Origin of the sequence: Paenibacillus sp. FSL M7-1455 (genome assembly GCF_038004655.1) — a bacterium.
In the GTDB taxonomy this organism is placed as follows: domain Bacteria; phylum Bacillota; class Bacilli; order Paenibacillales; family Paenibacillaceae; genus Paenibacillus_AQ; species Paenibacillus_AQ cookii.
Window position 1 is genome coordinate 85001 of record NZ_JBBORO010000001.1, and the last position, 115343, is coordinate 200343.

Below are 115343 nucleotides of genomic sequence, written 5' to 3' on the forward strand. Positions count from 1 at the left end.
GCCGTAACTATAACGGTCCTAAGGTAGCGAAATTCCTTGTCAGGTAAATTCTGACCCGCACGAATGGCGTAACGACTTGGGCGCTGTCTCAACGAGAGATCCGGTGAAATTTTAATACCTGTGAAGATGCAGGTTACCCGCGACAAGACGGAAAGACCCCATGGAGCTTTACTGCAGCTTGATATTGGATTTGGGTACGATCTGTACAGGATAGGTGGGAGCCTAAGAAGCATGAGCGCCAGCTTGTGTGGAGGCGACGTTGGGATACCACCCTGATCGTATCTAGGTTCTAACCTGGTACCGTGATCCGGTACGGGGACAGTGTCAGGCGGGCAGTTTGACTGGGGCGGTCGCCTCCTAAAGAGTAACGGAGGCGCCCCAAGGTTCCCTCAGAATGGTTGGAAATCATTCGAAGAGTGCAAAGGCAGAAGGGAGCTTGACTGCGAGACCTACAAGTCGAGCAGGGACGAAAGTCGGGCTTAGTGATCCGGTGGTACCGCATGGAAGGGCCATCGCTCAACGGATAAAAGCTACCCTGGGGATAACAGGCTTATCTCCCCCAAGAGTCCACATCGACGGGGAGGTTTGGCACCTCGATGTCGGCTCATCGCATCCTGGGGCTGAAGTAGGTCCCAAGGGTTGGGCTGTTCGCCCATTAAAGCGGTACGCGAGCTGGGTTCAGAACGTCGTGAGACAGTTCGGTCCCTATCTGTCGTGGGCGTAGGAAATTTGAGAGGAGCTGTCCTTAGTACGAGAGGACCGGGATGGACGTACCGCTGGTGCACCAGTTGTTCCGCCAGGAGCATGGCTGGGTAGCTACGTACGGACGGGATAAGCGCTGAAAGCATCTAAGCGTGAAGCCCCCCTCAAGATGAGATTTCCCAGTATGTAAGACCCCTTGAAGACGACGAGGTAGATAGGTTGGAGGTGGAAGTGCAGCAATGCATGGAGCTGACCAATACTAATCGGTCGAGGGCTTATCCTAAAAGCTTTCTGAAAGAAAGCTCGCTACGGAAGCATGAACAAACCCACCAAAGTGAAGAGCAGCTTCGTAGCTGATTCCGAGTACTTTGGCGGGGCCCGGAACAAAAACCGGGAAATGCTACGGAAATTAAAACGCAAAACGTTTCGTATCTAGTTTTCAGGTGATCAAACATCTGAATGATTTTGAAGCTGCAAATCCTTTTAGAGGATGGATATTTTGCTGGTGAGTGATCTCCGAAGCAAAAGCAGCGCAAAAATCCTGTTTGGTGGCGATAGCGGAGGGGTTCCACGCGTACCCATCCCGAACACGACCGTTAAGCCCTCCAGCGCCGATGGTACTTGGACCGAAGGGTCCTGGGAGAGTAGGACGCTGCCAAGCGAAGGACCACTGTTGATGAACAATCGACGGTGGTTTTTTTATTTATCCATGTTTGGGCGATTTCTTGAAGCTCGGGAAGGTCGGCGGATTATGAATGGGCGTTTTGCCACATAATAATAGCCTATTGTAATAACGCTAAGATGTGGCGGGTGCTCCGAGGCAAAGTTGATGGCATTAAGATCGGCCGCTTGAATATGTTTTGATCATTGGCCTGCAAACATTGGACATCCCATCCAGAGATGTCTTTTTTTGAATCGTTGTCTTTTACCAGTGGACATGTATTTTCGGGTATTAGACAAGTGCATTTTCTGTTTGTTTTACCATCCTCAATTCCTTGACAGCTTCGCAGGGCCTTTGCTAAGATGGCAATAATATATTTTCAGAAAATGATTTTCAAGCCTTGTAGTATAAGGGTTTTGACGAATACAATACATGACAATGAGGGGGAAGTTCCAAGGTGTGGGAAGACAAATTCAGTAAAGAAGGATTTACTTTTGATGATGTGTTGCTGGTGCCGCGCAAGTCTGAGGTGCTGCCGAAGGAAGTGGACGTGTCCACGAGATTAAGCAAGCATGTGAAGCTCAACATTCCGCTCATCAGTGCCGGTATGGATACCGTTACCGAATCCGCCATGGCTATCGCGATCGCCAGAGAGGGCGGGATTGGCGTTATCCATAAGAACATGCCCGTTGAGCAGCAGGCTGAAGAAGTAGACCGCGTAAAACGCTCCGAAAGCGGCGTTATTACGAATCCATTCTCCCTGACACCTGATCACCTTGTTTCCGATGCCGAGCAAGTGATGGCGAAATTCCGCATTTCCGGCGTGCCGATTGTGGACGAGCAGCATAAGCTGGTGGGGATTTTGACGAACCGCGACCTGCGTTTCGTACACGATTACAGCATTCAAATCAAAGAAGTGATGACGAAGGAAAACCTGGTTACGGCTCCGGTCGGCACAACGCTGCAAGAGGCTGAGGTTATCCTGCAGAAGCACAAAATCGAGAAGCTTCCTTTGGTTGACGATAATAACGTTTTGAAAGGCCTTATCACGATCAAGGATATCGAAAAAGCGATCCAATTCCCGAATGCGGCGAAGGATGCGCAAGGACGCCTGTTGGTCGGCGCAGCGATCGGTATTTCCAAGGACGGCCTTGACCGCGCGGAAGCGCTGGTAAAAGCCGGCGTCGACATGATTGTGGTCGATTCCGCGCACGGACACCACATCAATATCCTTGATTTTGTCCGTAAGCTTCGCGGCTTGTATCCGGAACTTACGATCGTTGCAGGCAACGTCGCTACCGGCGAAGCCACACGCGACTTGATCGAAGCCGGTGCCTCCGTCGTTAAGGTGGGCATCGGACCTGGTTCCATTTGTACGACGCGCGTGATTGCCGGTATCGGCGTACCGCAAATCACTGCCATTTACGACTGCGCGAAAGTCGCCCGCGAATACGGCATTCCGCTCATCGCCGACGGCGGCATCAAATATTCCGGCGAGATTACGAAAGCATTGGCTGCAGGCGGCCATGCGGTCATGCTCGGCAGCATGTTTGCCGGCACGGAAGAAAGCCCGGGCGAGTCTGAAATTTATCAGGGACGCCGCTACAAGGTATACCGCGGCATGGGCTCCATGGCCGCTATGAAGCAGGGCAGCAAGGACCGCTACTTCCAGGACGACGATAAGAAGCTCGTACCGGAAGGCATCGAAGGACGCGTAGCGTACAAAGGCCCGCTGAAGGATACGATCCATCAGTTGATCGGCGGCCTTCGCTCCGGCATGGGATACTGCGGAACGAAAAATCTCGAGGAACTTCGCGAAGACACCCAATTCGTACGGATTACCGGCGCAGGGCTCCGCGAAAGCCATCCGCATGACGTCCAAATCACGAAAGAAGCTCCGAACTACTCCGTATAAAACCGAAGATGATTTGCACTTAACCAACATCTTCTTGTACAGACAGGCCGAATTTAGGCCTGTCTGTCTTTTTTTGCTTAATCCCCTGTGATAGAATAGAACAAGTAAGATTTCAATGGGCAAGAGGGGAGTTAACAATTCATTGAGTAAGAAATGGAAGTTGTCGGGCCGTTCCGGCCATAAGAAGAACAAACGTCACCTCGTTAAAAAGAGCATAGCCTCGGTTATGCTTTTGAATATGCTTTGCCTTTCCGCTTTGCCGGCCACCATGGTGTTTGCGGAGAAGGAGCAGACAAGCACGACTGCTACAACGAACAGTACGACTACGGTAGCAGGAAGCATCCAGAAGCCGGAGCTGAATTTAAAATCCGCCATTTTGATCGAAGCTTCAACGGGGCAAGTGCTTTTGTCGATGAATGCCGACGAGCCGCTTCCGCCGGCAAGCATGACCAAAATGATGACCGAGTATATCGTTGCCGAACAGGTTAAGCAGGGGAAGCTGAAATGGACGGATAAGGTTACGGTAGGGGAAAATCCCAAATTAACTACCGGTTCGCGTATTTTTTTGAATCAGGGAGATGTTCATACGGTTGAGGAACTGTATATCGCCATGGCTGTAGGCTCGGCCAATGACGCGACGGTGGCCCTGGCCGAACGCGTAGCCGGTTCCGAACAGGAATTCGTGAAGCTGATGAACGAAACGGCCAAGCAAATGGGCATGAAAACCGCGCATTTCATTAATGCGACCGGCCTTGATAAAAAGGACATGCCTGCCAAATTCCGGCCGGATACGGACAAGGAAGACGTCATGTCGGCGAAGGATGCGGCCATTCTCGCCATGCACATCGTGAAGGACCATCCGGATTACGCCAAATATACGGCGATTCAATCGTACAAATTCCGGGAGCGCGATAAAGCACCCATCGTGAACTACAACTGGATGCTGGAAGCGAATAAGAACATCCCGAATTTCAAAGCTTATGCATATCCGGGTTTGGACGGCCTGAAAACCGGGCACACCCAGAATGCGGGCAACTGCTTTACGGGCACGGCCGTACGCAACGGCATGCGATTGATCAGCGTCGTCATGGGGGCCGATTCCGAGGCTCACCGGTTCACGGAGACGAAAAAAGTTTTGGACTTTGGTTTCGATAACTTCGAAGTCAAGCAGGTCGTACCCGGAAAATCGAAAGTCGAAGGATTGGACACCGTTCCCGTCAAAAAAGGCGTAGAGACTAAAGTCGGGGTCGTCAGCGACGGCGATGTCAGCTTCGTCGTGCCGAAAGGCGGCGACGCGAAAGGCGTGAAGTTCCAAACGAAGCTCGATGCTGCCGAACTGGTAGCGCCGATCAAAAAAGGGACCAAGGTTGGAACGATTACGTATACGTACAAAGCCGAAGGCATGGACCAGGCACAGACCAAGACGGTAAACCTGGTGACCTCCGAGGATGTCGAAAAGGGCAGCTGGTTCCGTTTGTTCTTCCGGGCCATCGGAGAAATGTTTGCCGATTTGTTTGACGGAATAAAAAATCTTTTTTAAGATATTCAAAAAGCATTAGCTTATAGATTGAGATGATACACATTTCGGGAGGCGTGGACATGGAAACAGGGACTTCGAGAGTAAAAAGAGGCATGGCAGAAATGCAAAAAGGCGGCGTCATCATGGACGTCATGAATGCCGAGCAGGCAAAAATCGCTGAAGCGGCGGGTGCGACGGCCGTTATGGCTTTGGAGCGCGTACCGTCCGATATTCGCGCAGCAGGCGGCGTAGCCCGCATGGCCGATCCGACGATCGTCGAGGAAGTAATGAAAGTGGTATCCATTCCGGTCATGGCGAAAGCCCGCATCGGTCATTATGTGGAAGCGAAAGTGCTGGAATCCCTGGGCGTCGACTACCTCGACGAGAGTGAAGTGTTGACTCCTGCCGATGAAGTATTCCATATCGATAAATGGGACTTTACCGTTCCTTTCGTGTGCGGAGCCAAAGACCTTGGCGAAGCGCTGCGCCGGATCGGCGAAGGCGCATCGATGATCCGTACGAAGGGCGAGCCGGGAACGGGCAATATCGTCGAAGCCGTTCGCCATATGCGCTTGATCAACAGCCAAATCCGCAAAGTGCAAAGCATGTCCAAGGACGAGCTGTACGCAGAAGCGAAAAACTTGGGCGTGCCTTACGATCTGCTTTTGGGCGTGCATGAAAACGGCAAGCTGCCGGTGGTCAACTTCGCCGCGGGCGGCGTGGCTACGCCGGCTGACGCTGCGCTGATGATGCATTTGGGCGCCGACGGCGTGTTTGTTGGCTCCGGTATTTTCAAATCGGACAACCCTGAAAAATTCGCCCGCGCGATCGTGGAAGCGACAACGCATTACCAAGACTACAAACTGATCGCCGAAGTATCGAAGAACCTGGGAACTCCGATGAAAGGCATCGAGATTTCGAAGCTGAGTCCGGCTGAACGGATGTCGGACCGCGGCTGGTAAGAGAGAAGGCTTGAGACATATGAAAATCGGGGTGCTGGCACTGCAGGGTGCCGTAGCAGAGCATATTCGCAGCATTGAGCTGGCCGGCGCCGAAGGCGTCGCCATTAAGAAAAAGGAAGAACTGCAGGATATCCAAGGCCTGATCATTCCCGGCGGCGAAAGCACAACGATCGGCAAATTGATGCGCAAATACGATTTTATCGATGCGATCCGCGAGTTTTCCGCGGCTGGCAAACCGATTTTCGGAACCTGCGCAGGTTTGATTGTGCTCGCCAAAACGATTGAAGGCCAGGAAGAAGCCCATTTGGAGCTCATGGATATCACCGTAGCCCGGAACGCATTCGGACGCCAACGGGAGAGCTTTGAAACCGATCTGGACGTCAAAGGCATTAACGAGCCGGTTCGGGCCGTGTTTATCCGTGCCCCGCTCATCCGCAGCGTAGGGGACCAAGTGGATGTGTTATCCTCTTACAACGGAGAGATCGTGGCGGCAAGACAGGGGCATTTGCTGGCGTCTTCGTTCCATCCGGAACTGACCGACGATTACCGGCTCCATCAATATTTCGTGGATATGGTAAAAGCCGGCCAAGCGTCATAAAGCCCTGCTTTAGTGCCGATATATAACATGACAGACACCTTGACTCTTTTTATGATATCTAAAGCCTCCAAATAGGGTAAGCTTTGGATAAGGGGATTGCTCAGCTTGCCGATTCCGGCCGGACCGGGATTGGCGGGCTGAAGCGATATACCCACAAGGGTCGGGGTTATTTTTTTGAACATGCAGGAATATGGTTTGGCTCATGGAAGGTATGCCAATAGAAGATGTACGCTGAGGAATTCCTTCACGTAGATTCGAGGATTCCGGCCGGATACATGTAACCATTTTGGGAGGAATTTTGGAATGCTGGATGTAAAAATATTGCGGACCGACTTTGGGAAAGTCGAACAAGCGCTGAAAAACCGCAACAAATCGCTCGATTTGATCGCCGGTTTCCCCGAGCTGGACACGCGCCGCAGAGAATTGCTTCAGGAAAGCGAAGCGCTGAAAAACCGCCGCAACGTCGTGTCGGGCGAAGTGGCCAAGCGCAAAAAAAATAAGGAAGACGCGGAAGAGCTGATTTTGGAGATGCGCGAGGTGTCGGATCGGATCAAAGCTATGGACGAGGAGATCCGCGAACTCGAAGCCTCTATCTCCGAACTGATGATGGCGATCCCGAATATCCCGCACGAGTCCGTTCCTGTAGGCGCTTCCGAAGAGGACAACGTCGAAATCCGCCGCTGGTCCGAGCCGAGAACGTTCGATTTCGAGCCGAAGGCTCACTGGGACATCGCGCAGGGGCTTGATATTTTGGACTTTGAAGCGGCGGCTAAAGTAACGGGCTCGCGCTTTACCTTTTACAAAGGGCTGGGAGCACGTCTGGAGCGTGCATTAATCAACTTTATGATGGATCTTCACAGCGGAGAGCACGGTTATGAAGAAATGCTGCCTCCGTACATCGTCAACGGCGACAGCTTGCGCGGGACGGGGCAGCTTCCTAAGTTCGAAGAGGATCTGTTCAAGATCCGCGACACCGAATATTACCTGATTCCTACTGCCGAGGTGCCTGTAACGAACTACTACCGCGACGAGATTTTGACGGTGGAGGATTTGCCGAAGCATTTTGTGGCCTACAGCTCCTGTTTCCGTTCGGAGGCCGGTTCGGCAGGACGGGATACCCGCGGGTTGATTCGCCAGCATCAATTTAACAAGGTAGAGCTGGTTAAAATCGTGGACCCTGAGAAATCGTATGAAGAGCTGGAAAAGATGACGGCCGACGCCGAACACGTCCTGCAGCTTCTGAAGCTGCCATACCGCGTCATGGCGCTGAGCACGGGGGATATGGGCTTTTCCGCCGCCAAAACGTATGACCTTGAAGTATGGCTGCCTGAGAGCGGCATGTACCGGGAAATCTCGTCTTGCTCGAATACGGAGGATTTCCAGGCGCGCCGGGCCAATATCCGGTATCGTCCGGAGCCGAAGGCCAAACCTGAATTCGTGCATACGCTGAACGGTTCGGCGCTGGCGGTCGGCCGGACGGTTGCGGCCATTTTGGAAAACTATCAGCAAGAAGACGGCAGCGTGGTCGTTCCGGACGTTCTGCAGCCTTACATGGGCAATGTCAAAGTGATCGCTCCTAAACAGAAATAAGCTTGAACAATAAAATAAACTATGGTATGATATTTTTGTTACGCCTAACGTAACCTTTAATATTTATACCATCTGGAGAGGTACCGAAGCGGTCATAACGGGGCGGTCTTGAAAACCGTTAGGGTGCAAGCCCACATGGGTTCGAATCCCATCCTCTCCGCCAGATATCGTAAACGACAGAAGTCATCCGAAACGGAATGGCTTCTTTTTTATTGTTCATAATGCCGTGTTCATGCGCTGCTTTGCAGCCATCACCATGTTTTTCAATCATCGTTAGGGTACAAATGGCATTCCGGATCGCACGTCTCCTTGGCCGGGAAGCGAATAAATCCGTTGCCTTCTCCGCACATTAAAAGAGCAGGGGAGGTGTGATGAAATGAACCGAGAATTTCAACTCGATCAAGATCAGCTGGTTCAGGCTTGGCGATCGCAGCTGCCGCAAAACCTTGACCCGTCGGACTCCGCCCAGGTGTTTGCGGATGAGGCGAATCCGAACGCGCTCCGAATTCACATCGATTCCGCTGGACGCACGATGTATTCCTTTGATTTTCAGTGCTCCTACTTGGATACGCGGGAGGTCAAGGTGGATCTGGTCGACGTGGAACGCGACGGGCAAACGGTGGATGAGCGCACCGAGGTCATTCAGGACATGACCCAAGGTTACACCCGCCAGATTCATGAATGCGCCCAGGCGCTTCACGATGTGACTCATCACGTTTAACAGGGAAAAGAGGGAAAGAGATGACCAAAGCGAAAAACGGTTTGGATAAAAACCTGAGCAATGTTGTGGAGGATTTGGACCAGACCCGGGTTAACAGCCATCACGCCCAGCAGATCCAGCAGGATACCAATGACCGCAGGCATCAGGATGCGCTGAATCACGACAAAACGACAGACTTGACCCATCAGCACTCTTAATCCGAGATTGGGGTGAAATCAGATGAGCAAACCGAAGGCCATTCCCGTGCCGGAAGCGCAGCGCCAGGAGCAGCGGCACCATCGCCGCGATCGCGAAAACACGATGCAGGAGCCTCTCTCCGGATCGAAAAAAGTAAAAAACCGTAATCATGTGGATCATTTGAATAGAGAAGGTTAACCTCGCCTCAAACGACATTATTGGAAACGAAAAAAGCACTTTGGCACCGGCCGAAGGGCTTTTTTTATTGTTTTTTTACGCAAATAAACATTTATACATCAACGTTTATTGAAATTTTGCAACCTTGGAGTGACATTTGACGTATTAAGCAGTGTGAGCTCACAAAGCAGGTAAAAAAGGAAATTAATTATTTTCCAATCATAAAATTTCCAAAAAACTGTTCACGTTATCCTGAAAGTGGTTTATGATGAAAAGGTGTGCTATTTTGCCCTAGAGAAAGAGAGGAGAGAAATTAATGAACAAGAAGTTTGCAGTCCTGATGCTTACGCTGATCATGTCCTTGACATTGGTACTTGCGGGATGCAGCACAAGCAAGCAGGACCCGAAAGACGCCATGAAGAGCGCCACCGGGAATGCAATGAAAATGACTTCGTACGAAATGAAGAGCAAGGTGGTTATCAAAGATCTGCAGGTATCCAGCAAGGAAACTGCCGACAATGAAGCTGCCAGCCAAGTCATGAGCATGCTCAAAAACGCCGAATTGACAATCGATGGGGTATATCAAAACGATCCAATGCAAACCGAGATGACCATGGGAATCAATCTGAAGGGCGATATGTCGATGAACTTCAGCATTCCGATGGTAATGACCAAAGAGAAATTGTACGTCAAAATTCCAAGCATTCCGATGCTGCCGCTTCCGGAAGACGTGGTGAACAAATACCTCGTGCTGGACATGAAGGAATTGGCGGAACAAGGCGGAACGACGTTCAATCCGGATTCCCTGGATCAGAAAAAAGCTCAGCAGCTGTCCAATGAAGTGTTGAACGCGTTGTTCGAGGAATACGACGGCAAAAAATACTTCAAAGACATTAACACGAAAGACGCGAACCTGCCTGAAGGCGTAGAAGCAAAACAAGTCGTGCAGTTCAGCGTATCGGACGAAAACGTAAAAGAAGCAGCGGAAATTTTCGTCAACAAAGCACTTCCTAAAATTCTCGACATTATCGCAAAAGACGAATACCGCGAAATGGTTGGCCTGACGAAAGAAGAAATCGAAGAGGCCAAAAAGGATCTGACCTCCGCAAACAAAGACGAAGTGAGCAAAGGTCTGAACGAACTGAAGAACTATCTGAAAATCAACCAGTTCAACATCAACACGGCGATCGACAAGAAGGATTTCCCTTCTTACCAGAACGCTGCCATCAATGTTGAAATGAACGATCCTGAGACAAAAGAAAACATGAAACTGTCGATGGAATTGACGAATCAGTACAGCAAGATCAACGAAAAACAAACGTTCAAAATCGGTATTCCAAAAGAAGGCGACATCATTACGATGGAGCAATTGCAAGAAAAAATGGGCGGAGCCGCATACTAAGCTTCACAAACAAAACCACCCGGTCGGGAACACTTCCCGAACCGGGTGGTTTTTTGCTGTTAGATGGCGGTTTTGCGGAGACGACATGTTTGGAAAGTTAGTGGTATCGTTAGCGTAAGTTAAAAGCGCCTTCGGGCTATTGGTGTTTTAAGCCTTCCCCCGCAGTTTGCGGAAAAATTGCGTCAGCATGGTTGCGCATTCCTCCTGCAACACTCCGACCGTGAGCTCCGTGCGGTGATTGAACCGGGGCTCCTGCAATAAATTCATCAGCGTGCCGGCGCAGCCTGCCTTGGGGTCTCCGGTTCCGTAAATGACATGCGGAATGCGGGATTGAACGATCGCCCCGGCGCACATCGGGCAAGGCTCGAGCGTCACATAAAGACGGCAGTCCAGCAATCGCCAAGCGCCGATCGCCTGGCTTGCCTGGCGGATAGCGACGATTTCGGCATGCGCGGTCGCATCTTGGGACGTTTCGCGAAGGTTGTAGCCGCGGCCGATAATTTCATCGCCCCGGACGATGATCGCGCCGATCGGCACTTCTCCGATGGCCTCAGCCTTCTTGGCCTCCGCGATGGCTTCTTTCATCCACCGTTCATGCACAGCTTTATCCACAGATTCATCCACAGAAAGAGGATGATTCAAATGTTCTTCCAAAATATAAATCCCCCTTAAATTCCAATCGCGGTTTATTCAGCGAACAGGCATTCGTTTGTTAACATGCTGTGCATATAATTGTGGATAACTTTTTAATTGCACACAGATTTATCCACAAATTGTTCTTAAACAAATGTGAATATGTGCATAACGTGCATAAGTTATTCATTAGCAGCATGCTCAAGAAAAACTTTCGTTAAAAGTGGTCTGTCTTCTAAGAAGAGCTGCAATAGACGTTTTTCTTAAGATGAAGGAAAGATAACGCTGCAAGAGCCTGCTGCCCTTCATCTCAAGAAAAACTTCAACTAAAGGTGGTCTGTCTTCTAAGAAGTACTGCAATAGACGTTTTTCTTATTGTAGTGAACGAGACGCCAAAGATCAATTCCAGGGAGAACGGAAGCGCCGTTGAAGAAAGAAAATACATAAGTTATCCGTCTTTTCAAATGCAAGGGTTTGGGGTTATGATGATAGAGTATTGTCATTTTTCACCAAAGTTTGCTAACTGCCAAGAGGTGATCCTTTGTCCATCAAGTATAAATTAACGCTGGTCATGTCTGGCTCTTTGCTGTTGATATTGCTTCTATATATTCTCCTCAGCTTCTACACGACCCAAGACAATTTGAAAAGGGACAGCGAAAGCAAAATGCTGATTGCCGCCAGGCAAATCGCGGCCTCCATCGAGCAAAGCCAATACAGTTCGAAATACGTGGAGGAGGAAGCCGGAGAGCTGCTTCGCATGGCGTCCATCCTTGCGGCCAAGGAGCTGCCGGCGGATTACCGCGATATTGAAAACAGCCAGCTCCGGAAACTGAGCAAGGAAATCGGCGTGACCCACATATCCCTTTTGGCCAGGACCGCGGATGACATTGTCGTCGTCAAATCGTCGGATCCGAGCGAGCTTGGGCTATCCACGCGGGATTGGGGTTACTGGTTCACTGCGTTCCAGCAGCTCTTTAATATGCAGAAGGTGACCGTTTCGCAAGGGATGTCCCTGGACAATTTCTGGACGGGCCCATTTGAATATTCGACATCGAACCCTGAATTTATCGATAAATGGGGCTACTATTATGACGGAAAACGCAACTATTTGATCGACCCCTTCATTCGAAGCGACGTCATCAACGATTACGCGAAGTTGGTGAGCCCGGAATCGATCCTCGAAAAAACGAAGCAGGTAAACCAAAATATTCTTGAGATCACATGTATCAATCCCCGTACTTTTGGCAACAAGAATATGACAACCACCGGTTTTGACGGGTATAATATAAAATTGCGCAACCGTCCCATCCAGTATGGGACCTACAACTATGGGGATGTGACAAAAGACAAGGAAGCGGTGTCCAAGGCTGTGGGGACCGGCTCCAATGTCATGTTCGAGGCCAAGATCCACGGCAAAAAGGTGCTGAAAAGCTTTATTCCGGTGTTTAGCCCGGAACAATCAGTGTACATTATTAGCATCGTGATGGACTATGAGATGATTTCGAGCGTATTAAACGATCAGTTGGTGAGTTATATCGCCATTTCTGCTTCGCTCCTTGTCATCATCATTCTTGGAAGCTATGTGCTGGCGGGTTACATCATCCGTCCGATGGAATCGATCCTTGCCAAGGTAAAAGACGTCACGGAGGGGCGGTTTGATACGCCGCTTGCCATTAACAGCAAAGACGAGCTTGGGCTCTTATCCGACAGGATCAATACCATGACCTCAAGCCTCCATGATTATACGAATCAGCTGAAGCAGGCGGCCGAGGAAAACAAATCGGTCAAAGACCATCTCGAATCCATTATCCAGCAAATTGCCGACGCGATTCATACGGTAGACTGGTCCGGACGGGTGATCCAGGTCAATAAGGCCTTTGAGGATTTGTACGGCTGGAAGAGCCATGAGGTCGTCGGCAAAAGGCTTCAGATCGTCCCCGACTTTTTGGAGGAAGAGGAGACCAAAAACGTTCAGGCGCTCCGAAAAGGGGAACAGCTGCCGCCGACCGAAACCTTGCGCCTCCGAAAGGACGGCTCCCTGGTCGAGGTCAGCATCAGCACGGCACCCGTCAAAGACGAAGATGGGCATATTACGTCCTTTATTAGCGTCTCCCGCGACATGACCGAAAGAAACAAAATGGAGGAGCTGCTGCGGCGTTCCGAAAAGCTGACGACCGTCGGGCAGCTGGCCGCGGGCGTGGCGCATGAAATACGGAACCCGCTGACGACGCTGCGCGGATTTCTGCAGCTTCAGCGCGAAACCAATCAAGTGTCGCCGCAGCATAACGAAATTATGTTGTCGGAGCTCGACCGCATCAATTTGATAGTGAGCGAGTTTTTGATTTTGGCCAAGCCGCAGGCGACCCAGTTCCAGGTGAAAAGCATCCGGAGCATCCTGAGCGACGTCGTGAACCTTCTCGACAGCCAGGCCCATTTGTACGATATCGAATTCAAATTCGAGTTCGAGCCGGAAGACTACAAGGTCCACTGCGAAGAAAACCAGATGAAGCAGGTTTTTATCAATATCATCAAAAACGCGATCGAAGCAATGGAAGACGGCGGCATCATCCGGATCGAATTGTTCCGATTAAGCCGGGAAGAAATCGGGATCACGATCACCGACCAAGGGATCGGCATTCCGAGCCATATCCTGCCTAAGCTCGGCGAGCCGTTTTTTACGAGCAAGGAGAATGGAACGGGCCTCGGCTTAATGATCAGCCAAGGTATTATTGAAGGCCATAAGGGCATGATGGAAATATTCAGCAAGCCGGGAAAAGGCACGCGGGTGGACATCGTGTTGCCTATTGCATGGGAGACGCAAACAGACATAAACCATGAGGGGGAAGAACCCATTGCGAATTAACAAGTTTATCAGCGAAACGGGGTTTTGCTCCCGGCGTGAAGCGGACAAGCTGGTAGAGAGCGGCAAAGTGACGATTAACGGCGAGGTCGCGGTCTTGGGAAGCCAGGCTGAAGAAGGGGACGACGTGCGAATTAACGGACGGCCGCTCGAGGCCAAAAAGAAGCGCCACGTCTATATCGCCTTGCATAAGCCCGTAGGCATCACCAGCACGACGGAGAAGCATATCAAAGGCAACATCGTCGATTTCGTCGGCCATCCGGAACGGATTTTTCCGATCGGAAGATTGGACAAGGATTCGGAAGGACTTATTTTGATGACAAGCGACGGGGATATCGTCAACAAAATTTTGCGCTCTGAAGGCAAACATGAAAAGGAATATATCGTTACGGTAGACAAGCCGGTGACGACCTCGTTTCTGACGGGGATGGCGGGCGGAGTGAAAATATTGGGCGAAATGACGCTGCCCTGCAAAGTGACGCGAATTTCCGACCGGGTATTCAAAATTATTCTGACCGAGGGGAAAAATCGGCAAATCCGCAGAATGTGCAGCAGCTTCGGTTATTCCGTGCGCAAGCTGCAGCGAATCCGGATCATGAACATTCATCTGGGCTCTCTGCCAAAGGGCAAATGGCGCGATTTGACCGAAGCCGAAAAAAAAGAGCTTGGCCGGCTCCTTCATTACGAGCTTCAATAGGCGGCATGCCGCAAATAAACGCAAAAAAGCTGTATGATCGTTATTCAACGAAAATACAGCTTTAGCTTTTTGATGGGCATTCTATGGGTTGGGAACCTGCATTTGCTGCGACTGATCCGTATATTTGCGGATGATCGAAACTTCGACCCGGCGGTTCATCGCCCGGCCCGCAGCCGTATCGTTGGAAGCGATCGGGTGGTATTCCCCGAAGGCTTTCGACGTGAACATGGCCGGATTCAGCTTCGGATTGTTCAGCAAAATTTTCATGAAGTGAAGCGCCCGGTCCGAGCTCAAATCCCAGTTCGAGGCATATTCGCTGTTGGAGATCGGCATATTATCGGTATGCCCCGAGACGATGACGTTATAGCTTGGGAACTGCTGCAGCATATTGCTGATCGCCAATGCCAGTTGCCGCGATTCGGGCTTCACGGCGGCGCTGCCCGAGGCGAAAAGCGCATTGTCGCTGATGGTAATGGTCAGTTCCGATTGATTGAGCTTCGTATTTAGCAGGTTCGTCAGGCCGTTGTTTTTAATATACTGATCCAGCTGCTTTTTCAACTTCTCCATGTCTTCTTGTTCCTGTTTTGCAAGCTGGGCTTTTCGTCTTTTGCCATCTTCGGTGCTGACGGCGCTGGCTTGGCTGTCCTTTTTGCCTTTGTCCAGGTTTTTGTCGGAAGGCAGCGCCGAGCTGAAATTGAGTACCCCGGTGCCGGTGCTGAGAGCGGTATTAAACGCCTTGCTCATTTCCTCGAACTTTTTGTTGTCCGTCGCGCTCATCGCGTACATGACGATAAACAGGGCGAGCAGCAGGGTCAAAAGGTCGGAGTACGGCAGGAGCCACGATTCGTCGGCATGTTCTTCATGAGGTTCATGTCTAGTCTTTTTGCTCACCTGTAGCATCCTCCTTCTCATTCATTTGAGCACGCTCGGAAGGGGTCAGGAAGACGGAAAGCTTTTGACTGATCGCAATCGTGGATACGCCGGATTGAATGGACAAAAGCCCTTCGATCATCATCAGTTTCAATTCGATTTCCTTTTTGGACAATCGTTTCAGCTTGTTGGCAATCGGATGCCATAATACATAACCCGTGAAAATACCCAGGAGCGTCGCAATAAAGGCCGCGCCGATCGCGTGAGCGAGTTCGCCCATGTTCTCCATCTTGGTCAGGGCCGCGATCAAACCGACGACCGCGCCAAGCACCCCGAGGGACGGAGCGTACATGCCGGCTTGGGAGAATAGCAAAGCGCCGGCCCGATGCCGTTCTTCCGTTGCCGCGATATCTTCCATTAATACGTCGCGCACGAAGTCCTGGTCGTTGCCGTCGATGATCATCCGCATGCCGTTGCGAAGAAACTGGTCGTCAATCTCTTCGACTTTCGTTTCCAGGGCCAGCAGCCCCTCGCGGCGGGTAATGGAGGCCCATTCCATGAACATGGCAATGAGTTCGCGGCGTTCGACCAGCTTTTGCTTAGCGAACACCATTTTGATCAGCTTAGGGAATTTTTTAATCTCTGACATCGGGAAACCAATAAATAACGTAGCAGCCGTGCCCCCGAGAATGATGACGTAAGCGGCGGGGGTAAGAAGGGATACCAAAGGCGCACCTTTGAGTACCATACCGAATAGGACCGCGACCAACCCGAGTATTAGGCCGATAAGTGTTGAAATTTCCATTGCGCACCTCATCCATGAGAAATAAAATTGAATCCTTTCGCGCACCAAGGCTGCATCCTTGCAAGCATGGTGTCTCACCAAAAACGTAATTATAATATTTATCGTCAGGAACGGCTTTTTTTTTAAGGGGGTTTTTCCGTTATAATGAAAGATAAGGGTTCATCGGACCTATCCTGGCATGGGAGAATCGTACAGTTGGCAGCGCGGGCCCTACATACAATGAACTAAGAAAAAAGAAAAAGCCGTCCTTCGGAGCCGGTAAAGACGGCGGAGCCGATCCATGGTTCGCCCGATTCGATTCGTTTAGACGACATAGACCAGATGGAGGTAAAGCCGATGGGAGTCAAACATGGGCGTGAATATGACGAAATATTGAAGGATTTAACGGAGGCGGTGGGAGGCATCCCGGACAGCTACCTGTTTTTTGAGATGGATGGCGGCGAATGGCTGCTGCTGAGTCCCGAGGAGAAACTGGAGGTTCATGAGGCGCTTGCGGAAGACCTGTTTTATGCCTTGGGTACCGAGCCGGTCATTGAGGTAGGGAGCGGCGTCGTCATGTACGACAAGGCCAACCACCGGATCAATCTGCTGATCGGGGACGAGGAACTGACTGTAGTCCCACTCATCTAGTCCAAGCGCCGAATGGATTTTTGAATGTCCGTCATGGTAAGATATAACAAGTTCTGGGCCAAGGCGGCCATATTCATATTTATTCAACGATCGGAATACAATGGGAAAAGTCAACAAGAGCATGGATAAGCAGCATCCTTTTTTAAATTTCGATACGAGGGTGTTTGGTTTCAGGGAGGAAATGAGAATATGGTTTACACGCTAGAAGAAGTGGAAGCGCATTTAGCGAAGCTGGAAGGCTGGGAGCTGGAGGAAGGACGCTGGATCGTGCGGAAATTTATTTTTTCCAACTTCATGAAGGGGATTTCGTTCGTCGACGAGGTTGCGGCGATTTCCGAAGCCTTCGATCACCATCCCTTCATCACGATTGACCATAAGAACGTAACGCTGCGGCTGACTTCATGGGATGACGGCGGCATCACCGCTCTCGACATCAAGGAAGCGCATCAGTTTAACGAATTGTTCGAAAAAATGCGCTCAGGCGAGAAACGCTAAAAAATAAGAAAACCGATAGCAAAAAAACACGCTTCGCCAGACCTTGCGGGTCATGCGCGAAGCGTGTTTTTATTCCTTCAAGGAAAACGGCCATTACTTTTTGGCTGCAAGCCACTGGGCTACGTTGGCAATCTCCTCTTTTTGGAGTTTGTCTTTGAAGGAAGGCATGCCGCCTCTGCCCTTGGTAATGATCGTATAAAGTTCTTCAGCAGACATCTGGGAGCCGATTTTTTGCAGGTTCGGTCCCACGCCGCCTTGCAGCTGGTCGCCGTGGCAGCTGATGCAGCCCTGGGCTTTCACAACGGCTTCGGCCGCTGCAGCGTCCATGGTCACTTCAGGCATGGTCGGTTTTTCTTCTTCGGCTACCTGCTCTTTACCCGGCAGCGTAAACATAAGCACAACGGCCATTACGCATGCAATCGTTATCAAACCGCTCATGATCCATTTTTGCATCCGTTTTCGTCCTTTCTATGTAAACTGCAGTTCTCTCATTTCTTCATTATAACGGAACAAGCCGGTACATCAAATAGTTTGTGACAAAAAAGCAAACGAAAGCCAGTTTAAATCCACTAAACGTACACAATTTCGTACCATTTTTCATTGACGTTTTTTAAAGCCCTTGATAGACCATGCAGTAAAAGCGCTCGACGCCTTCAGGCGTCTGTTTTTCGTACGTATCGGTGATCTCGAATCCTGCCTTGACGTAAGCGCGTATCGCCCGCAAATTCCAATCCTGCACCTCCAGATCGATCTCCTGTCCGGGAAAGCGGGTTTTGGCCGTCTCCACGATCGCCTGGATAAAGCCCGGACCTCGTCCCTGGCCGCATAAATCCGGCCGCATGCCTAAACCGAGGCGCACGACGTTGACCATCGGAAACAGCTGCGCGAACCCGCATAGCTGCCCGTCTCCATCCAGCACCGAAACGTATTGCTGCCTCCGCAGATCCGGATCACCAAGCTCGATGCCGAGGGCCTCCATCTGCTCCCAGGGAAGCCAGCCGTAGATGCGGTCGTAAGGGGGGGCGTACATCCAGCCGCAGCAGGTCTCGGCCTGCTCCCGCGTCATGGGCGTAACGGTATAAGAGTCCTTCGAAACGTTCACAAGAAGCCTCCTTTCGTAAGAGACGTCCGCTGCTAAGTAGCATTTGATGATTCCATAAAATCTATTCCTCGGGGATCAGGCTCGGGCAAGCGCAAAAAATCCCGTACGGAGATTCGGCAAAAATCTCGGTACGGGCTGTCGTACAAACCGTGCGGATCAGGCAAAAATGTTATTCAACGTCATCATTGTCTGCGGAATCGACGGCAGAGGCTTGATATGTATCCGTGCTCATAATACGTTTCGCGCCAACGTAGCGGTTGACGTAATAGCTGTCGCTAAGCGAACTGACGACAACGCCGCGGGATGTCGAAGCATGTGCGAATTTACCGTCGCCGACGTAAATGCCGACATGGGAAACGCCGGAACCGGATGTATTAAAAAATACGAGGTCTCCTGCTCTCAAATCGCTGCGGGAAACGGAAGTGCCCATCGTAAACTGCGAACCGGACTGGTGAGGCAGGTTGATGCCGAGATGCTTAAATACGTACATCGTAAATCCGGAGCAGTCGAACCCGTTGGTTGTCGTTCCCCCGGATCTGTATTTCGTTCCGAGCACATCATCGATGACTTTGTCCATTTTCGAATCCGCGAAAGCGCTCCCGGCTCCAGCGGTAAATACGATGGCAAAACTCATGACTGCTGCTGCTAGCTTCTTTTTCAAAATTAATACTCCTTCCGGTGCCTGCGAGGTTAGCTTAAGGATTCGGTAGAAGGTCCCCTATGATCCCTCTGTTGCAAGATCAATTCACCCGTAAATGGTTCCCCCGCTTCCCTAGTGTGAGGAAATTCGGCATATGTCTTTTTACACTATATACTTCAGGAGCCGCCTGTTTACAGGCAACGGCTCGACAAAGATTACAAAGTTGTTACTAACGCTGGGATTATTGTAACAAAGGAATGACGTTTTGGCAATTGTTTCTATGCCTAAAACTCAAAAAAATCACCATAATTTCGGGATTTTTGCCAAATTGGCTCCTAAGAAGGACCATTATAAGCGTTTTTTCACTTAGGAAATTGGTTTAATTAACGGAAAGGAAGGGTAAATCATGGTTGAAGGCACGTGGATGAGCGGAGTATTTGAAGATTCGAAAAAAAATTTTTTTGAAAGTTGTTACTTTTTTAGGTTTTCAAACGTCTAATAAGTAACAGGAAACCCGCGAGGGATTTCGGCAAAAATCTCCGCGCGGGCATCATAAGTTTTTCGTATGTTTATGGGTGAGTTTCTAGTTGTAGACGGCCGCTTTGTATTTAGCGGTACTCATGACACGTTTGGCGCCAATGTAGCGATTGGCGAAATAACTGTTGCTGAGCTTGCTGATGGTCACGCCCTTCGAAGAAGACGAATGGGCAAAGTTTCCGTTTCCGACGTAGATTCCGACATGGGATACGCCCGCGCCGCTCGTATTGAAGAATACCAGATCTCCGGCACGCAAATTGCTTTTGGAGACGGCAGTGCCGATTTTGAATTGTGCGCTGGATTGGCGCGGAATGGAAATGCCTAATTTCTGGAATACATAACGCGTAAACCCGGAGCAATCAAATCCTTTGGTCGTCGTTCCTCCGGTTTTGTAGGAAACGCCGATGGTGCTGTTCACGACATGACTCAGAGAAGATTGCGCGAATACGCTGGTTCCCATGGAGAACATAAGCGTCAAACCAAGCGCAGCGGCTGTTAACTTCTTTTTCAAAAACATAAACCCCTTCCATGTTGCCTGCGAGGTTAGCTTAAGGATTCGGTTGAAGGTCGTCCCCTATGATCCCTATGCTGCGAGATCAATTCACCCAAAGTGGTTCCCCCGCTTCCCGGTGCCAAGGAATTCGGCCCTGATCAAGCACCTGAAAGTGACTGATAATGACGATTGATTGGTATCTGTCGTTGAAAATATCGTTACAGCACAATATGAAAAAGTTACAGTAAAAATGACAAAGTTGTTACTAACTGCTTACTCGGATTATTTTAACAGAGGATGACGACTTTGGCAAATCGTTTCGGCATCTAAAAACGACAAAAACCCCGCCCTTTTTGTTTTGAAAGGGGGGGGTTTTCTTATATCAGGGGGTTGAAGTGATGACAAAAAATTAACTTTTTGATCATTTATTTTTCCGCGCCCCGATGCGCTTGGGCGTACCACAGGTCAAACTTGGCCGAAATGCCCCATAATCTCATGATGCAGCTGACGAGGTGGTAGCCCTGCTGGAGGATGAGCGCGATGATCCCTGCCCACATCAAGGAAACTCCCGTACAGAGGCTGAACAAAAGCAGGCTGAGCGAGCCGAGTATCAGCGAAACGCCGATGAGCGGGAACGCGCCGCGCAGGCAGTGCCACAAGGGAGGCAACAAGCCGCCGCCGCCGGTCTTGCCGAACTGCATGAAAAGAATCAGTTGGTGCACGATATATCCGTACAGGAACCATCCCAAAATCCAGGGAAGAACGGACAGGCCCATGGATTGCAGCGGCATCCCGTCCAGAAGCGCCGCATATACCTTAGGTATGACCCAGTAGGCCGGGGCCGCGAGCAGAACCCATTCGATCAAGTGAAACAGAAGGACGGTTTTTCCGTGGCGCTTCATGCCTTGGAAGAAAAACAGCCCGACTTCGCCCTCGCGTTCACGGTGCAGCCCGTAAAAAATTCCGGCATGGATAAAAGGGGTCAGCAGCATGCGCAGGGCAAACATCGAAAGAAGAATCCAAATGTACATATGCACCGTGCCGCTGTCGGAAAGGCTCATTTTGCCTTCGATGTAATAAAGCAGCTGGCTGAGTTCATTGGGCTCGGGGTCCGGATAACGCATCAGCAGCGGAGTGACGGCCGAATGGACCAGCCTGTACAGAAAGTAGCCCCAAATCAGCTGGTACAAAAAGAGAATGATGACGATATAAAATTGATTTTTAAGACTTTTCCAGCCATGCGCAATATGGGATTTCACCGGTTCTCACCTCACCAGGACAGACTTCCAAGCAGCGTCTCGATCAGCTTGGTGATGCTTACGTTCCAGCGGACCAGAACCTTCTTGTCCATATCCGCTTTCAGGTAATTGTTGAAATGCCTGTTCTCGATCACGATCGTGTATTCCGGATCGACCATCGCCCAGGCGAGCGGTGCCTTATACTCCAGCTTGAATTCGGCGCTTTCCGCCGAGCCGTTCCAGACTTTGTTCAGCGTATGCCCGTCCGTGAAGGTGAAGCGTACCGGGACTTGGGGAAAATCTCCGCCTTTTTTCGAGATTTTTACAATCGACTCGTAGACGGGGCCGGAAGCCGCATCCTTCTTGCGGAGAGAGATGGAATCGACCGCGAAGTCGGCCATTTGGTTTCCGTAAACGTATTGATCGAAAAAGGACTGCCAGGATTGCCGGGTAACCTGCTCGACCACCTTTTGGAAGTCTGCCGTCGTCGGATGTTTGAAACGGTATTTTTTTGCGTAGGTGCCTAGAATTTTGTTCATCGTTTGCTTCCCGACTTGCTGTTCCATCGCCTTTAGCAGGAGTTTGCCGCGGTAATAGACGTTCAGGGCATATTGATCCTGCGAGCCGTATTTCCATGCTTCCTGCGTCAGCGACATCGGGGACGCGATCAGGGATGACTGGATAGGCAAATTCGGAATGACGCCGTATTCCTGCTCCATCAGCTTATCTTCGGCATAGGAGGTGAATCCTTCGTCCAGCCAAGCTTCCTCGAACTCGTTGCTCGCAAGCATGCCGTAAAAATACTGATGCCCGATTTCGTGGATGACCGTCCGTTCCAGGTCGTAGCCGGGAGAGTCGTCTTTGGCCCCGAAGGCGGTGATCAGCGTCGGATACTCCATGCCTCCGGCCCCGTTCCCCGATTCCGGCGGCACGACGATCGACAGGGTGGAGTACGGATACCGGCCGTACCATTTGCTGAAATATTTGAGCGCGGCTTTGGCGGCAAAAAAGTATCTTTGTTTCAAGTCTTTATGGGCGGGGTCCAAATACAGCTTGATGCGCACGCCCGGGACCTCGGGAGACGAGAACGGCTCTTCGGCGACGATAAAATTCGGCGACGCGGCCCAGGCAAAATCATGGACATCGTCGGCATAAAACTGATAAATTTTTTCTTTCCCCCGGATCTGCGCGGGTTGCACGGGAAAGCCGGTGGCGGCGACGATATAGTCGTCCGGCACGTGAATGCGGACGCTGTAGATGCCGAAGTCGGAGTAGAATTCGGAATTGCCGTGATATTGATGCAGGTTCCATCCTTCCGCCTTGCGACCTCTTGTCCCCTCGGGCTCATAGACGCTGATTTTCGGGAACCATTGCCCGGCCATGACGAAATCATCGTCCGCGGTGCCCATCCGGGCGAATATTTTGGGAAGCTTGACCTCAAAACGCATGCGGATCGTAATGCTTTCGCCGCCCTTGACCGGTTTCGGAAGCCGGACCTTCACGAGGGTCTTGTCCTTGACGTTGCCGTCATCGGGCTGAACGTATTGCATGCGGTGCATCAGCGAAAGGCCATCGGCGGTTTTCATCTCGGTGATGCTCATTGAACCGAAGCCGTCCGCAGGCATCGTGTCATTCCGGAGCTTTCCCCCGGATTCTTTCATAAACGTGGAGTCCATCGAAGAGAAGGCGTTCGGGTACAAATGGAAGTACAGCTCGTTCACCGTCTTTTTGCCGGGGTGGATCCAGGTCAGCGTCTCGGTTCCCTTGATGATGCGGTTTTCGGCATTAAGCGTCGTATCGATATGGTATTCCACGACCCGATCGCTGAGGATTTCAGCCGTCGGCTTCTGTACGCTTTCCTGCTGGGCGATCGGCGTGGACGCCTTGGGAGGCTTGGCCTGATCCGGAGCGTAGGAAGGCTGCGATTCCGGTGCATCCCGAAGAAGGAGCGCCCCTGTTCCCGCAAGCAATAGACAGAGGGCAATGAACGATGAAATAACGATTTTGGCGCGTGCTGGAGCCATATACGAATACCTCCCGTTGACAAGCATCTAAAGCATGTATATGTTGGCTTTCCAGCGATTATTAGTTAAAATAAAATTAAGTTGCTTGACCAAGAGGCATATAAAGCAGGACGCCTGCCCTGAAACCGGGACAGCGCGTTTTCAATAGGAGGAACACGAAACGTGGAAAACAAGGAGCAAGTAGGCAAGAAGCAGATTGCCCTGAACATCGTCAGCGGCAAAAGCAAGCATAAAATCGGTTTTGGCGCAGGCTCCATCGACCTCAACAACATTTCCCCGGTCATCATTGACCGCGGCACGGCTACGATCGATATCGGCGCCATGCATGCGAAGAGCAAACCGGAACGCCGCATCCGCTTTTCGACCAACCGTGAAGACGTGCCGAATGGACGCCAGGTGTGGATCGTTTGGGTGGCGGTCGACCGCGACGAGTCGGGGCAATATTATGCGGGCGCGACGGCCAGCGAAATGTGGATCGACGAGGAAGCGCGCAGAGGCTGGAAAATTCTTGCCGATCACGTCAATCGCATGGATGCCGCGTTGAAACGCAAATTCATGCTGGACGAACTGGGCGCGGAAGAGAAGAAGCTGCTGAAGGATCTGCTGGTCTCCCATAACGAGGAATGGTGGGACAGATCGCCGGAAGAGCTGAAGCAGGCGCTTGACGTTTAATCGCGGCTATCCCGTTTACTGCCGCAATCAAATAAAAGGGTCTGCCGGCGCTTGTTGAACAACAAGCAGCTGGCAGACCCTTTTTGCTTTTTCCAAACCGCACGACAATACCTCAACACCCTCTCCACGGCGTGGGATGCTTGTCTTTCACGGATACGTACGGATTCCCGTCGATGTAAAAACGCCAAGGCTTAAGCGCATATTCCCCGGCGTAATCGATGTTGATCCTCGGGCACTGGACGATCGGAAGTTCATTTGCCGCATCTCCGGACTCCAATCGCAGAACGCCGTCCGCCTGTACCAGCGGGTATCCGTTCAGGCTCCTGTCGATCTGCAGCGCGCGGCACAGCTTGCCGGGCCCATTGCTGAGATTGGCGGCTTTTCCGGAGAACCGGCCGCGGCGTCGAAGCATCAGTTCTTGATCGCCTTCGCTCAGCGGCTCTACCGCGCGTATCAATACCGCTTGCGGGTCATCCATCTCCCCGACGACGACATTGAGGCAGGAATACATGCCGTATATCAAATAGACATAGGCGATCCCGCCGGCCGCAAACATGACCTCCGTCCGGTTGGTGCGCCGGTTGCCGAACGCATGGCTGCCCCGGTCTTCCGCTCCGCCGTAGCTTTCCGTCTCGACGATGCGGCAGCGGATTTCGCCCTCCTCCGTAACCCGCACCAGCGTTTGGCCGAGCAGGAGCGGGGCCGCTGCTAGCGCCGTCCGCGCCAGCAGCGAAGGGGAGATCAGTTTCGGTTCCCGCATGGCAAGCCTCCCTCCTTATTTTAAAACAAACTCGGCCTTCACCGGGTTATGGTCGCTGTGTTCATGTTTGAGGTCATGGCCCTCCACATGAAGGATCTCGATGTTCGGGGACACCAGAAAGCCGTCGATGACCGCACGGAAATTCAGGCCTTCCTTAAAGGGAAGGTCGACCGTCCGCACCGACGGGACCTTGTTGTCCACGGCCCACTGGAATCCTTCCGGCTTGAAATCTTCCGGGAACGGCTGAAGCCACTCGGGCCAATCCTGGGTCGTTTTGAAGGCTTTCGGATCGGTTCCGGGCAGCGAATGGTTCCAGTCGCCTCCAACGATCAGATAATTTCCCAATGCCGTTTCCTTCTGGATATAAGCCTTCAAATAATGAAGCTGCTGTTTGCGGATGCTTCCGCCCTTATCGAACGCGGACAGATGAAGATTGACCAGAACAAGCTCTTTGCCGTTTTTTACGGGAATCCGGTTTTCGATGAAGGCGCGGTCCAGATCGAATTGCTGCCGGGGCCATTTTTCTTCTCCGGGCAGTTGGTACCGCACGGCGCCGCTGCTGTTGAATTTGGAGAGCGTCAGCATTCCGCCCCGGACGTGGCCCATCGGGTGCAGGACGGGAACGGGAACCCAAGGCATTTTGTAATTGTCGGCATAGGAGAAGCCGTATCCCGGCAGAAAAACCTTCAAGGAATCTACCTCGTTAATACGGTAGCTGCGGGTAGAGTCGATATCCACTTCCTGAATAAAAATAATATCGGAACGCAGACCGCTTAAAAATGTTCCGATGCCCCTCAAGTTCAACTCCGTTTGCCTTTTGCTGCTTGAACGCGATCCCGTCCCGCCATCCATGAAGAAATCCTGATCCCGATCCAGCCCGCCGTAACCGATATTAAAGGTCGTGACGGTAAAAGCGTCTCCGGCTTTCATCACACGATCCGGGTTGCCTTCCATAACGATCGGCTCGGTTTCCCGCGGCCTGTAGTCCGTCACGGTCACGTACAGCAAAAAAACGCCGGCGAACAAAAAGAGCGCAATCGCGGCGCCACCGAATGCCCACGACACTTTTCTAACCATCTATTGACTCCTTCATATATCAGACTATTCGAAATTCCCGAGCAAATTTCTTCCATGCAGTCCTACTGTATCATGCGGAAGCTTGGGGAATCCAGAAGAAAAGGCCCGCCTCTCCGGGACTGCTTTCGACCGGGAGAGGAGGCCTTTATCGTCATTGTCAATCCGTCAGCCAGCGTTTAATGGTTTTCCACCAGGAACGTTTTTCCGGCGTGCCGCCTTTGGCGGCGGGCTGTTCGGGATCTCCGCCGTGCGCGGCGCAGTATTCGGTCGGCTCGGTACCCGCAACGAATACCTCCAGCTTTTTGTCCGGGCAATCGGCGGTGGCCAGCTTTCCCGTTTCCCGGTCGACGTATACGGTAACGACGCCGCTTGGAATGCTGAATATTTTCGGAGGCACGCTTTCGAGCGCTTTTTCCGTAAACCGGGCAAATATCGGCGCTGCGCGGTGGCCGTCCAGCGTGGTAATGGTTCGTCCCTTGTCATAACCTACCCAGACGGCCGTGGCCAGCTCCGGCGTATAGCCGACCATCCAGGCGTCGGTATCGGTCGTGCCCGTTTTGCCGGCGACCGGACGTTTGATCAGGGAGGAGACGCGGCTTCCCGTTCCCCCGGATTCGAACACGCTCTCCATCAGATGGGTTAAAACGTAAGCAGCCGCTGGCTCCACCACCTGTTCGCCTGCGTTTTCGGGGGCTTGATACAGCACTTCCCCGGCCGCATCCGTAATTTTCAGCACGGCGACGGGCGGCATCCGTTTGCCGCCGTTGCCGATGACGGCGAAAGCGGAGGCCATCTCGAACGGACTGATGGGCGAAGTCCCGAGCGCCAGCGAAGGAACCGGCTTCAACGGGCTGACGATGCCCAGCCTTTTCGCCATATCGATGACGTTGTCCGCGCCGACCTTCAGGAGCGTATTGACGGCATAAATATTGTCCGAGGCGGCGATCGCCTGCTGCATGTCGATTTCGCCCAAATACTTTTCCCCGAAGTTGCTCGGCCGGTAGGTCTTCCGGTTGTTGTCGTAGCGGAACAGGGTCGGCTCGCTTTTGAACGTGCTCAGGCCGGTCATCGTTTTCGAAGACAGCGCCGTCAGATACATGATCGGTTTAAAGGATGAGCCCGGCTGGCGCGTTTTGGAGAGCGCATGGTTAAACTGGCTTGTTTTATAGTTTTTTCCTCCGACCATCGCCTTGACGTAACCTGTGCGCGGATCGATGGCTACGAGTGCCGTTTCCAGCTCGCTGTTTGGATCCATGCCCCGGGCCACCGCCTCTTCGGCTGCCGCTTGCGCATGGGGATCCAGCGTCGTATAGATGTTCAGGCCGCCATGGTCCAGCTGCTCCTCGCTGATGCCCAGCTGGCTGGTGACGAGGTTCCGGATATAATCCCGGAAAAAGGGGGCGGACACCCGGGCCTGCTGCTGCCCCTGAGGCTTCAAATGAAGCTTCTCGGCGGCGGCCTCTTCGGCTTCCTGCCGCGTAATCTGGCCGGTTTCCACCATCGTCCCGAGCACGATCTTTTGCCGCATTTTGGCATGGTCCATATGCTTAAAAGGCGAATAGTAGGTCGGACCTTTCGGAATGCCGGCGAGCATCGCGCTTTCGGCCAGGTCGAGTTCGGCGGCCGGCTTGCCGAAATACATCTGCGAAGCGGCTTCGATGCCGTATGCGCCATGGCCGTAATAAATTTCATTTAAATACATTTGCAGAATTTCGTTTTTGCTGTATTTCATCTCCAGCTGCGCGGTATACATCGCTTCTTTTATTTTTCGGGTCCACGTTTTGGCATGGGACAGATACAGGTTGCGGGCAAGCTGCTGCGTCAGCGTGCTCGCTCCTTGGGCCCGCTGCATCTCTTTCAAATTGACAAGCATGGCCCGGCCCATGCCTTTGACGTCGAACCCGATATGGTCGAAAAATTTCCGGTCCTCAACGGCCAGCGTCGCTTTCACAAGGAGCGGGGATATCCGCTCGAGCGGGACGGGTTCATAGCTCCGGCCGCTCGCCGAAAAGGTGGCCAAAATATTGCCCTGGCTGTCCAGGAGGCGGGAATTGCGGTCGGTGTCGGCGACGGGAAGGCTTTTATGATACAAAAACCCAAGCAAGATGCCTACGGCAAGGAGAACGGCCAGAGTCATGGCCAGCATCAGCTTGATCAACGCGGCAAACCGGCTTTTGCGTCTGGGCTTGGAGTGATGGTGCTGCGGCATGGCGTTTCTTCCCTTCCAGTTATATACATTCATTATGGGAAAGGAGGGGCGGGGATATTCATTTTCCTTTCATAAACAGGCCGGAAAAAGGACAAGATGAACCGGGGATGACGGGTACATTCCTGGGGGCCGGATAGGCCGAAAAGGTGTGAAAAACTGTATCTTTACAGTCATTTCTCCCATCGCGTATAATTCAAAGGATGTGTTTGCGCATCCATAGTTTGGTACAATAAATAAAGCGGGGATTCAGCCTGACCGGAAAGCTCCGGACGAGGGATCAACCGAAGCGAAGTCCCCTATATTCTAGCGGAAAGAAGGTAGTTGTCGATGGAATTGTGGTTTACGGAAAAGCAAACCCCCGCTTTTGGGATTACAGCTAAAATCAAACAAACGTATGTTAACGAAAAAACCGACTTTCAGGATCTGGCCATGGTCGAGACTGAAGAGTTTGGAAATATGCTTTTGCTTGACGGTATGGTGATGACAACGGAAAAAGACGAGTTCGTCTACCATGAAATGGTGGCCCATCCCGTACTGAACACGCACCCGAATCCGAAACACGTGCTGGTGGTCGGCGGCGGCGACGGCGGCGTGATCCGCGAAATCATCAAACACCCGGAAGTGGAAAAGGCGGTACTCGTCGACATCGACGGCAAAGTGATCGAATATTCGAAAAAATACCTTCCTTCCATCGCCGGCAAGCTGGACGACCCCCGGGTCGAAGTGCACGTGAACGACGGTTTCATGCATATTCATGAGCACAAAAACGAATACGACGTCATCATGGTCGATTCCACGGAACCCGTCGGACCGGCAGCGCCGCTGTTCGAGCGCGGTTTCTACCAGGGCATCTACGAGGCGTTGAAGGACGACGGCATGTTCGTGGCGCAAACGGACAATCCTTGGTTCAAAGCCGACCTGATCCAAAAGGTCAACCGCGACGTCAAGGAAATTTTCCCGATCGTGCGCGTATACGGGGCCAACATCCCGACGTACCCAAGCGGCCTGTGGACCTTTACGATGGGAAGCAAAAAGTACGATCCGCTCGAAGTGAACGAAGCGGACATTCCGGAAATGGACACCAAATATTACACCCCACGTCTTCATAAAGCGGCTTTCGTGCTGCCTAAATTCGTGGAGGACTTGACGAAATAAGGAGGCACCTTAGCACGATGAAACTTGATCAGGCATACTCAGGCAACGTGTTTATTCTCAGTTCCGACGACTACGAAAATTCCAAGGCGGTCATTTACGGCATGCCGATGGATTACACGGTCAGCTTCCGCCCGGGCTCGCGTTTCGGTCCTGCCCATATCCGCCAGGCATCCGTGGGCCTAGAAGAGTACAGTCCTTATTTGGACAAAAGCATCGAAGACATGACCTATTTCGATGCGGGCGACTTGCTCCTGCCTTTCGGCAATGCATCGCGCAGCTTGGACATCATCCGCGATTACGTGGGCAAGCTGCTGGATGACGGCAAATTCCCGATCGGCCTCGGCGGCGAGCATCTCGTCACTTGGCCGGTGATTGAGCAAATGTACGCGAAGTATCCGGATCTGATCCTGATCCATATCGACGCGCATGCCGACCTGCGCGAGCAATACGAAGGCGAGCCGCTTTCGCATTCCACGCCGGTCCGCAAGGCCGCTGCCCTGATGGGCGGCAAAAACATTTACCAATTCGGCATCCGCTCCGGATCGCGCGAGGAATTCAAATTCGGCCGCGAAAACATCAACTTCTACCCGTTTGACGTAGCCGCTCCGCTGAAAGAAGCGCTGCCTCAAATGGGCAAACGTCCGGTGTACGTGACGATCGACATCGACGTGCTGGATCCGTCCGCGGCTCCAGGCACGGGTACCGCGGAAGCAGGGGGCATCACCTCCAAAGAGCTTCTGGAGGCTGTCCATCTCATCGCCCGTTCCGACGTGAACGTGGTCGGCTGCGACCTGGTCGAAGTGGCGCCGATCTATGACCATTCCGAACAGACGCAAATCGTGGCTGCCAAGCTTATTCGCGAAATGCTGCTTGGCTTTGTGAAATAACGCATCCATTTCATTGGATTTCGTTCATCATCTGCATGCAAAGCATCTTCTGAAGGATGCCGGGAACCTTACGCATAAGGTTGACCCCGGCTGAGCTGAAGGAGATGCTTTTTTTCTTTTGGGCTCTTATGGACGGAAAACCGGAAATTGTTGCGGTTGACGTGTAAAAGGGGTCATTAACGGGTAAGTTCAACGTATACGGAGGTGTTGTGCATGAGATGGAAACCATGGATGAGGCGCGCTTTGGCTGCTGCCGCGGCATGCCTGCTGCTGCCGTTGGGCTTGGGCTCTTCCCCGGGCGCCGCGGCGGCCTCCCCGCCGACAGCGGCATCATGCGGCAGCGGGGATCATGGCCTACTGCAGGACCTGCAGAAGAAGCATTCGGAGGCGGGCAGGGAGCCGAACAATTTGTTGATCCACAACGCAAGCGCCCTTGTGCCGTAACCCCCGCTCCAATAGTCGGGATGGTAGATGACGATCCCCATTTCCAGCCAGTAGGAGGGCTTGTGCTCCCAATAATAACTGACCGTTCCGATCAGTTCGCCGTTGACTTCGATCGCCCAGAAGTCGTCCCGATGGACGAGATTGTCCTTGTTGGCTGCGTATTTTTCGAAAGACATGGCGGTATGCTCGTAATAAGGGGCATCCCACTTTTTCCATTCGGGGGCTTCCTCTTTGGCCGAAAGCTCCCATAGCCGCGGCAGATCCCTTTCCGTCACAGGCCGGATCCGCAAGTTATCGTTTTCGTATATCGTCAAAGCTTGCCTCCTCATCAGCGGTTTTGCCGTCAAAACCTTCAAATTCCTTTCCTCCATGATTTCGCCGCAGCCCATGCGGTTTCCTTTTCATATCAATCTTCCAACTTCCCTCGGAACCAAAAACGCGAAAGAATAGAAAGAACGGAAGGCGTGAAAGCTGTATAATAACGAAGGGAAGCCGGGCGCGGTTAAGTCGTCTGCAATTGCTTCTGCCTGTTGAATTGAGCCCCTGAACTGGATATAGTATTACAATAGAAAGAAACAGAATGGAGCCGTAACGTGATGCAAGAAGCGAAAAGAGCGCGCATTCGCCTGCAGAGCAAGCAGGACGGGGACCCCGTGGTGCAAGAGGCGGTGGCCGAAGTGTTTGAACGCGGCGGGGCGCTCTATCTTAAATATGAGGAGCCGGAGGCCGATTTGAAGGGACGGAAGACGAGGACCCTTCTGAAAATTGCCCGGGACAGCATAAAAATGATCCGGCACGGCGCGGTGGAATCGGAGCAAACGTTTCAGGAAGGCGCCGCGATGCCCGGTTTTTATAGGTCTCCGTATACCTCGTTCAATCTTTCGACACGGACAAACTCGCTTGAGATCCGGTGGGATCGCGGGTTTTCGGGAACGGTTTCCTGGACGTACGATTTGTACGTGCATGAGGAATGTACGGGACATTTTGATATTAGTTTGCATATACAGGAGGACACGCAATGACAACCAATCCATTAGAACATATCAACCAGCTGGTGACCGAAGCGCTCGCCGAGGCCGTCGTAGCGGCTGGCATCGCAACCCGCGAGGAACTGCCCGCGTTTACGCTCGAGGTACCGAAGGACAAATCGCACGGGGATTTGGCAACGAATGCCGCGATGCAGCTGACCCGGATCGCGAAAAAGAACCCGCGCCAGATCGCCGAGGCGATCCTGGAGCATTTTGACATGAACAAAGCTTCCATTGAAAAAGCCGACATCGCCGGACCAGGCTTCATCAACTTCACGCTGAACAAAAGTTACCTGTACCCGGTGATCCAGCAGGTTCATGAGCAAGGGGAAAATTACGGCCGGATCGCGCTGGGACAAGGCCAGAAAATCCAGGTGGAGTTCGTCAGCGCCAATCCGACCGGAAGCCTGCATTTGGGGCATGCGCGGGGCGCGGCCGTCGGTGATGCCCTGTGCAACGTGCTTGATTTTGCCGGCTATGAAGTGACCCGCGAATATTACATCAACGACGCGGGCAACCAGGTGGAGAACCTGTCCAAATCGATCGAAGCCCGCTACCTGCAGGAGCTCGGCCAAGACGCCGAGATGCCGGAGGACGGTTACCATGGGGAAGACATCAAAGGTTTCGCCAAGGAACTCGTCGCCGAGAAAGGCGATTCCCTGCTCTCCATGGACCCGGGAGAACGCGCGGCGTATTTCCGCAAATACGGGCTCGAAAAGGAATTGAACAAAATCAAACGCGACCTGAACCGGTTCCGGGTGCATTTCGACGAATGGTTCAGCGAAACCTCCCTTTACGAAAAAGGGCTGGTCGAGGAATCCCTGAACGAATTGAAAGCCAAGGGACAGGTGTACGAACAGGACGGGGCGACTTGGCTCCGCACGACCGATTACGGCGACGACAAGGATCGCGTATTGGTGAAAAATGACGGCACCTACACCTATTTGACGCCGGACATCGCTTATCACCGCAACAAATTCGAGCGCGGGTACGACCGCCTGATCAACATTTGGGGAGCCGACCATCACGGATATATTCCGCGGATGAAGGCGGCGATGGAAGCGATCGGTTACGATCCGGAACGGCTGACGGTATTGATCGCCCAAATGGTCAGCTTGTTCCAAAACGGGGAAAAAGTGAAAATGTCCAAACGGACGGGCAAAGCGGTGACGATGGAGGACCTGATGGAAGAAGTCGGCGTCGATGCCATCCGTTACTTCTTCACGATGCGCAGCATGGACTCCCATCTGGATTTTGACATGGATCTGGCGATTTCGACGTCCAATGAAAATCCGGTGTTTTACGTGCAATACGCCCATGCCCGGATCTGCAGCATCTACCGTCAGGCAGAGGAGCAGGGGATTACGCTGCTGCCGCTTGCCGAAGTGGATCTCAGCCTGTTGAATACCGAGCATGAATATGATTTGCTCCGCAAAATCGGCGAGCTCCCCGAGGAGATTGCCGTCGCCGCGGCGAACTATGCGCCGCACCGCATGATCCGCTACGTGTATGATCTTGCGTCCCTGTTCCACAGCTATTACAGAGCGCAGCGCGTCATTACCGAAGACGCCGCCCAGACGCAGGCTCGATTCGCCCTGCTGGGAGCCGTCCGCACGGTCATTGCCAACGTACTGAAGCTGGTCGGCGTAAGCGCGCCGGAACAAATGTAAGGAGCTGGCCGAGAGGATCAACCGATCTTCCGGTAAGGAAGTTATCAGCTATACAAAAAGCCCCCAGCCGCGGGCTCCGGAATGTTCTGTGACATCGGGTGCCCGCGGCAAAGGGGATTTTTTTATTTTCGCGAACTAAGGCATCCGCTTGGTAGAAATATAGAGGAAAAAAACCTTTATTGTAGAATAACGACCAAATACGCCCGTCTGAATGCGTTCGAAAAACATGGGGAGAAGGGGATTGGAACGTGGCGACTATATTGGTAGTGGAAGATGAAAAACCGATCAATGACTTGATAACGATGAATTTAAAGCTCGTCGGGCATCGATTTTTTAAGGCTTTCAGCGGAATGGAAGTGCCGGCTATTTTGAAACGGGAGAAGATCGATCTGATTTTATTGGACGTGATGCTGCCTGGATTGGACGGCTTTTCGCTGATGAGGCAAATTCGGAACCTGAATATTCCGGTTATATTTATTACGGCTAAAGACTCTTTGGCTGACCGCATTGCCGGTTTTGAACTGGGCGCGGATGATTATATCATCAAACCCTTTGAAATTTTGGAGTTGCTGGCCCGGATCCATGTAGTGCTGCGCCGGAGCACCAAGGAGCAAACGGCAATAATCATCGATGATGTCGAGATCCGGCCAATGGAGCGGCAGGTATACAAACTGGGCTGTGCCGTTGAATTGACCGTAAGGGAGTTTGAACTGCTTGACGTATTGCTTCAAAACCGAAATATTGCCCTATCCCGGGAAAAACTGCTGGAGCTGGCCTGGGGATATGATTATGAGGGAGAAACCCGAACGGTTGATGTTCATATCCGGCAGCTGCGCAAAAAGTTGGGATGGGAAGAGCGGATCAAGACCGTTTTCAAGCTTGGATACCGTCTGGAAATGCCGGGTGAACCATGAGATTTTGGCAGAAGACGCTGTTGGTCGTGCTGATTTTGTTTATCGTTGCCCTTGATGCCAGCGTGATTATGATGATGCATAAAAGCTGGAAGCTTAACATGGATAGGGAGATGCAGAGATCTTCCAATGAGCAGGCATTCATCGCCAACAACATCTATGACAATTTAAACTCGATCAAGTCGAGGGGCATGACCGTGAAAGAGGACGTATTATTCGACGTGGCTCGTTCCTATGCGGAATATTATCAGAAGCAAAATATTTTCCTGCAATTATGGAATCGGGATCGGCTTGTTTATGATGGCGATGTGGGTGCCGGGAGGCAGCAAGGTTCGGGACAAACACATACGGAAGAACAAAAGGTTCATGAAATGGTAACCTCGGGCGAGCTGCCCGCTCCGTATCAAGAATTGAAGCTGGTGTATAAACGGAATATCGAAGAACTGTATACCAGCCAAAAGGAATTGAACCGTTATTTTGTTTACGTCAATGTCATTGCCGGCCCGATTCTTGCCTTCTTGTTATATGTTCTGATCCGCCAATTAACCAGACCTTTACGGCAGCTGTCCAAGACGACCCAAACGATCGCCGGCGGGAATTATAACGAACGCGTGGCATTGAAAAGGAATGACGAGTTCGGGGAACTTGCGCAAAATTTCAATCAGATGGCAGAAGCCGTCGGAAGGCACGTCACCGAGCTTTCTGCGATGGCGGAGGAAAAACAGCGCATCGTTGATAATCTGGCCCATGAATTGCGCACTCCTTTGACAAGCATGCAGGGTTTTGCGCAGTATTTGAATTCAGCCCATATCAGCGAGGAGGAACGGATCACGGCGAGCGGGCACATCTGGAGTGAGACGCTCCGTTTGAAAAATTTGGCCTTCAAGCTGTTGGACTTGTCCGTTTTGCGCCACCAGTCGGTAGAACGTATCCGTTTATCGGTGGATGAGCTGTTTCAATCTGTCCGGCAGATGGAACAGGAGAATCTAGAGCAAGCCGGCGTAAAGCTTGTTCTGAATAACGGCATAGAGAGCATATGGGGAGACCCGGACCTGCTTTCGTCGTTTCTGGTCAATTGCATTGACAATGCTATTCATGCGTCGGCGGAAGGCTCCGAAATCCGTTTGTCGGCTTATAAACAAGATTCAGCGGCGGTGCTGGAAGTTCGGGATTTTGGCAAGGGAATGAGTGAAAGTCAGGCTCTGCGGGCATTTGAGCCGTTTTACCGGGCAGACAAGGCCCGCTCGAGGGAACATGGGGGAGCCGGGTTGGGATTATCGATCTGCAAACAAATAGCCGAGGCGCATCAGGCGCCATTATCCCTCGAATCCCGGGAAAATGAGGGGACCTGTATCCGCATCTTTTTACAACTCCATAACAACGAAGGCCTTACTCGATAACATCCTTGGTTTAAAGTATGGATTGGCCGGGCCTGGTCCATAAATGGAGGTTATGCAGATGAAAAACAAAACAAAAAATATTTTGACGGCACTTGCCTTTTGCGCCGTTTCCGGCGGTTTGCTTGCATTCAACGCGTATGCAGTCCCGAATATAGCCACGTTAACACAAAGCGAACCCGTTGCTCAACAGTCGTTTACAGCATCGGCAGCGCAAGAGAAGCCGGTTGCAATTACGCTGGCAAGCAGCAAGGTTCCGGTGTTAAATGTAGAAGGGAAAGTTCCGGTCTCGACCGTGGAAGAGGAGCTGGAACGAACGATGACGGCTGAAGAGATGCAGCAAATATACAATTACATCGACAACAGCAAAGAGGTAGCGGAGAGTAGGAAAATGAGCGATCAAGAGGTCAATCGGAGAAAAGCGTTGGAAGATCGATATGTCTATGACGGCGTCCGCCCCCAAAACAAGCTGCCTCTGAAACCAGGCGTTTCGAGCTTCTACTTTGACATAGGGAAAGATATTTGGATTTACCCTGACCGAGAGCTGACTGACGAAGAGCTGCTGCAGTCTATTGACTGGTCCTACCGAGTTGTCTTTGCTCAGTCCAAGAGGCTTCAAAGGCAGCAGCCAGATGCGAAAGATATAGTAAAAGCAGAGGCATTGGCGATGGCCCGCGAAAGCGTAAGCAAGCTGTTTGGTGTCGATGTGTCCAAAATGGAAGCGAATGTGGCATTTGATAAATTTGGCCCTGAACAAAAGGGAATATGGTACGTCCATTTTCAGCCTTATAAAGTCCGCACACTGGAAGCAAACGGAAGTGCTTTTATGATGTATGATGTCATGATTGATGCATTGAGCGGGACAGTGATCGATACCACGATTTTTAATTCGGCTTATAAAAGAACGCCGGTTACATCCGCCATGAATAAGCAGATCAGACAAGATCCAAGCTGGATTGAAGCGGCCAAAGCCATTGTCGTCAAAAAACAGGGAGACACGCGCCCCATTCAAAAATCAACCATTATACAAGATCAAGTATACGATCAGCGCGGCGTTGTTGCCGTTTCCATCGCAATGAAGGACGGCAGCTCCTATATCGTGGAATTGCGATATCCGGAAAAAATGTTGCGATGCCTGATTTACGAACCTGCGGCAAAGGGGAAATAATCTGGGCGGAATCAAATGTAGGAAGGCTGTCCTTGGGCCCGGTTAATGGGCCCAAGGACAGCCTTCTTTTCGCATCAATAAAAATGGCTGCGCGTTTATTTTCGTTTTTTCGTTTTATGATTTGGATTTTTTTCTTTTCATGCCTTCCCGCAGCAGCTTCAGCGCGTTGACCTCTGCCCCTCCGGCAGGACGGCGCTGCCCTTTTCGGGTTTTTAACGGGGTGGCCGTCAGCTGCAGCAGCTCTTTGATTTCATCCGGCTGAAGACCGGGATTTTGCGCAAGCAAAAGCGCGATTGCCCCGCTCACATGGGACGTGGCCATCGACGTACCGCTCATCTCATGGTATTTGCCTTGCGTCCAGGAAGAAATGATTTTATCTCCCGGGGCATAAATATCAATGAACTCGCCTCTGTTGCTGAAGCTGGCGATCCGCCGACGGCGGTCGGTTGCCCCGACAGAGATGGTTTGCGGATATTTGGCGGGATAGTCGATATTGCGCCGTTTTCCGTCATTGCCGGAAGAAGCGACGATCGATATGCCGGCTGCGTGGGCTTTATTAACGACCTCCAGCAATGCTTTGCTGCGCGTTTTCATGCCGAAGCTCATATTGATGATATGCATGCGGTTTCGGATGCACCAGTCGATGCCTTGGATGATATCGGACACGTAGGCCGAGCCGTTATGATCAAAAGCTTTGACCGGATATATGGTAGCCCGGGGCGCGACGCCGATCATGCCTTCCGTGCCGTTGGCTGCCGCGATGGTGCCGGCAATATGGGTTCCGTGCCCGTTGTCGTCGAACGGAAGCATATGCCTGTTCAGCAGATTAATGCCTTTGGCGAGTGATCCGCGAAGGTCCGGATGGTAGTAATCCGCGCCGGTGTCGATCACGCCGATTTTGATCCGGTACCCGGTGGAGGTTGACCATGCCTTTGGAGCCTGGATTTGTTTGACGCCATAAGGAATGCCGGGGCCTTGGCTGGTTTTGCTTGCCAGCGTATGCACCTGGACCAGGCAGTCTTCCTCGATCACAATGTCGTTTTTGAAAGGATCCAGATGTCTTCCGCTGCCGGACAGGGGTGCCATAACCGATTTAAGCGTGCGGGATGTTGGCAGGTCTGGCCAATCGGGGTGAAGGGCTTTTAACTCCTGCAGTGTTTGTTCAAATTGATCGTAGTGCCGGGGATCGACGAACCTGATGATCCGTTTGGCTCCGGACGGTGCGGGACTCTCCATGTCTTCAAGCAGCATCTGTATCAATCCGGTGTAGTCCATATTGGGCAGTCCCCCTCATAATGAACCCTGCTTTTGCATTGTATGTGGGAGGCGGCTGCTGCGAGTGGGAACTTGCCCTTGTTCCGGCACAAGATTCGATATAAATTTTCATGGGTCGATGTCTTTTTCGGGTAAGTTGAGCACAGCTTTTTCGGTGCCGTGCTCTTTATTGAGGTAAGTATTTACTTGATGCGTTTTTTTGTGGAATTAGGCCCCGCCCGAATGGCAAAACCAACCTGCGGACATAAAATATATGGGAGAGACTTCAAGGGCTCTTTCAAAATTTCCCGGCAGGGGAAGCCATGTCCGGGCGGATACAGTCAAAGGGCAGGGGGAACCCTGCCTTTTTCATTCCCGAAAAGAGGCCCCCGGGTTTCCCGCATAAAAACTTGCAATTTATTTATAAATAGGTTTTACTTAGTTTTGATAATGGATATGTTGTTATAAAGCAGATGTTATACGGGTGAACAACGCCAATAAATCCGTATAAGTTGAACATTGCGTGAGAGGAAGTGTCCGTTAGTGAGTAACTCACTCCAATTAAAGATGGACCCTGAAAAAATCAGGGAAATGCCATTGGTGGATTTGGCCTTTGCGGTATTGAAGGCGGCGAATGCGCCATTTTATTACCTTGACCTGATGAAAGAGGTTGCCAAGCTTCGCGGCTTGACGGAAGAAGAAATCAAAGAAACCGTTGCGCAGCTATATACAGAAATCAATATCGACGGCCGGTTCGCGTGCGTCGGTACCAACCTTTGGGGACTTAAACGCTGGTATCCGATCGACCGCTCGGAGGATCCGATCTCGAGCTCGAAGCGTCCGCGCATCATCAACGATGACGACGACGAGGATGAGGACGACGAATTCATCGATGAGGACGACAGCTTCAATCCGGACGATACCGAAGAAGATTTCGACCGCATCGACGAGGACCATGACGATATTTACTCCGACGACGATTCCGAAGACGAAATCGAAGATGAGGACATCATCGAGGACGAAGATCTGGACGAAGAAGAAGATCTGGACGAAGACGACGAGGATTTGGCCGACGATTCCGACGATGACGATAAATATTAATCCGTTTGCCATTCTCTCTTGACAGAGGACAAGGCAACGAGTAAACTATTGCATGGGCTTATGATTGAGATTTAAATATGCGTAAAATAATAAAAAGTGCCCCGTCCTACGGGTGTCACTTTTTTTGTTTTTTTGGGGCAAAACGGGCTGCATTTCAGGCTGTTTTGCTTCTGTAGAATGGACTCGCTCGTTAAAAGTTCACTCTATATAGATGCCGGATTACCTCATTGTGCCATTTGATTTCAAATGGCGCATTGTTGTTCAAGCGGACGGTAAAGCAATATCACCGGCGCGGCCGTTTTTCGGGTGGAATTCATGAAAAAGGGTTACGCTAAACATCATATGTCGCCTGAATTTACTGGAACTTTAATAGGAGGGTTTTTATAGTGACAAAGTATATTTTTGTGACGGGCGGGGTAGTGTCGTCCCTGGGTAAAGGGATTACGGCGGCTTCTCTGGGCAGACTGCTGAAAAACAGAGGATTAAAGGTTACGATCCAGAAATTCGATCCTTATTTGAACGTGGATCCGGGCACCATGAGTCCTTATCAGCATGGCGAAGTGTTCGTTACCGACGACGGAGCCGAAACGGACCTCGATTTGGGGCATTATGAGCGATTTATTGACATCAACCTGTCCAAGAACAGCAACGTCACCACAGGCAAGGTATATTCGTCCGTTATCAGCAAGGAACGCCGCGGCGAATATTTGGGCGGTACCGTTCAGGTTATCCCGCATATCACCAATGAAATCAAGGAACGCGTATTCCGTGCGGGCCGCGAAGCCGGCTCGGACGTCGTCATTACGGAGATCGGCGGTACGGTAGGCGACATCGAAAGCTTGCCGTTCCTGGAAGCCATCCGTCAGATCAAAAGCGAAATCGGCCGAGAGAACGTGATGTACATCCATGTGACGCTGATTCCTTACATTAAAGCGGCGGGCGAAGTGAAAACGAAACCGACGCAGCACAGCGTGAAGGAGCTTCGCAGCATCGGGATCCAGCCGAACGTGATCGTTTGCCGCACCGAGCATGAATTGTCCGCCGACATGAAGGCCAAAATCGCCCTCTTCTGCGACATCGACGAAAGCGCGGTCGTGGAATGCCGCGATGCGTCCACGCTGTACGAGGTTCCATTGAATCTGCGCGACGAAGGTTTGGACGAAATCGTCGTCAACTACTTGAAGCTGACGACGCCGAAACCGGACATGACCGAATGGGAAAGCCTCGTCGACCGGATCAACAAGCTGGAAAAAACGGTCGAAATCGCGATCGTCGGCAAATACGTCGCTCTTCACGACGCTTATTTGAGCGTGGTCGAATCGCTCTCCCATGCCGGATTTGAGGCAAACGCCGACGTGAAAATCCGCTGGGTCAACGCAGAGGAAGTGACCGACCAGAACGTGGACGAGCTGCTGGGCGGAATCGGCGGCATTCTCGTGCCGGGCGGTTTCGGCGACCGCGGCATCGAAGGCAAGGTTTCCGCCATCCGTTATGCGCGCGAGAAGCAAATTCCGTTCTTCGGCATCTGCCTCGGCATGCAGGTTTCGGTTATCGAATATGCCCGTTCGGTCCTCGGAATGGACGACGCGAACAGCTCCGAGATCAATCCGGCTACCCCGTATCCGGTCATCGACCTGCTGCCTGAGCAAAAGGATATCGAGGACCTGGGCGGCACGATGCGCCTTGGCTTGTATCCATGCAAGCTGGCCGAAGGCTCGCTGGCGATGAAATGCTACAATGACGAGCTTGTGTACGAAAGACACCGCCACCGGTACGAGTTCAACAACCAATACCGCGAAGCGATCGAAAAAGCAGGCCTGCGCATTTCCGGTACTTCCCCGGACGGCCGCCTGGTCGAAATCGTGGAGCTTCCGGAACACCCATGGTTTTTGGCCGTACAGTTCCATCCGGAATTCACGTCCCGGCCAAACCGTCCGCAGCCGCTTTTCCGCGAATTCGTCAAAGCGTCGATTAACTATAAAACGATCTAATATCCATTTGAAAAAAGGACCTTTTGTTACAGGTCCTTTTTTCATTTTTGCGCAGAGGAAGGAATTCGTAACTAGAGAGCGAATAACATTAACTGGATATATTTCGCAACGATTAACCAATAAATGTTAAATTCAAGGATAGGCAGGGTTAGGCGATGTTGGGAGGTTTGCTGAAGTGGATAAGAAGAAAGTATTGATTGTCGATGACCAGAACGGAATACGCATCCTGTTAATGGAAGTGTTCAGCAGCGAAGGTTATACGACGTATCAGGCGGCCAACGGAAAAATCGCGTTAGAGATCGTGGAAAAGGATGCGCCCGATTTGGTTCTGCTCGATATGAAAATCCCGGGGATGGACGGACTCGAAATTTTGAAGCATATTAAGGAAATGAACCCAGCCATCAAAGTGATCATGATGACCGCCTACGGCGAGCTCGACATGATCAAGGAAGCGACCGAGCTGGGAGCCTTGATGCATTTTACAAAGCCGTTTGACATCGATGAAATGCGGGTTGCGGTGAACATGCAGCTGAAACACAACCCTGTTCAATCCGGATGACGGAAGAGGATTCTGCTTAGGCAGAATTCTTTTTTTTGCCTTCGTCTATCAAGGGGCAAAGCTTATTTTCAATTGCTTGTTTAGCATTTGGAACATGATGTGGTATAATAATCCCGAATAAGAGAAGTCGGCTTTAAACCATAGACAAAACGATGACTTTAGGAGGATTGAAACCATGCCATTGGTATCGATGACTGACATGTTAAACAAGGCGCTTGCAGGGAAATACGCGGTAGGTCAATTCAACATCAACAACCTTGAATGGACCCAGGCGATCCTTCTCGCTGCCGAAGAAGAAAAATCTCCTGTGATTCTCGGCGTATCCGAAGGTGCTGCCCGTCATATGAGCGGTTTCTATACGGTAGTGAAAATGGTGGAAGGCCTTATCCATGACCTGAAAATTACGGTTCCCGTAGCGATCCACCTGGACCATGGTTCCAGTTTCGAAAAATGTAAAGAAGCGATCGACGCCGGATTTACGTCCGTTATGATCGACGATTCCCACAGCCCGATCGACCACAACATCGAAACGACGAAAAAAGTGGTTGAATATGCGCATGCCAAAGGCGTTTCCGTTGAAGCCGAAGTAGGCACTGTCGGCGGACAAGAAGACGACGTGATCGGCGGCATCATGTATGCCAAGCTGGAAGACTGCATCCGCATCGTCAAAGAAACAGGCATCGATACCCTTGCGCCTGCGCTCGGTTCCGTACACGGCCCTTATCAAGGCGAACCGAACCTCGGGTTCAAAGAAATGGAAGAAATCAAAAATGCGACGCAAATTCCGCTCGTTCTTCATGGCGGTACCGGCATTCCTACGCATGACATCCAAAAAGCCATCTCTTTGGGCACATCCAAAATCAACGTAAACACCGAAAACCAAATCGAATTCACGAAAGCCGTTCGCGAAGTGCTTGCCGCAAAACCGGACGTATACGATCCTCGTAAGTACATCGTGCCTGGACGCGACGCCATCAAAGCAACCGTCATCGGTAAAATCCGCGAGTTCGGCTCGAACAACAAAGCGTAACCTGCGTTTTTCGTTGTTTCTGTGCTTTGCCGCACAAGAGAGCTTACGTGTTGTTTGAAATGAAGATGGACAGCCCCCGGCCAGGGGCTGTCCTATTGAATAGGTTGAAATGGAGAGCACACCGCTTAGCCGGTGTTTTTCCATTTCATCAACCAAAATGAACACCAAACGATTTTGCTGCTGCGAAGTAAGTGGGGGGAACCTAAAACGTATGGAAAAATTGATGATAAGTGGTGGACGCCCACTTCATGGTGCCGTGACGATTAGCGGAGCCAAAAACAGCGCCATTGCCCTGATTCCTGCCGCGATTTTGGCCGAGTCCGAAGTCGTGCTCGACAATCTGCCTCTTCTGAGCGACGTGGCGGTATATGCCGAGATTTTGGAGGAGCTGGGCGCAAAAGTAACCTGGAAGGAAAGCCAAATGGTCATCGACCCTTCCGATATCAAGTCGATTCCTATGCCAAACGGCCCCGTCAAAAAGTTAAGAGCTTCTTATTACATGATGGGAGCCATGCTTGGCCGTTTCAAAGAAGCGGTCATCGGTCTTCCCGGGGGATGCAACTTCGAACCCCGCCCGATCGACCAGCATATTAAAGGATTTGAAGCATTGGGCGCAACCGTGACCAATGAACATGGGGCGATTCACCTTCATGCAAAGGAATTGAAGGGCGCCAAAATTTATTTGGACGTATCCAGCGTGGGTGCGACGATTAACATTATGCTGGCGGCTGCCAAAGCCAAAGGCTCCACAATTATCGAAAATGCGGCCAAAGAGCCTGAGATTATAGATGTAGCAACGCTTCTTAATTCCATGGGCGCCGTTATCAAAGGCGCAGGAACCGAAACCATTCGCATCGAAGGCGTCTCCGAACTGCACGGCTGCCGCCATTCCATCATCCCGGACCGGATTCAGGCAGGCACGTACATGATCGCGGCTGCCGCCACGCGCGGGGATGTGCTGATCGACAACATCATTCCCAAACACCTTGAAGCGCTGACGGCCAAGCTGATCGAAATGGGGGTCGGGATCGAGGAACTGGATGAAAGCATCCGCGTCATCGGTCAGCCCAGCTATGGCCATGTCGACGTGAAAGCACTGATTTATCCAGGATTTGCTACAGATTTACAATCGCCGATGACCAGCTTGCTGACGCAGGCCGAAGGCGTAAGCGTACTGAGCGATTTCGTCTACAGCAACCGGTTCAAACATGTGCCCGAACTCGTCCGGATGGGCGCGAAGATCCGGGTGGAGGGCCGTTCGGCCATTATCGAGCGAAGCCGTCTGAACGCGGCCAAAGTCAAGGCGACGGACCTGCGCGCCGGAGCGGCGCTGGTGATCGCCGGCCTGACGGTCGAAGAAGGGGTCACCGAAGTGACGGGCGTCGAGTTCATCGACCGGGGATACGACCATTTGGTCACCAATCTCCGGATGTTAGGTGCGGATGTATGGCGTGAAAAGGAATAAATGGCATACGGAAGGGGATTTTGCGTTTTTCGCGAATTCCATTAGGGTATAACGTTTTTGCGAAAAAATTGCATATCTCCTTCCCATTTGGGTAATGCTATCTTAATAAGGATTTTCATAGACTGATAGAACAATATTTCGTACGACAGGACTTATAAAATTGAATAGGTGGTTATTACATGGATTTGCAAATTGCCGATTTGGAAGAAATGAAGCTGACCGATCTGTACAAGCTTGCAAAGAAGTACCAGATCCCGTATTACGGCCAGCTGAAGAAAAAAGAGCTGATTTTTGCCATTTTGAGAGCACAGGCAGAGCACAGCGGACTCATGTTCATGGAAGGGGTTCTGGAAATCCTCCCGGAAGGATACGGGTTCCTCAGACCGATCAACTATTTGCCGAGCACCGAGGATATTTACATTTCGGCCTCGCAGATCCGCAAATTCGATCTTAGAACAGGAGACCTGGTCTCAGGGAAATGCCGGGCGCCTAAAGAAAATGAACGTTACTTCGGCCTGCTGCAGGTCAATGCAGTCAATGGAGAAAACCCGGAAACAGCCGCGGAACGTCTTCACTTCCCTGCACTCACACCTCTTTTTCCGCAAAAGAAGCTCGTGCTTGAAACATCCCCTAACCATTTGTCTACACGGATTATGGACTTGCTCGCTCCCGTCGGTTTGGGACAGCGCGGTTTGATCGTCGCACCTCCGAAAGCAGGTAAAACGCTCCTCTTAAAGGAAATTGCCAACAGCATCTCGACCAACAATCCCGAAATCGAACTGTTTGTACTGCTCATCGATGAACGTCCCGAGGAAGTGACGGATATGCAGCGTTCCGTTAAAGGTGAGGTGGTTGCTTCGACGTTCGACGAACTCCCGGAGAACCATATCAAAGTGGCGGAGCTTGTGCTTGAGCGTGCGCTGCGACTGGTGGAGCATAAGAAGGATGTCGTTATTTTGATGGACAGCATTACCCGCTTGGCGCGTGCCTATAACCTGGTTATTCCGCCATCCGGACGCACGCTGAGCGGCGGTATCGATCCGGCGGCATTTCATCGTCCCAAACGCTTTTTCGGTTCCGCGCGGAACGTGGAGGAAGGCGGCAGCCTGACCATTTTGGCGACGGCGCTGATCGATACCGGTTCGCGGATGGACGACATCATTTACGAGGAATTTAAAGGAACGGGCAACATGGAGCTGCATCTCGACCGCAAATTGGCGGAACGCCGCATTTTCCCTGCGATCGACATCCGCCGTTCGGGCACGCGCCGCGAAGAGGTGCTGCTGACGAAGGAAGAGCTGGATACGATTTGGGCGATCCGCAAAAACATGAATGAATCGGCCGACTTTGTGGAAGGATTCCTGAAAAAGCTCCGGGACTGCAAAACGAATGCGGAATTTTTGGCATCCTTCGACGTCAGCGGCGTGAGCAACGGCAAAAGCTCGGGCAGCAGCCATGGCGGAGGAAACCGGAGAAGCTCTAGACCCGCTGCGGCTTCGGTGCCGCTCACATAAATACTTTTACGAACAAAGAGGAGAACACCATGTACCTGGTATATGCAGATGAGAAAGGCAATGTATACGACCATCCTTCGCTTTACGGGCTTGCCCGCAGCGGCGACATGATCGTGGAAATTTTGGAGGATGAGCTGATCCCGCTGCCGGAAGGAGCCACGCTGGTCGGCTTGCCGAATACGCGGGCCATCGGCATGGACCCGGAGACCGGGGAAATGATGCCTCTGCCCGGGGGAGGCCAAGCCGTAGGGGCTCTCCTGCCGCAAGGGTATACCCGGCTGTGCCTGCCCGGCTACGTGAAGACGGATAAAGACTATAAGCTGCCGCTGTTCGGATATTCCGCCGTGGTGTGGAAGGACGGGGGGTTCTATACGACCGCGCGCCTCACCGACGACCCGGAAAAGTGGAATCCGCTGAACTGCGATCTCGATGAGCTTAAGCTGGGCGTTAAAAACCTTAGACAGAAATATCCGGAAAACCGGCTGTACGAGCATTTGTCCAACTGCGCGCTGGGATACGAATGCCTGACCGCTTCCAATACGTTTTTGAACCGCTGGGAAGGCGCCGTTCCGGTGTCTTATTCCTGCAACGCGGGTTGTTTCGGATGCATCTCCGAACAGCCGGACGACAGCGGTTTTGTGGCTCCGCAGACGCGCATGAACTTCAAACCGAAGGTAGAGGAGCTCGTCCAGATCATGCTGGAGCACCTGAAGACGCCGGAATCGATTATCAGCTTCGGGCAGGGCTGCGAAGGCGAGCCGTCCACCCAGGCAAAGATCATTATCGAGGCGATCCGCGAGGTCCGCTCCATCACCGATATGGGGTATATCAATATCAATACGAACGCGGGTTTGACGGATTTTATCCGCGGCATCGTCGATGCAGGACTCGACCTGATGCGGGTCAGCACGATCAGCGCGCTGGACGATCATTACAACGCATATTACAAACCGCGCAAATACACGCTGGCGAATGTGGAAAAATCGTTGAAATACGCTTCCGACCAAGGCGTGTACACATCGATCAACTACCTTATCTTCCCGGGCGTGACCGATCGCGAGGAGGAAATCGAGGCCATGATCGAATTCGCCCGCCGCACGGGGCTGAAGCTGATTCAAATGCGCAATTTGAACATCGATCCGGAGAGTTACCTGGAGCTGATTCCGCCTGCCAAAGGGGAAATCCTCGGCATGAAACAGATGATCGAGATTTTCCAGGCCGAGCTGCCTGACGTTGTCATCGGTTCGTATACCCATGTGCCTCCCGAAGGCATGAGAAGGCCGAAAAAGCCAGTTTTGGCGCGGGACTAACAGATTCTAACATTTCGTTGATTATTGCGTTTGTCCCTGTTATAATATAAGTATTGTGTCATTATAACTCTGTGTACGCATGAGACTCAGGGCAAAAAGAGGTGAAAGACATGAAACAAGAGGTTCAACCAAAATACCACGTAACGACCGTAACATGTGCTTGCGGCAATACGTTCGAAACGGGTTCCGTTAAAGAGGATCTGCGCGTTGAGATTTGCTCCAACTGCCATCCGTTCTTTACAGGCAAACAGAAATTCGTGGATGCCGGCGGCCGTGTTGATAGATTTAAAAAGAAATACGGTATCTAATACGCATACAACCAATCCCTTGTCCGCACCGCGGGCGAGGGATTTTTTTCTATTGCGAATCGGCGCTTCGAACGGAGTAGATCATGACCGCGGCAGTATTTTTGAAGCGTGCCGATTAGCTGCGTCCAATGAATTTTCGACGGTTGTTTTGTGCCAACTTTTGCTGCGGGTTGCACTTTGCCCTGAAATGAACTATACTAATCCTTGCCGTGCTAGACGGGGAGGTAGCGGTGCCCTGTAACTCGCAATCCGCTGTAGCGAGGTTGAATTCCTGTTAGAGGTTTTGTTGATGTGAGGTTTGGTCCCTGCGTGCGATGTTGACGGTTGGGTCCTCCGCAATGAGCACTTGTGAACCTGGTCAGGTCCGGAAGGAAGCAGCCATAAGCAAGCCCGCTCTTGTGCCGGAGGGTGGCCTAGCCCGAGTCGTTGCTCAGGGGAGCCGCTTGGATCACAATAATCAATAACAGGTGCACGGTATTACATATCGTGAACCGGTAAGCATCTTTGCATTTGCAAGGATGCTTTTTTGTTTGGGTTCTTTTATCACAATTCTGGGCTCAATGTCAAAAAAAGCGAATTCATCAAAATCGGTTAGACGTTTTGTATGGCGCCGGATTATAGTATAATGATGAAGCGACGAACATGCACGCAAGTGGAAGTTGAAAGAGGGTATAGCAAGTGAAACATATAGCGCTCTACCGTGCCTGGAGGCCGCAGGCGTTTCAGGACATGGTTGGACAACAGCATATTATTCAGACGCTGCAGAACGCCATCCGCGAGCAGCGGGTTTCCCATGCTTACCTGTTCAGCGGTCCGCGCGGAACCGGTAAGACCACGACCGCCAAGGTGCTTGCCAAAGCAGTCAACTGCGAACGCGGTCCGGCGCCGGAGCCGTGCAACGAATGCGAATCCTGCCGGAGAATAACGGCGGGGGCGGTCATGGACGTACAGGAAATTGACGCCGCCTCGAACCGTGGCGTCGAAGAAATCCGTGATCTGCGCGAGAAAGTAAAATATGCACCGACCGAAGTTCGGCAAAAGGTGTATATTATTGACGAAGTGCATATGCTGACGACAGAAGCGTTTAACGCGCTGTTAAAGACATTGGAGGAGCCGCCTCCGCACGTCATGTTTATATTGGCGACGACGGAGCCCCACAAGCTGCCGGCTACCATCATTTCGCGCTGTCAGCGTTTCGATTTCCGCAGGGTATCCCTGGAGGAACAAACGCAGCGGCTTGCGCAAATCGCCAAAGAAGAAGGAATGGAAGCCGAAACCGAGGCCCTTCAGTATATAGCCCGCTTATCCGATGGCGGCATGCGGGATGCGCTCAGCATTTTGGATCAGATTGCATCTTTTACGGGCGGTCATGTATCCTATGAACAAGTGCTGAGCATGACCGGCGGCATCGCCTCCGAACAGTTCGGCAGACTTGCCGGCGCGATTCAAAAAGGCGATGCGGGTCTAGTGCTGCAGATCGTGGAAGAATTCATGCAGGAAGGCAAAAGCGCCGACAAATGCATGGAAAACCTGCTGTACTACTTCCGCGACCTGCTCATGATCCAAATGATTCCGAACGTTACCCAGCTGACGGACCGGGTGCTTCATCCGGAGGAATATAAAGAAATGGCTGCTTCTTTTACGAGGCAGCAGCTGTTTCATATGATCGATACCTTGAACCGCTATCAAAGCGAGATGAAATATTCTTCGCAGCCGCAAACCTTGTTTGAGGTGGCGCTGCTCAAGCTTTGCGGCATTCCGCAGGGAAGCGCGGCCGAATTCGATCAGCCGCAGGCCCGGCAGACGTCCGCAGCGCCCGCGGATTCATCCGAAGTGAACCAGCTGAAGCGCCAAGTAGCTGCGCTGGAGAAGAAGCTGGAGAAGCTTATTCAGGGCGGTTCCGTGCCATCCGGCGCTGCTTCGGGGGCCCCTGCGCGTGCGTCCCAGCCTGCTCCGCGGATGTCGTCCGCGGCCAAAATCCCGGCCAATTTGGATCAGTTCCTGGCCCGCAAGAGCAGCCCGGAATTTGTGGAAGTGCAGCGGCAATGGGGACAGGTCCTCCAGGGCGTCAAGGACGAGAAGGTAACCGTCCACGCCTGGTTTATGGACGGAGATCCGGTATCCGTGTTGGAGGATGCGGTGTTGGTGGCTTTTAAAAACAACATCCACCGCGAAACGACGGAGAAGCCCGCGAACAAGCAGGTGATCGAAGGCGTGCTCCACGACAAGCTCGGCAAGCCTTACCATCTGGTGACGATGATGCAGAGGGATTGGGCTGCGGCCATTGAGGGCGCCGGCACCCAGCAGAAAGAGGAACTGAAGCTGGAACACGAGCATGAGGGCAAGGATCCGAACGAAAAGCCATGGATTGATGAGGCGCTCCAGATGTTTGGAGAAGATCTCGTGATCATAAAAGATTAACCCGCGCATGATGCGCGCCAATACCCCAATCATTTTTAAGAGGAGACGATACGTATGAATAATATGAACCAAATGATGAAACAGGTTAAAAAAATGCAGGAGCAAATGCTGAAGGCCCAAGAAGCCCTTGCCGAGAAAAAGGTTGAAGGCAGCTCCGGCGGCGGCGTGGTTACGGTGGAAGTGAACGGCCATAAAAAGGTGCTTTCCATCACCATCAAACCGGAAGCCGTTGATCCGGACGACGTTGAAATGCTGCAGGACCTTGTGCTGACAGCCGTTAACGATGCATTGACCAAAGCGGACGATATCGCCAACGCCGATATGAGCAAATTCACCGGCGGCATGAAAATTCCTGGATTGTTCTAATTGAAGGCAGAAGGAGAGGCCTAACGTTTTGTATTATCCCGAACCGATCGCCAAGCTGATCGACGCATTCACGCGATTGCCGGGCATCGGGCCGAAGACTGCGGCCCGCCTGGCGTTTCACGTGCTTAATATGAAGGAAGACGACGTCATCGATTTTGCCAAGGCACTCGTCAGTGTGAAGCGCAATCTCCACTACTGCTCTGTCTGCTGCAACATTACGGACACCGACCCTTGCCGGATTTGCCAGGATAAGACCCGGGATTCGTCCGTCATCTGCGTGGTGCAGGATCCGAAGGACCTTGTGGCCATGGAACGGACCAAAGAGTTTAACGGGTATTATCACGTCTTGCAGGGCGCCATCTCGCCGATGGAGGGAGTGGGCCCGGATGACATCCGGCTGAAAGAGCTGTTGACGCGCCTCAGCGATGAACGCGTGAAGGAGCTTATTTTGGCGACGAATCCGAATATTGAAGGCGAAGCGACCGCAATGTACATATCGCGGCTCGTTCGTCCCTTTGACCTTGTCGTTACGCGAATTGCCCATGGCCTGCCGGTGGGCGGGGATTTGGAATACGCCGACGAAGTCACCCTATCCAAGGCGCTGGAGGGCCGGCGTCAATTGTAATCGATGTTTCAATGGAACTGCACGTTTAAAGGAAGTCCCGGGCCGGGGCTTCCTTTTTTGGTTCTAAGTTTGTCCTTCGTCCCGTATGAATGAAAATGGAGAGCGGTTAGGCGGTTGGATCACTATTCATTTTTATGGATTGGGGGCTTGGGTGATGGCGTGGTTCCGGAACAAAAACCCGAAAGTGCCTGCATGGCAGCTGAAGCAGAAGCAGGATGAAGAATTGGCGGTTTTTATGGATGTGCGCAAGGCGCAGAGGGAGTGGGAGCAGGCGAGGCTCTTTTTTGAAGAAGCGGAAGGCGAGGAACAGATCGATTACGCGATCTACATGCTGGAAGCGGCGGAGCTCAAGTACCAGATGCATTTAAGGGCCGCTAAACGGATGGGGTTGAATCGCATTCAGCTTCCGGCACAGCAAAGGGCGGAGGCAGAGGCATAGCAGGCGTAAAAACCATTCACTGAATTTGGCATCGCCGTTTCTGTAAAACCAAGGAGGGAAAAAGAATGAAGCTGGTCGTCATGGGAATAATGACGGTATCGTTGTTGCTGCTCCTGTTGATCGTGTTCCGGAAAAAAATCGGCTTCGGGTGGCTGACAATGTTCGGAACGCATCTGGTGCTCGCGTCGCTGGGCTTGTATCTGGTGAATTACTCGGGTCTGATCCCGGAGGTGTACATCCCGTTGAATCCGACTACGGTGGGAACGGTGATGGTTTTGGGGCTGCCGGGAGTGGCACTTTTGTTCGGTTTAAAAATATCTTTGATGGGGTAGTTGACGGACCTCTATGTTCTGTGGTACATTATATCTCGCCCCTTTCAAAAAGGTACAAGCTTACTGAACGGTAAGCAAGGTAAAAAACTTTTTTAAAAAAAGTACTTGACGAAATGATGGGCAGCATGATATATTATAAGAGTTGCTGCTGAGATAAAAGATAGCGACGAAAACGAAAGAATTTGATCTTTGAAAACTGAACAACGAGTGAGATATGAGGTTTCGGCAACGAAACCGAAACGCGAAGCAAATCGGTCCAAGCCTATGGCTGGATGGTTTGTGGAGCAAACAATGAGAATTAAATTCTCGTCAGATTCAAAATGAGTCACAAACTTTCTTGGAGAGTTTGATCCTGGCTCAGGACGAACGCTGGCGGCGTGCCTAATACATGCAAGTCGAGCGGACTTGATGAGGAGCTTGCTCCTCTGATGGTTAGCGGCGGACGGGTGAGTAACACGTAGGCAACCTGCCCGTAAGACCGGGATAACTACCGGAAACGGTAGCTAATACCGGATAATTTATCGCTTCGCATGGAGCGGTAATGAAAGACGGAGCAATCTGTCACTTACGGATGGGCCTGCGGCGCATTAGCTAGTTGGTGAGGTAACGGCTCACCAAGGCGACGATGCGTAGCCGACCTGAGAGGGTGAACGGCCACACTGGGACTGAGACACGGCCCAGACTCCTACGGGAGGCAGCAGTAGGGAATCTTCCGCAATGGGCGAAAGCCTGACGGAGCAACGCCGCGTGAGTGATGAAGGTTTTCGGATCGTAAAGCTCTGTTGCCAGGGAAGAACGTCGGGTAGAGTAACTGCTATCCGAGTGACGGTACCTGAGAAGAAAGCCCCGGCTAACTACGTGCCAGCAGCCGCGGTAATACGTAGGGGGCAAGCGTTGTCCGGAATTATTGGGCGTAAAGCGCGCGCAGGCGGTCACTTAAGTCTGGTGTTTAAGGCTAGGGCTCAACTCTAGTTCGCACTGGAAACTGGGTGACTTGAGTGCAGAAGAGGAAAGTGGAATTCCACGTGTAGCGGTGAAATGCGTAGAGATGTGGAGGAACACCAGTGGCGAAGGCGACTTTCTGGGCTGTAACTGACGCTGAGGCGCGAAAGCGTGGGGAGCAAACAGGATTAGATACCCTGGTAGTCCACGCCGTAAACGATGAATGCTAGGTGTTAGGGGTTTCGATACCCTTGGTGCCGAAGTTAACACATTAAGCATTCCGCCTGGGGAGTACGGTCGCAAGACTGAAACTCAAAGGAATTGACGGGGACCCGCACAAGCAGTGGAGTATGTGGTTTAATTCGAAGCAACGCGAAGAACCTTACCAGGTCTTGACATCCCTCTGAATCCTCTAGAGATAGAGGCGGCCTTCGGGACAGAGGAGACAGGTGGTGCATGGTTGTCGTCAGCTCGTGTCGTGAGATGTTGGGTTAAGTCCCGCAACGAGCGCAACCCTTGATTTTAGTTGCCAGCACTTTAAGGTGGGCACTCTAGAATGACTGCCGGTGACAAACCGGAGGAAGGCGGGGATGACGTCAAATCATCATGCCCCTTATGACCTGGGCTACACACGTACTACAATGGCCAGTACAACGGGAAGCGAAGTCGCGAGATGGAGCCAATCCTATCAAAGCTGGTCTCAGTTCGGATTGCAGGCTGCAACCCGCCTGCATGAAGTCGGAATTGCTAGTAATCGCGGATCAGCATGCCGCGGTGAATACGTTCCCGGGTCTTGTACACACCGCCCGTCACACCACGAGAGTTTACAACACCCGAAGTCGGTGGGGTAACCGCAAGGAGCCAGCCGCCGAAGGTGGGGTAGATGATTGGGGTGAAGTCGTAACAAGGTAGCCGTATCGGAAGGTGCGGCTGGATCACCTCCTTTCTATGGAGAATCGTTTCCTGCAACGGAAACATTCAAATATGCCGCAAGGCAAAACAATCTCACTCGTTGTCAGTTTTGAAAGAGCAAACCTCTTTCGAAATGCGTTTGGTGGCGATAGCGGAGGGGTTCCACGCGTACCCATCCCGAACACGACCGTTAAGCCCTCCAGCGCCGATGGTACTTGGACCGAAGGGTCCTGGGAGAGTAGGACGCTGCCAAGCGCAAACCCTTATGGGTTTACTCATCAAGAGTATATTAGGAAATGAATATGGGCCCTTAGCTCAGCTGGTTAGAGCGCACCCCTGATAAGGGTGAGGTCGGTGGTTCGAGTCCACTAGGGCCCACCATATAAATTTAATAAGCATATTTCCTATTACGGGGCCATAGCTCAGCTGGGAGAGCGCCTGCCTTGCAAGCAGGAGGTCAGCGGTTCGATCCCGCTTGGCTCCACCAATTATTCAATTTGATCCTTGAAAACTAGATAACGAAACGAATTTGCGTTTTAGAAATATCCTTTTAGCTGAACTTGTGTCAAAACAAGTTAGTAAAAGAGTAGCAGACGAGTGTTTGAATCGAAGAGCGACTTTGGCTTTGTGCGAAGCGCAAAACAACGGAGCGAAGCGAGACAAACAGGAGTCAAAGGTTAAGCTACTAAGAGCACACGGAGGATGCCTAGGCGCTAGGAGCCGATGAAGGACGTGGCGAACAACGATACTGCCTCGGGGAGCTGTAAGCAAGCTTTGATCCGGGGATGTCCGAATGGGGAAACCCGGCTGATGTAATAGTCAGTCACTCGCATCTGAATACATAGGATGTGAAGAGGCATACCAGGGGAACTGAAACATCTAAGTACCCTGAGGAAGAGAAAACAATAGTGATTCCGTCAGTAGCGGCGAGCGAACGCGGATTAGCCTAAACCGGTCAGCTTGCTGGCCGGGGTTGTGGGACGTCTCACATGGAGTTACAAAGGAACTGGTTAGGCGAAGAGGTCTGGAAAGGCCCGGCATAGAAGGTAAAAGCCCTGTAGCCGAAAGTCAGTTCCCTCCGAGACGGATCCCGAGTAGTGCGGGGCACGTGAAACCCCGTATGAATCTGCCAGGACCATCTGGTAAGGCTAAATACTCCCTAGCGACCGATAGTGAAACAGTACCGTGAGGGAAAGGTGAAAAGCACCCCGGAAGGGGAGTGAAATAGAACCTGAAACCGTGTGCTTACAAGAAGTCAGAGCCCGTTTTAGGGGTGATGGCGTGCCTTTTGTAGAATGAACCGGCGAGTTACGTTCCCGTGCAAGGTTAAGGTGAGAAGCCGTAGCCGCAGCGAAAGCGAGTCTGAATAGGGCGACGAAGTACGTGGGCGTAGACCCGAAACCGTGTGATCTACCCCTGTCCAGGGTGAAGGTGCGGTAACACGCACTGGAGGCCCGAACCCACGAATGTTGAAAAATTCGGGGATGAGGTGGGGGTAGCGGAGAAATTCCAATCGAACTCGGAGATAGCTGGTTCTCCCCGAAATAGCTTTAGGGCTAGCCTCGGTTGTACAGTCGTGGAGGTAGAGCACTGATTGGGTGCGGGGCCCGCAAGGGTTACCAAGTTCAGTCAAACTCCGAATGCCATAGACTGATTGACCGGGAGTCAGACAGTGAGTGCTAAGATCCATTGTCAAAAGGGAAACAGCCCAGACCATCAGCTAAGGTCCCCAAGTGTGTGTTAAGTGGGAAAGGATGTGGAGTTGCACAGACAACCAGGATGTTGGCTTAGAAGCAGCCACCATTTAAAGAGTGCGTAATAGCTCACTGGTCGAGTGACTCTGCGCCGAAAATGTAACGGGGCTAAACACACCACCGAAGCTATGGCTTGATCGTAAGATCAGGGGTAGGGGAGCGTTGTATACAGCGTTGAAGGTGTACCGGAAGGAGCGCTGGAGCGTATACAAGTGAGAATGCCGGTATGAGTAACGAAAAGATCAGTGAGAATCTGATCCGCCGAAAGCCCAAGGTTTCCTGAGGAAGGCTCGTCCGCTCAGGGTAAGTCGGGACCTAAGGCGAGGCCGAAAGGCGTAGTCGAAGGACAACAGGTTGAAATTCCTGTACCACCGTAAACCGCTATGAGCGATGGGGTGACGCAGGAGGGTAGTGACGCAGACTGATGGATGTCTGTCCAAGCAGTGAGGCTGATGTGTAGGCAAATCCGCACATCGTTAAGGCTAGGCTGTGACGGGGAGGGAAAATTACAGTACCGAAGGTCATGATCTCACACTGCCAAGAAAAGCCTCTAGCCAGGTGAAGGTGCCCGTACCGCAAACCGACACAGGTAGGCGAGAAGAGAATTCTAAGGCGCGCGGAAGAACTCTCGTTAAGGAACTCGGCAAAATGACCCCGTAACTTCGGGAGAAGGGGTGCCCCGGTAGTGTGAATAGCACGAGGGGGCCGCAGTGAAAAGGCCCAAGCGACTGTTTAGCAAAAACACAGGTCTGTGCGAAGCCGTAAGGCGAAGTATACGGGCTGACGCCTGCCCGGTGCTGGAAGGTTAAGGGGAGCGGTTAGGGAGTAATCCCGAAGCTGTGAACCGAAGCCCCAGTAAACGGCGGCCGTAACTATAACGGTCCTAAGGTAGCGAAATTCCTTGTCAGGTAAATTCTGACCCGCACGAATGGCGTAACGACTTGGGCGCTGTCTCAACGAGAGATCCGGTGAAATTTTAATACCTGTGAAGATGCAGGTTACCCGCGACAAGACGGAAAGACCCCATGGAGCTTTACTGCAGCTTGATATTGGATTTGGGTACGATCTGTACAGGATAGGTGGGAGCCTTTGAAGCATGAGCGCCAGCTTGTGTGGAGGCGACGTTGGGATACCACCCTGATCGTATCTAGGTTCTAACCTGGTACCGTGATCCGGTACGGGGACAGTGTCAGGCGGGCAGTTTGACTGGGGCGGTCGCCTCCTAAAGAGTAACGGAGGCGCCCCAAGGTTCCCTCAGAATGGTTGGAAATCATTCGAAGAGTGCAAAGGCAGAAGGGAGCTTGACTGCGAGACCTACAAGTCGAGCAGGGACGAAAGTCGGGCTTAGTGATCCGGTGGTACCGCATGGAAGGGCCATCGCTCAACGGATAAAAGCTACCCTGGGGATAACAGGCTTATCTCCCCCAAGAGTCCACATCGACGGGGAGGTTTGGCACCTCGATGTCGGCTCATCGCATCCTGGGGCTGAAGTAGGTCCCAAGGGTTGGGCTGTTCGCCCATTAAAGCGGTACGCGAGCTGGGTTCAGAACGTCGTGAGACAGTTCGGTCCCTATCTGTCGTGGGCGTAGGAAATTTGAGAGGAGCTGTCCTTAGTACGAGAGGACCGGGATGGACGTACCGCTGGTGCACCAGTTGTTCCGCCAGGAGCATGGCTGGGTAGCTACGTACGGACGGGATAAGCGCTGAAAGCATCTAAGCGTGAAGCCCCCCTCAAGATGAGATTTCCCAGTATGTAAGACCCCTTGAAGACGACGAGGTAGATAGGTTGGAGGTGGAAGTGCAGCAATGCATGGAGCTGACCAATACTAATCGGTCGAGGGCTTATCCTAAAAGCTTTCTGAAAGAAAGCTCGCTACGGAAGCATATGCTTGTTAAAACGCAAACGTTTCGTATCTAGTTTTCAGGTGATCAAACATCTGATGGAAATATCTTTACGTATATACAGCGATATGCTTGGAGAGATACCCAAGTGGCTATAAGGGGACCCTCTGCTAAGGGGTTAGACTGCGTAAGCGGTGCGAGGGTTCGAATCCCTCTCTCTCCGCCATTGTATACTACGAAAGATATATAAATATGGCGGCGTAGCTCAGCTGGCTAGAGCGTACGGTTCATACCCGTGAGGTCGGGGGTTCGATCCCCTCCGCCGCTACCATACATATTTTGGAGACTTAGCTCAGCTGGGAGAGCATCTGCCTTACAAGCAGAGGGTCGGGGGTTCGATCCCCTCAGTCTCCACCATATACGCCGGTGTAGCTCAATTGGTAGAGCAACTGACTTGTAATCAGTAGGTTGGGGGTTCAAGTCCTCTCGCCGGCACCATTTGAATAATGCGGAACCGTGGTGTAGAGGCCTAACATGCCTGCCTGTCACGCAGGAGATCGCGGGTTCGAATCCCGTCGGTTCCGCCATTCAATTCAATTGAAAACGGATTTCCACAAAGGAAAGTGGGAAGATGAAACATCCACCACTTTATTTTTTTTGTAAGGCTCGGTAGCTCAGTCGGTAGAGCAGAGGACTGAAAATCCTCGTGTCGGCGGTTCGATTCCGTCCCGAGCCACCTTATATGGAGGCTTAGCGAAGTGGCCAAACGCAGCAGACTGTAAATCTGTTCTCGTACGAGTTCGGTGGTTCGAATCCATCAGCCTCCACCAGTTTTATGAGCCATTAGCTCAGTTGGTAGAGCACCTGACTTTTAATCAGGGTGTCGAAGGTTCGAGTCCTTCATGGCTCATCCGAAAGACCATTAACCATTCCGGTTGATGGTCTTTTTTGTTTTTACCCAAACGAATTCGTTTCTGCATCCGGCTGGAGACTTGTTTACAAATAAAATCCGTTTTTCGGAATTTGTCTCGCAATATGATAAAATAAGAAACAAAAAAACGGCAAAGTGGTGGATCGCATCGATGGTGGAGATGGAAACATTACGTACCAAATTGGAACAGATCGTTGGAGCGCCTTTAAGCATCAAGCAATTAACCAAACAGCAATCCGAAATGGTATTGGATCACGCCGAACGGCAAGAGACGGAACAAGCCGTCGATCACGGCGGACAGAACACGGGAAAGAAACGGAGACTCAAAGCTTCGGTCATCGTTGATGACAGCGTCTGGTACCCTCTGTACGCGAAAAGTGGGCACATCCATGTGTTGGAGGCTCCCATGCGGGAAATCAGCGAGGAGTCGAGGCAGCTTATCGAGCTGCTTATTACTCAGGTTAGGCCGCAAAACGACGAACCCACGGTCCAGGCCGAGGAAGAACGCGAAGTCATGCGTTTTAGCGCTTGGCTTATGGAACAGTTGGATCAGGAGCGCGGCGACAGCGAGGTACCCGATGATTTGGATCTTAAACGGCGTTTGATCGGCGAGATGATTCCGTTTCTGCTGACGTCGGAAAGCGTTCATGCCGTTGAAGTGAACCGTACGCAGCTGAAAAGACTGCTAAAGAGCTATTTTGACGGGGAAGTGGTGCTTGTACCCCTCCGCAGCCATGAGTGGCTGATTTTGGCCAAAAAAGAACTGGTCATCGGCGCAGGGGAGGAGAAAGACGAAGACAACCTTGAATCCGAGACGGACCTGCTTTCGGCTTTTGGTTTAGGTTTGTATGAGCTGATCGCCAATGAATGGGTGGGGACCTTCCATTTGTCGGTAGCGCCATCCATTATGCCGGTCAAGTCGCTTCCTTCTGCGGTAAGCCTTCTCCGGGAGACGATTTTTTTGGGACGGACCTTCCATGTCGCCAAACACGTCCATTTCCCTTGGGAGCTGCTGCTGGAGCGCTTGATATACAGCATCCCTCTGGATCAGCGCAGGCAGTTTTTGGAGCAGGCAGGGGATTACGGAGTCTTGTTTTCCGACAATGAAACCTTATCGACGCTCGAAACCTTCTTCCAGCTGGACTGCAACGTAAGCGAAACGGCCAAACGGTTATATATTCACCGAAACACGCTTTTATACCGCCTGGATAAGATCAAGCAAGAGACCGGACTGGACGTCAGAAGCTTTGGGGACGCGGTTTTAGTGAAGCTGACGATGTTATTGTATAAAGTAACGAAAAGAAAATAGGTTTTTTGTGCAGTTTGTGTATAGCCAGTCTGTAGGGGTTGGGTTATTATAATACTATAAAAATGTATTCGATTTCATAATATACACTTAAGGGGGCAAATCTCATGGCAGGTGTACGTTTAGAGCATATTTTCAAAAAATATCCGGGTTCCGACAAAGCAACGGTTAAGGATATCAGCCTTGATATTCAGGACAAGGAGTTTTTGGTACTGGTAGGTCCGTCCGGTTGCGGTAAATCGACGACCCTTCGTATGATCGCCGGTTTGGAAGAGATCTCGGAAGGCAAGCTTTACATCGGCGACCGCGTCGTGAACGACGTCGCTCCTAAAGACCGCGATATCGCGATGGTATTCCAGTCTTACGCTTTGTATCCTCACATGAACGTATATCAAAACATGGCATTTGGCCTGAAGCTGCGTAAAGTGAAGAAAGACGAAATTGACAAACGTGTACGTGAAGCAGCCAAAATCCTCGACATCGAGCATTTGCTTGACCGCAAACCGAAGGCTCTCTCCGGTGGTCAGCGTCAGCGTGTGGCCTTGGGCCGCGCCATCGTGCGTGATCCGCAAGTCTTCCTTATGGACGAACCGCTTTCCAACTTGGACGCTAAACTTCGCGGTCAAATGCGCGCGGAAATCACGAAACTGGTTAAACGTCTTGAAACCACTTGTATTTACGTAACGCACGACCAAACGGAAGCCATGACCATGGGCGATCGTATCGTTGTTATGCAAGACGGCATCATTCAACAGGCTGCTTCTCCGGAAGTATTGTACAACAGCCCTCAAAACCTGTTCGTTGCCGGATTTATCGGTTCCCCTACGATGAACTTCATCAACGGTACGCTGTCTGAGTCCAACGGAACCGTACGTTTCCGTTCGGAAGGTCTGGACGTTGAAGTTCCAGGCGGAAAAGCACAGCTTCTGAAAAGCAAAGGCTACATCGGCAAAGAGGTTATCATGGGCGTTCGTCCTGAAGATATCCACGAAGAGCCCGTGTTCATGGAAGCTTCTCCAAACACGATCTTCACTTCCCATGTAGACGTTACGGAAAACCTGGGCCACGAAATGCTCCTCTACCTGAGCGGCGTTGGCAGCGACACGGTCATCGCCCGCGTCGACGGACGTTCCAACACCCGTGAAGGAAGCAGCGTTCGCCTTGCCATCGATATGAACAAGATTCATATCTTCGACAAAGAATCCGAATTGAACGTATTGTTGACGGACTAATCCAGGCGGTACGCCTGAAACCCAAAGCCGCCCTTAGGGGCGGCTTTTTATATTGGATTCGAGCGGCATAAGATCCGGCGGCTCACTGCCAGCCGTATGCCCGGTTCTGCTCCCGATTGCCAACATTGCATTCATTGGAAATTTCCGATACGATGGGTACATTGGATTCGTTAGAATGGCCCGAAGTGGCAGCAAAAGGGCTGAATTCTGAGCCTATCGGACAGAAAGGAAGATCTGACATGGCCAAAAAAGTGAAAGTAGCAGAATTGGTGCAACAATTTCAGTTGGAAGTGATATCCGGTGAGCAAGGATTAAAACGGGTCATTACGACCGATGACTTGAATCGCCCGGGTTTGGAAATGGCCGGTTATTTTGAGTATCATCCGCAGGAAAGGGTTCAGCTGCTCGGACGAACGGAGTTGGCCTTTTTCAGCATGCTTAAGCCGGAAGAGCGCAAGGATCGCATGGAGCGTTTGTGCGGCGAAGTAACCCCCTGCATCGTAGTGACGAGGGGACTCGACGTGCCCGAGGAGCTCGTGCAGATGAGCCAGGAGAAAAACGTGCCGGTGCTGCGGAGCAGCATGGCGACGACGATTTTGTCGAGCCGCATCACAGGATTTTTGGAAAGAAGACTGGCGCCGACGACAACCATTCACGGCGTATTATGCGACGTCTATGGCGTGGGAATGCTGATCACGGGCAGCAGCGGCATCGGAAAAAGCGAAACGGCGCTGGAGCTCGTGAAACGGGGACATCGGCTGATCGCCGACGATGCGGTCGAAATCCGCCAAACGTCGGACAGCCAGCTGCATGGCACCGCTCCGGAGCTGATCCGGCACCTGCTGGAGATTCGCGGCGTCGGCATTATCAACGTGATGACGTTGTTTGGGGCCGGGGCCATCCGGAACAATAAGCGCATTACGCTGGTGGTGAAGCTGGAGGCCTGGCAGCAGGATAAGCAATACGACCGCCTTGGCTTGGACGAGGAAACGACGCGGATCCTTGATACCGATATTCCGCTCGTTACGATTCCGGTCCGCCCTGGTCGGAACTTGGCCGTCATCATCGAGGTGGCTGCGATGAACTACCGTTTGAAGCAGATGGGCCTGAACGCGGCCTTGCAGTTTACGAATAAGCTGACCGCTACCATTGCGGAAGACATGGAAGATATGGATTAGGAGAGTGAAAACATGGCCACATTGCTTCTCAATCCAATCGCATTTTCGATTGGGTCCTTGTCCGTTCACTGGTATGGCCTGATTCTAGGCTTCGGTGCGCTGGCAGGGCTTGTGCTTGCCATCCGCGAGGGCAAAAGGTTCGGCATCTCGCCGGAATTTTTTATGGACTTGCTGCTGCTTGGCGTTCCTTCCGCCATTATCGGCGCGCGGATTTATTTTGTCGCGTTTAAATGGGATGATTATAAGGATCATCTGATCGATGTCTTCAAAATTTGGAACGGCGGGATTGCCATTTACGGCGCTTTGATCGGTGCCATCATCTGCGCGATCATCTACTTCCGTTACAGAGGGTATAATTTCTGGCGGATTGCCGACATTTGCGCCCCCGCGCTGTTGACGGGGCAAATGATCGGCCGCTGGGGCAACTACGTCAATCAGGAAGCTTACGGCGGACCGGTCGCGGAAACGTTTTTACGCGATAAGCTCCATCTCCCGAATTTTATCGTGGACCAAATGAACGTTCAGGGCGTGTACCATCACCCGACGTTTTTGTATGAATCGTTATGGAGCCTCGTGGGTATTATTATTTTGTTCATTCTCCGCCGCCAAAGATTTTTGCGGGCAGCCGAGCTGTTTTTGAGTTACTTCATCTGGTATTCGATCGGCCGCTTTTTTATCGAAGGATTGCGTACCGACTCGCTTGCCTTCATCGGCCCGAACTGGCTTGCATCGTTTGTCGACGGGCTGTGGAAGCCGATGGAATGGTTCGGTTTTGAGCATGGGGCGCTGGATCCGGCTTACGGCAACGTCAGGATTTCGCAGCTGCTTGCCATTCTGATCGTCGTCGTTGCGATCGTCATGATTATTGTTCGCCGCGCAACGGGCAGAGCCGAGGTTCGTTACCTGGATCCGATCTACTCGACGAAAGCAAACCATGACCAAGTCCCTGAGGCACAGGACGAAGAGAACCACGCCGCGAAACGCGAGGCGGCGCCCGAAGAATCCGTGACGAAACATTCTGCGGCAGACAACACGGAGGATAAAAAGGAGTAGTTGCAGCATGATAGACACCATATTATTCGATCTGGACGGAACGATCGTGGACACCAACGAGCTGATCATCAGTTCGTTTATGCACGTGCTCGAGGCACATCGCCTGGCCCCGCTGACGCGGGAGGAAATCATTCCGAAGATGGGGGCGACGCTGGAGCAGCAGCTTCAGCAATTTTCCGGCCTCGGGGATATTACGGCGCTGCACAAAACGTACCGGAGTTATAACGATGAGCATCATGACGCGATGGTGCAGCTTTTTCCCCATGTGGAGGAGGTTTTGCGGCAGCTTCATGCAAAGGGCGTTCGTCTCGGGGTCGTCACGACCAAAAATAAACCCGGCACGATCCGGGTTCTGGACATGTTCGGATTGCAAAAATATATGGGAGCCGTGATCACGCTAAACGACGTCGAACATCCGAAGCCGCATCCTGAGCCTGTGCTGAAGGCGGTTCGGATGCTTGGTTCCGATCCTGCCCGCACGCTGATGGTCGGGGACAGCCCGATGGACATCCAGTCGGCTAAAGCTGCAGGCGTGATGGCGGCCGGCGTAGCTTGGTCTTTAAAAGGCGAAAAAACGCTGCTGGAATATAAGCCGGATTACATACTCAAGGATATGCAGGATCTATTTTCGCTGGTCGGACAGGGGTAGAGCATTGTGAGAAAAGTGACGCGGTATCCGGTGGAAGGGCCAAATGCGCTTTGGCAAATCTACAAAACCGTCAGCCCTTGGAAAGGGGTCAAAAATTTCATCTGCATTCAGGCGGCCCGGTATTGCCCGATCCTTCCGCTCAAAAACTGGATTTACCGGCATTTGATCGGGATGAAGGTCGGCGAGCATACGGCGTTTGGGCTGATGGTGATGGTCGACGTGTTTTTTCCGGAAAAGATCCGTATCGGCAACAATTCGATTATCGGCTACAACTCCACCATTTTGGCGCATGAATATTTGATCGACGAATACCGGCTGGGCGAAGTCGTGATCGGAGACCATGTCCTGATCGGGGCCAACACGACGATCTTGCCGGGCGTCACCATCGGGGACGGGGCGGTCGTTGCCGCAGGGGCCGTCGTCCACAAGGACGTGGCTCCGGGTGCTTTTGTCGGCGGCAATCCGCTCCGGGAATTAAAACGAAGCAGCGATATGAGCGCGACGGAAACGGTAACCATGGGGCAGCGGCAGGCTGAGGGGTAGGCGTTTAACGCGAATCGCAGAAACAGGAAAACATCCAAAGAACAAGCTTTGGATGTTTTTTTATTGGCCCGCATGCTTATATAAAAGATCCTGAAAGCGCAATTTTTACGCAATAGTTACAGTATCGTCGTATTTTCATTTTTTCTGGCGTATCTGGTAGAAAGTATAGTATTTTTAATAGAGTAGACGTTGGGGAAATTCAGAGACAACTTAGACCGTAACGCGTCGAAATCCATGAATACGGGAGAGTTTGCATGCTAAAGAAAAAAGAACGCATTATGGAGCTGGATATATTCCGCTCATTCGCCATCATGGCCGTATTATTGATCCATGCTACATCGACGACGCTCGTGACGACGCAAGGCACTTCTTCGTATTATCCTTATTTGTTCGCGAACATTTTCAGCAAATTCGCCGTGCCTGTTTTTATTTTTTTGAGCGGGTTCGTGCTTTTCTATAATTATTTGGACAAGCCGATCAATAAATCGATGCTGAAAACCTTTTATACGAAACGGTTGCTCTATATTTTGGTGCCGTATGTGTTGGTTTCGTTTTGCTATTTTTTGCTGAATACATATGCTAAAGGAAAGTTGGGCCTGCCGATCACGCAGCTCGGGCATGATTTTGGCCTTCAGTTGTTAAAAGGGACCGCCCACACCCATCTGTATTATTTGATCATTATGCTGCAGCTGTATATTTTGTTTCCGCTTTTTTTATGGTGGTTTCAAAAACAACGCTCCATTTTGCCTTGGGTCGCCTTGATCGGTTTTGCGATTCAGTGGGCGTACATTTATTTGAACAAATACGGCTTTCACCTGCCTAAGGAAGGCGTCTACGGGATGGGGATCAAACTGCCGCTGCCTAAGGGGAGCATCGCGTTTTCCTATATGTCCTTCTATTTGTTCGGCGCCCTCATCGCGGCCTATTACGCACAGCTGAAAGAATGGCTGATCATGACATGGGAAGGCTTTAAAAGCGGGAAAGGCGTCGTCTGGATCGTCGTATGGGCGGCCTGGCTGGCCGTCGGCATCGTGCACGTCAATTTGTACTACAATTTGAACACGCGGGGAAGCAAAATCAACAGTTTATGGTATGAGTTCGCGTGGGATGTGCACTCCCTGCTGTCATGCATCGTGTTGATGCAGGTGTCGTACCTGATTTACCGGCATGGCTGGAAATGGCTTAGCGGAGCGTTAACGTCCATGGGAGCCTGCTCCTTCGGCATTTTCCTGCTGCATCCGGCGCTGCTGTATCTGTACCGTAAAATTCCTGCCCATGGAGGCACGCTGGAATACGCCGCGCGAATTGCGGGGGGATGGATCATCGCCCTTGGCGTTTCGTGGCTGGTCGTCCATATCGCCTTCCGTTACGTGAGCTGGTCCTGGATTTTCTTCGGAACGGCGCCGAAACGGCCGCAAAAACAGGCGGAGGACAATACCGTCAAACTGAATATGTAATCCAAAGACAGACCGCCTGGCCATGCCGGGCGGTTTTTCTCATATGGAGGAAAAAATATCCCGCAAATCGATTCATCGTCCGAAACCGGAGTTAAGGAACAACTGACAAGTCCCGTAAACGATTGGTAAGATATGAGCATAGGAAAAGGAGAATTCAGGAAAGGTAGTAAAGCAGTGGCGGTTGAACCGAACACACGTTGACGTAATCGGTATTTCATGATAATATATCCATTATTCTTTACTTTGGTAGTATGGTAGTACTTTAACGCATTGAAGAAATTGAACATAAATAACCTGATAATCGATGGGGTGACTTTCGTGACGAAACCAAAGGGTTTTGAAAAGCCGGTCGGCGTCCGCGATTATTTGCCGTACGCGGTGGATAAGCTGCGAGCGATCGAGCAGAACGTGCTCGACTGCATGAGCCGCTGGGGTTATCGGCAGATCATGACGCCGACGATGGAGTTTTACGATACCGTGGGCGTAGCCAGTTCGACGTCCGACCAGAAGCTGTTCAAGCTGCTCAACAATCGCGGCACGACGCTTGTGCTCCGTTCGGATATGACTTCTCCCATTGCGCGGGTGGTATCATCCTTGCTGAAGGAAGAGCCGCTGCCTATCCGCCTTTCGTATCACGCCAACGTGTTCCGGGCGTTTGAGGAGGAGGCGGGACGCGAGGCGGAATTTTTCCAGACCGGGTTGGAGCTGGTCGGCGACGATTCCCCGGAGGCGGATGCCGAAGTCGTGGCGCTGGCGATCGCGTCGCTGAAAGCGGCGGGCGTCACTTCGTTTAAAATCGCCATGGGCCATGTCGGTTTCCTGAACGGGCTGTTTGAAGAGGTGCTGGCCGGAGGCGTCCATGAGCAGCAGATGTTGAAGCAGCATTTGCTTGACCGCAATTACGTCGGGTTCCGGAAGGCGATCCGCGAGCTCGAACTGACGATTTCCGATTCGCAGCGGCAAGAGCTGGAAGCCATTCTGCGGCTGCGCGGCGGCAAGGAAATTTGCGACCAGGCGATGGCGTTGAGCGAACATGAGCTGGCGCGCAGCTCCATCAACCATTTGTGCAAAGTATGGGAAGTGTTGGAGGCCTACGGCGTTTCCGAGCATGTATTGATCGATCTGACGATGATCGGCGATTTTTCGTATTATACGGGCATGACGTTCGAAGGTTATGCGGCCGAGATCGGTTTTCCGGTGTGCAGCGGCGGCAGGTACGACAACTTGCTGCGCCAGTTCGGCAGGGATGTTCCGGCGACGGGGTTTGCGCTGAAGACGAACCGGATTCTCGACGGCATTCATGGAAACGTGGAAGAGGTTGTACGTCCGGTGCTTATCAGGTATAACGCGGCCAACCGCAAGAAAGGCCTTGAGCGGGCCGGAGAGCTGAGAAGCCGGGGGCTGGCGGTCGTGACGCGGCTGATACATGACGGGGAAGCGGTTCCCGCCGAAGCGGACGGACTTTACGATCGGGTGGAAGACTTCTTCTAAGGGAGACGAAGATAGGGATCGAATGCCTGATTCGAACATGATAAGGAGGGAGAACGTTGGCGGAAATATTGAAGGTAGCAATGCCCAAAGGACGGATCTATAAAAAAGCCGCCGAGCTGTTCCGTGCTGCCGGCCTGCCGATCGACGCCGAAGTGGACGAAACCCGCAAGCTGGTCATCGGCTTGCCGGAGCTTGATATGGAATTTATTTTGGCGAAACCGGTGGACGTGCCGACGTACGTGGAATACGGAGCGGCGGATATCGGGATCGTCGGCAAGGACGTGCTGATGGAAGAAAACCGCGACGTCTACGAGCTGCTCGATTTAGGCATCGCCAAATGCCGCATGTCGGTCATCGGCCTGCCGAATTGGCAGCCTGGGATTCAGCAGCGGGTAGCCACGAAATATCCGAACGTGGCGTCGCAATATTTTCGCGAGCAGGGGCAGCAGGTCGAAGTCATCAAGCTGAACGGCTCCATCGAGCTCGCGCCGCTGATCGGCCTGGCCGACCGCATCGTGGATATGGTGGAAACCGGTCAGACGCTGAAGGAAAACGGGCTGGTCGAAATGAACCGGATTTTTGACATCACCAGCCGCCTGATTGCCAATCGGGTCAGCTATCGGATGAAAAACGCGCAAATTCAATCGCTGTGCGACCGTCTGCAAAAGGTGATCGCCGCTGAAGCATAAAGCGCCGCCGGGGCGGGGCAACCGAAGACGGATCAAGAGAGCAGGGAGAGATGAGGATGAAGGTAGTATCGGTTGAGCAGTTCGATCTGCGCAGGGAAGTCGATTACGGAACGCCGGAGCAAAACGAAGTCGTCAAGCGGATCGTCCATGACGTCAAAACCGGTGGCGACGAAGCGCTGCTCCGTTATACCCAGGAGCTGGATCATGCGGAGCTTACCGCAGACATGCTGCGGGTGACCAAGGAAGAGCTGGAAGCGGCATACGATCAAGTCGAGGATTCCTTCGTTCAAGCGATCTCGGCTGCGGCCGGCAACATTCGGGCGTTCCATATGCGGGAAAAGCGCAACTCATGGATGGATCTGCAGCCCGACGGCAGCATTTTGGGGCAAATCATCCGGCCGCTGAAGCGTGTGGGCGTGTATGTTCCGGGAGGAAAAGCGGCCTATCCGTCTTCGGTGTTGATGAACGTCATTCCGGCCCAAGTAGCAGGCGTTCCCGAGATCGTGATGGTTACGCCGCCTTCGACCGGCGGGAAGGAAGGGATCAACCCTTACATCCTGGTGGCGGCCGCGGAAGCGGGCGTCCACGAAATTTACCGCGTCGGCGGCGCGCAGGCGATTGCCGCACTCGCTTACGGCACGGAAACGATCGCTCCGGTCGATAAAATATGCGGACCGGGCAACATCTACGTGGCGCTTGCGAAACGAGAGGTATACGGCGCCGTCGACATCGACAGCATCGCCGGACCGAGCGAGATCGTCGTGCTTGCCGACGAGACGGCCGATCCGGAGTACGTGGCGGCCGACCTGCTGTCGCAGGCGGAGCATGACGAGATGGCGTCGGCCATTCTCGTCACGCCGTCGCGGCAGCTGGCCGATCTTGTGGCCGCCGAAGTCGGGCGGCAGCTGGAGCTTCTGCCGAGACGGGCCATTGCGGCGGCGTCGGTGGAGCAATACGGCGCGATTATCGTAACCGAATCGCTTCAGGAAGGAATCTCCGTGGTGAACCGGCTGGCGCCGGAGCATCTGGAGCTGATGGTCGCCGATCCGATGGCGATCGTAGGTTTGATCGAAAACGCGGGCGCCATTTTCCTTGGCGCATACAGTTCGGAACCTGTCGGAGATTATTTTGCCGGCCCGAACCATATCATTCCGACGAACGGAACGGCGAGATTCTCCTCGCCGGTGGACGTGGACGATTTCATCAAAAAATCGAGCATGATTTACTATAGCAAGGAAGCCCTGCTGAAGAACGGGGCTGCCATTATGGAGCTGGCGCGGGGCGAAGGGCTGGAGGCCCATGCCCGGGCGATCGAGGTCCGGCTGAAACGGGAAGGAAAGGCAGGAGGAAGCAATGGAAATTAATCAAGCAAACGGAACCAGAAGCGCAAGCATCACCCGCAAAACGAATGAAACGGATATCCAGTTGACGTTTTCCGTCGATGGGACGGGCGTATCGGAGCTGGAAACGGATGTTCCGTTTTTGAATCATATGCTAGACCTGTTTACGAAGCATGGACAATTCGACTTGAAAGTGCAGGCCCGGGGGGACATCGAGATCGACGACCACCATACGGTGGAGGATATCGGCATTTGCCTCGGCCAAACGCTGCGCGAGGCGCTCGGCGACAAAAAAGGCATCAAGCGCTATGCCAGCGTCTTCGTGCCGATGGATGAGGCCCTGGCCCAGGTCGTGATCGACATCAGCAACCGGCCGCATTTCGAATACCGCGCGGAATATCCTTCCGCCCAAGTCGGCAGCTTCACGACGGAGCTTGTGCACGAGTTTCTGTGGAAGCTGGCGCTTGAAGCGCGCATCACGCTGCATGTCATCGTGCATTACGGCCAAAACACGCATCATATGATCGAAGCGGTATTCAAGGCGCTCGGCAGGGCGCTGGACGAAGCGACCAGCATCGATCCGCGCGTGACGGGGGTTCCATCCACGAAAGGAGTGCTCTAAGTGGCAATCGCGATCGTGGATTACGGCATGGGCAATCTGCACAGCGTGAGCAAAGCCGTGGAGCGCCTCGGCGGCGAGGCGCTCGTGACGGGCGATCGAAGCGAGATCATGGGAGCGGACGGCATCATTTTGCCCGGCGTCGGCGCTTATGGCGATGCGATGGAGCATTTGCGGGCAAGCGGCCTGAACGGCGTCATGCAAGATGCCACTGCCGCGGGCAAGCCGCTGCTCGGCATCTGCCTCGGCATGCAGCTGTTGTTCAGCAGCAGCGAGGAGCATGGAAACCATGAAGGGCTCGGGCTGCTGCCTGGCCGGGTGATTCGTTTTGCCGAAGGGGACTACAAGGTGCCGCATATGGGGTGGAACCGGCTGGAGTTCCTGCGGAAGGACGATCCGCTGCTTGCGGGACTTGAGGAAGGGCATGTCTATTTCGTGCATTCGTATCATGTTCTTCCGGAAACGAAAACGGACCTTCTGGCCGTAACGGATTACGGGCAGAAGGTCACGGCCATCGTCGGCCGCGGCAGCGTATACGGCATGCAGTTTCACCCGGAAAAAAGCGGGGAGCTCGGCATGGAGCTGCTGGGACGTTTCCTTTCGCTTTGCGGCGCAGGCGTACGGAAATAAGCGGGTTCAAGGATGCGTCCGGCCGCCCGATGTCAAACGTTCGGTATGCAGGTTAGGCGCTGTTTTACGAAAAAGGGAAAGCGGGGAGAATCTCGATGTCATTCATCATTTATCCGGCCATTGATATCCGCGGAGGCAAGTGCGTCCGCTTGGTACAAGGGGATTACAATCAGGAAACGGTTTATAACGAAAGCCCGCTGGCTGCAGCCAAAGCTTGGGAAGCGCAAGGCGGTTCTTATATTCATCTGGTGGACCTGGACGGGGCGAAAGCCGGACATCCGGTCAATGACGAGGTCATCGGCGCGATTGCGGCGGGCGTAGGCGTGCCCGTTCAAGTCGGAGGCGGCCTTCGGACGGTCGGCGACGTGAAACGCCTGCTTTCCCTTGGCGTCAGCCGCGTCATTATCGGTACGGCGGCCATCGAAGACCGGGCGTTTACGGAAGAAGTGCTCGGCACCTACGGCGACAAAGTGGCGATCGGCATCGATGCGAGGAACGGTTACGTGGCGACCCGCGGCTGGCTTGAGACCTCGGAGGTAAAAGCGGAGGAGCTTGCCAAGGAGCTGGCGGCCAAAGGCGCGGAAACGTTCATTTTCACGGACATTTCCCGCGACGGCATGATGCAGGGGCCGAACGTGGACGCGATCGTATCGTTAGCCAAAAGCAGCGGGCGTACGGTCATCGCCTCCGGCGGCGTCAGCGTGCTTGACGACCTCGTACGGCTGAACGAATATAGCCGGGAGGGCGTCGGCGGCGCGATCGTCGGCAAGGCCTTGTATACGGGCAGCATCAACCTTGCGGAAGCGGTAAAGGCCTTAAAATAAGCAGCGGACATAGGTCTCTTGGCGTTAGAGGAGGTTGCCTTTGACGTTCGCGACACGATGAGAGGGGGAGAAAATCCATGCTGGCAAAACGCATCATTCCATGCCTGGACGTGAAAGACGGACGGGTGGTTAAAGGGGTCAACTTCGAAAATCTGCGCGATGCGGGCGATCCGGTCGAGCTTGCGGCATTATATGACCGCGAAGGAGCCGACGAGCTCGTATTCCTGGACATATCGGCTTCCGTGGAAGGAAGGCAAACGATGGTGGAGGTCGTTCGGCAAACGGCCGGCGAAATCGCCATTCCGTTTACGGTCGGCGGGGGCATCTCCAAGGTCGACGACATGACCCGGATCCTTCGCGCCGGCGCCGACAAAATCGGCATCAACACGGCGGCGGTGACGAATCCGCAGCTGATCGCGGACGGGGCGCGGCGTTTCGGCTCGCAGTGCATCGTCGTGGCCGTGGATGCCAAATTCAACGGGGCCTGGGGCGAATGGGAAGTGTATACGCACGGCGGCCGCAAGGCTTCGGGAATTCGGGCCGTGGAGTGGGTGAAACAGGCGGAGAAGCTGGGCGCGGGCGAAATTTTGCTGACCAGCATGGATGCCGACGGCACGAAGGACGGCTTCGACCTTCCTTTGACGGCCGCCGTCGCCGACGCGATCCGGATTCCCGTCATCGCTTCGGGCGGAGCGGGCACGAAGGACGACTTCGTCGACGTGTTTACGAAAGGAAAAGCGGACGCCGGGCTTGCAGCGACCATTTTTCACTATAAAGAAATTTCGATACCGGAACTCAAGCTGGATTTGAAACAAAAAGGGGTTGAAATCAGATGAAAAGCGAACCGCAAGAGCAGTCCTGGGAGCTTGTGCAGGAGCAGATCAAATTTGATAAGGACGGGCTCGTCCCGGCCATCGTTCAGGATGCCGACAGCAAAAACGTGCTGATGATGGCTTACATGAACCGGGAGTCGTTGAAGCGTTCGATGGAAACCGGCGAAACCTGGTTTTGGAGCCGGTCGCGCGGGGAACTGTGGCATAAGGGCGGAAGCTCGGGCCATACGCAAAAAATCGTCTCCGCGCATTACGATTGCGACGGCGACACCCTCTTGTTCCTCGTGAACCCGGCGGGGCCTGCTTGCCATACCGGCGAGACGACCTGCTTCTACCGCGGGTTTGCGTCCCCTGCGCTTGCTGCGGCGGAGCCCGGAGCCGGTGCGGCTTCCGGCAGACATCGTTTTTCGGTTCTGGAGGAGCTGGAGCAAATCATCGCCGAGCGGGAAAAGGAGCGCCCGGAAGGCGCCTATACGACATATCTCTTTGACAAAGGCGTCGATAAAATCCTGAAGAAGGTGGGCGAGGAGACGGCGGAAACGATCATCGCCGCCAAAAACAAGGATAACGCCGAGCTGCGCCTGGAGGTCAGCGATTTGATCTACCATTTGCTCGTGCTGCTCCAGGAGCGAAAGCTGCCGCTTGACGATATTATGGCCGAGCTGGAACGCCGCCACGAACGTCCGCGCAGGGATTAGAAGGGGGCCTTTTAGTCATGTTGATCGATTATCATACGCATCACGCCCGCTGCGGCCATGCGGTCGGGGAGCTGGAGGAGTACGTGCGCCGCGGCATCGAGATCGGACTGAGCCATATCGGGCTGTCGGACCATATGCCGCTGCTTCACGTCGACCCTGCCCGGTATTATCCGGAAATGGCCATGCCGATGGAAGAACTTCCGCGTTACGTGGAGGAATGCCTGAGCCTGAAGGAGAAGTATAAAGGACAGATCGATATACGCGTCGGTTTGGAAGGCGATTATATCGAAGGCTGGGAGGAAGCGATCGAGAAGATCGTGAAGGCTTATCCTTGGGATTACGTCATCGGCTCGGTCCATTTCCTCGGAGAGTGGGACATTACCGACCCCCGGCAGATCCAAGGCTGGGAAGGCCGCGACAGGCTCGAAGTTTACCGTACCTATTACGAAGCGGTGCGGAAGGCGGCGGCGACCGGCTTCTACGATATCATGGGCCATTTGGACGTCATCAAACGGTTCGGCTTACATCCGGGCCCGGAAGCGGCTGCGGAAGTCGAGGCGCTGGAAAACGCGGCCCTTGCCGCCGTAGCCGAAAGCGGCGTTGCGATGGAACTGAACGCTTCGGGGCTCTCCAAGCCTTGCGCCGACATGTTTCCGTCCGACAGAATGCTGCGGGAAGCTTGCCGGCTGGGCATTCCGATGACGCTCGGCTCCGACGCCCATGATCCGATGAAGCTCGGGGAGAATTTGGACCGCGCAAGGCTGGCGCTTCATCAAGCGGGCTTCCGCCGGCTGGCGGTGTTCGAGAAGCGGCAGAGAACGATGATTCCATTGGAAATCTAACTACGGTATCAGGAGGAGCAAATGCAGCACAGGGTGCGTATTTTTTCCGGATCGTCGAATCCGTTGTTGGCGGAAAGCATCTGCGAGATGCTTGGGGCAGAACTGGGCAGCGTTACGTTATCGCGCTTTAAAAGCGGCGAGATTTACGTCAATTACGAGGAGAGCATCCGCAACTGCGACGTGTTTATCGTGCAGTCGCTTTCGCATCCGATCAACGAGCTGTTCGTGGAGCTCCTGGTGATGATCGATGCGGCGAAACGAGCTTCGGCACGCACGATCAACATCGTTATGCCTTATTACGGATATGCCCGGCAGGAACGGAAAGCGGCGCCCCGCGAACCGATTTCCGCCAAAATGGTGGCGGACGTGCTCACGACCGCCGGGGCCAGCCGCGTCATTACGATCGACCTGCACGCGCCGGCAATCCAGGGATTTTTTAATATCCCCGTGGACCATCTGACTGCGCTCGACCTGATCAGCGAATATTTGAAAGCGCTCAACCTGCCGAATCCCGTCATTGTTTCGCCGGATGCCGGGCGGGCTAAAACGGCGGAAAAGCTGGCGAACCATCTCGATTCCCCGTTCGCCATCATGTTCAAAAAACGGCCCGCGCATAACGAATCGGTCGTTACCCACGTGATCGGCGATGTGGAGGGACGGACCCCGATCATCATCGAGGACATCATCGATACGGGAAACACAATCGTCAATGTCGTCGAAAGCCTGAAGGAACGCGGAGCGTCCCCGGCCATCGTTTGCGCCACGCACGGGCTGTTTTCCGCCGATGGGCTGAAGCGCCTGGAGCATCCCCATATCCGGAACGTGGTCGTCACCAATTCCATAGCGATACAGGGCCATCCGCCCGATTGGCTGAAGGTATTGTCCGTTGCGCCGATCCTTTCGACGGCCGTACGGATCATCCTGGAAGGCGGATCGCTTGCCAACCTGTTCAGAGACGCTGGAGTCTAACTCCGGCGTCTTTTTTTGCCTTATTGCCGCTTGTTTTCCGATGCTAAAACCAGGGATTTTGGGTAAATGTACATTTTGGTTTTAATAGATATTGCCTTCGCTTGCGGCTTTAAAGTTATGGTATACTGTTCTGGATAGATGAATCTAGCATTTTGCGCGGGTAAACGGTTATATGCAACTTAAGGGAGGTGCCTTGCTTACATGGAGGATCATCATCTACGGGCTGAGGACCTACAACATAAAGTCATACCCATTCATATGGATGCCAACTTCTTTTTTGAGCGCGCTGTCCGGTCGCTGGACCGCCTTCATTACGAGAAGGCATTGAAATATTTTCGCAAAGCCGTTGAATATGAGCCGGAAAATCCGGTGAATCATTGCAATGTAGCGGGTATATTATCAGAGATGGGCGATTTTGAAGGTTCAAACGCCGTCCTTTCCGATATTTTGGAGCATGTCGACGCTTCCATGACGGAATGTTATTTTTATATGGCCAACAACTATGCCAATCTGGAGCAATTTGAAGAGGCCGAACGGGTGCTGCTTCAATATCTGGAGGAAGATCCGGCCGGTCAGTTTTTGGAAGAAGCCGAAGAAATGATGGAGCTTTTCCAATACGAGCTGGGGCGTCCGGTGAAGCCGGCCCGCATCCGCAGCCGCGAAGGCGTGGCCGAACACGAAGAGGCGCGGGCGCTGATGGAAGAGGGAAAGTTCGCCCAGGCAGCCGAGGTGCTGGAGAGGATCGTGCGGGAGCAGCCGGAATTCCTGGCCGCGCGCAACAATTTGGCGTTGGCCTATTACTACATGGGCTTATTCCGCAAAGCCAAAGCGACCATATTCGAAGTGCTGGAGCAGGAGCAGGGCAATATTCACGGTTTGTGCAACCTGGCAATATTTTACCAGCATGAAGGGGATACTACATCCTTGAACCCTCTGCTCGAAATGCTGTCGGTGATGGTTCCGTATCATCAGGAGCATGTGTTTAAACTGGCGACCACCATGGGAATCCTGGGAAGACATGCGGCAGCGTACGGCCATTTCCGCCGGCTGTTGAAGGAAGAAGAGCTGGGCGGGGACCCGAGCCTTTACCATTACACCGCGGTCGCCGCTTTTAACAGCGGAAGGTACCGGGAAGCGCGCCAGTATTGGCTGAAAGCGCAAAAGCTCGATCCCCTATCCGATATCCCCCGCTTTTACCTGGATCAGCTGGAGAAGCTGGATCTGAACGGCGGGCAGCGGTTCGAGCTCAGCTACCATTACCACTTGCCGTTCGAAGAACAGCTGAAACGGTGGGAACAAAATGAAAGCGAGCTGTGCGAGGAGGTCAAAAGCAATCCGCTCATCCGCTCCTCGTTTTTCTGGGCGCTCCGGTACGGCGATAAAGGGACGAAGCTGCAGGTAATCCGCGCGCTGGGATGGATCGCGGACGACGAGGTCCGAGAGACGTTGAAGGCCTTTTTGAACGACCCTGACGAAACGTCGGAGCTCAAGAAGGAAGCCCTGCGCGTCTTGAACGGAATGGGGCTTGAAGGCTCCGTGCAGGCTGTTCTGGAGGCGGGTGCGGCTTCTGAAATGCACGTCGCCGAGACGGAGGCTTCTTATGAGTACGACCCCGCCGGGGATACCCTGCAGGCGGTCGTCGATCAAGCTTGGCTTCGTATGGACGAGGGGGCCGACCGCGAGAAGAGGCGGCATTTGCAAAACCTGTGGTTCCAGTTTTTGGGCAAGCTATACCCGGAAAAGCCGCTGATCCGCCATACGGAAGGATGGTCAGCGGCGCTGGAGTATTTGACCGCCAAACAGCGCGGCAGCTCGCTGACGTATCAGGAAGTGGCGCAGCGGTACGGCGTGTCCGTCTCCACGGTCAGCCGGTACGCGAAACGCATTGACAGCGTCTGCTCGCCGAAGGATGAAAAGGATGATATTTTCCGTCCTTTTACAGAAAATATATAGACCATGCAGCAGGTTTGGAAACAATCGCGAGATGATCTTGAAACGATGATTCGCTCTAAAGGAGGCTAACGGAATGTACAAATCAATCATCATCGGAACCGGTCCTGCCGGACTTACGGCAGCGATTTATTTGGCCCGCGCCAACATGAAGCCGCTTGTCATCGAAGGCATGCAGCCTGGCGGGCAGCTCACGACGACGACCGAGGTGGAAAACTTCCCCGGATTTCCCGACGGAATCATGGGTCCGGAGCTGATGGACAACATGCGTAAGCAAGCCGAGCGGTTCGGTGCCGAGTTTAAGACCGGCTGGGTCAACAAGGTGGATTTCTCGAAGCGGCCGTTCAAGCTGTCCGTCGAGGGCATGGGCGAAGTGGAAAGCGAAACGGTCATTATTTCCACGGGCGCTTCGGCCAAATACCTGGGCATCCCCGGGGAACAGGAAAACGTCGGACGCGGCGTCAGCACGTGCGCGACCTGTGACGGATTTTTCTTCCGCGGCAAAAAAATCGTCGTGGTCGGCGGCGGCGATTCGGCGATGGAGGAAGCGAATTTCCTGACCCGTTTCGGTTCCAGCGTCACGCTGGTGCACCGCAGGGAAGAGCTGCGCGCATCGAAAATCATGCAGGACCGCGCCCGCGCCAACGAAAAAATCCAGTGGGCGCTCAACCGGGTACCGAAGGAGATCGTTGCGGGCGATAACGGCGTAAAGGGCCTCAAGGTCTTTAACAACGAAAGCCAGCAGGAAGAGCTGATTGAAGCGGACGGCATTTTCATCGCGATCGGGCATACGCCGAACACGAAGTTCCTGGAGAATCAGATCGAGACGGACGAGATCGGATATATCCTCGTCAAACCGGGAACGACGGAAACGAACGTTCCGGGCGTGTTTGCCTGCGGCGACGTGCAGGACGTGCGTTACCGCCAGGCGATTTCAGCGGCGGGAACCGGCTGCATGGCGGCGATGGACTGCGAGAAGTTCCTCGAAGGCAGCATGGTTCACGACTGGAGCGGCACGCTGTAACTTGCGATTGATAAATAAAGGGGTATCCTTTGAACCTTGACAGGGTTCAAGGGATACCCCTTGTTTTTTTGCTTGTCCGTTAAATCCAGCCGTTTCCTTCCGCCAAACAGATCGCTTCGATCCGGTTTTTTGGCATCCAGCTTGTTCAGGATTTCCGAAATATAATTGCATAATATTCCGATATCTTCCATTTCAACCGGCACAGAGTCGGGCCCGCCCGTGTATGCTGTCACGAAAAGCAGGTGACAGTTGTCATGCAAAGGAAGGAAACATGGGGCGCACGTACCGCTTCCGAAATGCCGGTATAGCCCGAAAAACGGGCTCTCCGGGCAGTTTGTGACAGTTCTCACATCTCTTGACCGATAGGTAGGCTTCAATTATAGTGGGTACAGTAGGAGCAAACTATTATTCAAGGAAAAAAGGTGGCTTGTAACATGTCTGAGCAAATCTACGTTGGTGTCGATTTAGGAGGAACCGCCATTAAGGTCGGCATCTGCAATCAATCAGGACAGCTAATACAAACGTATGAAGGGCCTACAGAAACGGAAAAAGGCGTAGATGTTGTCATCGGTAATATCGAGAAATATGTGCGTCATATTGTTGAACAGTCCCCATACAGCTGGGACCAGCTTGCGGGTGTGGGCGCGGGGGTTGCCGGCTTTACCAATGTCCGTGAAGGGATCATCATCTTTGCACCAAACGTAGGTTTCCGCGATGTGCCGATTCGTGCCATCCTGGAGGAAAAAATCGGCAAGCCTATTAAAATAGACAACGACGCAAACGTGGCCGCGCTTGGGGAAGCGTGGAGCGGCGCGGGACGCGGAGTCGACAACTGCGTATGCTACACGCTCGGAACAGGCGTAGGCGGCGGCATCATTATTAACGGCAAAATTTATCAGGGCTTCTCGGGCCTTGCCGGCGAGCTTGGCCATATTTCGGTCGTTCCGGACCTGGAAGCCATTCAATGCGGCTGCGGCAAGATGGGATGCCTCGAGACCGTGTCTTCGGCAACGGGCATTATCCGCATGGCCAAGGACGCCGTTGAACGCGGCGACAGAACGTCCCTGGCGCTGGAGACGAAGATCGCGGCGAAGGAAGTATTCGATGCGGCCAAAGCCGGGGACGAGGTAGCGCTTCGCATCGTCAAGCGCGCGGCCTTCTACTTGGGCAAATCGATGGCGGCCGTTGCCGCGGCGCTCAATCCGGAAGTGTTCATCATCGGCGGCGGCGTATCCAAGGCCGGCGACATTTTGTTTAACGAAGTGCGCGACGTATTCGCCAAACTGACGCCGGAACCGCTGCAGAAGGGCGTTTCCATCATTCCTGCGCAGCTTGGAAACGACGCGGGCGTCGTAGGGGCCGCCGGATTGCTGCTCCGTTCGTAAGGATCTCCGTTTGTCCCCGTAAGGGGGCGAATGCATGAAGGGTAATGGACCCGGGGCAGAACCTTATCGTCGAGGTTGCCTGTGCAAGTACCAAACCAAGGGAGGAAACGCTGATGCTCGAGGGTGAAAACAACGCGCCTGGCATGGCCACCCTGGTCATTATTACAGGCATGTCGGGTGCCGGAAAGACGCTGGCGGTACGCAGCATGGAGGATCTCGGTTTTTTCTGCGTCGATAATCTGCCTCCCGTGCTGATCCCGAAATTTGCCGAGCTGATCGAACAGTCGAAAGGCAAAATCGCAAAGGTGGCGCTGGTCATCGACCTGCGCGGACGCGAGTTTTTTACGGCATTATCCGAATCTTTGGACTATATCAAGGACCATTTTACGATCCGTTGCGAAATCCTGTTTCTCGAGGCGACGGATTCGGTGCTGGTGCAGCGCTATAAGGAAACCCGGCGGCGGCATCCGCTGGCTCCGGAAGGCATGCCGCTCGACGGGATCCGCCTGGAGCGCAAAATGCTGGAGGAGCTTAAAAGCTCCGCGACCGTCGTGCTCGACACGAGCAGCATGAAACCGGCGCAGCTGAAGGAGAAAATCATTTCGCGCTTTTCCCATTTGGAAGGCAACACGCTATCGGTCAATATCACCTCGTTCGGCTTCAAATACGGCATTCCGATTGATGCCGATTTGGTGTTTGACGTCCGTTTCCTGCCTAATCCCCACTATGTGGAGAATCTCCGGCCGCGGACCGGGCAGGACACCGAGGTCTACGATTATGTGATGAAATGGCCCGAAACCCAAGCGTTCCTGACCAAGCTGCTGGATATGCTCCACTTTTTGATCCCGCAGTACCGGAAGGAAGGCAAAAGCCAGGTCATTATCGGCATCGGATGCACCGGCGGGAAACACCGGTCGGTGGCGATCGCCGAATATTTGGGCAAAATGCTGGGCGCCAGCGAAACGGAGTCGGTTTCGGTCAGTCACCGCGATTCTGAACGTGATCGGCATTAATGAGAGTGGAAGTGATGAGAGTGGCTGTACAAAAAAGAGAGCGTCCGCGGATCGTGGTCATGGGCGGAGGCACCGGCCTGTCCGTGATGCTGCGGGGCTTAAAGGAAATGCCGCTTGACATCACGGCGATCGTCACGGTGGCGGACGACGGGGGGAGTTCGGGCATTCTCCGCAGCGAGCTGCAAATGCCGCCTCCCGGCGATATCCGCAACGTCCTGACGGCGCTGGCCGATGTCGAGCCGCTCATGTCCGAAATGATGAGATACCGCTTCAGCAGCGGCTCCGGACTTGCCGGACACAGCCTCGGCAACCTGATCCTGGCCGCAATGACGGACATCAGCGGGGACTTTGTCACGGCAGTGCGGGAACTGAGCCGCGTATTCGCGGTGCGGGGGCGCGTGCTGCCCGCAGCCGACGAGGCGGTGGTGCTGTCGGCGGAGATGGAGGACGGCACGATCGTGACCGGCGAATCGAAGATCCCGGAAGCGGGCGGACGGATCAAACGGGTGTTCCTGACGCCTTCGGAGGTTGAACCGCTGCCGGAGGCCGTAGCGGCCATCGAAGAGGCGGACGCGATTCTGATCGGTCCGGGCAGCCTGTATACCAGCATTCTGCCGAATCTTCTGGTTCCGAAGCTTGCGGAAGCGGTCATGGCATCGGAAGCCATCAAAATTTTCGTGTGCAACGTGATGACCCAGCCGGGAGAAACGGACGGGTACACCGTCAGCGACCATCTTCAGGCGATTCACGACCATGTTGGCAAACACTTGTTTGATTATGTTATTGTAAATAGCGGGGACATCCCTCCCCAGGTTCAGCATAAATACGCCGAAAAAGGCGCAAAGCCGGTCGAACTGGACTACGACGAGGTCACAAGCCTCGGGTACAAGGTCATTGCCGATACGCTGGTGCTTTTCCGGACGTATCTTCGGCATGACGCCGACAAGCTGAGCCAGCATATATACCAGCTTGTACAGGACTGGATTTTACGAAAGAGGTGAGACCCGTGTCGTTTGCGGCGCTGACGAAAAAAGAATTGACCATGATCGAAGCAGACGCCTGCTGCGAACAGGCCGAGTTGTCGGCACTGATCCGCATGAACGGGGCCGTCCAGCTTTCGAACAAGAAGGTCATTTTAGATATCTCGACGGAAAACGCAGCGATCGCCAGACGGATCTATACGCTGATCAAAAAGCATTTTCAGGCCCATACCGAACTGCTTGTCCGCAAAAAAATGCGCCTGAAGAAAAATAATGTGTACATTGTCCGTATTCCGGCCCGCGTTCAGGAAATACTGAAAGAGCTGAGAATTGTTTCGGAAGGCTTTTTGTTCCGTGCAGACATTCATCCGGATCTGGTCAAAAAGAACTGCTGCAAACGCGCCTATTTGCGCGGAGCATTCATGGCCGGCGGCTCGGTGAACAATCCGGAGGGCTCCTCCTACCATTTGGAGATCTCCTCCATGTACGAAGAGCACTGCAAGGCTTTGGTGGACCTGGCGAATGAGTTTCAGCTGAATGCCCGTTTTATCGAGCGCAAGAAGGGATTTGTCCTTTACATTAAGGAAGGCGAGAAAATCATCGAGTTTTTGAGCCTGATCGGGGCGCATCAAGCGCTGTTCAAATTCGAGGATGTCCGCATCATGCGGGACATGCGCAATTCGGTAAACCGGATCGTCAACTGCGAAACGGCCAACCTGAACAAAACGATCGGTGCCGCCGTCCGGCAAATCGACAACATCAAGCTTTTGCAGAAAGAAGTGGGCCTTGAAAACCTGCCCGACAAACTGCGGGAGGTTGCCGAAATCCGCCTGGCGCATCCGGACATGAACCTGAAGGAAGTCGGCGAGCTTCTGAAAGGAACGGTCAGCAAATCCGGGGTCAACCACCGGCTGCGCAAGATCGACGAGATGGCCGAGAAGATTCGGAACGGCTAGTTTTTTCTTCTAGTGTCGTTCATGTTATAATGTTATAATGTTACCAAATATGGTATGAGAACTATGCAGATTTCTTAAATAGGGGGTAAGGTTTCCATGACAAAGCATCCGGTAGTCGTCCGCCTGAAAACGGGCCTACATGCAAGACCGGCAGCGTTGTTCGTCCAAGAAGCGAATAAATACTCGTCCGAAATTTTCGTGGAAAAAGATGATAAAAAAGTGAATGCCAAGAGTATCATGGGAATTATGAGCCTTGCAATCAGTTCGGGTACGGAAATTATCATCAGCGCCGAAGGTGCGGACGCAGATCAGGCTGTAAACGCTTTAGTAAGCCTTGTAGGCAAAGAAGAACTCGAAAACCAATAAACCGTTTCATTCATACGATGGGGATGAACCGCTTTGCGGTCATGTCCAAGAAAAGCACAGCCCTTTCTTCATCTTGAAGAGAAGGCTGTTTTGCGTTTTACGGGCATCCGTATTTTTCTATTATCTCTTACAAAAAGTGACATGATAACCGATATCATACTATAGCTGCATGTTCCATGGCGCAGCGCTCTTTTTTGCAAATAACAATAGATAAAGGAGTCACCAAAGGTATGGGGAAATGGAGAAATCAACAGGGTTTTGCCGCCTCAGGGGAAGGCGCGGACGCCCGCAAGGCCTTATCGTACGAGGAAAAGGACATTCATGACAGAAACAAGATTCTGCTGGTTGCCGCGGCAATCTCGGCATTTTTTGCGTTTACGACGATGGATGCGGCCCGCGTCTTCAGCTGGCCCAATCTGGGTCTTTTGATCAACCTGTTGTCGGTCGCCGCTTTCGCTTATTTTCATTTTCGGAAACAACATATCCGGCATATTGCGTACCTCAGCGTGTTCGGCATGGCCGTGAACGTTGCCATTCAAACGTTCGTGCTGCCTACGATCGCCACTCTGTTCGCGGTTTATTACTTGATCGTTCTTGCGCTGATCACGCTTCGCCTTGCCGTCACTTCGATCGCTCTCCTGTATTCGTTATTGATTACGATTTATCTGGTGACCGCCGATACCGGCATCGTCATGCCGGCCCGGGACAGGCAGTCCGCGATTTTGATGATGGCCATTGTATCGATCATGGTCATTCTGTTGCTGCGGCTTACCAATACGCTGATGAAAAAGACGAAGGAAGCGCGCGAGCAAAGCGAACGTCTGCTGGCCGAACAGCAGGAGCAGAAGGAGCGCTTGGTGGAGCATGTAACGCTGGTCACCGCCAGCATGGCCGACATCACGCACGGCGTCGAAGACAATATGGCGTCCTTCGAGGAAATGAACGTCGCGTTCCAGGAAATTTCGAGCGGCGCCACGGCGCAGGTAGATTCGACTTATGCAATCAATGAATCGGTCAAACAGATGAACATGATGGTCAAACAGATGACCGCATCCGCCGAAACGCTGCTTGAGCAAACGGGGGAAACGAACCGGTTGTCCGAGTCGGGCAAAGACAAGGTCGAGCTGCTTAACGAAGCGATCCTGGACTTCAAAGAGCAGATCGATGCCATGTCGGCCGACATCCAAAGTTTGACCGAGCGGGTGCAGCGGACGTCGGAATTCAGCCACACCATCCAGGAAATCGCGAACCAAACGAATCTGTTATCTTTGAATGCCAGCATTGAAGCGGCGAGAGCGGGCGAACACGGGGCGGGTTTTGCCGTGGTTGCCAAGGAAATCCGCAAGCTGGCCGAAGTGGCATCGGGCTCGGCGGAGAAAATCCAATCGGAGATGGGCGGCTTCTCCAGCCTGATGAACGAAACGATTCAGCGCATGGGGCAGGTTGCGGAACGGATGCAAAAAAGCAGCGTGCTGACGGAGGAGACGCTGGAAGCCTTCAGGTCCATCGAGCAGTCGGTGGCGGCGCTTCTGAACGTATCGAACGGCTACCGCGGAAACATCCGGGAAATCGCCGTATTCTCGGGTTCGATCGACGAATCGACGACGCATCTGGCGTCCGTGAACGAGCAGACCTCCGCAGCCATGCAGCAGCTGACCGCAACGCTCCAATCCCTGCTGAGCAACAACGAAAACAGCCTGCAAAGCATCAAAAAAGCGCAGGGAAGCCTGCAGGAATTGGTCTGAAGCCGATGGGGCCACGAATTTCCGTGCAGAACCCGTGCAAAAAATCCGCAAAAATCTATGATAAAAAAAGATTCGTACCTGCAACATTTTCCATCCTCTCGCTCGTCTAGTAGACAAATCAGGTGAACGCGAAAAGAAGGCGTCCGCCTGGGAATACTGTTCGATATCATGAGGAGGTCAATGAAAATGAAAACATGGATCAAGCCCGTAGGTTCGGTACTGATTGCAGGCGCTTTGCTGATGGGGGGAGCCGGAGCGGCCGGCATCGCAGGGACGTCCACCGCGTACGCGGATCAGGATGTGCAGCGCAACGTCGTTAACGTTGTCGGCAAAGGCGAAATTTCGGTCAAACCGGACATCGCGTATTTGTCGATCGGTGTGGATACCCAGGCGGAAACGGCCCAAAGCGCGCAAAAGGCCAATGCCGAAAAAATCCAGAAAATCACCAATTTGTTGAAAAACACGTGGAAAATCGAGGACAAGGACATTCAAAGCGTATCTTTCTACGTGCAGCCGAACTACACTTACAATGACAAGGAAGGCCAAAAGGTCAAGGGATACACGGCGCATCACACGCTTCAAGTTTCCTACCGCGATCTCTCCAAAGTAGGCAAACTTCTGGACGAAGCTTCCGAAGCCGGAGCGAATAACATCGACAATGTGATATTCTCCGTGGAAAACCGCGACCAGTATGAAGAGCAAGTCATTCAAAAAGCGATGGCCAACGCCGACCTGAAGGCCGGGGCGATTGCCAAGGCGGCCAAACGCCAGCTCGGCATGGTGCTTGTCGTCAGCCAAGGGGATGTCAGCAATCCGGTTATCTTTAACGAAGCGAAAATGTCCGTCGCTACCGCAGCCGATTCCGGGAACTCCACGGCCGTTTCCCCAGGCGAAGTGAAAGTTTCGACGCAGCTCAGCGTGCAATATGAATTGAAGTAACCGCGAACATGCGGAGACCGACCGCCCTGTTTTCGGAGAGCATACATCTGCTCGCCGGGAAAGGGCGGTTTTTTCGTGAAATGTACATATGTAGCTTTTTCCTGTCGAATCCTATAGAAAAGTGTTGTACCCAAGGGGAAAAAACGGTATAGTGAATATGCGAATTTCTGTAATTTGCAAGAGGATTGCCGGAATCACCGGCGAAACTTTCGAATATTGAATCGTTTGAGCCTGGTAAGCCATACCCATGGATATGGCTTTTTTTTCTTAGCATGTTTTGATTTCCATGATATTTTTCATAAAAAGCCGGATTCCAGGAATCCTGAAGCACCGATAGGGGGTTATGCACCTTGATTGATCTTGTCCAGGTTGATAAGCATTTTGACGGACAAATCGTCGTGCATCCGCTGTCGCTGAACATCGAGGAGGGAGAGTTCCTGACTCTGCTCGGTCCCAGCGGCTGCGGCAAGACGACGATACTTCGCATGATTGCCGGTTTTGAGCAACCGACCCATGGCGACGTCGTATTGGCAGGTCAGAATGTCACGAAACTGCCGCCGAACCAGCGGGATTTGAATCTCGTATTCCAGCACTACGCGCTGTTTCCGCACATGACGGTCGAAGAAAATATCGCCTTCGGGCTGAAAATGAAAAAAATTCCGAAGGACGAGCAGAAGAAACGGATCGAAGAAGCGGTCGCGATGACGCAGCTGACGGCGCTGACCTCGCGTTATCCGCACCAGCTCTCCGGCGGACAGCAGCAGCGCGTCGCCATCGCCCGCGCCATCGCCAACAAGCCGAAGGTGCTGCTGCTCGACGAGCCGCTTGGCGCGCTGGATTTGCAGCTGCGCAAAAACCTGCAGTCCGAGCTGAAACATTTGCAGCGCTCGCTGGGCATTACGTTCGTTTATGTCACGCATGACCAGGAAGAGGCGATGATGCTGTCCGACCGGATCGTCATCATGAACGGCGGCCGGGTCGAGCAGGTGGGGACGCCGAGGGAGATTTACGCTACGCCTAAAACCTTGTTCGCCGCGACCTTTGTAGGGGAAAACAACATTTTTTCTTCGAGCGAAGGGCTTTTTGCCGTCCGGCCGGAGAAACTTCGTCCGGTGCGCGAGACGGAAGGCGCCCGCGTGACGGGGGTCATTCAGGACGTGTTGTACCTCGGCAACGTGCATAAGCTGACGGTCCATCTCGACCAAGAACCGATGTCGGTGACGATCGCCCTGGATTTCACGGACGAAAGACCATGGCAAATCGGCGAGCGGATCGGGGTGAACTGGAGTCCGAAGGACGAGGTGGTTATCGGGGCATGAACAAATCGAAGTTTTTGATGGTACCCGTACTGCTTTGGGCGGCATTGTTTCTGCTGATTCCGATGCTCATCGTGGTGGTCGTTTCTTTTCTAAGCCGCGACACGCTGGGCAATGTTGTCTTTCCCTTCAGCTTGACGGGATACAAGACTTTTTTTGATTCGCTGTATCTCGGGATCTATTGGGATACGCTCGTGTTGTCCGTCGTAACGACGGTCGTTTGCTTGCTCGTCAGCTACCCGCTGGCTTATTACATTGCGAATGCAACGCCTAGAATCCAAACCTGGGGACTGATCCTCATCACGATTCCGTTCTGGATCAATTTCCTGATCCGTACGTATGCCTGGGTGCTGCTGCTGCGGACGCAGGGCATCGTGAATTCGGTCCTGCTGCATTTCGGCTGGATCCACGAGCCGATGCAGATGCTGTATACCAAGGGGGCGGTGCTGCTCGGCATGGTATACAACTTCATACCGTTTATGGTGCTGCCGATTTACGTGGCGCTGGAGCAGATGGACAAGCGGCTGCTGGATGCGGCCAGCGATCTTGGGGCGACGCGCTGGAAAGCGTTCCGCCACATTACGCTGCCCCAGAGCAAATCCGGCATCATGACGGGCTGCGTACTCGTATTCGTGTCCACGTCGGGGATGTTCGTCGTCACGGACATTCTGGGAGGCGCGAAATCGATGATGATCAGCAACATCATCCAGTCGCAGTATTTGGGGGCGCGCAACTGGCCGTTCGGTTCGGCCCTGTCCATTATTTTCGTGGTCACGTCGCTGATTTTGATCCTGTTGTTTAACCGGGCCATGCAGTCGAAGGCCGACCGTGCAAAGGAGGGGACCGCATGAAAAAGAAAAGCCATCCCCTCTTGGGGCTTCATTCGCTGCTGCTGATGATTTTTATCTATGTGCCGATTTTGCTTATCATCGTGTACTCGTTTAACAATACGAGGTTAAGCGGAGACTGGAAGGGATTTACCTTTGAATGGTACGCCTCGCTGCTGGATAACCGGCATGTCATGGAGGCGCTCACGAACAGCTTGACGGTTGCGGTCGTTTCCACGGTCGTGGCCACGCTGCTGGGGACGCTGGCGGCCTTGTCGCTCCGGAACGTGGGCAAACGGTGGAAAGGCGGCATGAACAGCCTGATGTACCTGCCGGTCGTGATCCCGGACATCATTATGGGCTTGTCGCTGCTGGTGCTGTTCAGCCAAATGCATATCCCGCTTGGCAAAGCGACGGTCATTATTGCCCACATTACGTTCAGCATGTCCTACGTGTACGTGGTCGTCACCGCGCGGCTTGCGGGCATGGGCCGTCAGCTTGAGGAAGCCGCCTCCGATCTCGGCGCCACCGGCTGGCAGACGTTCCGGTACGTAACGCTGCCGCAAATTATGCCGGGCATCGTCTCCGGGGCGCTGATCGCCTTCACGATGTCCCTCGACGATTTTATGGTCAGCTTTTTCGTCGCAGGCCCAAGCTCGACCACGCTGCCGATTTATATTTACGGACAGGTCAAGCGGGGCATCTCGCCCGAGATCAACGCGCTGTGTACGCTGCTGATTTTGGTGAGCGTCGTGCTGATCCTGCTTGCGCAGTTTATTTTGAACCGCGGCAAAGGGCAGAAAAAACACAAAATGCTTCCGATTTAACAACGATCCTGGCGGGGAACCGCATCATTTCCAATTAAAAAACGGAGTAACGGAAAGAGAGGAGATATGTAACTGTGAAAAGAAAGGGTATCGCCGGCTTGCTGCTGGCAGGGGCTATTGCCGCATTGTCATTGACCGCTATGGGGGGCTGTTCCTCCAAGGAGTCGCTTCATATTTACAGTTGGGCGGACAATTTCGACGAGGACGTGCTGAAGGACTTCGAAAACAAGTACAACGTCGATATTACGTACGACACCTATGCAAACAATGAGGACCTGCTGGCCAAAATCAAAGCAGGCGGAGGCGGCTATGATCTGATCCAACCATCCGATTACATGGTGGCCACGATGATCAAAAACCAGCTGCTCGAGCCGCTCGACATGAAGAACATCCCGAACTTCGCCAACATTCAGGAGTCGCTGAAAAATCCGGCGTTTGATCCGGGCAACAAATATTCGATCGTCTACATGTCCGGCGTGACCGGGATCGCGTATAACAAAAAATACGTGAAGGACAAAATCGACAGCTGGGAAGACCTGTGGAACCCTGCCTACAAAGGGAAAGTGCTGCTGCTGGACGATAACCGCGAGGTCATCGGCATGGCGCTGAAAAAGCAGGGGCATTCGAACAGCACGACCAACGAAGGCGAAATCAAAGCCGCCGTTGACGATCTGAAAAAGCTGGTGCCGAGCGTCCTGGCCTTTGATACGGACACGATCAAGCAAAAGATGATTCAAGAGGAAGGCTGGATCGGCACGGTATGGTCCGGCGACGCCGCTTTCATCGTCAAGGATAATCCGGATATCGAATACGTGGTTCCGAAGGAAGGATCGACGATTTTCTCCGATAACTACGCGATTCCGAAAGGCGCGAAAAACAAGGAGCTGGCCGAAAAATTCATCAACTACATGCTGGATCCGCAGGTCAGCGCGAAAAACTACGAGTCCATCGGCTACAGCGATCCGAACGCCAAGGCGATGCCTTATCACAGTGAAGAATACCGCAACAACCATATGATCAACCTGTCCGAAGAAGAACTGAAACGCACCGAATGGCTCGGCGACGTCGGCGAGACCCTTCAGGTCTACGACCGTTACTGGACCGAACTGAAAAGCGGGCGGGAATAACCGTCAATCGTGATTAAAGCATATGAAACAAGGCCCCTTTCCATCAGGAAAGGGGCTTTTTGCGCGCTGAAACAAAAAGAAATTTGATAAAACATAGACAATAATATAAAATGTCTAATATATAATAAATAATTCAGGAGGTTGTTTATTGGTGGAAAGCGTTTCGGATGAATTGCTGAATGCGGATATTCATGATTTGAAGAGGGGGTACAAAGAGGATTCCCTGCTGGATACGTACACATGCCTTGTCTGCGGATACCAAACGGAAAAGGGGATCGTCTATCAGGAAGCGGGCGTGTTTTACGAAGCGGAAAAATCGATGCGCCGCCACATTCAGCAACAACATCATTCCATGCTCGATTACTTGCTTAGCCTGGATAAAAAAATGACGGGACTGACCGATTTGCAGCGCAAGCTGATTGGTTATTTCCATCAGGGGCTCACAGATCACGACATCATTGCCGAGTTGGACGGAGGGAGCACTTCCACGATCCGCAACCACCGTTTTATGCTGCGCGAGAAAATGAAGCAGGCCAAATTGTTTCTGGCGGTCATGGAGCTGATGGAGGAAGGCGGGAAAAATGCCGGCCGGACGGCTTCCGTCCCAACCAAGCCATCCCAGTCCAAGCTGCCGGGAGCGCCGGGCATATCCGAAGACGAACGGGAGAAGATCGTAAGCAAATATTTTACGGCCGGGCCGGAAGGCCCGCTAACTTCTTTTCCGAAGCAGGAGAAACGCAGGCTGGCCGTGCTGCGCCACATTGCCGGCGATTTCGAGGCAGGGCATACCTACACGGAGCATGAGGTAAATCAGATCCTGGAAGCCCGTTTCGAGGATTACGTCACGCTGCGCAGATTTTTAATCGAATACGGTTTTTTGGACCGCAAGCCGGACGGAAGCCAATATTGGGCCAAACAGCCTGAAAACCAAGGAAAGGGGAAGAAAAACATGAAGGACCAACAACGCAGAAAAGAATTGGTCAACGAATATATGAACACGCCGCGTCCGATGGGGGTGTTTCAAATCCGCAACAAGCAAAGCGGCAAAATCTACGTGACCAGCAGCACCAACATGCCCGGCGCGATAAACGGCCAGAAGGCGAAGCTGGCTTCGAACTACCACGTCAGTCCCGAATTGCAAAAGGATTGGAAAGAGCTTGGCGAGGATGCCTTTGCCTTTGAAATTTTGGAGGAGCTGCGCCCTGACCCGCAGTCGCCCAACGATCTCGAGCAGCAGCGGGTATACAAGGAAAAGGTGGCCCAGATGGAGAAAGCGTGGCTGGAAAAACTTCAGCCTTACGACGAGAAGGGCTATAACCGTCGCCCCCGGGCCAAATAACCATCGGCAGAGCGCGGCTCCCGAACAAAGCCGGAGAAATGAACAAATTTATACTTTTTCCCTTGGTTAACGACAATACTGTAACCGGGTTTGTCATCTATTGCCATGGCAAGTTTTATATAATCGTTCCATGGGTAATGAAAGTAATCGTTCATATGACTAGCATATGCGGCAATGTTTGGAGAGAGGGGATTTTAAGGATGAACAAAGGAATGAAGTGGGGAGCGGCCGTGCTGGCCGCCGGCGTGCTGTTTGGCGGAGCAAGCGTAACGGGAGGAAACGTGCAGGCGGCTCCTGCAGGCAAAACGGCAGCCAAGCAAAACGTCCAGCCTGCGGTAACGCTGAAGGCTAACGGCAAAACGCTGACGCAGCAGGGGAAAATCGTCAACGGCAACACGATGATTCCGATCACGGTGCTTCGCGACGCATTGGGCCTGCCGCTTCATTATAATCCGGGAACGAAAACGTACAGCGTCGGCAGCGGCATCATGAAGCTGAATCTGGAGGTATCCGATTACGGCGTCGGCACCAATCTGAACGGGTACTCCATTTACGATAACAGCGGCAGCGACCAGTATGAAGCAAAGAACCTGAACGGCCACTTGTACGTGCCTTTCAAGCTTCTGGGCGATTATATGGGCATCAAGGGGACGTGGAATCCTTCCCTGAAGTCATTGGAACTCGGCAAGCAGACGATGAACAAAATCGGCATCACGAGCGAAACGATCACGAAAACCAACAAAAACGCGAGCATCGTCATCCATTATCCGAAAGTGAGCGGGCTTGGCGAGGACGTGGAGCAGAAGATCAATGCCGTATTGAAGGAAAAAGCGGAGCAATTCGCGAAAAGCAGCGAGGAGCAGGCAAGCCATCGGGACGGCAAGATCGAGCACACGTACGACTTCGTGCAAAACTTTGCGGTGACGTTTAACCGCGAGGGCGTGCTGAGCATCGTCACGGACCAATACGGCTACACGGGCGGCGCGCACGGCGGCACGTTCCGCGAAGGCCTGACCTTCTCCCTGAAGGACGGCAAACAGCTCGGATTGGACGATCTGCTGAAGGCTGCGCCGGATTACAAGCAAAAACTCGATCGCATGCTGAAGCAAAAAACGAAGGACACGGCATTTAGCGACGTTACCGCCGGCCTGAAGGACCAACCCGATTTCTATCTGAAAGAAGGAGGATTCGCAATCTTCTACCAGCAGTACGAAATCGCGCCTTACGCGGCAGGTTTTCCGACGTATGCCTTCAGCTTCGGCGAGCTGCTTCCGAAAGGAACCGACCCGTTCGCGGCGTTTAAATAACAAATGAAAACAGGCGGCAAGGGATGACTCCCTATGCCGCCTGTTTTTTTATTGTTATGATCCCTAGCGCATTCCCGCCGGGCATTTTATACGTCAAATACGAAGTCCTCGTCGGACAGCGGTTCGATGTTGATCGCGCGCACATAGCCGTTGCCTTTTTTCGAGAAAAAGTCGTGCTGCTTCGTATGCGTGCTGATGCCGTTGAACACGATCGGGTTGATCGGCTCTTCAGGGAAATGAGGCTCGAAGCCGAGGTTCATCAGCGCTTTGTTGGCGTTATAGCGGACGTAGGTTTTGACTTCCTCCTGCAAACCGATCGGAGCGTACAATGCATCGGTGTAGACGACCTCGTTCTGATACAGCGTCTCCAGCAGCTCATACAGCTCTTTTTGCAGCTGAGCCTGTTCCTCAGGGGTAAACGTCTGGAACAGCTCTTGGGCGAGCAGGCCGACGTACAGGCCGTGTATGCTCTCGTCCCGGATGATGAGGTCGATGATTTCGCCGCTGCTCGTCATTTTGCCCTGGCCGGCGAGATAAAGCGGATAGAAGAAGCCGCTGTAGAACAGGTAGCTTTCCAGGAAAACCGAAGCGGCCATGGCCCGGTACAGGTCCTGATCGGAGTTGATGTTTTTGTACCAGGACTCGATTTGCTTCGCTTTGAACTGCAGCTGCTCGTTTTCTTCGACCCAGCGGAAAATCGCGTCGATTTCCTCCGTCGAGGCAAGCGTCGTGAAAATGCTGCTGTAGGATTTGGCATGGATCTGCTCCATCATGGACATGAAGCCGAGCACAGCCTTGCGCTGCAGCCCTTCCACATGCTCCAGGATCTTAGGCATGCCTACGCCGCCCTGCAGCGTGTCAAGCAGCGTCAAGCCGCCGAGGACATGCTTGTAGACCGTACGCTCGTCGTCCGTCATTTTGATCCAGTCCATTTTGTCGTCGGACAGGGGGATTTCGTCGTCGGTCCAGAACTGCATAATGTTTTGCTGCCAGAACATCAACGTAAAATCGTCGTCCGGCCGGTTCCAGTTTACTGCTTTCATTAGGCGATAGCTCCTTTATATAAGAAGGCAACGAGGGACCCGAGGTCCCCGCGATTGCCTTGCCGTATGATCAATTTTTTAGACAGCGCAGCTGGTGCACTCTTCAATGGACAGCTTTTTCGTCCGGGTGTAATACAGCGATTTGAGCCCCTTCTGGGCGGCGTATACGTAAAAACGGGACAGCTCGCGGGTCGACACGGTGCTGTTGACATGAAGTACGGTCGAAATGCCTTGATCCACGTGCTGCTGAATCGCGGCGATCATGTCGATCAGGCGGAACTGGTCGATGTTGTAGGCCGATTTGTAGTACCACTGCGTCTCCGCGCTCAGGAACGGCATCGGATAGTAGGTCGTCGAATTTGCGTATGTACGCGTTTCGATGTGTTCGACGATCGGCATGACGCTGGACGTGGCGTTTTGGATGTACGAAATGCTTTGCGTCGGCGCGATCGCCAAACGGTAGGCATGGTACAAGCCGTGTTTTTGCACTTGCTCCTTCAGGCGGGCCCAATCCTCCGGAGTTGGGATTTCGATGCCTTCAAACAGCTTCTGAACGCGTTCGGACGTCGGACGGAAGTCCGTCTCGAGATACTTGTCGAAGTAAGTGCCTTTGGCGTATTCGGATTTTTCGAAATCTTTGAATGTCTCGCCGCGGTCGCGGGCGATCTCCATGCTTTTTTCGATGGAGTAGAAGTTCATCATCATGAAGAACGTGCTGGCGAACTCTCTGGCTTCCGCGCTTTCGTAGGCGATTTTGTTTTTCGCAAGGTAACCGTTCAAATTCATGGCCCCGAGTCCGACGGAATGCAGTTCGCGGTTCGCGCGCTGCACGCCTGGGGCGTTTTCGATCTTGGACAGGTCGCTGACCACCGTCAAGGCTTCGATGCCGACATGGACGGAATCCTTCACCTTGCGTTGTTCCATCACGTTGACGATGTTCAGGGACGCCAGGTTGCAGCTGATGTCGCGGCGGATGATGTCCTCGATGCCGTAGTCGTTGATTTCCGACGTCTCCTGCAGCTGGAAGATCTCGGTGCACAGGTTGGACATTTTGATCTGGCCGATATCCTTCAGCGCATGCACGCGGTTGGCGTTCGTTTTGTTCACGATGTAAGGATAACCGGATTCCAGCTGGGTGGAAGCGATTTTCGTCAGCATGTCGCGCGCGCTCATCACCGTTTTTTTGGTGACTTGGTCGTTGGCAAGCAGCTCCTCGTACATCTCGTCCATGTCCAGGTCGTCCAAATGTTTGCCGTAGGCTTTGTAGACGGAATATGGGCCGAATACGACGAGCGGCTTGTTTTGAGCGGCAAGCTCATAAAATTTGTTCGGAATGATGAGTCCGATGGACAACGTTTTGATTCTCAGTTTTTCGTCGGCGTTGATTTTTTTCGAATCCAGGAATTCGATGACGTCCCAGCCGAAAATGTTGTAGTATCCGGCGCCCGATCCTTTGCGTTGGCCCATCTGGTCGGCATAAGAAAAGGCATCCTCCATGAGTTTGAGCACGGGCATGATGCCTTTAGCCGCTCCGGCTACCCCTTTGATCGGTTCTCCGCGTCCGCGAAGCTTCGAGAGGTTCACCGCCACGCCGCCGCCGATTTTGGACAGCTGCATGCAGGTTCCGAGCACGTAGTTGATCGAGTTGAGGGAGTCGTCCATTTCCAGAAGGAAACAGGATACCAGCTCGCCGCGGCGGCTTTTGCCCGCGTTCAGGAAGGTCGGCGTCGCCGGCTGCAAGCGCTGGTCGATCATGGCTTCCGCGATCCGCAACGCCTTCCCGATGTCCCCGTCTCCCAGATGCAGGGCTACGATGGCCACCCGGTCCGGATACTGCTCGAGGTACATCGTTTTGTCGTTCGTCTTCATCGCGTAGTCCTTGTAGAACTTCGAGATCGCCATGTAGGACTGGAACTGGAAGTCGCTTCTTGCCGTCAGGTTAAACACGGATTCGACTTCCTCGTACGTGTATTTTTCAAACACGTTTTCGTAGTAGTCGTTTTGGATCAGGTAGTCGAGTTTTTCCCGGAGGGAACCGAACTTCATCGTGTCCTTCTCGACTTCCTCCATAAAGGCTGCGACCGCTTCTTTATCTTTGGAAAGCTGGAAATAACCGTCAGCCCCCCGCTGCATCAATTCGTTGTTCAATTCAATATGCTTCAATAGTCCGCACCCTTTCAACAAAAGTTTCTATATCCTGCGTTGTTCCCGACAGCTCGAATTTCGTGAGGATCGGCACATCGTACATTTCGGAGATCGTGTCCGCGCTTTTGGCGAAGCGGGGGCCCCAGTTCCGGTTCCCGCTGGCCGATACGCCGCGCAGCATTTTGCTGTTGCGGGACAGGAACGATTTTACTTTCTCGGGGACCTGCCCGAAACCGGTCGTGTATGTCACGAGCACGTAAGGCTCGTCGATTTCATCCTTCTCGGCGATGGACACGCTCCGCATATTCAGCTTGTTTATGAAACGTCTGACATTCCCTGTCTTGGAATCGTAGACAACCAGCATACTCTATCACTCCTACCGAATCTTTGCAAAAAAAACGACGCTGCGTCCTTAGGCGAATGCAAGTCGTAATAGGTTATATATGATGTTTGGGATCAATATGTAGTTGGTAAATTGAATTTTACATCAATATATTGGGTTCGTCAATGGACAAATGACGAATTCCCTATGAGAGCGGTTGCGCTAGAACAGGTAGAATCGGCGGCAGGGCGCGGCAAAAAAGGGCTCCCGAAAGATCAAAAAAAGATCTTTTCGGGAGCCCTTGACGTCCTGCATCTAGATATGGTGTTTAGACGCTTTGGACCGGAGGATGCTCAAGCACTTTATCGATAATGCCGTATTCAGCTGCATCCTGCGCGCTCATGAAGTAGTCGCGGTCGGTGTCGCGCTCGATGCGCTCCAGCGGTTGGCCTGTACGTTCGGCCAGGATGCGGTTCAGCGTGTCGCGCATTTTCAAAATGCGGCGGGCGCGGATTTCGATATCCGTTGCTTGTCCTTGGGCACCGCCCAAAGGCTGGTGAATCATGATCTCGCTGTTCGGCAGCGCGTAGCGTTTGCCTTTGGCGCCTGCATTCAGCAGGAATGCGCCCATGGAAGCGGCCAGGCCCACGCAGATGGTGGACACATCCGGCTTGATGTATTGCATCGTATCGAAAATCGCCATGCCGGCCGTGATGGAACCGCCTGGGCTGTTGATGTAGAGGTGGATGTCTTTGTCAGGGTCTTCGGCAGCCAGGAAAAGCAGCTGGGCAATGATCGAATTGGCTACCACGTCGTTGACATCGGATCCCAGGAAAATGATGCGGTCTTTCAAAAGGCGGGAATAGATGTCGTAGGCGCGTTCGCCGCGGTTGCTTTGTTCAACGACCATAGGTATATAACTCACGTGGAAAACCTCCCTATATAGATGGATATGCGGATGTTGCAACATTCGGTCCCGGACCGCGGGCCAACGGGGAAGGCAACGGGCCGGACCATCGGGTCCATGCCGCTCCCGGTCGAACGCGATCCTTGAATGTTTGCAGCGTCCTTGGATCAACTATCGATGATTCTATACTTACTCTTACCGTATTAACCACATGATAAACAATTTCGAACAAAAAGTCAAAGAAAGTCAAACTCAGGGCAAAAAAAATAGCCATGATTGGCTTTGGCTGTTGAGGTTAATCTTATGGTAGATGCTTTTCATTAAAAATAAAATGGCGCGCCCGCGAGGAATTGAACCTCGATCTCAGGCTCCGGAGGCCTGCGTCATATCCATTGGACCACGGGCGCATATTTCAAACGCTGCTTCAATCGGATTTCCGGAAGGCCGCAGCCTCATATATTCCGTACAGCAAGAGTTATTATATGATAAATTTTGCGGAATTGCAAGCAGATGTTTTGAAACCGTGGAAAATAGCCCGCAAACGCCTGTATAAGAGGAAAGAATAATGTGAAGGATAGACGGTGGACTACTTGCAACAAGGGGTGAAATTGAGTAGAATATAAGTGGGACTTAAATCGTTACTGTGGGACGTTTTAGGGCCAGGGAGCAGGAGAGATGGAAGTTGAAGTTGCAGGAGTGGAGAGCAAATGCGGAAAATATTAGAGATACAAAAGCAGCTTCTGCCTGATCTCATGGACGTGCTCAAGACAAGGTACAACATTCTCCATCAGATCATGCTCTCGGAGCTGATCGGCCGGCGTACGCTGGCGGCCTCGCTGCATATGACGGAGCGGGTGCTGCGCGCCGAGACGGATCTATTGAAAGCCCAGGGGCTTATCGAAATCGATAGCTCCGGCATGAGGATCAGCGAAGCTGGGCGAAGGCTGCTGGAAGAGATGGGCCCGATGGCCAAGGAACTGTTCGGACTGAACGAGCTGAGCGAGAAAATCCGCCGTACATACGGCCTGAGGAAGGTCGTCGTCGTGCCGGGGGATTGCGAAGCATCGCCGCTGACGAAGCGCGATCTCGGCCGCGAAGGGGCGAAGGCGCTGCTCGGCGTCATGAATCAGGAAGACACGATTGCCGTCACGGGAGGTTCCACGCTGGCCGCGGTGGCGGAGGAACTCAATCCGCATGCTTCCGTCTCGATGAAGAACAGCTGGTTCGTTCCGGCGAGGGGCGGACTTGGCGAAAGCGTGGAGTTTCAGGCCAATACGATCGCTTCGACCATGGCCAAACGCGTAGGCGCCCAATACCGGCTGCTGCATGTCCCCGATCTGCTGAGCGACGACGCTTACCAATCGCTTGTGCAGGACCGCAATATTCAGGAAATCGTGGACGTAATCCGCAGGTGCCGCATCATCATGCACGGCATCGGCGACGCGATGGAGATGACCCGGAGAAGAAGGCTGGATCCGGCCGCAGCGGAGGAGATTCAGCGGGAAGGCGCGGTAGCGGAGTCTTTCGGCTACTATTTTAACGAGCAAGGCGAAGTGGTTCATCGCATGATTACGCTGGGCCTCCGGCTGGAGGACATCATCCGGACGGAGATCGTGATCGGCATTGCCGGCGGGAAAGACAAAGCGACGGCCATCCATTCCGTGCTAAGGTTCGGCCACGAGGACATTCTCGTGACGGATGAGGCGGCGGCGGTCGAAATCTGCAGGCAGATCGACGAACAAGGCTAGGAAGGGCATTAACCCCGTTATCAACACAGGCGCAATTGCCTGTTTTGAATAAATCATGAATGTTGCCTTCCGGCTTGCCGGCATGACAAACATTCACAAAATAAGAAACTTTGGGAGGACTATTCAATGAGTGTAAAAGTAGGCATTAACGGTTTTGGACGTATCGGACGACTCGCATTCCGCCGCATTCAAAATGTGGAAGGCATCGAAGTTGTGGCAATCAACGACTTGACTGATGCTAAAATGTTGGCTCATTTGCTTAAATATGATACAACGCAAGGCAAATTCGACGGGGACATCGAAGTTCATGACGGTTACTTCAAAGTAAACGGCAAAGAAGTCAAAGTTCTTGCAAACCGCAACCCTGAAGAACTTCCTTGGGGCGAGCTTGGCGTCGACATCGTTCTGGAGTGCACAGGCTTCTTCACGACGAAAGAAAAAGCCGAGCTTCACCTGAAAGGCGGAGCGAAAAAAGTCGTAATCTCCGCTCCTGCAACAGGCGATATGAAAACGATCGTTTACAACGTAAACCATGAAACACTGGACGGAACCGAAACGGTCATCTCCGGCGCTTCCTGCACAACGAACTGCCTGGCTCCAATGGCTAAAACGCTCAACGACAAGTTCGGCATCGTATCCGGCCTGATGACGACGATCCACGCTTACACAGGCGACCAAAACACGCTGGACGCTCCGCATCCAAAAGGCGACTTCCGCCGTGCTCGCGCCGCTGCCGAGAACATCATTCCAAACTCCACTGGCGCTGCAAAAGCAATCGGCCTGGTGCTTCCTGAGCTGCAAGGCAAACTGGACGGCGCCGCTCAACGCGTGCCTGTACCAACAGGTTCCCTGACTGAACTCGTTACGGTTCTGAACAAGAAAGTAACGGCTGAAGAAGTCAACGCGGCCATGAAAGAAGCGTCCGACCCAGAAACTTACGGCTACACCGAAGACGAAATCGTATCCTCCGACATCAAAGGCATCACGTTCGGTTCGCTCTTCGACGCAACTCAAACCAAAGTGCTGACTGTAGGCGACCAACAGCTGGTAAAAACCGTTGCTTGGTACGACAACGAAATGTCCTACACGGCTCAATTGGTTCGCACATTGGCATACTTCGCGAAACTGGCCAAGTAAGAATAGCCGGTCAAGCGGAATATACGGAGCGGAAACAGAACCTTTGTTTCCGCTCTTTGTAAATTGAATGCGGACATCCGATCGGAAGCCGCCTTTCGGATGGCCGCGGATTTCCGAATTGAATTGAAGAGGATACAAGCATACATCCGATTTGGATAGAGACAGATGGAGAGTTTGGATAGATAAAACAAGAGGATTGAAAAAATCCCGAAACGAACGAGCTTGTCCCCTGTAATTCCTGAATAAAAACAAAAAATGGGTACGGAGGAACGAACCATGAACAAAAAATCTGTGCGTGATGTGGAAGTAAGCGGCAAACGCGTATTCGTGCGCGTGGACTTCAATGTGCCTTTGGAAGACGGAAAAATTACGGACGATACGCGGATCCGCGAAACGCTGCCAACGATCAAATATTTGACCGAGCGCGGCGCGAAAGTGATTTTGGCAAGCCATATGGGCCGTCCAAAAGGCGAATTCGTCGATTCCCTGCGCCTGACGCCTGCAGCGGAACGCCTGTCCGAACTGCTCGGCAAACCGGTCGTGAAAGTGGATGAGGCCGTAGGCGAAGCGGTTAAAGCCGAAATCGCGAAACTGAGCGACGGAGACGTGCTTTTGCTCGAAAACGTGCGTTTCTACCCTGGGGAAGAGAAAAACGATCCGGAGCTGGCCAAACAGTTCGCCGAACTGGCCGACCTGTTCGTCAACGACGCATTCGGCGCCGCTCACCGCGCCCATGCTTCCACGGAAGGCATCGCGCATTACCTGCCGGCTGTATCCGGCCTGCTCATGGAAAAAGAACTGAGCGTGCTCGGCAAAGCTTTGTCGAATCCGGAGCGTCCGTTCACGGCCATCATCGGCGGTTCGAAAGTCAAAGACAAAATCGACGTGATCAACAACCTGCTGAACATCGCGGACAACGTGCTGATCGGCGGAGGTTTGTCCTATACGTTCATGAAGGCGCAAGGATATGAAATCGGCATGTCTTTGTGCGATAATGAGAAACTGGATGTAGCGCTCGGATTTATCCAAAAAGCGAAGGATCTCGGCAAAAACTTCCTGCTTCCTGTCGATATCGTCATCGCGGACGACTTTAGCGCAAGCGCGAACGTGGATATCGTGGAAGTGGGCAACATCCCTGAAAAATGGGAAGGCGTGGATATCGGACCGAAAACGCGCGCCAAATACGCCGAAATCATCAAAAATTCCAAGCTTGTCGTATGGAACGGACCGATGGGCGTGTTCGAAATCGATCCATTTTCGGGCGGTACGCGAGAAGTGGCTGAAGCCTGCGCCCAAACCGAAGGTTACACGATCATCGGCGGCGGCGACTCCGCGGCAGCGGCGGAAAAATTCCATCTGGCCGACAAAATGGACCATATCTCCACAGGCGGCGGCGCTTCGCTGGAATTCATGGAAGGCAAGGCGCTCCCTGGCGTCGTTGCTCTGAACGATAAATAATCCGGGCGGGTACAGCCGTAAGGATTTCCGAAGAAGGAGTTGAAGCAAGTGAGAACACCAATCATTGCGGGCAACTGGAAAATGTTCAAAACCGTTCCGGAAGCCAAAGCATTCATCGAAGAAGTGAAGGGCAAAGCGGAAGTGGAAGGCGTGGAAAGCGTCATCTGCGCACCGTTCACCAACCTTCCGGCATTGGTTGAGGCCGTCAAAGGCACGTCCATCAAAATCGGCGCCCAAAACCTGCATTTTGAGGACAACGGCGCATTCACCGGCGAAATCAGCGGCGAAATGCTGAAGGAGCTTGGCGTGGACTATGTCATCATCGGCCACTCCGAGCGCCGCGCTTATTTTGCCGAAACCGACGAGACCGTCAACAAAAAAATGCACGCGGCATTCCGCCACGGCTTGACGCCGATCGTGTGCGTGGGCGAAAAGCTCGAAGAGCGCGAAGCCGGCCAAACGAAGGACGTTTGCAAAGTGCAAACCGAAGCGGCGTTCCAAGGCCTGTCCGCTGACCAAGCGGCTCAAGCCGTTATTGCTTACGAGCCGATCTGGGCGATCGGAACGGGAAAATCCTCGACAGCACAGGACGCCAACGAAGTCATCTCCTACATCCGCGACCTGGTGAAAGGACTGTACGGGGAAGACGTGGCGAACAAGGTTCGCATCCAGTACGGCGGCAGCGTGAAGCCTGAAAACGTAGCCGAGTACATGGGCCAAAGCGACATCGACGGCGCTCTTGTCGGCGGCGCCAGCCTGCAGCCGGCTTCCTACATCCAGCTCGTTCAGGGGGCGAAGTAAGATGACCGCACCTAGACCCGTAGCATTGATTATCATGGACGGATTCGGTCTGCGCGACACCGTGGAGGGCAACGCCGTTGCCCAAGCGAAAAAGCCGAATTATGACCGCTTGATGGCCAAATACCCGCATACGACGCTGACCGCCTGCGGCGAAGCCGTAGGTTTGCCGGAAGGTCAAATGGGCAACTCCGAAGTGGGCCATTTGAACATCGGCGCGGGGCGCATCGTATACCAGGATTTGACCCGCATTTCGAAATCGATCCGCGAAGGCGAGTTTTTCGAGAACTCTACGCTGGTCGAAGCCGTTCGCGCGGCGAAAAATAACGGCAAAAAGCTGCATTTGTACGGCTTGCTGTCGGATGGGGGCGTACATAGCCACATTGAGCATATGTTCGCCATGCTTGATCTTGCCAAAAAAGAGGATATGCATGATGTGTATATCCATGCGTTCCTGGACGGCCGCGACGTGGCTCCGGACTCCGGCAAGAAGTTCATTCAGGAAATGCAAGCGAAAATCCAGGAAGTGGGCATCGGCAAAATCGCGACCGTGCAAGGCCGCTATTATGCGATGGACCGCGACAAACGCTGGGAACGCGTAGAGAAGTCCTACCGTGCGATCGTGTACGGCGACGGACCGAAATATACCGATCCGCTGGAAGCCGTCACGGATTCCTACAACAAATCGGTATTCGACGAGTTCGTGGAGCCAACGGTCATCGTGGACGAAAACGGCCAGCCGGTATCGCTCGTGGAAAGCGGCGATTCCGTCGTGTTTCTGAACTTCCGTCCGGACCGCGCCATCCAATTGTCGCAGGTATTCACGAACAAGGACTTCCGCGGATTCGACCGCGGGCCGAAGTTCCCCGAAAACCTCCATTTCGTCTGCCTGACGCTCTTTAGCGAAACGGTTGGCGGATATGTGGCCTACGAGCCGAAAAACCTGGACAACACGCTGGGCGAGGTGCTGGTGCAGCATAACAAAAAGCAGCTCCGCATCGCCGAAACGGAAAAATATCCGCATGTCACGTTCTTTTTCAGCGGCGGACGCGACGTCGAGCTTCCAGGGGAAACCCGGATTCTCATCAACTCGCCGAAGGTGGCCACGTACGACCTGAAACCTGAGATGAGCGCATACGAAGTCGCGGACGCTTGCGTCAAGGAAATCGAAGCCGAAAAACATGACGCGATCATCCTGAACTTCGCCAACCCGGACATGGTCGGACACTCCGGCATGCTGGAGCCGACGATCAAAGCGGTCGAAGCAACGGACGAATGCATGGGCAAAGTCGTTGACGCGGTCATCGCCAAAGGCGGGGTAGCGATCATCATCGCCGACCACGGAAACGCCGACATGGTGTTTGACGAACAGGGAAGACCTTTTACGGCGCATACGACGAACCCGGTACCGTTCATTTTGACGGACGAAAACGTGACGCTGCGCGACGGCGGCATCCTGGCCGACGTGGCTCCGACGATCCTCGATCTGATGCAGCTTCCGAAACCAGCGGAAATGACCGGAGAATCGATGATTGCAAGCCGCAAATAAACGGTATAATGATAGAGATGGTATGAAACTGGACTAAATACACAAACAAAGGAGACTAAGTACTATGACTATTATTTCTGACGTGTACGCTCGCGAAGTCCTCGACTCCCGCGGCAACCCGACTGTAGAAGTTGAAGTTTACCTCGAATCCGGCGCCATGGGCCGCGCCATCGTTCCATCCGGTGCCTCCACAGGCGCCCACGAAGCCGTTGAGCTTCGCGACGGGGACAAAGACCGTTACCTCGGCAAAGGCGTTCTGAACGCCGTGAAAAACGTGAACGAAATCATCGCTCCCGAAGTGATCGGCATGGACGCTTTGGACCAGCTCGGCATCGACAAGCTGATGATCAAACTGGACGGCACGCCGAACAAAGGCAAGCTGGGCGCCAACGCGATCCTGGCCGTTTCCATGGCCGTTGCCCGCGCGGCAGCCGACGCGCTTGACCTGCCGCTGTACGTATACCTTGGCGGATTCAACGCAAAACAACTGCCTGTACCGATGATGAACATCGTCAACGGCGGCGCTCATGCCGACAACAACGTCGACGTGCAAGAGTTCATGATCCTGCCTGTAGGCGCTCCTTCCTTCAAGGAAGCACTCCGCACAGGCGCTGAAATCTTCCACAGCCTGAAATCCGTATTGAAGGGCAAAGGCCTGAACACGGCCGTAGGCGACGAAGGCGGTTTTGCACCGAACTTCACTTCCAACGAAGACGCTTTGTCCTCCATCATGGAAGCCATCGAAAAAGCCGGATACAAACCAGGCGTGGACGTATTCCTGGGCATGGACGTTGCTTCTACCGAGTTCTACAAAGACGGCAAGTACCACCTGGAAGGCGAAGGCAAATCCTTCACTTCCGCAGAGTTCGTTGACCTGCTCGCTTCTTGGGTCGACAAATACCCGATCATCACGATCGAAGACGGCTGCTCCGAAGACGACTGGGAAGGCTGGAAACTCCTTACCGACAAACTGGGCGACAAAATCCAGCTCGTTGGCGACGATTTGTTCGTAACGAACACCGAACGTCTTGAAAAAGGCATCAAAGACGGCATCGGCAACTCGATCCTGATCAAAGTGAACCAAATCGGTACGCTGACCGAAACCTTCGACGCGATCGAAATGGCGAAACGCGCAGGTTATACTGCGGTTGTTTCCCACCGTTCCGGCGAATCCGAAGACAGCACGATCGCGGACATCGCAGTGGCAACGAATGCCGGCCAAATCAAAACGGGTGCTCCTTCCCGTACCGACCGCATCGCGAAGTACAACCAATTGCTCCGCATCGAGGACGAACTGGCCGAAATGGCTCAATACAACGGCTTGAAGTCCTTCTACAACCTGAATAGATAAGAAGCAGCCTTTCTAAGCTGTATGAAAACCGTCCCGGCATGATGCCGGGGCGGTTTTTTGTAGTGTTTCGGTGCCATGCAAGTACGCATGGCGATCATTTCGGGGGACGCTAAACTACCGTTTTAATGAGACCGATATAAAAAAGTACGAAGGGGATGCAAAGTTTTTGTCTGTGAAGCAGCTTATGCTGTCCAGGGGCTTTTCCAGTGGCTCATTCCGCTTCGCTTCTTGCGATTTTTTCGTTGAAGGGTCAGGGGAAGTCCTTGTTTTAGGAATTGGGCTATGGTACAATAAAAATGCTGTTTTATGAACGACAGGTAATGTTTGAGAAGCAATGTTGAGCACTGATATAGAATGATGTTTAGCTCACTGGGAGGTGGATCGAATGGAAATTTTGTTGAAAGTACTGCTCGTCATTTTCTCGATCGCTTTGATCGCAATCGTTCTTTTGCAAAAAGGGAAAAGCGCAGGACTGGCCGGTGCCATCTCCGGTGGCGCAGAACATCTTTTCGGAAAAACGAAAGCCCGCGGCATGGACTTGATCCTGCAGCGCGTGACGGTCGTCGTGGCGGCGTGCTTCATGATTTTGGCCATTCTTGTGGCGGTCTTTTCGAAATGATATAGCTTGACTTGGAAACCCTTCGCTCTTTCATGAAGAAGAGCGGGGGTTTTTTAATATCCCCGGGCCTTGGAAACATCTTCCGATGCGGAAGCTCCAGAAGGCTGATCCAATGGATGCCTTTCGCGGCCACGCAGGGATGCAAACGATTAATTCCGTGTATACTAGGGTATGTGTATATAAATACGGAAAATGCCGACTGGTAACGATAACATAGAGGCTTGCGGGAGGGACGCCCTGCCCGCATGCGAACCGAGGAGATAATTGATGATAACGGAACAAACAATATTGGATTTGATGCAGAGCCCTGACTACAAACCGATGACCTACCAAGAGCTCGAAAAACATTTCAGGATCACGGACAGCTCCGAATTCAGGGAATTCCTGAAGGTTTTGAACAAGCTGGAGCAGGAAGGCCGAATCATGATGACGCGTACGGAGCGCTACGGCCTGCCGGAGCGGTTGGACTTGCTGCGCGGGCGGCTTCAGGTACATGCAAAAGGTTTTGCTTTCCTGATCCCGGAGGACAAGGAACATCCCGACGTCTATATCGGGGCCCATGATCTCTTGGGCGGCATGAACGGCGATACGGTGCTTGTGCGCGTGACAACCCGCGGTCCGGCCGGAGGCAAACTCGAAGGCGAGGTCGTCAAAATCGTCACCCGCGCGGTGAATCAGGTCGTCGGCGTATTCCAGGGCCATGAAGCCTATGGATTCGTGCTGCCGGACGATAAACGGATCGTGCGGGATATTTTCATCCCGAAGGAATCGACGAAAGGCGCGGTGGACGGCGACAAGGTCGTCGTTCGCATCGTTAGTTATCCCGAGGGCCGCGCCGCGGCCGAAGGCGAAGTCATCGAGGTGCTCGGCCATAAGGACGATCCGGGCGTGGATATTTTGTCGATCATCCGCAAGCATCAGTTGCCGGAAAGTTTTCCGGATGAAGTGATGGCTGAGGCGGAGAGCGCCCCGGATTCGATCACCGAAGAGGAAATCGTCAAGCAGGGGCGGCGGGATCTGCGCGGCAAAAATATCGTCACCATCGACGGCGAAGACGCCAAAGACCTCGACGATGCCGTCAACGTGGAGCGCCTGGACAACGGGCATTACCGCTTGGGCGTTCACATCGCGGATGTCGGTTATTATGTGCGGGAGAAGTCCGAGCTGGACAAGGAAGCCTACAATCGGGGCTGCAGCGTCTATCTCGTGGACCGCGTCATTCCGATGCTGCCGCACCGCCTGTCGAACGGCATATGCAGCTTGAATCCGAAGGTGGACCGCCTGACGTTGTCCTGCGAAATGGAATTCGACGAGCATATGAAGGTCGTCAAACATGACGTGTTCACAAGCGTGATCAAAACGAAAGAGCGGATGACCTACAACAATGTGCGCAAAATCCTCGAAGAGGAAGATCCGGAGCTGATGGAGCGCTACAAGGATCTTGTAGACGATTTCCGCCTGATGAAGGAGCTGGCGCTCAAGCTTCGTTCGCGGCGGATGAACCGCGGCGCGGTCGATTTCGATTTCGTGGAATCGAAGGTGATCGTGGACGAAAACGGCAAGCCGGTCGATATCGTCAAAAGGGAACGTTCGATCGCGGAGCAGATCATCGAGGAGTTTATGCTTGCGGCCAACGAAACCGTGGCGGAGCATTTCCACTGGCTGAAGGTGCCGTTCATTTACCGGGTGCACGATAATCCGGATCCGGAGAAAATGCAAAACTTCCTTGCATTTGCCGAGAATCTCGGGTACCACGTCAAAGGCAGAGGCAACTCCGTTCATCCGCGGGCGCTGCAGACGCTCCTGGAGGAAATCAAGGATACGAAAGAGCAAACCGTCATCAGCACGATGATGCTGCGGTCGATGAAGCAGGCGAAATACGACGCCGACATGTCGGGCCATTTCGGCCTCGCGGCGGAGTTCTACACCCACTTTACGTCGCCGATCCGCCGTTATCCGGACCTTGTCATCCACCGGGTCATCCGCGAGGTCATCGAAAACAACAACATTCTGCCGGAAAAACGGCAGGAATATTTGGCGTCGCGGATGCCGGAAATCGCCCAGCATTCTTCCGAGCGGGAGCGCGTCGCGGTCGAAGCGGAACGCGATACGGATCAGCTGAAGAAAGCGGAATACATGCTGGATAAGGTCGGCGAAGAGTTCGACGGCATCATCAGCAGCGTCACCGGCTTCGGCATGTTCGTCGAGCTGCCGAATACGGTGGAAGGGCTCATCCGTCTGGCCGGGCTGACGGACGATTATTACCACTTCGACGAGGCTTCGATGTCGCTCATCGGCGAGCGGACCTCCAAAGTGTTCCGCATCGGCGATGAAGTGAAAATCCGCGTGGCACGGGTGAACATGGACGATCACACCATCGATTTTGAGATGGTGGACATGAAGCCGCGCCGCGAACGGAGACCGGGCGGCGGGTTTGGCGGCCGCGGCGGTGAGCGCGGCGGGCGCGGCAATAAGGCCGGCAGCGGCGGCAAAGCCGGCCGGCCGGGCAAGCGCGAGCGCGGGGCGTCCGCAGCCGGGGAGGCTGCGGGGGCCGGAAGCGCAAGCGCGGCGCAGGCACCGCCGGCGGAAGCGGCCCGGCGGCGGGCGAGATCGTCGAGGCCAACCGGCCGAAGACGTTCAGCTTCGGCTCCGGCAAGGGCGGCTACAGCTCGCCGCATGGTGAGCAAGCCGGCAGCGGACGCCGGAAGAAGACGTCTGGCAGCGGCATCTTTATCGGCGAAGGCGCCGGATCGGGCGAAAGCAAGCGCAAACGCGGCGAAGGCTCCGAGCAGGGCAGCGGCGAAGCTTTTTGGCAGTTCCGCAAAGGCAAAAAGAAAAAGGGTGCCGACAAAAACGGCACGGCGGCTTTTGTGCGGAAGAAGAAAAAGTGAATTCGGTACGCTGGTGAGGACCGTTAGAATGAGCTTCAACCGGTTCTGAGCTTTTTCAGGAATTTGTGTAAGATCGCTTTCGGTAGTGCTGGTTTAGGGCACTGGGGATTTATCGGCGGCGGTTTCGTTCGCATCTGGACAAGCTCGGTCTTTGCCTTGATTTTGGCGAAACCAGTTGATACAATGGACTTCTGGTACGTGTGTCGCGACGAATGTGATGCCCGAGCCGGAAGTCCGCTATTTTGTAATGGGTGAGGAGTGAAAGACATGGGTGGTAAGAAGAGTGACGGGAAGGTACTGGCCCAGAACAAGAAAGCTTCCCATGATTATTTCATCGAGGATACGTACGAAGCCGGCATCGTGCTGACCGGGACCGAGATCAAATCGATCCGGAACGGGAAAGCGAACATCGGCGATGCGTTTGCGACGATCCGCAATGGGGAAATTCATATTCACAATATGCACGTCAGCCCGTTCGAGCAGGGCAACCGGTACAATCCGACCGACCCGACGCGGGCGCGCAAGCTGCTGCTGCATAAGGAACAGATCCATAAGCTGCTGGGTCAGACGAAACAGGAAGGCTACACGATCGTTCCGCTCAAAATTTACATTCGCAATGGCTACGCCAAGCTGCTGTTAGGCCTCGGCCGCGGTAAGAAGCAATACGACAAACGCGAATCCGCCGCCAAACGCGATGCACAGCGCGATATCCAGCGTGCGTTGCGCGAAAAGCAGAAAATTGCGCGTTAACAACCGGTTACGCGAAATCTTAGCAAGTTTCACCTGCGTTTCCTTGCATCATCTGTATCATTTTGGCCGGATGGTGTGATATAATAAATGATGTAAGAGACGCGCAGGCCGCGATCTTTTGCAGAATCAACGAATTGCTTCTGATCGTCCTTTCTTTATGGAGGGAAAGGATGCGGAATTAGATTGCTTCTTGTGCTGCAGAGCAGCTCATCTAATCCGGAGAAGCCCTTTATAACAAGGGGGCGTTCTTGGATTCGACGGGGACAGTTCGAGCATGAGTAGCGGGTAGTGGGGACGCGTCCGCTTCATCAACGCTAACGCCAATAATAACTGGCAAACAGCAAAACAACTACGCTCTCGCAGCTTAATAACCTGCAGACGTGCTCTCGCTCTGCATCGCCCATGTGCCGGGATGAGGGCTCACTCTTAGTGGGATACGCTGTCTAGTCTCCGCCTGCGGCTAGCTGAAGAAGACAAACAGGCTGACCCGAAGGGAATCCGGTGACGGGGAGTCCGAGTATCGCTTACGATGCTAGCATTGCTTCGCAATGCTTTCGGGTGACATCAAAACTGTCACTACACCCGTAGAAGCTTATGTGGCGTTGTCTTCGGACAGGGGTTCGACTCCCCTCGCCTCCATTAAAAGACTCAAAAACGAACACCTTTTACTATGCTAGAGGGTTTGCATTAACACTTTGGAATACAAAGAAGCAATGAAGTGAAAACCTCTTCATTGCTTTTTTGTTTATATAGATGTATTATATTTTAAAGTTTTGCATATATTATTTCCGTAATATCACCTGAAAAGGATATTACGGACCGTGCTCTGGGAACCTTCGAGGCCCAGAGCCTTGATTTTTAAAGTAAAATCACTTATAATTAAAGTATGGATCGTGCCCTTGAATCCTTCGTGGATCTTGGGCCTTTATTATTTTATTGACATATTTCTAGTCATCCCTTAGTCTAAAAATTGGGTTTTTTTTATAATATAGGGCTTGCTGAACGATTCTTTAACCGAAACTCATGGCTAGGCGACTGCGAGATAGCAGCGTAAAAATGAGGCAAAAAAGAACGCGGAGCCTGCGCTCCAGGTTCATCACCAGAAGTTGCAGCGTAATCACGGATTCACTTGTCTTTGCGAGGCGTGCTCGAATACAGCCAAGCCCGTACTTGCGCTTGCCTTCTCCGAACTTGCCTTCGATTGCGTTTCGTTCTCCGGTATCCTGTTTGGCCACTTGCCTATCTTCGCTTGTCGGGCCGTTTTTCGGCTTGCGTCCCAGTGCCGGTCCGCTGAGCCGAATCCCATGCTGTTTGCAGAATCTCCGGTTTTCGCGTGTGCGGTAGATCTGATCCGCTTGGACGACAGCCGGATAGAATCCCATGCGGCTGCGATACTTCTCGATCACGTCCATGAGCGTCGTGCTCTCGTTGAAGTTATCCCAAGATAGCCGATCAAGGAACGCGTAGCCCTTCGTCATGCTTACCGCGATCTTGGCTCCGAACTCGACGCGCGCCTTGGCTTTCCCGCGCACGATCGGCCTGACATGCGGCTGATGAATGCTGACGACCCGGTCTTCCATCTGGTGGGAACGCTCGTTGTACATGTGAAGCTGCTGACGGTACAGTTCGTGAATCACCAGCAGGTCGCGATAGGCTTTGCGGCCAAGTAGCGTGAGCGGTTGCGACTTGGCTTGCTCGGCGATGATGGAGAGGTTCCGTCCAACGTAACCGAGTTGCCTCCTGATCGCTTTGCGAATCACTTTCGGCCCCGGTCTGCGTTGCTTGGAAACGGCCAGAAACTGTTTGCGCGCTTTTTCCCGGTACGTGCGCGGTTTCGCCATTTGTCCGATGACCGGCTCATGCAGCGTATCGATGATCGCTTCGAGCTTCTCCCGCGCTTCATTCAACAGATTCAGATCGGTCGGATACGCCACATCCGCCGGCGCACAGGTGGCATCCACCAGCACGGTCCCTTGATTCGGCTGCTCAGGGGCTTCCCATTCTGCGGTCGATTTCGGATGCGCTTCGCAAACAAGTTTATTCGTTTCAGGAACCTCTGACTCTGTAGCCATCGACTCCACGGGAGACGCTGCTTCTGACGATGCGACTTGCGATTGTGCAAACATGGTTTGCTGCTCGACTTCTTCATCAGAGGCGCGCTTCTTCGAGCGCTTCCCTTGGCCTTTACCGCCGCCGGTCGCGTCGTTGCTGTCATCATCATCTTTCGTTTCCTTCGCACCTTCGGTGGCGACGATCTCATTCAACTCTGCCAGCACGTCCGTCAGACGCTTGCGGAAATGCGTCATCATGGAGTGATGGAACGGTGGCTTCATGACGAATCCAGGCAGACCAATGAAGTATTGCATGTAAGGATTTTCGCTGATCGACTCCAACGTTTCTCTGTCGGTCAGTTGCATTCGCTCCTGAATGATGAGCGCACCGAGCCCCATCCGAAGACTGATCGTTTGCTGGCCGCGAAAGGTGTCTTTGAAAAATTGACCGTATGTTTTCTCAGCCTCCGCCCACGGCACCAACCGCGCCAACTGGACCCAGCGATTGTCCTCGTCCAGCTTTCCGCCAAAGGGCAGAAAGAAATCGCCGGGCAGGATCAATTGATTATCGAGGTGCGCGGTCGGCTTAAACATCTTCGTCACTCCATCTGCAAAGGTTTTAGGTGGTTTTCAAACATTTCCTTTGCATATGATTTCGACAAATGGGCCTTAGAATCCTTGTTGTTATGCGGTTTTTGTTGTTTTTTTAAGTGTTCAGCAAGCCCTACTTACTAGAAGAGATGTTGAAAGTTAGAAGATCTGACTTAGAGTTATTTGTATCGCAAATATACCAGAAGATAAATGAATTAGCCCACTCATAAATGAGTGGGCACAATAGTTCTATTGTAATGATAATCGAAACATATTAATCAGATATTCTTAATTTGTTCCCAATTTGCTGGGAATCCCATTAATCCTAAGACATGATTTAACGTGATTGTATTAAGAGAATTGCTTAAGTCCTGAGTAAGTTTTTTTATCTCAGTAACGAGTTTAATAATTTCCCTTTTTTCAAAAAAGAACTTAAAAATGATTAATACAGCAAAAAGGTCATTTCGTCCGTTACAAGGAGCCCCCCCAGTAAAGGGTATTGCTAATACTGGGTTCGAATGATAAGTATTATTGCGGAGCTGCTGTTTAGACCTGAAACTGTAGAGTCTATCGTCATGAGCGCAACAATTCCGAATTAAGGTCAATATATGTATCATAATCTCAAGGTCTGCATCAGATACGCCATATATACGAGAAATAGCTTGTTTATCCGGTTGTTTCATGTGCTTATAAAAATGCCCTACCCTTCCAAATGTTAAGAAGGGCATTAACACCCATAATGGGACATAGCCATGAGTCGTCATGTAATGAGTAATCGCGGGTTTTTTACCGATGTCTTTTGCAATATCAGACTGCAAGTCCTTTATTAACTTCATTACATCCGCTAATCTATTTTGAGTACTGGAATCAAAATTACTAGTTTTAAGGTAGTTATCATGACCATACCTTTTCGAAAAGTGATATGAAATACGATTTTTCAACTGATTTTCAATTTTTAATATTCTCTTTAATATAACCATCTTCAAATCAAAGTCAAAATTATAAAGCGCTTCAATTTCCGAGAATTGTGATCCATTGGTAAATGTCTCCGTTGTTGTTGGAGTTTTTTTGGTGCTTAAAAATAAATCTTTATACCCATTTATTACTTGATAAAAGCCTTCTTTTTCTAATATCCTCTTTGGTTTTCCAGAAGGAACTTGTAACCCCTTGCGACGTAAAACTTTAAGTTGTTGATTATGTGATTTGAATTCTTTTGCCATCCAGAAGACACCCCTATATTAGGGCTTGCTGAATAATCAAAAAATCCTTATCTCACAAGGGTTTAGAGGCACTATTGTCGAATTCATCTGCAAAGAAAACACGGAAAATCGGTAAAAAACCTTGCAGATGGAGTGAGCGAAAGTGTTCGTGCTGAATCGAGATATGGCAGACTTGTTGGAAAACTTCTATTTGCCCTTTGGCGGAAAATTAAATCCAACCAATCGGTGGGTGCAGCTTGCGGCGATCATCCCTTGGGACAAAGTAGAAGAGAAATATGTGAGCTCGTTCAAGTCCCCAGCCATCGGCCAAAAGGCGTACTCGGCACGTATCGCCCTCGGCTCGCTCATCATCAAAGAGCGCCTTGGTTTAAGTGACCGCGAGACCACCTTACAAATCCAGGAAAATCCATATTTGCAGTTCTTCTTGGGCTACACCGCGTATGTCGATAAAGTGCCGTTTCATCACTCCCTGCTCACGCATTTTCGGGAACGGCTCGGCTTGGAAATCCTAGCTGAAGTCAACGACTGGATCGCCCAAGCCGCGCTGCAAGCAGAGCGAGAGGTCGAGGCGAAACCGAAATCGTCCAAGCGGGATCGCGATGACGACGACAACGACGCGGGCGGCTCGCAGCTCACCATGGAGGTAGGGGACGCTTTCTCTATTCCCGAGGAGCCCCCTGTTGTGGCGAAGAACCCCCGCAACATGGCGAAAAAGCTACACGCCCTGCCATCTACAGCCGCACCGACAGCGGAAGTCATGAACAAGGGCACCCTCATGCTGGATGCGACATGCGCGCCTGCGGACATCAAGTATCCGACTGACTTGGGGCTGCTGAATCACGCCCGTGAAATCCTGGAAGACATCATCGACGTGCTGCACCGTCCCCATGTCGGAGCGATGGAGAAGCCGCGCACGTACCGCGAGAAAGCCAGAAAATCGTACCTGAGTGTTTCCAAGCAACGCAAGGCATCGGGCAAGGTGATCCGCAAAGCGATCAAAAAGCAACTTGGCTACGTGGGACGGAATCTGCGGATTATTGAAGCCCTCGTAAAGTATACGCCTCTCACGGAACTGAGCAAAAGACACTATCGCCAGCTTCTGATCATCTCGGAGCTCTACCGTCAGCAGCGCGAAATGCTAGAGAAGAATACGCATGTCGTCGCCGATCGCATCGTGAGTATCGAACAGCCGCATGTACGTCCGATGGTTCGAGGCAAAGCTGGAGCGAACGTGGAGTTCGGCGCCAAAATCGCCGCCAGTCTGGTGGACGGTTACGCTTGGATCGAAACGGCACAATGGGACAGCTTCAACGAGGCAACCACGCTGCAAGCATCGGTGGAAGCGTACAAACAGCGATTCGGGTATTATCCCGCCGTCATTCTAGCCGATAAAATCTACCGCAATCGAGACAACCTGAACTATTGCAAAACGCTAGGGATTCGCCTTAGTGGCCCGAAGCTCGGCAGACCCTCGAAAGAGCAAAGTGAAGTCGCCGATCGTCGGCAAGAGCGCCAGGACGCTGTACAGCGTAATGCGATCGAAGGAAAATTTGGAGAAGGCAAGCGCAAATTGGGCCTAGGTCGCATTCGGGCGCGTGGCGCCGAAACCAGTTTGACCGTCATCGCCCTTCAGTTTCTGGTCATGAATCTGGAGCGGCGACTGCGTGTTCTCTTTTTGCATTTTTTCAGACTGCTTGGGTTTAGAGACTTGCGTTGGGTGTAGATGGAACGAATCTTGTTCAGCAAGCCCTATTTAATTCTGTAGCGACTACTTAAACGAAATAAGAGAATAAGCCTCCCTAATCCTTCTTTCGCTTTAGAGAGGCACAATTAAACAAGCTTTTTCGAACATCATGGGAGGATATTTAGTTACAATCCGAATGTGGATTAAGACTGTACATCTAACTTTGATATCGACTAAAGCTCTCTCTAAAATAATTCATAGGGTCGGGTTCACTACTGAAATTTAAGAAAACATGAATCCTACGTTTTAAAGCATACCAAGTATTTGATTGGTCGACCTTCACGGTGGGGTATTGTTCATAAAATCCAATAGTTGAAATAATATAGACCTTAGTGTAACAAGCTTGCTTGTTGCTGTATCGACAAGGTAATTCCATTGGATAGCCATCTAAATAATTCAACATTCCGATAGCCTTGGTTGTCCGTGAAATCCATCGAATAGAATAACATCCTCCCCTTTATAATTGTCAAATGGATGCAGATAGTCTGTTATACGGTAAACGTTCGAATAGCCGTATTTCTCCATGACGTGTCTTGTCTTACCTACGCCAGTCCGCATAACCGCATGAGGTTGTGGTTTTTGCTGTGTTCGATTTAAAAATGTAGAATCCTTAGCTATAAGTTTGCAAAGCAAGGCACCTCACTCAAAGAGTGTCAAATGTACGTATGCTGAAGAAGGGCCTAGAGGTCCTTCTTTTTTTGTTTTCGGCTCTTTTTTCTGACATTTGTCATAACCGGCTTGTGACAACCCACACTAATTGGTTCCCGCGCTTTTTCAATATAATGAGGACATCAAGGAACGAAAGAAGAAATTAGCGGAGGTTAGAACAAAATGACAAAGGCGATTGAATGTATAAATCTAGTGAAAAAATTCGGCGATTACTGCGCCGTTGATCATATGAATCTATCATTTGAGAAAGGCAAGATATCAGCATTGCTCGGACCGAATGGGGCAGGCAAGACAACAACCATATCCATGATCCTCGGAATGGTCAAGCCAACATCAGGAGAGGTCAGGGTCTTGGGGATGCCGTCTGGAACAAAAGAATTACGCCAACGCGTTGGAGCGCTTTTGCAGGATGTTAAAGCGGCAGATGGACTTACGGTCAAAGAAGTGCTTCAATTGTTCCGCAGTTATTATCGTAATCCGATGTCGCTCGAGCGATTGTTAGACATTTCGGGTCTCCACGCGGATCAGAAACGGCGCGCATCTACGCTGTCCGGAGGACAACGCCGCAGATTAGCTTTCGCCCAGAGTTTGGCGGGAAATCCGGAACTTCTCCTGCTGGATGAACCAACGGTCGGAATGGATATCGAGGCTCGGGGCCGCTTTTGGGACACCATCCAAGCGCTGGCAAGTGACGGACGTACGGTGCTTTTGACTACGCATCATTTAGAGGAAGCTGATGCTGTCGCCGATCACATCGCGGTCATTGCCAGAGGACAGGTTATTGCGGAAGGGACTCCAGAATGTTTAAAGGCTCAAACCGCGCTTAGAACCGTTTCGTTTCGGGCGGCGAACCCGCCAGCCCAGCAGGAATGGCTCACATTACCTGGTGTAGAAAAGGCAGAATGCAACGGCGAGCAAATTCGTCTGTATGCCCGAGAGACCGATGCATTGTTATTTACCCTGATGCAGTCTGA

General features: G+C 52.7%; 96 protein-coding genes, 12 tRNA genes, 5 rRNA genes, 2 other RNA genes, 1 pseudogene and 2 riboswitches (2 of these 118 running past the window's edge). Of the genes and pseudogenes, 95 read left to right on the forward strand and 21 right to left on the reverse strand.

What is annotated here, in order from left to right; all coding sequences use genetic code 11:
• From NYE48_RS00390 to NYE48_RS00445, 12 genes are all read left to right on the forward strand, one after another.
• Positions 1–985 (forward strand): 23S ribosomal RNA (locus tag NYE48_RS00390) (it extends 1945 nt beyond the left edge of the window).
• 261 nt (positions 986–1246) lie between these two features.
• Positions 1247–1363: ribosomal RNA gene (gene rrf / locus NYE48_RS00395) — 5S ribosomal RNA — on the forward strand.
• 457 nt (positions 1364–1820) lie between these two features.
• Positions 1821–3278 (forward strand): IMP dehydrogenase, encoded by a 1458-nt coding sequence (gene guaB, locus NYE48_RS00400; protein WP_340996176.1) that lies wholly within the window; start codon positions 1821–1823, stop codon positions 3276–3278.
• Positions 3279–3438: 160 nt separating this feature from the next.
• On the forward strand, positions 3439–4818 hold the full coding sequence (locus NYE48_RS00405; RefSeq protein WP_445324050.1) for a D-alanyl-D-alanine carboxypeptidase family protein: 1380 nt from the start codon (positions 3439–3441) through the stop codon (positions 4816–4818).
• 59 nt (positions 4819–4877) lie between these two features.
• On the forward strand, positions 4878–5759 hold the full coding sequence (pdxS, locus tag NYE48_RS00410; protein WP_036714760.1) for a pyridoxal 5'-phosphate synthase lyase subunit PdxS: 882 nt from the start codon (positions 4878–4880) through the stop codon (positions 5757–5759).
• 19 nt (positions 5760–5778) lie between these two features.
• A complete protein-coding gene (gene pdxT / locus NYE48_RS00415; RefSeq protein WP_212953206.1) occupies positions 5779–6357 on the forward strand; it encodes a pyridoxal 5'-phosphate synthase glutaminase subunit PdxT in 579 nt (192 codons plus the stop codon).
• Between the two features lie 303 nt (positions 6358–6660).
• On the forward strand, positions 6661–7947 hold the full coding sequence (gene serS, locus NYE48_RS00420; protein ID WP_340996180.1) for a serine--tRNA ligase: 1287 nt from the start codon (positions 6661–6663) through the stop codon (positions 7945–7947).
• Positions 7948–8021: 74 nt separating this feature from the next.
• Positions 8022–8110, forward strand: a tRNA-Ser gene (locus NYE48_RS00425).
• A 213-nt stretch (positions 8111–8323) separates the two neighbouring features.
• Positions 8324–8668 carry a hypothetical protein gene (locus NYE48_RS00430; RefSeq protein ID WP_036714758.1) on the forward strand — a complete coding sequence of 115 codons (345 nt, stop codon included), beginning with the start codon at positions 8324–8326 and terminating at the stop codon, positions 8666–8668.
• Between the two features lie 20 nt (positions 8669–8688).
• Positions 8689–8865 carry a hypothetical protein gene (locus NYE48_RS00435; RefSeq protein WP_197070057.1) on the forward strand — a complete coding sequence of 59 codons (177 nt, stop codon included), beginning with the start codon at positions 8689–8691 and terminating at the stop codon, positions 8863–8865.
• Between the two features lie 22 nt (positions 8866–8887).
• Positions 8888–9043 (forward strand): small acid-soluble spore protein P, encoded by a 156-nt coding sequence (locus NYE48_RS00440; protein ID WP_212953313.1) that lies wholly within the window; start codon positions 8888–8890, stop codon positions 9041–9043.
• A gap of 295 nt (positions 9044–9338) precedes the next feature.
• Positions 9339–10424, forward strand: a complete 1086-nt coding sequence (locus NYE48_RS00445; RefSeq protein WP_212952380.1) for a DUF6612 family protein — start codon at positions 9339–9341, stop codon at positions 10422–10424.
• A gap of 147 nt (positions 10425–10571) precedes the next feature.
• Here the strand turns inward: NYE48_RS00445 and tadA are convergent, their stop codons facing one another.
• Positions 10572–11036: a tRNA adenosine(34) deaminase TadA gene (gene tadA / locus NYE48_RS00450; RefSeq protein WP_281422529.1), complete on the reverse strand. Its 465-nt coding sequence runs from the start codon at positions 11034–11036 to the stop codon at positions 10572–10574.
• A gap of 562 nt (positions 11037–11598) precedes the next feature.
• Between tadA and NYE48_RS00455 the strand changes: the two genes are divergently transcribed.
• Positions 11599–13920, forward strand: a complete 2322-nt coding sequence (locus tag NYE48_RS00455; protein WP_340996185.1) for a PAS domain S-box protein — start codon at positions 11599–11601, stop codon at positions 13918–13920.
• Positions 13910–14614, forward strand: coding sequence for a 23S rRNA pseudouridine(2604) synthase RluF (gene rluF, locus NYE48_RS00460; RefSeq protein ID WP_212952378.1), 705 nt, complete (start codon positions 13910–13912; stop codon positions 14612–14614). Before NYE48_RS00455 ends, rluF begins: the two co-directional genes overlap by 11 nt.
• Positions 14615–14695: 81 nt before the next feature.
• Here rluF and motB read toward each other — a convergent pair whose 3' ends face one another.
• Together motB and motA are read right to left on the reverse strand one after the other, a co-directional pair.
• On the reverse strand, positions 14696–15505 hold the full coding sequence (gene motB, locus NYE48_RS00465; RefSeq protein ID WP_212952377.1) for a flagellar motor protein MotB: 810 nt from the start codon (positions 15503–15505) through the stop codon (positions 14696–14698).
• Entirely contained in the window at positions 15489–16289 is an 801-nt protein-coding gene (motA, locus tag NYE48_RS00470; RefSeq protein ID WP_212952376.1) for a flagellar motor stator protein MotA, read from the reverse strand. Before motA ends, motB begins: the two co-directional genes overlap by 17 nt.
• Positions 16290–16625: 336 nt before the next feature.
• Here motA and NYE48_RS00475 point away from each other — a divergent pair, with 336 nt between their 5' ends.
• Together NYE48_RS00475 and NYE48_RS00480 are read left to right on the forward strand one after the other, a co-directional pair.
• The gene (locus tag NYE48_RS00475) at positions 16626–16919 is read left to right on the forward strand and encodes a hypothetical protein (protein WP_036714750.1); all 294 of its coding nucleotides are present in this window, start codon (positions 16626–16628) and stop codon (positions 16917–16919) included.
• Between the two features lie 189 nt (positions 16920–17108).
• The gene (locus NYE48_RS00480) at positions 17109–17414 is read left to right on the forward strand and encodes a 4a-hydroxytetrahydrobiopterin dehydratase (protein ID WP_036714747.1); all 306 of its coding nucleotides are present in this window, start codon (positions 17109–17111) and stop codon (positions 17412–17414) included.
• Positions 17415–17507: 93 nt separating this feature from the next.
• Here NYE48_RS00480 and NYE48_RS00485 read toward each other — a convergent pair whose 3' ends face one another.
• The 6 genes from NYE48_RS00485 to NYE48_RS00510 form a co-directional block, all read right to left on the reverse strand.
• The gene (locus tag NYE48_RS00485) at positions 17508–17867 is read right to left on the reverse strand and encodes a c-type cytochrome (protein ID WP_036714745.1); all 360 of its coding nucleotides are present in this window, start codon (positions 17865–17867) and stop codon (positions 17508–17510) included.
• 157 nt (positions 17868–18024) lie between these two features.
• Positions 18025–18480 carry a GNAT family N-acetyltransferase gene (locus NYE48_RS00490; protein ID WP_341000582.1) on the reverse strand — a complete coding sequence of 152 codons (456 nt, stop codon included), beginning with the start codon at positions 18478–18480 and terminating at the stop codon, positions 18025–18027.
• 205 nt (positions 18481–18685) lie between these two features.
• Positions 18686–19177 (reverse strand): C40 family peptidase, encoded by a 492-nt coding sequence (locus NYE48_RS00495; protein ID WP_212952374.1) that lies wholly within the window; start codon positions 19175–19177, stop codon positions 18686–18688.
• A 3-nt stretch (positions 19178–19180) separates the two neighbouring features.
• Positions 19181–19319, reverse strand: a riboswitch (cyclic di-AMP (ydaO/yuaA leader).
• Positions 19320–19739: 420 nt separating this feature from the next.
• On the reverse strand, positions 19740–20204 hold the full coding sequence (locus NYE48_RS00500) for a C40 family peptidase (protein WP_212952373.1): 465 nt from the start codon (positions 20202–20204) through the stop codon (positions 19740–19742).
• Between the two features lie 6 nt (positions 20205–20210).
• Positions 20211–20350, reverse strand: a riboswitch (cyclic di-AMP (ydaO/yuaA leader).
• A 261-nt stretch (positions 20351–20611) separates the two neighbouring features.
• Complete coding sequence (locus NYE48_RS00505) at positions 20612–21445, reverse strand: hypothetical protein (RefSeq protein ID WP_212952372.1); 834 nt, start codon at positions 21443–21445, stop codon at positions 20612–20614.
• A gap of 11 nt (positions 21446–21456) precedes the next feature.
• On the reverse strand, positions 21457–23448 hold the full coding sequence (locus NYE48_RS00510; RefSeq protein WP_340996190.1) for a M1 family metallopeptidase: 1992 nt from the start codon (positions 23446–23448) through the stop codon (positions 21457–21459).
• Between the two features lie 162 nt (positions 23449–23610).
• Here NYE48_RS00510 and NYE48_RS00515 point away from each other — a divergent pair, with 162 nt between their 5' ends.
• A complete protein-coding gene (locus NYE48_RS00515) occupies positions 23611–24120 on the forward strand; it encodes a YwhD family protein (protein ID WP_212952370.1) in 510 nt (169 codons plus the stop codon).
• 112 nt (positions 24121–24232) lie between these two features.
• Here the strand turns inward: NYE48_RS00515 and NYE48_RS00520 are convergent, their stop codons facing one another.
• The 3 genes from NYE48_RS00520 to NYE48_RS00530 form a co-directional block, all read right to left on the reverse strand.
• On the reverse strand, positions 24233–24880 hold the full coding sequence (locus tag NYE48_RS00520; RefSeq protein ID WP_340996193.1) for a DNA-3-methyladenine glycosylase: 648 nt from the start codon (positions 24878–24880) through the stop codon (positions 24233–24235).
• Positions 24881–24895: 15 nt separating this feature from the next.
• The gene (locus tag NYE48_RS00525) at positions 24896–25957 is read right to left on the reverse strand and encodes an endonuclease/exonuclease/phosphatase family protein (protein WP_212952368.1); all 1062 of its coding nucleotides are present in this window, start codon (positions 25955–25957) and stop codon (positions 24896–24898) included.
• Positions 25958–26114: 157 nt separating this feature from the next.
• A complete protein-coding gene (locus tag NYE48_RS00530) occupies positions 26115–28166 on the reverse strand; it encodes a transglycosylase domain-containing protein (protein ID WP_340996195.1) in 2052 nt (683 codons plus the stop codon).
• A gap of 327 nt (positions 28167–28493) precedes the next feature.
• Here NYE48_RS00530 and speE point away from each other — a divergent pair, with 327 nt between their 5' ends.
• Positions 28494–29321 (forward strand): polyamine aminopropyltransferase, encoded by an 828-nt coding sequence (gene speE / locus NYE48_RS00535; RefSeq protein WP_036714870.1) that lies wholly within the window; start codon positions 28494–28496, stop codon positions 29319–29321.
• Between the two features lie 17 nt (positions 29322–29338).
• Entirely contained in the window at positions 29339–30208 is an 870-nt protein-coding gene (speB, locus tag NYE48_RS00540) for an agmatinase (RefSeq protein WP_036714871.1), read from the forward strand.
• A gap of 347 nt (positions 30209–30555) precedes the next feature.
• Here the strand turns inward: speB and NYE48_RS00545 are convergent, their stop codons facing one another.
• Complete coding sequence (locus NYE48_RS00545) at positions 30556–30966, reverse strand: GNAT family N-acetyltransferase (RefSeq protein WP_340996198.1); 411 nt, start codon at positions 30964–30966, stop codon at positions 30556–30558.
• A gap of 282 nt (positions 30967–31248) precedes the next feature.
• Between NYE48_RS00545 and NYE48_RS00550 the strand changes: the two genes are divergently transcribed.
• From NYE48_RS00550 to NYE48_RS00570, 5 genes are all read left to right on the forward strand, one after another.
• Entirely contained in the window at positions 31249–31674 is a 426-nt protein-coding gene (locus NYE48_RS00550; protein ID WP_340996199.1) for a DUF1934 domain-containing protein, read from the forward strand.
• Positions 31671–33350 carry an arginine--tRNA ligase gene (gene argS, locus NYE48_RS00555; protein ID WP_212952364.1) on the forward strand — a complete coding sequence of 560 codons (1680 nt, stop codon included), beginning with the start codon at positions 31671–31673 and terminating at the stop codon, positions 33348–33350. The genes NYE48_RS00550 and argS overlap by 4 nt, the downstream gene beginning before the upstream one ends.
• A gap of 248 nt (positions 33351–33598) precedes the next feature.
• Positions 33599–34264: a response regulator transcription factor gene (locus NYE48_RS00560; protein WP_340996200.1), complete on the forward strand. Its 666-nt coding sequence runs from the start codon at positions 33599–33601 to the stop codon at positions 34262–34264.
• On the forward strand, positions 34261–35661 hold the full coding sequence (locus tag NYE48_RS00565; protein ID WP_340996202.1) for a sensor histidine kinase: 1401 nt from the start codon (positions 34261–34263) through the stop codon (positions 35659–35661). Before NYE48_RS00560 ends, NYE48_RS00565 begins: the two co-directional genes overlap by 4 nt.
• A gap of 58 nt (positions 35662–35719) precedes the next feature.
• Positions 35720–36826 carry a hypothetical protein gene (locus NYE48_RS00570; protein ID WP_212952361.1) on the forward strand — a complete coding sequence of 369 codons (1107 nt, stop codon included), beginning with the start codon at positions 35720–35722 and terminating at the stop codon, positions 36824–36826.
• Between the two features lie 114 nt (positions 36827–36940).
• On the opposite strand, the gene NYE48_RS00575 is transcribed toward NYE48_RS00570, so the two are convergent.
• Positions 36941–38101 (reverse strand): S8 family peptidase, encoded by a 1161-nt coding sequence (locus tag NYE48_RS00575; protein WP_340996206.1) that lies wholly within the window; start codon positions 38099–38101, stop codon positions 36941–36943.
• A 522-nt stretch (positions 38102–38623) separates the two neighbouring features.
• Between NYE48_RS00575 and rpoE the strand changes: the two genes are divergently transcribed.
• The 59 genes from rpoE (at position 38624) to NYE48_RS00870 (ending at position 91376) form a co-directional block, all read left to right on the forward strand.
• Positions 38624–39181, forward strand: coding sequence for a DNA-directed RNA polymerase subunit delta (gene rpoE / locus NYE48_RS00580; protein WP_340996208.1), 558 nt, complete (start codon positions 38624–38626; stop codon positions 39179–39181).
• A gap of 386 nt (positions 39182–39567) precedes the next feature.
• A complete protein-coding gene (locus NYE48_RS00585) occupies positions 39568–41172 on the forward strand; it encodes a CTP synthase (protein ID WP_340996211.1) in 1605 nt (534 codons plus the stop codon).
• 175 nt (positions 41173–41347) lie between these two features.
• The gene (locus NYE48_RS00590) at positions 41348–41731 is read left to right on the forward strand and encodes a response regulator (protein WP_212952358.1); all 384 of its coding nucleotides are present in this window, start codon (positions 41348–41350) and stop codon (positions 41729–41731) included.
• A gap of 175 nt (positions 41732–41906) precedes the next feature.
• Positions 41907–42761: a class II fructose-1,6-bisphosphate aldolase gene (fba, locus tag NYE48_RS00595; protein WP_036714881.1), complete on the forward strand. Its 855-nt coding sequence runs from the start codon at positions 41907–41909 to the stop codon at positions 42759–42761.
• A gap of 211 nt (positions 42762–42972) precedes the next feature.
• Entirely contained in the window at positions 42973–44226 is a 1254-nt protein-coding gene (locus NYE48_RS00600; protein ID WP_036714882.1) for a UDP-N-acetylglucosamine 1-carboxyvinyltransferase, read from the forward strand.
• A 179-nt stretch (positions 44227–44405) separates the two neighbouring features.
• The gene (gene rho / locus NYE48_RS00605; protein ID WP_036714884.1) at positions 44406–45740 is read left to right on the forward strand and encodes a transcription termination factor Rho; all 1335 of its coding nucleotides are present in this window, start codon (positions 44406–44408) and stop codon (positions 45738–45740) included.
• Positions 45741–45769: 29 nt separating this feature from the next.
• Positions 45770–47050 carry a radical SAM protein gene (locus NYE48_RS00610; RefSeq protein ID WP_212952357.1) on the forward strand — a complete coding sequence of 427 codons (1281 nt, stop codon included), beginning with the start codon at positions 45770–45772 and terminating at the stop codon, positions 47048–47050.
• Positions 47051–47160: 110 nt separating this feature from the next.
• Complete coding sequence (gene rpmE, locus NYE48_RS00615) at positions 47161–47358, forward strand: 50S ribosomal protein L31 (RefSeq protein WP_036714885.1); 198 nt, start codon at positions 47161–47163, stop codon at positions 47356–47358.
• A gap of 207 nt (positions 47359–47565) precedes the next feature.
• Positions 47566–47833, forward strand: an RNA gene (gene ffs, locus NYE48_RS00620) — signal recognition particle sRNA large type.
• Positions 47834–48036: 203 nt separating this feature from the next.
• Positions 48037–49779, forward strand: a complete 1743-nt coding sequence (dnaX, locus tag NYE48_RS00625) for a DNA polymerase III subunit gamma/tau (RefSeq protein WP_340996216.1) — start codon at positions 48037–48039, stop codon at positions 49777–49779.
• Between the two features lie 54 nt (positions 49780–49833).
• Positions 49834–50145 carry a YbaB/EbfC family nucleoid-associated protein gene (locus NYE48_RS00630; RefSeq protein ID WP_036714889.1) on the forward strand — a complete coding sequence of 104 codons (312 nt, stop codon included), beginning with the start codon at positions 49834–49836 and terminating at the stop codon, positions 50143–50145.
• A gap of 28 nt (positions 50146–50173) precedes the next feature.
• Positions 50174–50770 carry a recombination mediator RecR gene (gene recR / locus NYE48_RS00635; protein WP_036714891.1) on the forward strand — a complete coding sequence of 199 codons (597 nt, stop codon included), beginning with the start codon at positions 50174–50176 and terminating at the stop codon, positions 50768–50770.
• A gap of 154 nt (positions 50771–50924) precedes the next feature.
• Complete coding sequence (locus NYE48_RS00640; protein ID WP_036714892.1) at positions 50925–51209, forward strand: DUF2508 family protein; 285 nt, start codon at positions 50925–50927, stop codon at positions 51207–51209.
• 65 nt (positions 51210–51274) lie between these two features.
• On the forward strand, positions 51275–51541 hold the full coding sequence (locus tag NYE48_RS00645) for a pro-sigmaK processing inhibitor BofA family protein (RefSeq protein ID WP_036714894.1): 267 nt from the start codon (positions 51275–51277) through the stop codon (positions 51539–51541).
• A 334-nt stretch (positions 51542–51875) separates the two neighbouring features.
• Positions 51876–53429: ribosomal RNA gene (locus tag NYE48_RS00650) — 16S ribosomal RNA — on the forward strand.
• Between the two features lie 104 nt (positions 53430–53533).
• Positions 53534–53650: ribosomal RNA gene (rrf, locus tag NYE48_RS00655) — 5S ribosomal RNA — on the forward strand.
• Positions 53651–53699: 49 nt separating this feature from the next.
• Positions 53700–53776, forward strand: a tRNA-Ile gene (locus tag NYE48_RS00660).
• A gap of 30 nt (positions 53777–53806) precedes the next feature.
• Positions 53807–53882, forward strand: a tRNA-Ala gene (locus NYE48_RS00665).
• Positions 53883–54070: 188 nt separating this feature from the next.
• Positions 54071–56999, forward strand: a 23S ribosomal RNA gene (locus NYE48_RS00670).
• Together the 16S, 23S and 5S rRNA genes with 10 tRNA genes alongside form the textbook arrangement of a ribosomal RNA operon.
• 126 nt (positions 57000–57125) lie before the next feature.
• Positions 57126–57217: transfer RNA gene (locus NYE48_RS00675), tRNA-Ser, on the forward strand.
• A gap of 28 nt (positions 57218–57245) precedes the next feature.
• Positions 57246–57322, forward strand: a tRNA-Met gene (locus NYE48_RS00680).
• Positions 57323–57332: 10 nt separating this feature from the next.
• A tRNA-Val gene (locus NYE48_RS00685) sits at positions 57333–57408 on the forward strand.
• Positions 57409–57413: 5 nt separating this feature from the next.
• Positions 57414–57489, forward strand: a tRNA-Thr gene (locus NYE48_RS00690).
• Between the two features lie 12 nt (positions 57490–57501).
• Positions 57502–57578 (forward strand) — tRNA-Asp (locus NYE48_RS00695).
• Between the two features lie 76 nt (positions 57579–57654).
• Positions 57655–57727, forward strand: a tRNA-Phe gene (locus tag NYE48_RS00700).
• A gap of 8 nt (positions 57728–57735) precedes the next feature.
• Positions 57736–57821: transfer RNA gene (locus NYE48_RS00705), tRNA-Tyr, on the forward strand.
• Positions 57822–57828: 7 nt separating this feature from the next.
• Positions 57829–57901: transfer RNA gene (locus NYE48_RS00710), tRNA-Lys, on the forward strand.
• A 181-nt stretch (positions 57902–58082) separates the two neighbouring features.
• The gene (locus NYE48_RS00715; RefSeq protein WP_246536953.1) at positions 58083–59231 is read left to right on the forward strand and encodes a PucR family transcriptional regulator; all 1149 of its coding nucleotides are present in this window, start codon (positions 58083–58085) and stop codon (positions 59229–59231) included.
• Positions 59232–59335: 104 nt separating this feature from the next.
• Complete coding sequence (locus NYE48_RS00720; RefSeq protein WP_036715626.1) at positions 59336–60460, forward strand: ABC transporter ATP-binding protein; 1125 nt, start codon at positions 59336–59338, stop codon at positions 60458–60460.
• A gap of 239 nt (positions 60461–60699) precedes the next feature.
• Positions 60700–61638, forward strand: a complete 939-nt coding sequence (gene hprK / locus NYE48_RS00725) for an HPr(Ser) kinase/phosphatase (RefSeq protein WP_036715627.1) — start codon at positions 60700–60702, stop codon at positions 61636–61638.
• Between the two features lie 12 nt (positions 61639–61650).
• Positions 61651–62691: a prolipoprotein diacylglyceryl transferase gene (lgt, locus tag NYE48_RS00730; protein ID WP_212950667.1), complete on the forward strand. Its 1041-nt coding sequence runs from the start codon at positions 61651–61653 to the stop codon at positions 62689–62691.
• Between the two features lie 7 nt (positions 62692–62698).
• Entirely contained in the window at positions 62699–63340 is a 642-nt protein-coding gene (gene ppaX / locus NYE48_RS00735) for a pyrophosphatase PpaX (protein ID WP_340996227.1), read from the forward strand.
• Between the two features lie 3 nt (positions 63341–63343).
• On the forward strand, positions 63344–63883 hold the full coding sequence (locus NYE48_RS00740; protein WP_445324051.1) for an acyltransferase: 540 nt from the start codon (positions 63344–63346) through the stop codon (positions 63881–63883).
• A gap of 254 nt (positions 63884–64137) precedes the next feature.
• A complete protein-coding gene (locus tag NYE48_RS00745; RefSeq protein WP_340996230.1) occupies positions 64138–65340 on the forward strand; it encodes an acyltransferase in 1203 nt (400 codons plus the stop codon).
• Positions 65341–65658: 318 nt separating this feature from the next.
• Positions 65659–66831 carry an ATP phosphoribosyltransferase regulatory subunit gene (locus tag NYE48_RS00750; protein WP_340996232.1) on the forward strand — a complete coding sequence of 391 codons (1173 nt, stop codon included), beginning with the start codon at positions 65659–65661 and terminating at the stop codon, positions 66829–66831.
• A gap of 56 nt (positions 66832–66887) precedes the next feature.
• Entirely contained in the window at positions 66888–67520 is a 633-nt protein-coding gene (gene hisG, locus NYE48_RS00755) for an ATP phosphoribosyltransferase (protein WP_340996234.1), read from the forward strand.
• Positions 67521–67576: 56 nt separating this feature from the next.
• Positions 67577–68884, forward strand: a complete 1308-nt coding sequence (gene hisD, locus NYE48_RS00760) for a histidinol dehydrogenase (RefSeq protein ID WP_212950657.1) — start codon at positions 67577–67579, stop codon at positions 68882–68884.
• Positions 68874–69482: an imidazoleglycerol-phosphate dehydratase HisB gene (gene hisB, locus NYE48_RS00765; RefSeq protein ID WP_036715359.1), complete on the forward strand. Its 609-nt coding sequence runs from the start codon at positions 68874–68876 to the stop codon at positions 69480–69482. The genes hisD and hisB overlap by 11 nt, the downstream gene beginning before the upstream one ends.
• Positions 69483–70109, forward strand: coding sequence for an imidazole glycerol phosphate synthase subunit HisH (gene hisH, locus NYE48_RS00770; RefSeq protein WP_340996241.1), 627 nt, complete (start codon positions 69483–69485; stop codon positions 70107–70109). It begins immediately after the preceding gene.
• 95 nt (positions 70110–70204) lie between these two features.
• Complete coding sequence (gene hisA, locus NYE48_RS00775) at positions 70205–70933, forward strand: 1-(5-phosphoribosyl)-5-[(5-phosphoribosylamino)methylideneamino]imidazole-4-carboxamide isomerase (protein ID WP_052147432.1); 729 nt, start codon at positions 70205–70207, stop codon at positions 70931–70933.
• Positions 70934–71010: 77 nt separating this feature from the next.
• The gene (gene hisF / locus NYE48_RS00780; RefSeq protein ID WP_340996247.1) at positions 71011–71769 is read left to right on the forward strand and encodes an imidazole glycerol phosphate synthase subunit HisF; all 759 of its coding nucleotides are present in this window, start codon (positions 71011–71013) and stop codon (positions 71767–71769) included.
• The gene (gene hisIE / locus NYE48_RS00785) at positions 71766–72464 is read left to right on the forward strand and encodes a bifunctional phosphoribosyl-AMP cyclohydrolase/phosphoribosyl-ATP diphosphatase HisIE (protein WP_036715354.1); all 699 of its coding nucleotides are present in this window, start codon (positions 71766–71768) and stop codon (positions 72462–72464) included. The genes hisF and hisIE overlap by 4 nt, the downstream gene beginning before the upstream one ends.
• Positions 72465–72481: 17 nt before the next feature.
• Positions 72482–73306 carry a histidinol-phosphatase HisJ gene (gene hisJ / locus NYE48_RS00790; RefSeq protein ID WP_036715353.1) on the forward strand — a complete coding sequence of 275 codons (825 nt, stop codon included), beginning with the start codon at positions 72482–72484 and terminating at the stop codon, positions 73304–73306.
• A gap of 21 nt (positions 73307–73327) precedes the next feature.
• Entirely contained in the window at positions 73328–74275 is a 948-nt protein-coding gene (locus tag NYE48_RS00795) for a ribose-phosphate diphosphokinase (RefSeq protein WP_340996252.1), read from the forward strand.
• Between the two features lie 201 nt (positions 74276–74476).
• Positions 74477–76228 carry a tetratricopeptide repeat protein gene (locus NYE48_RS00800; protein WP_340996255.1) on the forward strand — a complete coding sequence of 584 codons (1752 nt, stop codon included), beginning with the start codon at positions 74477–74479 and terminating at the stop codon, positions 76226–76228.
• A gap of 73 nt (positions 76229–76301) precedes the next feature.
• Positions 76302–77249, forward strand: a complete 948-nt coding sequence (gene trxB, locus NYE48_RS00805; RefSeq protein ID WP_340996257.1) for a thioredoxin-disulfide reductase — start codon at positions 76302–76304, stop codon at positions 77247–77249.
• A gap of 434 nt (positions 77250–77683) precedes the next feature.
• Positions 77684–78634, forward strand: coding sequence for an ROK family glucokinase (locus tag NYE48_RS00810; protein WP_340996259.1), 951 nt, complete (start codon positions 77684–77686; stop codon positions 78632–78634).
• A 113-nt stretch (positions 78635–78747) separates the two neighbouring features.
• Complete coding sequence (rapZ, locus tag NYE48_RS00815) at positions 78748–79647, forward strand: RNase adapter RapZ (protein WP_340996261.1); 900 nt, start codon at positions 78748–78750, stop codon at positions 79645–79647.
• 14 nt (positions 79648–79661) lie between these two features.
• A complete protein-coding gene (locus NYE48_RS00820) occupies positions 79662–80648 on the forward strand; it encodes a gluconeogenesis factor YvcK family protein (RefSeq protein ID WP_036710995.1) in 987 nt (328 codons plus the stop codon).
• Between the two features lie 5 nt (positions 80649–80653).
• The gene (gene whiA, locus NYE48_RS00825) at positions 80654–81583 is read left to right on the forward strand and encodes a DNA-binding protein WhiA (RefSeq protein ID WP_036710998.1); all 930 of its coding nucleotides are present in this window, start codon (positions 80654–80656) and stop codon (positions 81581–81583) included.
• A 96-nt stretch (positions 81584–81679) separates the two neighbouring features.
• On the forward strand, positions 81680–81949 hold the full coding sequence (locus NYE48_RS00830; protein ID WP_036711002.1) for an HPr family phosphocarrier protein: 270 nt from the start codon (positions 81680–81682) through the stop codon (positions 81947–81949).
• A 230-nt stretch (positions 81950–82179) separates the two neighbouring features.
• Complete coding sequence (locus NYE48_RS00835) at positions 82180–83694, forward strand: methyl-accepting chemotaxis protein (protein ID WP_340996267.1); 1515 nt, start codon at positions 82180–82182, stop codon at positions 83692–83694.
• Between the two features lie 186 nt (positions 83695–83880).
• Positions 83881–84633 carry an SIMPL domain-containing protein gene (locus NYE48_RS00840; RefSeq protein ID WP_340996269.1) on the forward strand — a complete coding sequence of 251 codons (753 nt, stop codon included), beginning with the start codon at positions 83881–83883 and terminating at the stop codon, positions 84631–84633.
• Positions 84634–84983: 350 nt separating this feature from the next.
• Positions 84984–85952 (forward strand): ABC transporter ATP-binding protein, encoded by a 969-nt coding sequence (locus NYE48_RS00845; RefSeq protein WP_340996271.1) that lies wholly within the window; start codon positions 84984–84986, stop codon positions 85950–85952.
• Entirely contained in the window at positions 85949–86800 is an 852-nt protein-coding gene (locus tag NYE48_RS00850; RefSeq protein WP_036711016.1) for an ABC transporter permease, read from the forward strand. The genes NYE48_RS00845 and NYE48_RS00850 overlap by 4 nt, the downstream gene beginning before the upstream one ends.
• Positions 86797–87603 carry an ABC transporter permease gene (locus NYE48_RS00855; RefSeq protein ID WP_036711019.1) on the forward strand — a complete coding sequence of 269 codons (807 nt, stop codon included), beginning with the start codon at positions 86797–86799 and terminating at the stop codon, positions 87601–87603. The genes NYE48_RS00850 and NYE48_RS00855 overlap by 4 nt, the downstream gene beginning before the upstream one ends.
• Before the next feature lie 140 nt (positions 87604–87743).
• Positions 87744–88730, forward strand: a complete 987-nt coding sequence (locus NYE48_RS00860; RefSeq protein ID WP_081992445.1) for a polyamine ABC transporter substrate-binding protein — start codon at positions 87744–87746, stop codon at positions 88728–88730.
• Positions 88731–88881: 151 nt separating this feature from the next.
• Complete coding sequence (locus NYE48_RS00865; protein ID WP_340996272.1) at positions 88882–90069, forward strand: DUF2087 domain-containing protein; 1188 nt, start codon at positions 88882–88884, stop codon at positions 90067–90069.
• 200 nt (positions 90070–90269) lie between these two features.
• Positions 90270–91376, forward strand: a complete 1107-nt coding sequence (locus NYE48_RS00870; protein ID WP_340996273.1) for a PdaC/SigV domain-containing protein — start codon at positions 90270–90272, stop codon at positions 91374–91376.
• Between the two features lie 86 nt (positions 91377–91462).
• On the opposite strand, the gene nrdF is transcribed toward NYE48_RS00870, so the two are convergent.
• From nrdF to NYE48_RS00895, 5 genes are all read right to left on the reverse strand, one after another.
• Positions 91463–92419 (reverse strand): class 1b ribonucleoside-diphosphate reductase subunit beta, encoded by a 957-nt coding sequence (gene nrdF, locus NYE48_RS00875; protein ID WP_036711027.1) that lies wholly within the window; start codon positions 92417–92419, stop codon positions 91463–91465.
• A 78-nt stretch (positions 92420–92497) separates the two neighbouring features.
• Positions 92498–94582: a class 1b ribonucleoside-diphosphate reductase subunit alpha gene (nrdE, locus tag NYE48_RS00880; protein ID WP_212950631.1), complete on the reverse strand. Its 2085-nt coding sequence runs from the start codon at positions 94580–94582 to the stop codon at positions 92498–92500.
• Positions 94569–94928, reverse strand: a complete 360-nt coding sequence (gene nrdI / locus NYE48_RS00885) for a class Ib ribonucleoside-diphosphate reductase assembly flavoprotein NrdI (RefSeq protein ID WP_036711033.1) — start codon at positions 94926–94928, stop codon at positions 94569–94571. The genes nrdE and nrdI overlap by 14 nt, the downstream gene beginning before the upstream one ends.
• A gap of 286 nt (positions 94929–95214) precedes the next feature.
• Positions 95215–95811, reverse strand: a complete 597-nt coding sequence (gene clpP / locus NYE48_RS00890) for an ATP-dependent Clp endopeptidase proteolytic subunit ClpP (protein ID WP_281422510.1) — start codon at positions 95809–95811, stop codon at positions 95215–95217.
• A 314-nt stretch (positions 95812–96125) separates the two neighbouring features.
• Positions 96126–96200 (reverse strand) — tRNA-Arg (locus NYE48_RS00895).
• A gap of 300 nt (positions 96201–96500) precedes the next feature.
• Here NYE48_RS00895 and NYE48_RS00900 point away from each other — a divergent pair.
• The 10 genes and pseudogenes from NYE48_RS00900 (at position 96501) to ssrA (ending at position 108736) form a co-directional block, all read left to right on the forward strand.
• The gene (locus NYE48_RS00900) at positions 96501–97541 is read left to right on the forward strand and encodes a sugar-binding transcriptional regulator (protein WP_340996278.1); all 1041 of its coding nucleotides are present in this window, start codon (positions 96501–96503) and stop codon (positions 97539–97541) included.
• A gap of 126 nt (positions 97542–97667) precedes the next feature.
• Positions 97668–98678 carry a type I glyceraldehyde-3-phosphate dehydrogenase gene (gap, locus tag NYE48_RS00905; RefSeq protein ID WP_340996280.1) on the forward strand — a complete coding sequence of 337 codons (1011 nt, stop codon included), beginning with the start codon at positions 97668–97670 and terminating at the stop codon, positions 98676–98678.
• Between the two features lie 276 nt (positions 98679–98954).
• Positions 98955–100136, forward strand: a complete 1182-nt coding sequence (locus NYE48_RS00910; RefSeq protein ID WP_036711038.1) for a phosphoglycerate kinase — start codon at positions 98955–98957, stop codon at positions 100134–100136.
• A gap of 48 nt (positions 100137–100184) precedes the next feature.
• The gene (tpiA, locus tag NYE48_RS00915) at positions 100185–100937 is read left to right on the forward strand and encodes a triose-phosphate isomerase (protein ID WP_340996282.1); all 753 of its coding nucleotides are present in this window, start codon (positions 100185–100187) and stop codon (positions 100935–100937) included.
• A gap of 1 nt (position 100938) precedes the next feature.
• A complete protein-coding gene (gene gpmI, locus NYE48_RS00920) occupies positions 100939–102483 on the forward strand; it encodes a 2,3-bisphosphoglycerate-independent phosphoglycerate mutase (protein WP_340996284.1) in 1545 nt (514 codons plus the stop codon).
• A gap of 64 nt (positions 102484–102547) precedes the next feature.
• Entirely contained in the window at positions 102548–103834 is a 1287-nt protein-coding gene (eno, locus tag NYE48_RS00925; RefSeq protein WP_212950618.1) for a phosphopyruvate hydratase, read from the forward strand.
• 385 nt (positions 103835–104219) lie between these two features.
• Entirely contained in the window at positions 104220–104453 is a 234-nt protein-coding gene (secG, locus tag NYE48_RS00930; protein ID WP_036711044.1) for a preprotein translocase subunit SecG, read from the forward strand.
• A 267-nt stretch (positions 104454–104720) separates the two neighbouring features.
• Positions 104721–107344: pseudogene (gene rnr / locus NYE48_RS00935) on the forward strand (ribonuclease R).
• 267 nt (positions 107345–107611) lie between these two features.
• Entirely contained in the window at positions 107612–108094 is a 483-nt protein-coding gene (smpB, locus tag NYE48_RS00940) for an SsrA-binding protein SmpB (protein WP_036711047.1), read from the forward strand.
• Between the two features lie 238 nt (positions 108095–108332).
• Positions 108333–108736, forward strand: a transfer-messenger RNA (tmRNA) gene (ssrA, locus tag NYE48_RS00945).
• Positions 108737–109104: 368 nt separating this feature from the next.
• Here the strand turns inward: ssrA and NYE48_RS00950 are convergent.
• Positions 109105–110739: an IS5-like element ISPaen2 family transposase gene (locus NYE48_RS00950; protein ID WP_009225464.1), complete on the reverse strand. Its 1635-nt coding sequence runs from the start codon at positions 110737–110739 to the stop codon at positions 109105–109107.
• 275 nt (positions 110740–111014) lie between these two features.
• Entirely contained in the window at positions 111015–111956 is a 942-nt protein-coding gene (locus tag NYE48_RS00955) for an Abi family protein (RefSeq protein WP_340996289.1), read from the reverse strand.
• A 163-nt stretch (positions 111957–112119) separates the two neighbouring features.
• Between NYE48_RS00955 and NYE48_RS00960 the strand changes: the two genes are divergently transcribed.
• Together NYE48_RS00960 and NYE48_RS00965 are read left to right on the forward strand one after the other, a co-directional pair.
• Positions 112120–113679, forward strand: a complete 1560-nt coding sequence (locus NYE48_RS00960) for an IS5 family transposase (RefSeq protein WP_340996292.1) — start codon at positions 112120–112122, stop codon at positions 113677–113679.
• Positions 113680–114531: 852 nt separating this feature from the next.
• On the forward strand, positions 114532–115343 hold the 5' portion of the coding sequence (locus tag NYE48_RS00965; protein ID WP_340996294.1) for an ABC transporter ATP-binding protein. The gene runs 94 nt beyond the window's last position; only the first 812 of its 906 coding nucleotides appear in the window; its start codon is at positions 114532–114534; its stop codon lies off the right edge, out of view.

Excerpts from the sequence above, each read along its gene's own strand:
- pdxS (WP_036714760.1), top strand. The coding sequence starts at position 4,878 with ATGGAAACAGGGACTTCGAGAGTAAAAAGAGGCATGGCAGAAATGCAA.
- pdxT (WP_212953206.1), top strand. The coding sequence starts at position 5,779 with ATGAAAATCGGGGTGCTGGCACTGCAGGGTGCCGTAGCAGAGCATATT.
- serS (WP_340996180.1), top strand. The coding sequence starts at position 6,661 with ATGCTGGATGTAAAAATATTGCGGACCGACTTTGGGAAAGTCGAACAA.
- NYE48_RS00430 (WP_036714758.1), top strand. The coding sequence starts at position 8,324 with ATGAACCGAGAATTTCAACTCGATCAAGATCAGCTGGTTCAGGCTTGG.
- NYE48_RS00435 (WP_197070057.1), top strand. The coding sequence starts at position 8,689 with ATGACCAAAGCGAAAAACGGTTTGGATAAAAACCTGAGCAATGTTGTG.
- NYE48_RS00440 (WP_212953313.1), top strand. The coding sequence starts at position 8,888 with ATGAGCAAACCGAAGGCCATTCCCGTGCCGGAAGCGCAGCGCCAGGAG.
- NYE48_RS00445 (WP_212952380.1), top strand. The coding sequence starts at position 9,339 with ATGAACAAGAAGTTTGCAGTCCTGATGCTTACGCTGATCATGTCCTTG.
- motA (WP_212952376.1), bottom strand. The coding sequence starts at position 16,289 with ATGGAAATTTCAACACTTATCGGCCTAATACTCGGGTTGGTCGCGGTC.
- NYE48_RS00475 (WP_036714750.1), top strand. The coding sequence starts at position 16,626 with ATGGGAGTCAAACATGGGCGTGAATATGACGAAATATTGAAGGATTTA.
- NYE48_RS00480 (WP_036714747.1), top strand. The coding sequence starts at position 17,109 with ATGGTTTACACGCTAGAAGAAGTGGAAGCGCATTTAGCGAAGCTGGAA.
- NYE48_RS00485 (WP_036714745.1), bottom strand. The coding sequence starts at position 17,867 with ATGCAAAAATGGATCATGAGCGGTTTGATAACGATTGCATGCGTAATG.
- NYE48_RS00490 (WP_341000582.1), bottom strand. The coding sequence starts at position 18,480 with ATGACGCGGGAGCAGGCCGAGACCTGCTGCGGCTGGATGTACGCCCCC.
- NYE48_RS00510 (WP_340996190.1), bottom strand. The coding sequence starts at position 23,448 with ATGGCTCCAGCACGCGCCAAAATCGTTATTTCATCGTTCATTGCCCTC.
- NYE48_RS00520 (WP_340996193.1), bottom strand. The coding sequence starts at position 24,880 with ATGCGGGAACCGAAACTGATCTCCCCTTCGCTGCTGGCGCGGACGGCG.
- NYE48_RS00525 (WP_212952368.1), bottom strand. The coding sequence starts at position 25,957 with ATGGTTAGAAAAGTGTCGTGGGCATTCGGTGGCGCCGCGATTGCGCTC.
- NYE48_RS00530 (WP_340996195.1), bottom strand. The coding sequence starts at position 28,166 with ATGCCGCAGCACCATCACTCCAAGCCCAGACGCAAAAGCCGGTTTGCC.
- speE (WP_036714870.1), top strand. The coding sequence starts at position 28,494 with ATGGAATTGTGGTTTACGGAAAAGCAAACCCCCGCTTTTGGGATTACA.
- speB (WP_036714871.1), top strand. The coding sequence starts at position 29,339 with ATGAAACTTGATCAGGCATACTCAGGCAACGTGTTTATTCTCAGTTCC.
- NYE48_RS00550 (WP_340996199.1), top strand. The coding sequence starts at position 31,249 with ATGCAAGAAGCGAAAAGAGCGCGCATTCGCCTGCAGAGCAAGCAGGAC.
- argS (WP_212952364.1), top strand. The coding sequence starts at position 31,671 with ATGACAACCAATCCATTAGAACATATCAACCAGCTGGTGACCGAAGCG.
- NYE48_RS00565 (WP_340996202.1), top strand. The coding sequence starts at position 34,261 with ATGAGATTTTGGCAGAAGACGCTGTTGGTCGTGCTGATTTTGTTTATC.
- NYE48_RS00570 (WP_212952361.1), top strand. The coding sequence starts at position 35,720 with ATGAAAAACAAAACAAAAAATATTTTGACGGCACTTGCCTTTTGCGCC.
- NYE48_RS00575 (WP_340996206.1), bottom strand. The coding sequence starts at position 38,101 with ATGGACTACACCGGATTGATACAGATGCTGCTTGAAGACATGGAGAGT.
- fba (WP_036714881.1), top strand. The coding sequence starts at position 41,907 with ATGCCATTGGTATCGATGACTGACATGTTAAACAAGGCGCTTGCAGGG.
- NYE48_RS00600 (WP_036714882.1), top strand. The coding sequence starts at position 42,973 with ATGGAAAAATTGATGATAAGTGGTGGACGCCCACTTCATGGTGCCGTG.
- rho (WP_036714884.1), top strand. The coding sequence starts at position 44,406 with ATGGATTTGCAAATTGCCGATTTGGAAGAAATGAAGCTGACCGATCTG.
- NYE48_RS00610 (WP_212952357.1), top strand. The coding sequence starts at position 45,770 with ATGTACCTGGTATATGCAGATGAGAAAGGCAATGTATACGACCATCCT.
- rpmE (WP_036714885.1), top strand. The coding sequence starts at position 47,161 with ATGAAACAAGAGGTTCAACCAAAATACCACGTAACGACCGTAACATGT.
- NYE48_RS00630 (WP_036714889.1), top strand. The coding sequence starts at position 49,834 with ATGAATAATATGAACCAAATGATGAAACAGGTTAAAAAAATGCAGGAG.
- NYE48_RS00640 (WP_036714892.1), top strand. The coding sequence starts at position 50,925 with ATGGCGTGGTTCCGGAACAAAAACCCGAAAGTGCCTGCATGGCAGCTG.
- NYE48_RS00645 (WP_036714894.1), top strand. The coding sequence starts at position 51,275 with ATGAAGCTGGTCGTCATGGGAATAATGACGGTATCGTTGTTGCTGCTC.
- NYE48_RS00715 (WP_246536953.1), top strand. The coding sequence starts at position 58,083 with ATGGAAACATTACGTACCAAATTGGAACAGATCGTTGGAGCGCCTTTA.
- NYE48_RS00720 (WP_036715626.1), top strand. The coding sequence starts at position 59,336 with ATGGCAGGTGTACGTTTAGAGCATATTTTCAAAAAATATCCGGGTTCC.
- hprK (WP_036715627.1), top strand. The coding sequence starts at position 60,700 with ATGGCCAAAAAAGTGAAAGTAGCAGAATTGGTGCAACAATTTCAGTTG.
- lgt (WP_212950667.1), top strand. The coding sequence starts at position 61,651 with ATGGCCACATTGCTTCTCAATCCAATCGCATTTTCGATTGGGTCCTTG.
- ppaX (WP_340996227.1), top strand. The coding sequence starts at position 62,699 with ATGATAGACACCATATTATTCGATCTGGACGGAACGATCGTGGACACC.
- NYE48_RS00745 (WP_340996230.1), top strand. The coding sequence starts at position 64,138 with ATGCTAAAGAAAAAAGAACGCATTATGGAGCTGGATATATTCCGCTCA.
- hisD (WP_212950657.1), top strand. The coding sequence starts at position 67,577 with ATGAAGGTAGTATCGGTTGAGCAGTTCGATCTGCGCAGGGAAGTCGAT.
- hisB (WP_036715359.1), top strand. The coding sequence starts at position 68,874 with ATGGAAATTAATCAAGCAAACGGAACCAGAAGCGCAAGCATCACCCGC.
- hisA (WP_052147432.1), top strand. The coding sequence starts at position 70,205 with ATGTCATTCATCATTTATCCGGCCATTGATATCCGCGGAGGCAAGTGC.
- hisF (WP_340996247.1), top strand. The coding sequence starts at position 71,011 with ATGCTGGCAAAACGCATCATTCCATGCCTGGACGTGAAAGACGGACGG.
- hisIE (WP_036715354.1), top strand. The coding sequence starts at position 71,766 with ATGAAAAGCGAACCGCAAGAGCAGTCCTGGGAGCTTGTGCAGGAGCAG.
- hisJ (WP_036715353.1), top strand. The coding sequence starts at position 72,482 with ATGTTGATCGATTATCATACGCATCACGCCCGCTGCGGCCATGCGGTC.
- NYE48_RS00795 (WP_340996252.1), top strand. The coding sequence starts at position 73,328 with ATGCAGCACAGGGTGCGTATTTTTTCCGGATCGTCGAATCCGTTGTTG.
- NYE48_RS00800 (WP_340996255.1), top strand. The coding sequence starts at position 74,477 with ATGGAGGATCATCATCTACGGGCTGAGGACCTACAACATAAAGTCATA.
- trxB (WP_340996257.1), top strand. The coding sequence starts at position 76,302 with ATGTACAAATCAATCATCATCGGAACCGGTCCTGCCGGACTTACGGCA.
- NYE48_RS00810 (WP_340996259.1), top strand. The coding sequence starts at position 77,684 with ATGTCTGAGCAAATCTACGTTGGTGTCGATTTAGGAGGAACCGCCATT.
- rapZ (WP_340996261.1), top strand. The coding sequence starts at position 78,748 with ATGCTCGAGGGTGAAAACAACGCGCCTGGCATGGCCACCCTGGTCATT.
- NYE48_RS00820 (WP_036710995.1), top strand. The coding sequence starts at position 79,662 with ATGAGAGTGGCTGTACAAAAAAGAGAGCGTCCGCGGATCGTGGTCATG.
- NYE48_RS00830 (WP_036711002.1), top strand. The coding sequence starts at position 81,680 with ATGACAAAGCATCCGGTAGTCGTCCGCCTGAAAACGGGCCTACATGCA.
- NYE48_RS00835 (WP_340996267.1), top strand. The coding sequence starts at position 82,180 with ATGGGGAAATGGAGAAATCAACAGGGTTTTGCCGCCTCAGGGGAAGGC.
- NYE48_RS00840 (WP_340996269.1), top strand. The coding sequence starts at position 83,881 with ATGAAAACATGGATCAAGCCCGTAGGTTCGGTACTGATTGCAGGCGCT.
- NYE48_RS00850 (WP_036711016.1), top strand. The coding sequence starts at position 85,949 with ATGAACAAATCGAAGTTTTTGATGGTACCCGTACTGCTTTGGGCGGCA.
- NYE48_RS00855 (WP_036711019.1), top strand. The coding sequence starts at position 86,797 with ATGAAAAAGAAAAGCCATCCCCTCTTGGGGCTTCATTCGCTGCTGCTG.
- NYE48_RS00860 (WP_081992445.1), top strand. The coding sequence starts at position 87,744 with ATGGGGGGCTGTTCCTCCAAGGAGTCGCTTCATATTTACAGTTGGGCG.
- NYE48_RS00870 (WP_340996273.1), top strand. The coding sequence starts at position 90,270 with ATGAACAAAGGAATGAAGTGGGGAGCGGCCGTGCTGGCCGCCGGCGTG.
- nrdF (WP_036711027.1), bottom strand. The coding sequence starts at position 92,419 with ATGAAAGCAGTAAACTGGAACCGGCCGGACGACGATTTTACGTTGATG.
- nrdI (WP_036711033.1), bottom strand. The coding sequence starts at position 94,928 with ATGCTGGTTGTCTACGATTCCAAGACAGGGAATGTCAGACGTTTCATA.
- NYE48_RS00900 (WP_340996278.1), top strand. The coding sequence starts at position 96,501 with ATGCGGAAAATATTAGAGATACAAAAGCAGCTTCTGCCTGATCTCATG.
- gap (WP_340996280.1), top strand. The coding sequence starts at position 97,668 with ATGAGTGTAAAAGTAGGCATTAACGGTTTTGGACGTATCGGACGACTC.
- NYE48_RS00910 (WP_036711038.1), top strand. The coding sequence starts at position 98,955 with ATGAACAAAAAATCTGTGCGTGATGTGGAAGTAAGCGGCAAACGCGTA.
- gpmI (WP_340996284.1), top strand. The coding sequence starts at position 100,939 with ATGACCGCACCTAGACCCGTAGCATTGATTATCATGGACGGATTCGGT.
- eno (WP_212950618.1), top strand. The coding sequence starts at position 102,548 with ATGACTATTATTTCTGACGTGTACGCTCGCGAAGTCCTCGACTCCCGC.
- secG (WP_036711044.1), top strand. The coding sequence starts at position 104,220 with ATGGAAATTTTGTTGAAAGTACTGCTCGTCATTTTCTCGATCGCTTTG.
- smpB (WP_036711047.1), top strand. The coding sequence starts at position 107,612 with ATGGGTGGTAAGAAGAGTGACGGGAAGGTACTGGCCCAGAACAAGAAA.
- NYE48_RS00950 (WP_009225464.1), bottom strand. The coding sequence starts at position 110,739 with ATGTTTAAGCCGACCGCGCACCTCGATAATCAATTGATCCTGCCCGGC.
- NYE48_RS00955 (WP_340996289.1), bottom strand. The coding sequence starts at position 111,956 with ATGGCAAAAGAATTCAAATCACATAATCAACAACTTAAAGTTTTACGT.
- NYE48_RS00960 (WP_340996292.1), top strand. The coding sequence starts at position 112,120 with ATGGCAGACTTGTTGGAAAACTTCTATTTGCCCTTTGGCGGAAAATTA.